Source organism: Ensifer sp. NPDC090286 (assembly GCF_044769565.1).
Lineage (GTDB): Bacteria > Pseudomonadota > Alphaproteobacteria > Rhizobiales > Rhizobiaceae > Ensifer.
Window position 1 is genome coordinate 555436 of the sequence record NZ_JBIVYF010000001.1, and the last position, 112921, is coordinate 668356.

Consider the following 112921-nt stretch of genomic DNA (forward strand, 5'->3'; position numbering starts at 1 on the left):
TCTCAGTTTTTTTGTGCTTTTCCTGTTAAAATCGCCGAGAAAAATTCGGCGACTGAACGGCCGGAATCGGAGATGCGTTCGACGCAGAAAACCGCTGTTCCAACAACAAAAAATCGATTGTGATTTGGGGAGGGGGCAACACAGTGGCACGCCCTAGGGGAGTCGAACCCCTCTTCCCAGAATGAAAATCTGGTGTCCTAACCGATAGACGAAGGGCGCACTCGCTGTGTGGCCGCCTTATAGCCAGAGGATTTCAGAACCGCAAGCGGCAATTTTCATATTTCTGTAAAAATTCGACAGGCCTGAAGGATTGGAGGCTTCTCGTTGAAACCTCCATGGAAACAAGTGCTTGCCTTCAACCCTTGGCGCGCCGGCAGCGCCAGTTCCAATCCCGCTGTGCACCGATATCGATATGGACCGACTCCGTGTGGCAATAGGTGCCGACGCCGCCGCGGCCCGGGACGCTGCGCAGGAACTCGGCGAGATCCCACTTGCTGACGCCCTGAACCTGAATGTCAGCCGCCTCGCAACGGGTATGCAGCGACTGCTTGGCGCGGTTGACCTTGATCGGCCTCAAGCCCGACGTCACCATGACCTGCTTGCCGTAATGCGTTTCCACCTTCTTCAGCATCTGCATGAGCTCTGGCTTGAAGCAGCCGGCATCGACTTTTTCGGTCTGCAGAATCAACCCGCTCGGCGCCAGTCGGGCGAGACCCGAAAGCGAAGCGACCTGAACCGGTGCGCCGTCGTCGTCATCGCCGAGATGCTCTTCGTGCTCGTAGTTGTAGAGCGAGTTCAGTTTGACGCCCGGAAGCGTGTAGGCGAGGGAGGCCGTTTTCGGCTGGCTCGCATTGCTGGTGGTAATCGTCTTCTTTTCCGCCGGCGGAGCCGAGCGAAGTGCCACCTGCTGCGGTTTTTCCTTGCGCTTGCCGGCAAAAAGGGCCGCGAGCGTCCAGGTTTTCGACGTTTCGTTGTTATCGTCGGCTGGCGTGGCTTCTGCTGCCTGTTGCGCGGCCGCGACCTCAGTCGCTGCCGGTGCGGCTTCTGCATTGGCCACGGCCTGTGGCGTCGACGAGGTCTGGCCGCTGGCTGCAGCCTCGGCGCTCAGCGGCACCGGAACGGCAACGGGGAGGGTGGCGTCCTGCGCCGCGGACGGAGCATAGGCGGCGACGGCGGTGTCCATCACGACGTCGGTGGCCATGTTGGCGGCCCCCTGTTGCGGCGCGATAACCGGCAGCGGCTGTCGCTGGGTGCCGCTGAAAAGACTGTTGTTGGTTGCGTTCATGCCGGGTTGCCCGGCGGGGAGCGGAACAGTTCCCGTCGTCTGGGGCTGGCCGGTCGTCGTTGCCTGTGCGGCAGGCGCCTGGCCATAGATGCTGGATGAAGCGGCGCGCAGGCCGGTTCCCTGCATCGTCAGCGATTGCGGCTGTCCGGCATCCTGAGGAACTGCGGCATTGGCCGCTGTCTGTTGCGCCTGCGGATCGCTGCCGAGTGCGACCACCTGTCCGTCCTGGACCGTGGCGTCCGATTCTGCGGTTTGCGCCGGGGTTGCCTGCCCCTCGGCTTTCAGCGCGGTCGCGGCATCGTTTTCCCCGACCGCCGACATGCAGCCGCTCAAGGCCAGCAGCGAAACGGATAAAGCTGCAGCCCGCGCAATGGTGACGAGCACCGCGCTCTTCGTTTCCGGATGTTGCAACGTCCTATCCCCGCTCTCCGTGCATGACCGGCGAAGCCTCGCCTTGTCATGCATTAAGTCTCAGCTCCGAAACATCGCTCAGAACAAACAAACTCATGCTTCTCGCGGCGACCGGAATGAGCGCCACGGGAAAAGATCAGGCCAAGTACAAAAGGGGGTCGCCGCCACGAGACATCGCGGATAGGACCCGGCATCAACGTTTCGCGCGAAAAAGTACTCAACGATACGCGATTTGTAAACCGGCGCTAACCTTGAGCCCGCATGTTTCCAACATGCAAAGGCCCGGATAGACCGGGCCCTGGATCATTCATAGCTGCTGCTGATCGACGGCTCGGCCATGCTCGCCGGATTTCACCGACAGCACGGGGCCATCTTCGTTCGCGAGAATTGTGCGGAGCTTACCAGACGCCCGTATTGGCCATCGATGCCCAAGGTTCCTGCGGCGGACGGTTTTCGCCTTTCTGCAGGATCTCGATCGAAATGCCGTCGGGAGAGCGAACGAACGCCATGTGGCCATCGCGCGGCGGCCGGTTGATGGTCACGCCGTTTTCCATCAGGTGCTGGCAGAAGCCGTAGATGTCGTCGACTTCGTAGGCGAGGTGGCCGAAATTCCGTCCCCCGGTATAGTCTTCCGTATCCCAGTTGTAGGTGAGTTCGAGGCAGGGCGAGAGTTCGGCGCGGGCGCGATCGATGTCGCCGGGAGCGGCCAGAAACACCAGCGTGAACCGGCCCTTTTCATTTTCGTAGCGGCGGATTTCCGTCAGGCCGAAAATCTTGCCGTAGAAGTTCAAGGCCTCGTCCAGATTCTTGACGCGAACCATCGTGTGCAGATAGCGCATTGCAATGTCCCTGTTTTGCAGAAGATGGCGTATAGTGGTCCGTCAGCAAGCCAGAGGCAAGGCTGCGTCCCCATATTAGTTCTCGGCCAAAATATGCCGAGGGTCTTGCGTATCCGCGGCGGGACGATGTTATTCTGGTCAATAAGAATCAGTTAACCGTATCGGTAGTCGCGCGTAAACGAGGGGCTGGGAGAGAATGGCGGATAGGACATCTTCGAAAGACGTCATGCATGGTGACGACTTTGGCAGCGACGCTCTCGACCTCATCGAAATCACCGGCGTGATAAAGTGGTTCGACGTCGCGAAGGGCTTCGGCTTCATCGTTCCGGACAACGGCATGCAGGATGTGCTGGTGCACGTGACCTGCCTGCGCCGCGATGGCTACCAGACGGTTCTAGAGGGCGCGCGGGTCGTTGCGCTCATCCAGAAGCGGGACCGCGGTTATCAGGCGTTCCGTATCCTCTCGATGGACCAGTCGACGGCGGTGCATCCGTCGCAGCTGCCGCCGGTCCGCACCCACGTCCAGGTGACGCCGACGAGCGGGCTTGAGCGCGTCCTCGTCAAATGGTTCAACCGCACCAAGGGTTTTGGCTTCCTGACCCGCGGCGAGGGAACGGAAGACATCTTCGTGCACATGGAAACGCTCAGGCGTTTCGGTCTGACCGAGCTGCGGCCGGGCCAAGTCGTGCTCGTCCGGTTCGGCGATGGCGAAAAGGGCCTGATGGCCGCAGAGATCCATCCCGACGGCCCGTCGCCGACGAGCCGGTCGCACTGATGGTCGCGGTTCGAGACCTTTTCGGAAAAAGCGCCTTCCTGGCGCTTTTTTTGTTGCTTGCACTGACGGTATCGTCGTTTGCCGACGTTCAGTTCACCAAGGACAAGATGCGCCTGGTCAATGGCGACAAGGCGGTGCACGAGCTGACGGTCGAACTCGCCGTCGATCCGGCCCAGCGAGAGCAGGGCCTGATGTTTCGCACATCCATGGCGCCGGATCACGGCATGCTGTTCGATTTTGGCGAGACACGCCGCGTGATGATGTGGATGAAGAACACTCATCTGTCGCTCGACATGCTGTTCATCGACAACAAGGGCGTCGTTCGCACGATCCATGAAGGCGCTGTGCCTTTTTCCGAAGCAATCATTGATTCGAAAGAGCCGGTTGCTTTTGTGCTGGAACTCAATGCCGGCGCGGTGAAGCGGCTGAACATCCGTCCTGGAGACCGGCTGGAAGGCGCCCGAATTCCGCCTTCGCAGCCGTAGGCGCCGGGGCCACGTCGCGGCCGTCCTTGTCCTTCCCCGTTCAGTTCCTAAATTATGTCTCTGAACCCCACGGGTTTCATGGTTGAGATCGTGAAGCCTTTCGGGCAGACTGCGTGTTAACGAGTTACTAATATTCTTCTGGCGACAACAGGAGGCATCCGTGATGTTCCGGAGTGTGCTTGTTGCAATCGTAGCGACCTGCGCCGTTGCGCAAACCGCGATGGCAGCGGATCTGGCGGCCGATCTGAGCCAGCCACCGGCACCGGTCGTGCAGCCAACGCCGGGATTCGTCTGGACCGGCGGCTATGTCGGCCTACAGGGCGGCGGCGGATGGCTCAACGGAGATTTCAGTGCGCCTGGCGGCAGCGCTTCGGAAGATTTCAATGGTGGGTTGCTCGGCGCCTTCGCCGGTTTCAACTTTCAGCAGGGCGACTGGGTTTACGGCATCGAGGGTGACGTCAACTACAATTGGAACGACAAGACGTTCGATGTCGGCGGAACCTCGACCGAGGTCGGTACCGACGTTTCGGGCGCAGTTCGCGGCCGCGTCGGGTACTTGTTGAATGACAAGGCGCTGCTCTATGGCGCTGGCGGCTGGGCGGTGACCCGCGGCTTCGTCGATGTGCCCGGCGCATCGAAGGAAAAGGAAACCTTCAACGGATGGACGATCGGTGCCGGGGTCGACTATTCGTTCACGGACAGCGTCTTCGGCCGCGCCGAGTACCGCTACAACGACTATGGCGACAAGGACTTCGGCGGCGTCAATGTCGATCTCGACCAGCACCAGTTCACTGTCGGTGTCGGCGTAAAGTTCTGACCAGCAACCATTGACGTCATGGAGCGCCGGCGCGGTGCCGGGCGCTCCATGATGCCTTTCGACTACGGGCCCCCGCGGGCACGCCGGGCAATTTCGGCCCGGTCGTCTTCCGCAGTGAGATCGAGGACGATGCGGCTGCCGTCTCTGATTGGGCATTGCAGGGCCTTTCGCGATTCGGGCAGAAGGGTGATTCGCCCCGCGGTTTCGAGCTTTGTCAGTCTTGCGCGTGAGAGCGCGAGTTCCGCCGATAGCAGGCGGTCGACGCGCAGGCTGCTCGCGTGGCGCGCGACAACGACGATCTCAAGCCATGCGCTATCTACGGTCCCGCTCAACACGCGCCGTTCCACGTTGGAATCGGCCAGATCCTCGATCCGGTCCGTGCATTGGCGAAGACCCTCGATGTCGAACGCCACCTGGCGGATCCAGGCGGGATCGTTGCTTTGTAGCGCTGCGAGCGCGTCCGGCGCGACGCTTATGACCGTCCGCCGTTCGAAGATCGGGCGGTTCCAGGTGTCTTCGCAAACGGCGCAGCGATAGATCAGCCAGGCGTCGAGCCGCCGTCCGTTGGCGTTCAGCCGCGTCTTGCCGCTGCAGACGAAGGGGCGTCGGCCGCCGCAGCGGCTGCAGGCAAGCCAGGGGCGGGGTGCGGTTTGGGGTTCGATGGTCCACTGGACCGTCAATGTATGAGACATGTCGTCTGGTTCTTCCAATTGGAAGTCCATCGAGACGACGGTTTGAGTACCCGTTCCGGGGACGCGGTCTGGCAGTTGTTGGGCGTGATGGTTCCGCCTGACGAAGGTACGTCGGGCTTGAGATCGGCAATGCCATTCCGGTCTCGAACCGCCACCTCAACGAACGCATAAAAGTTCAATCCGACAGCGGGAGCGCTATCGGGCGTGCGGGGTGAAACTAGCGAGACCGGATTTTACAAAGGCAAAGCGAAACTCCAGGAGAGACAGCGCCATGGTGGCTGCGTGTGCGTCCTACACGCTTGCGCGCATGCCGAAAAGTGCAACAAAGACACAGGTTCGCGCCAAGGTGGCGCGCTAGGCAAAATTTGGCCACAAGCGAATTCGGCGCATTGCGCTAAAATAAGCCTTATACCTCCAATCTGAAGCGGATCGGAAATGCTTGGATCCGCTTCTCTTTTTTGAAGGCGGCTTGCGGCGAAGCCCCGCCTGATTAGCTGGCGCGGTGAAGGCTCGCAGCAGGCGGTTCCGAAACCGCAGGTTCCGCATCGGACGCGACACGGTTGCGCCCGTCTCGCTTGGCAGCATAGAGCGCGGCATCCGCCCTGTTGAACAATGCCTCCCAGGAACGCTCCGCGCCGCTGGCGGTAGCAAGCCCGATGCTGATGCTGACCGCAACGGTTTGCCCGCTGCTTGCGACCTGCAGTTCCTCCACGGTGCGGCGCAACCTCTCGGCGATTGCAAATGCCTGTGTCTCGCTTGTCCGCGGGAGATAGAGCCCGAATTCCTCACCCCCGAGACGCGCGAAGCTGTCGCCTCGACGCAGATTTTTCCGGACCAGATCGGCGAAGGCGACGAGCACCTGATCGCCCGTATGGTGACCGTAGCGGTCGTTGATGCGTTTGAAATGATCGAGGTCCATCACGATCAGGCAGTCGCCCTGCCAACTCGCCTGAGGCAGTTGCGCCAGAAACCATCGCCGGTTACCGACGCCGGTCAACGCATCGGTATCCGCAGATCGGCGCAACTCCGCTTCCGCCCGCTCCTTGACGAGCACGAGCGCGAAGAGCGCGATGGCGAAGTGGCAGATGATCGAGAGAAAGAAGGCGTAGGTTGTGGTAATCGGCACGATGCCGGGCTTGAGGAGGCCGATGACCACCGCAAGACAAAGGCTGGCCCCGACGGCCATGGCGGCCGCCAGCATGGCGCGCGCCGGCAGCGGCTCCTTCGAGCGGTCGGCGATGACGGCAGCAGCCGAAGCCGCGAGGAAAAGAAAGGCGACGGCGTTGAAGACGCTGGCCCTGACGACGTTGACCATGTGGAAATGCGTGGCGAGACCGACGAGCGCGCCGGCAAGCGGCACAAGAAGCGCCAGCCAGTCGGGCAGCCGGCGCCGGCCGCCGCTGAGGCGCCTCACGCCGATCCAGAATAGAGCGTATCCGCTGATCCCGAGCGTGAAGCTGGAGAGCCGCCACAGAGTGGGCGGCAGCAGCTTTTGCTCGCCATAGCCCGCAAGCGTCGAGGCGAGCGCCAGGAAGAGGAAGCCGCTCGCCAGAATGCCAAGCCCTTGGGCCCGTGGCGATTGCCAACGCGCATAGAGGAAGCAGAAGGCGCCGATCAGGAACGACGACTTGTGAAGCAACAGAACGGTGGCAAGGTCGAGTTGGGCAGTCATTGGATCGCTCGGGCGGGCTTGGGAGGCGGGCAGGGCTGGAAAGCGCGCCGGTCCGCTCTATCCACAATGGATTGAGCGATTCCTAAATTCGTATGGCAAATAGGCATTCTTGTCCCAATTCGGGACAACTCGATCGATTGCCAACGCAATCGAGCGATCTTACGGCGATGTTTAGCCTGCAGATCACGAACAGATTGAAAAAAAGGGGAAAGTGACGCTTCCGTCTCGATGAATGGTCGGAGTGGAGAGATTCGAACTCCCGACCCTCTGGTCCCAAACCAGATGCGCTACCAGACTGCGCTACACTCCGTGCCAACGGCGCCGGAGATACACGCTTCGTAGCAGGGCTGCAACAGCAAAGTTTCCCAAAGCCACATCTACGATTGGGACAAACGCATAAGTTCGCGCATCTCCTACCGGAAAGCCAAATTTATCCGGCCAAAAGTCATTCCGTTTTAAATCATTCTGCGTTATGGGAAGACGGAATGCTGGCGCCCGTGAACGTTGCCAGCGAAAGTATGGAGCCGTTCGAAACCATGTCCGCAAAGATCTATCGTCCAGCAAAGACCGCCATGCAGTCTGGCAAGGCCAAGACGAATCTGTGGGTGCTGGAGTTCGATCAGGAAAAGCCGCGCACCATCGACCCGATCATGGGCTACACCAGCTCCGGCGACATGAAGCAGCAGCTGCGACTGACGTTCGAAAACGCCGAGCAGGCAATCGCATACGCCGAGCGCAACGGCATCGAATACCGCGTGATCGCGCCGAAGGAAGCGACCCGCAAGAGCGTGTCCTATCCGGACAACTTCCGTTTCAACCGGATGCAGCCCTGGACCCACTAAGGTCCTTCAGCCGCATCCGACGGGCAAAGCCCGGGACGGCCCCTTAGCTCAGTTGGATAGAGCACCTGCCTTCTAAGCAGGTTGTCGCAGGTTCGAATCCTGCAGGGGTCGCCAATAATTTCAAGCGCTTAGCTGGTGCGTTGGTCGGCTAAAGAACGACGGTTACGGTTCTCTCGCTACCGTTTACAGAACTCATTACGTGGTGATCTGCGAGACAGCACCATCGCTGGCTTATCATCTCGCAATCGACATCTCGTCCCCCACGAGCGGAAGATTTCCGGCACGCCAGCACGGACGGATAGGCCCGCCGATTCACGCCCTAACGCTCAGCAGAACGCTAAGCTCGTTTCCGGAAGCAGGAAAGAAGAGCGGTAACCGGCTTGAACAAGAGCCTATGGCCCTTGGTGTACATGCGGCCGGGCCGATGGATGGTCAGCGCATAGAGATACGAGCGCTTCCCCTGCAGGTAGGACCGGAATTTCTGCACGACCTGACGCCGTGCATCGTTCTGTCGAGACCGCTTTGCGTCCGTGAGGCTGAGGTGTTGTGTGACCAGGCTTTCTTCGCAGCCAACGATTAGCCCGCTTTCCAAGGCAAAGCGAATGGCCCATTCGCGATCGACGGCCCTGCGGAAATTCTCGTCGAAGGCGAACTTGTTCAAGGTCGAAACGCGGGTGAGCATAGTGCAGGTGCCGACCCTGCCGTCGCCGGGGAGGGGATCGTCGCAGAGGAGATGGAGCGCGACCGCATCGCCACCCACCGGCCGCGCGGTGCCCATGGCGCTGAGGCTCCTCGTCTTGCCGTTGGAGATCACGCGCCTCGTGCAATAGACCGAGATAGGCGCCGTATGCCGTTCCTCCGCCGCAAGCAGCTTTGCGACCTGAACCCTTAGCCGTTCGGGAGCGTTTTCGTCGTCCGAATCGAGGAACGCCAGGATTTCGCCGGTCGCTTCGCGCGCGAGCGTGTTGCGCGCGCCAGCGTTCCCCTTGTTGATATCGTGACTTACCAGCCTTACCCGCGGATCCTGCTGGCTGACGGATTGGACGATGGCAGCGGAGCGATCGGTAGAGACATCGTCGCAGACCAGGATCTCCAAATCATCCCAGTCGAGTTGTCGGGCAGACAAGAGCGTCCGCTCGATCGTCTCTTCGGCATTGTAGCAACATATCGCAAGTGTTACGCGCATCGATGCCTGTTCCTGTTGCGACCTGTGCTGTTCGGTGACGGTTCCGCCATTGCCGGCATGTTTCCGGATGAAGACTAATTCTGCTTGTGCGCTTTGACGGACGAGCCGACCATGCGCACCGGAACGGCATTGGGCTCCAGATATGAGCTGTCCGAGCGCACGAAGAGGACGTCGACGAGGCGATTGTGCGAACGATGGGGGATGACATCGGCGACTTCGAAGCCTTGCTCTGCCATGTACGCGACAAGTTCCGAAAACCGATAGCTACCTTCAAACCGGCGACGAAGGCTCGCCTCTGTGAAGACGAATTGCGTTTCCCGAAGCGTTTTTTCTGCTCCCTTGAGAACATCAAGGTCAAAGCCTTCGGTGTCCACCTTCAATCCGAATGGACCTTTGTAGCCCTTGTTTTCCAGAAGTTCGTCCAGCGGCGAAATCTGTATCTCGACCGTCTTTTCCGGCTGCCGCTTCCAGTCCCTGCGCTTCATCAGGCTCGAGGAGGGACCTTCCAGGGAAAGGGTTGCTACGCCCTTGGCAGAGCCTGCGCCCGATTGGATGTAGTCGAAGTTCAGGCCCCTTACGCTGTCGGCGGCCTTCTCCATCGTATCCGGCTGGGGATCGATCAGGACGAACTTCTTGTCCTTGAACAGTTCGTAGAACACCGGGCTGCCCTGATAGACGCCGACATCGATGAACGTATTGATATCAAAACCGTAGCGCTTCAGGTACGCAGCAGAGTAACGTTCCTCGGAAACATGGAAACCTTGTCTCGTCAGCATCGAGGCGGCTGAGCGAAGCACCCGATTGAACAGCTTTCCCTTGGTCATAGTCCCCTCGGCAATTACAATTTTCTCCAGACGAAATGTCTGGCCAGGTTAACGTAGTGCTGGTGCTCAGATTTTCAGGCAGTTGTCCGGCATGTAGAACACGGACGTTCGCCACGGACGGCCGTTGACCGGTCCGAAGCCGTCGAAGTCGAGACGGCGATAGCCGTTGTTGATCAGCAGGTCGTATCCTTCCTGATACCGCTCGCGCTCACTGTTGTCCCAGATGATTGCGGAGGGCCTCTGCTTCAGGTTCATCGTCGCCTTGGCGCAATTCACACGATCGCGGCCGTCGATGACTACAACGTCGAAGGCGGTATCCTGGTGGCGCGTGACCTCGGTGGAGTAGTCGCCCCCTTCTACCAATTCGCGGTAGTTGTAGGTTACGTTGGCCGGCGATTGCTTGGAGATCAACTCGAACCAGTCGCGGTCATGTTCGACGCTGACCACCGACTTTGCCTTGCGGCTCCACCAAAGCGTGGAATTGCCGCTTCCGTATTCGAAAACGCTTAAATCTGTCAGCTGCCGGGTGCTGAGAAAATGCAACATCGGGTAGGTGTACCAGGGGCATGGTTCACCGTCGGCGGTCATCGGCTTGTGCTGTTTTGCACTTTCCAACCAACCCATCTGCCTCGCGCTTTCGACGAACTTCGGGAAGAAGTCGCGCGGGATATCCGGAGTCTCCCAAAGAAGCAGGTCGAGTTTCTGCTCGATCTTTGGAATGCGGCCGATGAGCTTTGTCGCTTTTACGAAGTTCTTCATCGCGCCCAGCATGATAGTCTCCCTCAGTTTCGGACATGCTTAATGGCTTATATGTTTTGTTAGCGCAAGCGATTGAAACGCGGTTCTGGCAAGCATCGAAGTCCGTCACCGAGCAGCCTAATCGCCGATTTCGCACGCGCAATGCGTGCCTTGGTCGGCTTACCGAGGCGCTGGACGTTACGGCAGTGCCGCTACCAATCCGAAAAATCAGATAAAAAAACGGGCCGGCGGATGGTTTCCGACCGGCCCGTTCCGGCAAAAGGCGGAAAGGGGAACGTCTCTGCGCGGGGCTGCAGCGCCGCGCGTAGGGAGATCGATACGGTCCGATAATGCCCGAAAGGCAGTATTGGAATTGACATTTCCCGCTTGAAATTTGACATTTCCCGCATGCCTTCCGATGGACGCCTACAATCTGTGATCGAAGTTTCCGTCGTCATCCTGCCGGAGTCGTCGATCATGTCGCTTGCCTCCGTGTTGGACCCGATGCGCGCTGCAAACCGCATCTCGGGCCGCGAGGTGTTTCGCTGGCGGCTGCTTTCGGCCGATGGCAAGCCGGTGGTATTGACCTGCGGTGTGCCGATCGCGGTCGAGGGAATGCTGCACCCGCCGCTTGCCGGCGACGCGCTGCTGGTGATCGGCGGCTTCAACCTTGATCGTCACGCCAGCAAGAAATTCATCGGCGCGTTGCAGGAGTGCTCACGGCACTTCGACATTGTCGCCGGCATCGAATCAGGCTGCTGGCTGCTCGGCCGCAGTGGTCTGCTCAATGGCCGCAAGGCGACGGCGCACTGGGAGGAGCTCGAGGATTTCAGCCAGGCCTTTCCCGAGCTGGCCGTGCTTGGCGACCGTTTCGTCGTCGACGGCAAGTTCTGGACCTCGGGCGGCGCTTCGCCGACCTTCGACATGATGCTGCACTGGATCACGCAGCGGCTGGGGTCTGCCCTGGCGCTCGATGTCGCCAGCATCTTCGTCTACGACCAAACGCACAATGCAGCCGACGTGCAGCCCTATGTTTCTCTCGGGCGGATCGAGACGCGCGACCCGAAGCTCGCCGAGGCTATCCGCCTGATGGAGCGCACGCTGGAGCGTCCCTTGACGATCGCGGCACTGACGAAACGACTGTCGATCTCGCAGCGCAAGCTGGAGTTGCTGTTTGCGCGAGGATTATCGACGAGCCCCGGCGCCTATTATCTTCGCCTGCGTCTTCAGTTCGCCCATCGACTGGTGCGAGACTCTGCTACCCCGATCCGAGAGATCGCGCTTCGTTGCGGTTTCGACAGCCTGTCCGCCTTTTCGCGCGCCTATAGCCGTGAGTATGGAATGAGTCCGCTGAAGATGCGACTGGCCCGCAGAGGAGCGGAGGCATAGGCAGCGCATCCCGTTAGAGGCCATTGACAATTTAGGGCCGCATCGGTCTCGTCGTGCAATGAGAAAGAGAGGGGCTCCGCATGTTTCACTGGTCGCCAATCCGCTTGAGAGAAGGCAGCATCGTCGAGCCCGGCAATTTCGGGCGCATGATCAGGCGCTACCGGCCAGATCAATTTGGCGACGGCTGGCGGTTGGCCCGGGAACTGCTCTTCGAGCAGGCCCGCGAGGCCTACGCTCCCAAAGCTCCCTCGCGGCTGAATGCCTGCTTCATGTGTCCGACCTATGATGACGCCATGCGATATCAGGCGGCCTACGATCCTCACCTTCTACAAGTGCTTCACGAGGTGGAGATTGTTGAACTCGGTGCGTCGCAACATGCCGGTGCGCTGATCCTGCTGGATGAGAACCAGAACATGTCCTTCCTGGATTCCTATCGCCGTCAGGCGCGCGACTATTGGGAGGGCAGGGGCGAGGGGGATCGCGAACTGCTTACGGCGTCGTCGATCCGGGTTGTTCGGGTGTTTTGACCCATTCGTCTTCCGACCGCATCATTGACGTTCTTATGCATGGCGTGTGACGCGATTTGGCGGCCAGGCGCCGGTGGGCTGAGCCGGCCGGGTGCAGTGGCGGGGCAACCAGACGCTAATGAACCGTTTGCGGCGGCTCATCGGTAAAGGCCTGGATGCCGTCGCGCTGCACCGTGGCGATAAACTCCTCGAAAGCTTCCCTGTCGGTCGGGAAGGGTTCCTCCCATGTCGTCGAGAAGCCCTCCTCGTCGATGACCTCGAGGGTCCAGTCGCGATTCGTGCCTGCCTCCCGGTAGATCCGCAATTCCACGACGACGCCGTCGTCACTGAATTGGCCGGAAAATTCCGAAAACTCGTAGTTCTGTTCTTCGTCAGTCATTTCCGAAGTGTAACACGCTTGCTTGAGGACGTCCTGCTATGTTCGGCCTCGACTATGCTGCTCGCAGCTTCAGCCGGGCATACAGGCACATCCAATCGTCTCCACGAAGGTTTGGACCGGAACGCGCCTGTTACCTTGGTGAATGGTCTTGCCGTTACCGGCAGCGGGCCTCGTAGCGGCGGCCATAGCGGTCGCGATAGATGCAATAGCCCTGGCGCTCCTGGGAGCGTCCGATCAGGTTGCCGATAACGCCACCGGCGACCGCGCCGATTGCCGCGCCGCCCCAGCTGTCGCTGACCGCCCCGCCGATGATCGCACCGGTGCCGGCGCCGATCGCCGTGCCTTTCTCGGTCTGCGTGCAGGAAGCAAGCGTACCAATCATCAAAACCGCAATGACAAGCTTTCTCATGCCTTCACCCCTTTGCTCGATACCAAACTGGGCAGTTCACCGCTTTGCATCCTCAGCGAGAGCCCCAGCATCTACTCAACGCGACGAATTGTCGATAGCACGGAATGCAACACGCGAAAGATGGGGCGCGGTGCGCACCGAAAGTTGGAGCCAATACGCGCACATGATGATGAAACTCAGCGTAAAAAAAACGCTGACAAATAACCAATTTCATTGGGGTTTTCGTGGTGAGCGCGCAGGGATTCGAACCCTGGACCTACTGATTAAAAGTCAGTTGCTCTACCGGCTGAGCTACGCGCTCCCTGGCCGCGGCGGTGAAGCCCGGCGGAAGTGGGCGGACATATGCACGCGTGTTTCCCCCCGGTCAACCGAAAAATTGCGGGTTTTGTGAAGAAACGGTGCATGGCGCAATGATCGCCAAAAGGTGATTGGTATCATCATGATCCTGCGGCTAAGGAATGGCCCAAATGCCGCGTGCCGGAGTTCTTGCCGTTGTCGATCGCCGATATTTCCATCTGGACCGCCGTCCTTGCCGGCGCCCTTTCGTTCCTTTCTCCCTGCGTTCTGCCGCTCGTACCGCCCTATCTCTGCTATATGGCCGGCGTCTCGGTCGATCAGTTCCGCAGCGGCGACGCGGCGACCATCGGCAGCACGAGACGCGCTGTCTTGCCGGCAGCACTGTTGTTCACGCTCGGTTTTGCCACTGTCTTCGTGGCGCTCGGGGCGGGGGCCTCGTCGATCGGCATGGTGCTTCGACAGCACATGGACCTGCTGTCGCGCATCGGCGGCGTGATCATCATCATCATGGGCCTGCATTTCCTTGGCGTGTTCAAGATCGGGCTGCTCGCGCGCGAAGCCCGTTTCCAGGGCGGCGGCAAGCCGGCGACGCTCTCGGGCGCCTACATCATGGGGCTGGCCTTTGCCTTCGGCTGGACGCCCTGCATCGGCCCGGTCCTTGGCACGATCCTTGGCGTCGCTGCCGCACGTGACACCGTTTCCGACGGTGCGCTGCTGCTGGCGATCTATTCGCTGGGCCTCGCCGTGCCTTTCTGGATCGCTGCTGCGTTTTCCGGCTCCTTCATGCGCTTCCTCTTCCGCTTCCGACGCCATCTCGGCCTGGTCGAGAAGCTCATGGGCGGCCTCCTGGTGCTGGCAGGCCTTGCTTTTCTCTTCGGCTTCATCAGTTCCGTCGCCATCTGGTTCCAGACGACCTTCCCGATCCTGATGAAAATCGGTTAGGGCATACCCTCGTATTTTAGAATCACTTTTCGGCCGGACCGGCCTAATCGTCAGGGCGCTTGATGCGCTAGGCGTGCGGGCGTTGGCGCGGGAAGGTGAAGGATGCGGGGGACAAGATGACGGAAATCGCGGGCCTGGTGCTGCCGTTCTTCGGCCTGATCTTCCTCGGTTATCTGACGGCGCGCTTTGTCCACCATCCGGGCGAGGCGATGGGTTGGCTGAACACCTTCATCATCTACCTCGCCCTGCCGGCGCTGTTCTTCAAGCTCGTCTCGCGCACGCCGATCGAACAGCTGGCGCGCGCCGACTTCATCCTCACCACCGTCGGGGCGACCTACACCGTCTTCTCGCTGATTTTTCTCATCGGCGTTTATGTCAGGCGCAACTCCATAGCCGAGGCGACGATCCAGGGCTTTGGCGCTGCCTATGGCAATATCGGCTATATGGGGCCCGGCCTTGCGCTTCTCGCCTTGGGCGATGCCGCCGCTGTGCCGGTGGCGCTGATCTTCAGCTTCGAGAATGCCGCGCATTTCGCGGTCGCACCGGCGATGATGGCGATATCAGGCGGCCGGCAGGAAAAGCCGCTGGTGCTTGCAGCCAGCGTTGCACGCAAGATCATCCTGCACCCGTTTATTCTCGCCACACTTGCCGGCGTGGTTGCAGCCTTCTTCGCGGTACAGCCGCCGGTGCCGGTGCAAAGATTGATCGACTATCTCGCGCAGTGTGCGGCACCCTGCGCGCTCTTTGCTATGGGGGTGACGCTGGCGCTGCGCCCGATCAAGCGCATTCCCGTCGAGATCGGCTACATCGTCCCGGCCAAGCTGCTCTTGCACCCGCTGGTCATGTTCACGGCGATGAGCCTGACGGGGAATTATGATCCGATCTGGGTGCAGACGGCCGTATTGCTCGCAGCCCTTCCGACGGCGACGAACGTCTTCGTCATCGGCCATCAATATGGCGTGTGGCAGGAGCGGGCCTCCGCGACGATCCTCATCACCACGACGCTTTCGGTCGCGACCGTCACCGGCCTGCTTTACCTGATCCGCTCAGGCGCTCTTCCGCCCGATCTTTTCCCGTAAGCCTTCCTTGAAGGCATTGAGCGCGCTGCCGGGGTGGACGCCTTCGCGCATCAGGAGGCTGCGCAGGGGCCCGACGGCGGAAAGCACATGCAGTCCGAGCGCGCGAAGCGCCTGCACCGGCAGGAAGCCGGAAAGTAGCGAGCGGTTGAGGAGATCCACGCTCGCCGTACGGCTGATGATATCCGGCCGGCGGCGGCTGTCGAAGCGGTCACCGATATCGCCGGCAAGCGGCTCGCCGCCGGATGCACCGATGATATCGACGAGCGTCATCACATCGCGAAGGCTGAGATTGAGCCCTTGCGCGCCGATCGGCGGGAAGGCGTGCGCTGCTTCGCCAAGAAGCACGACGCGGCCCTTGCCGAAGCGCTGGGCGGTCATGCCCGAAAGCGGGAAGGATTGCGGCGCGCCTTCGACCGTTGCCTTGCCGAGGATCGACTGCATCCGGTCTTCAACGGCGCGAGAGAGTGCCCCAAGGTCGAGCGTCAGCGTTTGCGCCGCATCTTCGGGCTTGCGCACCCAGACCAGGCTGGAGCGGTTGCCCGGCAGGGGCACTTGCGTGAAGGGGCCGCTTTCGGTGTGGAACTCGGTCGAGATGTTCTGGTGCGGCAGCTCGTGCGCAAAGTTCAAGACGACCGCCGTCTGCGGATAGGACCAGGTGCTGACGGAGATCTTCGCCGCTTCGCGCACCGGCGACCGACGGCCATCGGCGCCGACGAGCAGATGCGCGCTGCATTGGCTGCCGTTTGCAAGCTCGATCGTTGCGACCGTGTCCGAAAGTTCAAAGCCGATCGCCGACGTGGTGATGCGGGTCAGCGTCGGGATCTCTTCGGCGCGGTGGCGGAGAATATCGATGAAAGGGGCATTCGGAATATTGTAGCCGAAGGCGTCGAGCCCGACTTCGGAAGCGCGGAAATTGACTGGCGGCGCGCGCAACAAACGGTTGGTGCCGTCGAGGATGCGCATGGTCGAAAGCGGCGCGGTCAGCGGCTCGACCTTTTCCCAAAGATTGAGCGTCTTCAGATATTCGATCGATTGGTCCATCAGCGCCGTCGTGCGTCCGTCGGCAACCGCCGGCTCCGGTCCGATCAAGGCCACGCGGTAGCCAGCATCCGCAAGCGCGATGGCCGCGAGCGATCCGGCAAGGCCCGCACCGATAATGGCGATGTCGAAGTGGTCCATGATGCAAAAGCCCTTTCGCGCAAGCTGTGAGGCGTCTTGGCCCAGCCTCGATCATACCTCTAGTCGTCGGCGCATGCGAAATAAATGGGTAGAATCAGCGCAGAAGCAATTTGCAGGTGTCCACAGGACAATGGGGCGAGGGGAGGCTGTAATACTTGAATTTTAGTGGCGATGCGTTGCAAAGGGTGCATATTACGGGCAACGCGCCGCACAGCGGTCGAGGCGGGTCAAGGCCCGCACGGGGAAAACAGCAGGGGTGGGCGGCGTCCGCAGATGAAGTTCTTTAACTACAGACGAGTTCCCTACGCCGAGATTCGCGCCTTCTCCGTGCATATCTTGACCGCATCGGGATCGTTTCTCGCCTTCCTGGGTGTCGTGGCTGCGGCCGAGCACCGTTTCGTTGACATGTTCTGGTGGCTGGGGCTGGCGCTGCTGGTTGATGGCATCGACGGGCCGATCGCCCGCAAGGTGCGTGTCAAGGAAGTGCTGCCCAACTGGTCGGGCGACACGCTCGACAACGTCATCGACTACGTGACCTATGTGCTGCTGCCGGCCTTTGCGCTCTACCAGAGCGGCATGATCGGCGAGCCCTGGTCGTTCGTCGCGGCCGGCGCGATCGTGGTATCGAGCGCGATCTACTATGCCGACATGGGCATGAAGACGGACGAATACTTCTTCTCCGGCTTCCCCGTCGTCTGGAACATGGTCGTCTTCACGCTGTTCGTCATCCAGGCGAGCGAGTTGACGGCGTCGATCGTCGTCTTCGTGTCGGTGGTCCTGACCTTCCTGCCGATCAACTTCCTTCATCCGGTCCGCGTCCAGCGCCTGCGACCGCTGAACCTCGGCATCTTCCTTCTGTGGTCGGCGCTCGGCATCTATGCGCTGCTCCTGCATTTTGCGACGCCGGCATGGGTTGTCACCGGTTTCGTTGTCACAGGCATCTATCTCTACGTGATTGGCTTCGTGCTGCAGATTTTCCCAAGTCTCGGCCGGAAATAGGAGCAGGCAATGGCACAGGCGATTGTGGTACGCGAACTCGGAGGACCGGAGGTCCTGAAGCTCGAAGGCGTGACACTCTCGCCGCCCGGGCCGGGGGAGGTGCAGATCCGGCAGGTGGCCGTCGGGCTGAATTTCATCGACGTCTACTTCCGCACCGGCCTCTACAAGTCGGCTTTGCCCTTCGTGCCGGGCAAGGAAGGCGCCGGTATCGTCACTGCGGTTGGCGACGGCGTCAGCCTGTTCTCCGTCGGTGACCGCGTCGCCTATGCCTCGGCCGATGGCGCCTATGCGAGCGAACGCAATGTCGATGCCGCGCAATTGGTGAAGGTGCCTGACGGCATCAGCCTCGAGACCGCGGCTGCGATGATGCTGAAAGGCATGACGGCGCAATATCTGCTCAACCAGACCTATCAGGTCGGACCGGGCACGACGATCCTCTTCCATGCGGCAGCCGGCGGCGTCGGGCTGATTGCCGGCCAGTGGGCGAAGGCGCTTGGCGCGACGGTCATTGGTACCGCGGGCTCGCAGGACAAGATCGATCTGGCGCTGGCGCATGGCTACGACCACGTGATCAACTACCGCACCGACAATTTCGTGGCCCGGGTCAAGGAATTGACCGACGGCCGCGGCGTTGATGTCGTCTACGATTCCGTCGGGCGCGACACCTATCCGGCGTCGCTGGATTGCATCAAGCCGCGCGGCCTCTGGGTCAGCTTCGGCAATTCGTCCGGTCCGGTGGACGCTTTCAGCATCGGCATCCTGGCTCAAAAGGGCTCGCTTTTTGCGACGCGTCCGACACTCTTTGGTTACGTTGCCACGCGGCCTGCGCTGGAAGCGTGTGCAAATTCCCTGTTTGATATTGTGCAAAGCAACAAAGTGCGTATCAATATAAATCAGACTTATCCGCTCGCCGATGCGGGGCGAGCGCATACGGATCTCGAGACAAGAAAAACAAGTGGAACAACACTGCTGATTCCGTGATCGAAGCCTTAAGGCGGACGCGGATCAACAGAGGGGAAAGAGGGCAGCGTGCCTGTTGAGGGAGTAGCGGCGAACGGTCATCTATTGGCTGTGAGCAACCTGACGAAATTGTTTGGCAGCTTCGCGGCCTGCAATGGGATCAATCTGCAGATTGAACCGGGCGAAATCCACGCCCTTCTCGGCGAAAACGGCGCCGGAAAATCGACCCTGGTCAAGATGCTGTTCGGCGTATTGGCTCCGACGGCCGGCGAGATCCTCTGGCAGGGCCAGAGCGTGCGCATTGCCAACCCCGCGGCTGCGCGCAAGCTCGGCATCGGCATGGTTTTTCAGCACTTTTCGCTGTTCGAGGCGCTGACGGTCGCAGAGAATATCGCGCTTTCCATGGATGCGAACATCTCGCTGGCGAGGGTGGCGGAAGAGGCGTCGCGCCTGTCGCATGCCTATGGCCTGCCGCTCGACCCGAAGGCGCATGTGGCGGATCTCTCGGTCGGCGAGCGCCAGCGCATCGAGATCGTGCGCGCGCTCCTGCAGAACCCGCGCCTCATCATCCTCGACGAACCGACCTCGGTGCTGACGCCGCAGGAAGCCGATCGCCTGTTCGAAACACTCTACAAGCTGAAGGCCGAAGGCCGCTCGGTTCTCTATATCAGCCACCGGCTTGAAGAGGTGCAGCGCATCTGCGACCGCGCAACGGTGCTGCGCCACGGCAAGGTGACCGGCGCCTGCGATCCGAAGACGGAGACCCCATCGTCGCTGGCGCGCATGATGGTGGGCGGCGACGTCGCGGCCGTGACGGCCGAAGGCACCAGCGCCAAGGGCCAGGTGCAGCTGGAAGCGCGGCACTTGAGCGTGCCGGCGCGCACGCCCTTTGCCGTTTCGCTGAAGAACATCTGTCTCAAGGTGCATGCCGGCGAGGTGCTGGCGATCGCCGGTGTTGCCGGCAACGGCCAGGGCGAACTCTTCGACGCACTCTCGGGCGAATATCCGGTTGCCGACGACAATGCGGTGCAGATCCGCCAGAAGCCGGTCGGCAACCGTAACATCAACGCCCGCCGCCTGATGGGCGCGGGCTTCGTTCCCGAGGAGCGCCATGGCCACGCCGCGGTATCGGCGCTGCCGCTCTCGGACAATCTCGTGCTTGCCCGCAGTCGCTCGGACGCAAAGGCGTTCCTCGGCGGCGGCTTCCTCAAGATCATCCGTCGCGATGCGGTGACGAGCGCCACGAAACGCATCTCCGAGGCGATGGACGTGCGCAAGAGTGGCGAGGACCCGCCGGCCGGCTCGCTTTCGGGCGGAAACCTGCAGAAGTTCATCGTCGGGCGTGAGCTCGACCGCCAGCCGAGCGTGCTCGTCGTCAACCAGCCCACCTGGGGCGTCGATGCGGGTGCTGCCAGCCGCATCCGCCAGGCGCTCGTCGATCTAGCCAAGTCCGGATCTGCCGTGCTCGTCATCAGCCAGGATCTCGATGAGATCTTCGAAGTAGCGACGGAGATCGCCGTCATCAGCGACGGAAAGCTCTCCGATCCCTATCCGGCCAAGGAGCTTTCGCGTGAAAAGATCGGCCTGCTGATGGGCGGCATGTACGGCAAAACGGAAGGCACGGAGGCCGCACATGCGCATTGAACTGGAAAAGCGCGCCAAGGTCTCGACGCTGTTTTCGATCCTCTCGCCGTTCATCGCCTTCCTGCTGACGATCGTCTTCGGCGGTATCATGTTTGCGCTGCTCGGCAAGAACCCGGTCATGGCGCTCTACAGCTTCTTCGTCGAGCCGCTGAGCGAGGTCTGGTCGCTGCACGAACTGGCGATCAAGGCCGCCCCGCTGATCCTGATTGCCGTCGGGCTGTCGGTCTGCTTCCGTTCCAACAACTGGAACATCGGCGCCGAGGGCCAGTTCATCATGGGCGCGATTGCCGGCTCGATCCTGCCAGTGGTGTTTTACGACTGGCAGTCGCCGCTGGTGCTGCCGCTGATGATGCTGATGGGCATGCTTGGTGGTGCGCTGTTTGCCGCCATCCCCGCCTTCCTCAAGGCGCATATGAACACCAACGAGATCCTGACGAGCCTGATGCTGGTCTATGTCGCCCAGCTCTTTCTCGACTGGCTGGTGCGTGGACCTTGGCGCAATCCGGGCGGCATGAACTTTCCGGAGACGCGCACCTTTGCCGTCGATGCGATCCTGCCGGAAATGCTTGCCTCCGGCCGTACCCACTGGGGCTTCGCCTTCGCCATCATTGCAGCGATCCTCGTCTGGTTCATGATGCGCTACACGCTGAAGGGCTTCGAAATTTCCGTGCTTGGCCAATCGGAGCGGGCAGGGCGCTTTGCCGGGTTCTCCTCGCGCAAGATGATCTGGTTCTCGATGCTGCTTTCGGGCGCCTTTGCCGGCCTGGCCGGCATTTCCGAGGTAAGCGGCGCGATCCAGCAGTTGCGCCCGGTCATTTCGCCCGGCTACGGCTTTACCGCCATCATCGTTGCGTTCCTTGGCCGCCTCAATCCGCTCGGCATCGTCGCCGCCGGCCTGGTGCTGGCGCTCACCTATCTCGGTGGGGAGGCGGCGCAGCTGTCGATCGGCGTGTCCGAAAAAGTCACGCGCGTTTTCCAGGGTCTCCTGCTCTTCTTCGTGCTCTCCTGCGATACGCTTATCCACTACCGCATCAAGCTGGTCTTCGACCGGTTGACCGCGACTAACAGCGAAGGGAGCCGCTGATGGGTATCGTCGAAGCGATCCTTTTGAGCGTCATCACGGCCGCAACGCCCCTGGTGTTGGCCGCAATCGGTGAACTGGTGACCGAACGGTCCGGCGTGCTGAACCTCGGCGTCGAGGGCATGATGATCATGGGGGCGGTCTCCGCCTTCGCAATCACCCAGATCACCGGTTCAGCCTATCTGGGCATGCTTGCGGGCATCGCCTGCGGCGCGCTGTTCTCGCAGCTCTTTGCCTTCCTTACGCTGAGCCTGGTGGCAAACCAGGTGGCGACGGGCCTGGCCTTGACCCTGCTCGGCATCGGCGTCTCCGGCATGATGGGCGAGAGTTTCCTCGGCATGCAGGGCGTCAAGCTCCAGCCGATCGCGATACCGCTTCTCGCCGATATCCCCTACATCGGGCCGCTGCTTTTCCGGCAGGACATCATCTTCTATCTTTCGATCGCGATCGTCGCAGGCGTGCACTGGTTCCTGTTCAAGAGCCGCGCTGGCCTTAAGCTGCGTGCGGTCGGCGACAGCCACGCCTCAGCACACGCGCTCGGCGTCAACGTCATTCGCACCCGCTATCTCGCAGTGATGTTCGGCGGCGCCTGCGCCGGCCTTGCCGGCGCGCAACTGTCGCTCGTCTACACGCCGCAATGGGTGGAGAACATGTCGGCCGGTCGCGGCTGGATCGCGTTGGCGCTGGTGGTCTTTTCGTCCTGGCGTCCGTGGCGACTGGTGGCCGGAGGTTATCTCTTCGGCGCGGTTTCGATCAGCCAGTTGCACGCGCAGGCCTTTGGTCTGGGCATTCCCTCGCAGCTCCTTTCGTCGCTGCCCTATGTCGCGACGATCGTGGTCCTCATTCTCATTTCGCATAACCGGCGCATGACCCTGATCAACACGCCGGCATCGCTCGGCAAACCGTTTGTGCCGGACCGGTGATCGTAAGCATTTCATACTGACGTTTCTCAAACCGACAGAGGTCAAGAAAATGAAAAAACTACTGCTCGTTCTCGCAAGCTCCGCGGCCGCGCTCGGCTTTGCCACCGGCGCAAGCGCCCAGGAAAAGGCCAAGGTCTGCTTCGTCTATGTCGGTGCAAAGACCGACGGCGGCTGGACCCAGGCGCACGACATCGGCCGCCAGGAGCTCGAAAAGGCGCTCGGCGACAAGATCGAGACGCAGTATCTGGAAAGCGTGCCGGAAGGTCCGGATGCCGAGCGCGCGATTGAGCGTCTCGCACGCTCGGGCTGCGGCCTGATCTTCACGACGTCCTTCGGCTTCATGGATGCGACGATCAAGATCGCGCAGAAGTTCCCGGACGTGAAGTTCGAGCACGCGACCGGCTACAAGACTGCGCCGAACGTCGCGACCTACAACAGCCGCTTCTATGAAGGCCGCTACATCCAGGGCGTGATCGCTGCCAAGATGTCGCAGAAGGGCGTCGCCGGCTACATCGCTTCCTTCCCGATCCCGGAAGTGGTGATGGGCATCAACTCCTTCGTCATCGGCGCGCGCTCGGTCAACCCGGACTTCAAGATCAAGGTCGTATGGGCCAACACCTGGTTCGACCCAGGCAAGGAAGCCGATGCTGCCAAGGCATTGGTCGACCAGGGCGTTGATATCTTGACGCAGCACACTGATACGACGGCTCCGATGCAGGTTGCCGCCGAGCGTGGCATCAAGGCCTTCGGTCAGGCGTCCGACATGATCAAGGCCGGCCCGGAAACGCAGCTGACGGCGATCGTCGATACCTGGGGCGCCTACTACATCAAGCGCACCCAGGCCTTCCTCGACGGCAAGTGGGAAACGACCTCGAGCTGGGACGGCCTGAAGGACGGCATTCTGACGATGGCGCCCTACACCAACATGCCTGACGACGTGAAGAAGCTCGCCGAGGACACCCAAGCCAAGATCGAGTCGGGCGAGCTGAAGCCCTTCACCGGCCCGCTGAAGAAGCAGGACGGTAGCGAGTGGCTGGCAGCCGGCGCATCGTCGGACGACGGCACGCTGCTCGGCATGAACTTCTACGTCGAAGGTGTCGACGACCAGCTGCCGAAGTAAGCAAGCGCCTACGCAGCAGAATGCAAACCCCGCCATTTCGGCGGGGTTTGTCGTTTCGAGATCGCGCAAGGGTTGCTTGTCCGTTCGGCGGTGCGCGGTTTACGGTTTTGCGCCCGCCCTAGGGCTTTCCGGAATCGACCGTTCAAACTACATTCATTTGCACAGGTTTAGGGCTGACCTCCGTGCTTCGCACGAAGGCGTTGTGGCGCAGTGCGCCGTATGAAGTCAGGCAGGGGAGTGCCTGGAGGAGATGGATTGAACAGGAGTGTGCTGGAAACCGTTGTGTCCGGCTCGCGCAAGCGAACCAGCCACGCACATGTTGTCGATCAACTCGGCAAGGCTATCATATCCGGCGAATTTCCTGTCGGCTCCATTCTTCCGGGTGACCCGGAACTCGCGGCCCGTTTCAAGGTGTCGCGAACCGTTCTGCGCGAAGCGATGAAGACGCTTGCCGCCAAGGGGCTCGTCGTGCCGCGGGCGCGAATCGGCACCCGCGTGACGCCGCGCAACGACTGGAACCTGTTCGACAACGATATCCTGACCTGGCATTTCGAGTGCGGTGTCGACGAAGAGTTCCTCTACCATCTCAGCGAAGTGCGCCTGGCCTTCGAGCCGCATGCCGCCGCGCTCGCGGCGCGAAATGCGTCCGAAGCCGAAATCAGCCGCATGATGCGGCTCGCGGTTGCGATGGGCGAGGAGGGCCATAGCGCCGAGAGCCTCGCCGGCGCTGACCTGAAATTCCACCTTGCTGTCGCCGAGGCCTCCGGCAACCCATTCATGCGCACGGTCGGCGGGCTGATCGAGGCGGCGCTGGTCGGCGTCTTCAAGTTGAGCTCCCCGGTCGCCGAAAAGGGCGGCATAGACGAAGTTGCCCGCAACCATATCCGGATCGTCGAAGAGATCGGCAGGCGTGACGAGCTCGGCGCGCGCCTTGCGATGGAAAACGTGATCAAGATCGGACGCGAGCGCGTTCGCAGCGCCCTGCACAGCCGTAGTTGATGCTGCCACCGGTCGAGATTGTTCAACAAAACAGCGCTCGACCCTTCCAATGTTCAGAAGATTGCAGCGATTTCATTGCTTGTGCTTGCTCGGATCGCGCGCTGGCCTTATTTGGTGAGGGCTCGCTCCTTGCTGAGCGACTTTCGTCAACGGTGACCTGGAGACCATGTCCGAGTTTTTTGTCATTTTCGTCCTGCTTTTGATCAATGCATTTTTTGCTCTCTCGGAAATGGCAATCGTCTCGGCAAGCAAGCCCATGCTTCGCCAGATGGCAAAACAGGGAAATGCCCGCGCCGAGGTGGCGCTGCGCCTTGCTGAAGACCCCGGCAAGTTTCTTTCCACGGTTCAGGTCGGCATCACGCTCGTCGGCACCTTGGCCGGCGCCTACGGCGGCGCGACCATCGCTGCGAAATTTGCGCCGCTGCTCGATGAGATCGCCTGGATCAATCCTTACGGCAACACGGTCGCCCTCGTGCTCGTCGTTACCCTCATCACCTTCCTGTCGGTGGTTATCGGCGAACTTATTCCAAAGCAGTTGGCGCTGAAGAATTCCGAGGCGCTGGCGATGTTCGTCGCGCGCCCGATGCATCTGTTGTCGCGGATCGCTGCGCCGGTCGTCTATCTCTTCGAGACGGCGGCGTCGCTCGCCATGCGTCTTCTCGGCATCCGTCCTGACGATCCGGATCATGTGACGGAAGAGGAAGTCCACGCGATCATGGCCGAAGGCGTCGAAAGCGGCGCCATCGAAAAGTCGGAGCACGAGATGCTTCGGCGAATCATCCGCCTCGGCGACCGCAACGTGAAGTCGATCATGACCCACCGCACCGAGGTGAGCTTCATCGACGTCAACGACAGCCTCGAAACGGTGGGGCGCAAGATCGATCAGTTCGGCCATTCCCGCTACCCGGTGGTTGACGGTCCAAGCGGCGACGTTCTCGGCGCGGTTCTGGCAAAGGAAATTCTAAACGCTCCGACCTCCGGGCCGTTCGATGTCCGCAGGTACATCAAGGAAATCCACACATTGCCGGAGACGGCGTCGTGCCTGAAGGCACTGGAAGCCTTCAAGTCGTCGAGCATCAACATGGCAATGATCGTCGACGAGTACGGAAGCACCGAAGGCATCATCACTATCGCCGATATTCTCGAAGCGATCGTTGGCGTCTTGCCGTCGAACTACGACGACATCGAGCACGCGCTGATCCGCCAGCGCGAAGACGGAAGCTACCTTGTCGACGGCCGCACGCCGATCGACGAAATCCATCTGACGATCGGTATCGAAGGCATCGACGCCGATGGCAACTTCGAGACGATTGCCGGCTTCCTCGTCCAGCAACTGCGCAAGACGCCGGAAGAGGGCGACGTCGCGATTGCCCATGGCTACCGCTTCGAAGTGGTCGACATGGACGCGCGCCGTATCGACAAGATCCTGGTCAGCCGCTCGGACGAGACGGTCAATTGATTCGCACCCCGGCCTGATGCTGTAAAAGCAGTGATAGCGCCAAGCGCTGACATGGTGCTCTATGACGAAGCCACGATCTCATCGTCGAGATCGAACGGAAACAAAGGCCGGGTTCTACCCGGCCTTTTGCTTTTGCGCGCCCAGGTGGCTCGCGCTTGGTTTGTTCAGCGAAGCTTGAGGATGTCGCAGGACGTACCAGCGGGCGCCTCGGCCGCGTGCGGCGGTCGTACGATCAGGCAATCGGACTGTGCGAAAACCTTCATCATCGACGAGTCCTGCCGCGAGAAGGGATGGGCGAGCAATGCGCCGTCGCTGTCCCTTGTAAGGCGCGCGCGCACATAGTCCTGCCTGACATCGTTGCCCGGAAGCGGGCTTGCAAGCCGCGCGGTCGTCAATCGGTCGCGCGATGGCAAGCGGGCGAGCTTACGGATCAGCGGCTCGAGGAAGAGCAGGGCACAGACGAGGCTGGAGACCGGATTGCCCGGCAGGCCGAGCACCGTGGCCTTTCCGAGCTGTCCCACCATGAGCGGCTTTCCCGGCCGCATGGCGATGCGCCAGAAGTCGAGTGTCATGCCGCAGGCAATCAGTGTCGACTGCACTAGGTCATGGTCGCCGACCGAAGCGCCGCCGAGCGTGACGATCACGTCGACATCGGCGTCCTGCGCGCGGCCGATCTCCGCACTGATCGCGTCCCGATCGTCGCGGACGATGCCGAGATCGATGATCTCAGCGCCGTTATCGCGGGCAATCGCCGCGACTCCGAAGCTGTTGGAGGCGATGATCTGATCGTCGCCCGGCTTGCTGCCCGGAGCCACGAGCTCGTCGCCCGTCGCCAGGATGGCGATCCGCGGGCGTTTGAAGACCGGCAGGCTCGCATGGTTCATCCCGGCAGCGAGCGTCAGGCGCCCGGCATCGAGCACGTCGCCCGCCGAAAGTCCCGCTTCGCCGGCGATAAAGTCCTGGCCTGCGGTTCGGATGTGTCGCCCCTTGCCGGGCACGAATGTGGTGCGGATCCGGTTGCCCGGCAACCGCTCGGTATCTTCCTGGATGATCACCGTATCGGCGCCCGATGGCACTGGCGCGCCGGTGAAGATGCGCACGGCTTCGCCCGCTTTCATCTCGCCCTTGAAGCCGTGGCCTGCCGCCGATTGGCCGATCACGGTCAGTTCGGAGCCGATGGTCTCGATGTCACGGTGGCGCACGGCGTAGCCGTCCATCGCCGAATTGTCGAAGGCCGGGTGGGTGACGCGCGCCGGAATATCTTGAGACAGCACGCGGGCAAGCCCGTCATGAAGGCCGACGAGTTCTGTCAATTGCGGTGGCGTGGCGCCGTGGAGGATTCGCTCGAGCGCGTCTTCGACGGACAGCAACGCCATGGCCTCAGTTCCCCTCGCGTCGGTAGTCGCCGGATCGTCCGCCGGACTTGCTGACCAGCTGGATGCCGCCGATTTCCATCTCGCGATCCGCGGCTTTCGCCATGTCGTAGATGGTGAGGCAGGCGACGCTGACAGCCGTCAGCGCTTCCATTTCGACGCCGGTGCGCCCCGTCAGCTTGGCAAGCGCCTCGACCCGAAGGCCGGGAAGCGTCGGATCCGGCGTGATGTCGACGGTGACCTTGGTCAGCATCAGCGGGTGGCAGAGTGGAATGAGGTTGGCGGTCTGCTTGGCGGCCATGATGCCGGCAAGCCGCGCCGTACCGATGACATCGCCCTTCTTGGCGTCGCCTTCGAGAATGAGCGTCAGCGTTTCCGCCTTCATCCGCACATGGCCCTCGGCGACGGCGATGCGTACCGTCTCGGTCTTGTCGCCGACATCCACCATGTTCGCTTCGCCGCTGCCACCGATATGCGTGAGCGTCGGCTTGCTCATCACTCGGCCGCCAGCGTGGTCGCAGCGCCCGTCAGAAGTGCGCGTGTTGCTGATTCGACGTCACTCTTGCGCATCAGGCTCTCTCCGACGAGGAAGGTCGTGATGCCGCTCTTTTCCAGCCGCTGGCAATCCGCATGCGTGAAGATGCCGCTTTCGCCGACGAGCAGACGGTCGGCAGGCACCATGCCCGCAAGCTGCTCGGAAACAGCGAGATCGACCTCGAAGGTCCTGAGGTTGCGGTTGTTGATGCCGACGAGCGGCGAGGCGAGCTTCAGCGCCCGTTCCATCTCCTCGGCATCATGCACTTCGATCAGCACGTCCATGCCGAGTTCGAAGGATGCTTCTTCAAGGCGGCGGGCGTCGTCGTCGCTCAGCGAAGCCATGATCAGGAGGATGCAATCGGCGCCCCAGGCGCGTGCCTCGAACACCTGGTAGGTGTCGAACATGAAGTCCTTGCGCAGCGCCGGCAGGGCGCAGGCGGCGCGCGCCGCTTCGAGAAAGGCAGGCGCGCCCTGAAAGCTCGGAGCGTCCGTCAGCACCGACAGGCAGGCCGCGCCACCGGCCTCATAGGCCTTGGCGAGTGCCGGCGGATCGAAATCAGGACGGATCAACCCCTTCGACGGGCTTGCCTTCTTGATTTCGGCGATCAGCCCAAACGTGCCGGCGGCCTTGCGTGCGGCGAGCGCCGCATGGAAGCCGCGCGGGGCGGACTGGTCAGCGATGCGTGCCTTGAGCTCGTCGAGCGCGACGTGCGACTTGGCGGCCGCGATCTCGTCGCGCTTGTAGGCTTCGATCTTGCGCAGGATATCCGTCATGTGCCGATCCTTCCTCAGGCCGCGTTCGAAACGCTGATCAGGCGCTGCAGCGCGGTCTTCGCGCCGCCGCTTGAAAGCGACTGGCGCGCGAGCACCATGCCTTCGGTGAGGTCCTTTGCCCGTCCGGCTATCATCAGCGATGCGGCCGCATTGGCAAGGGAAATGTCCCGATAGGGGTTCTCGGCACCGTCGAGCACCGCCTGGAGCGCGACCGCATTGTGCGCACCGTCGCCTCCCTTGAGCGCATCGATCGTCACCGTCTGAAGCCCGAAATCCGCCGGCGTCAGCGTGAAGGTCGAAATCTTGCCGTCCTTGAGTTCGGCGACCTCGGTCGTGCCTGTCGTGGTGATCTCGTCGAGGCCGTCTCCGTGAACGACCCAGACATTGTCCGAGCCGAGATCGCGCAGCACTTCGGCGAGCGGCTGCACCCACTGCGGCGCGTAGACGCCGACGAGCTGGCGCTTGACGCCTGCGGGGTTGGACAGCGGGCCGAGCAGGTTGAAGATCGTGCGCGTCCCAAGCTCCACCCGCGTCGGGCCGACATGGCGCATGGCGGAATGGTGCTGCTGGGCGAACATGAAGCCGACACCGGCTTCGCGAATGCATTTCGAGATCGCTTCCGGACCGATGTCGAGCTTGACGCCGAGGCAGGAAAGCGCGTCGGCCGTGCCCGACTTCGAGCTCAGCGCGCGGTTGCCGTGCTTGGCGACCGGCACGCCCGCGCCGGCGACGATCAGCGATGCAAGCGTCGAGATGTTGTAGGTGCCGGCGCCGTCGCCGCCGGTGCCAACGATATCGACCGCGTCCGCGGGCGCTTCGACCGGCAACATGCGGGCGCGCATCGCGCCCACCGCGCCGACGATTTCATCGACGGTTTCGCCGCGCACCCGCAATGCCATCAGGAAGCCGCCGATCTGCGACGGCGTTGCGGCACCCGACATGATGATTTCGAAGGCGGCACGTGCGTCTTCGCGGTTCAGCGCCTCGCGGGCGGCGACCTTGGCGACGAATGGCTTCAGATCACTCATCGATGGTTTCCTTGGGCCTATCGTTGCGCAATGGCGGTTTCAGCGAGCGTCTGGTTGATCGAAACGCCGTAAGCGGCCTGCAGCGTGGCGACCATCTGGTCCAGGATGTCCTCGCCGCTGACGCGGGCGAGGGCCTCGATCTGGCGGCTGTCGTCCTGCAGCACGTCTGCCGGACCGGCGGTGTCGACCGAGGTGACCTGCAGAAGGATCTGACCTTCGCCGCCGATGCCGGGAGCATTGGTGACAAAGCCGTTCGCGCCGGAGAAGGCGGCGGCGACGGCAGCCGGGCTGAGAGCGACGTCCGCGGTTGCGCGCGTCAAGCCTGCCTTGGTTTCGACGACGAGGCCGAGTTCGGTCGCGACGTCGGCGAGCTTTGCGCCCTGTTCGACGCGCTGCTTCAGTTCTCCGGCCTTCTTGGCCAGGGCTGCGCGCTGTTGCTCGGCCATCCAGTCGGCGCCGATTTCGTCGCGGGCTTCGTCCATCGTGCGATCGCGCGCCGGGATAACTTCGTCGAGGTCGAACCAGACGTAACCTTCGCGGCCGACATTCACCGGCAGGGTTTCGGCGCCGACGTCGGCCTTGAAGACTTCCTGGAGAAGAGCTGCCTGTTCCGGCAGGCCGACGACGTCATCGCCGTTCTTGTCCTTGCCGGTCGCGTCCACCGCATCGACGGTTACGAACTTCAGCTTGAGCTGGTCGGCGACTTCCTTGATCGGCGCGCCGGAAGCGCGCTCGTCTTCGATCTTGTCATGCAGGCGCATGACTTCCTCGCCCGCCGTGGACAGGGCGATGTCCTTGCGCAGTTCTTCCTTCACTTCGTCGAGGCTGCGGACGGTTTCCGGGCGGATGTTCGTCACGCGCAAGATGACGGGACCGAAGGCGCCGTCAACAACCGGAGTCACGCCGTCGGCCTGCAGCGCGAAAGCGGCTTCGCCGATCTTGGCGTCAGGAACGCGATCCTTGGTGAATTCGCCGAGAAGTACGTCGGCGGAGGACTTGCCTTCGGCCTTCACGAGATCGTCGAAGCTGGTGCCGGCAGCAAGCTTTGCCGACGCCGCGTCTGCGGCTTCACGTGAGGTGAAGGAGAGCTGTTCGATGGTCCGCGCGGCAGCGCTGCGAAAGCTTTCCTTGCGGCGTTCGTATTCGGCGCGGATCTCGTCGTCGGTCACAACGGTCGGATCGGCGACGTCGGTCGGCTCGAGCTTCACGTAAGTGATCTTGCGATATTCCGGCGCACGGTAGTTCGCCTTGCGGCTGTCGTACCAGGGAGAAAGCACGTCGTCACCGGGCACCTTGACGGGATCGATGTTGGCATTCGAGAGCAGCAGGTAATCGATCGTGCGCTTCTCGTGGCGGTAGGCGCCGATTGCGTCGGTGAGAACCTTCGGAGCGACATAGCCATCCGACAGCGCATCGACGATCTGCGAGCGGATCGCGGTCTGGCTCTGGCTGTTGATGTAATCCTGTTCGCGCAGGCCCGCATTGCGCAGCACGCTCGTGAACGTCATTCGGTCGAACTGGCCATTGACGCTGTGGAATGCCGGATCGTCGGCGATGAGCTTTGCGAGCCGATCCTGCGAGAGGCCGAGATTCATGTCGCTGGCGAGCTGGTCGAGAGCGGCGCCGGCGACGATCTGCGAATAGACCCGCTGTTCGATGCCGAAAGCGCGCGCCTGTTGCGGCGTCAGCCGCGTGCCGAGCTGGCGGGAGGCTTGTGCCAGCATGGTCTCGTAGGCGAGCCGGAACTCCGGGGGTTTGACCTTGACGTCACCGACGACGACCACCGCGTCCGACTGGTTGGTCATCGTCAGCGAGGAGCCGCCCCACACCATGAACGACAGAACGAGAACGATTAGCAGGCCTTTGACGACCCAGGTCTGGGCGGCGCTTCTCAGAAATTCGAGCATGGGGGCAGAAACCTCGTTGCAATGCGGTGGCCATCGGCCAAACGAAATCGTTCCTTAAAACAAACGAAACAGGAAATGAAGGGTTGTTTGCCGCAAATTGCGCGCGCTCACGGGATCGTTGATCCCGGTGGTGCACCTGTTTTTCCGGTACCTGCCGCGACACGATCACGGCAAGCGAAGAACCTGCGAAACGCGTGCGCCTTACGGGCCGGCGCGAACGATGAAGTTGATGTCGGATTCATTAGCCGGCAACCGAAAAATATCTGTCACATTGGCTCGAACATGCCGCTGTTCTGTGGTTCTGTTGCAGGGGCGGAGCGATTCTTTCGAGCTTCCGCGGGAAGATTCCATGCAGTCGACAATCGTGATGGTAAACCTGTTTGGAGCAGTGGCGCTGCTTCTCTTCGGCCTGTCCCTGGTCAAGGACGGGGTGACCCGTGCCTTCGGGGCGCGGTTGCGCGCCGGCCTCGCTCAGGGAACCGACGGCTCTCTCCGTTCCTTCGTGACCGGACTTGTCGCAACGCTTGCGCTGCAAAGTTCCACGGCGACGGCACTGATGACGGCATCCTTCGTGGAAAAGGGGCTTATCCGTTCGCGCATGGCGCAGATCGTCCTGCTCGGCGCCAATCTCGGCACCGCCATGACCGCCTGGATCGTGGCGACCGGCATCGAGTGGCTGTCGCCGCTCGTCATTCTCATCGGCGTGGTCTTGCACCGCGCCAGCCGGTCGAACGCCCGCCAGGGCCTGGGTGCTGCCTTCGTCGGCATCGGCCTCATGCTTCTGTCGCTGCATCTGTTGGGCGCGGCGACGGAGCCGATGCGCGACAGCCCGGCCCTTGGGGCGTTCCTGTCGATGCTCGACAGTGCCTGGCCTGTGGCGCTGCTCATTTCCGCGGGACTTGCCTTTGCGTCGTCGTCGAGCCTCGCTGTGGTGATGCTGGTGCTGTCGCTCTCGACGACAGGCATCCTCAGCGTCGGGCTGACCGTGGCCCTTGTGCTTGGCGCCAACCTTGGTGGCGCCGTTCCGCCTGTCATGGCGACGCTCGGTTCCGCGCCGTCGGCGCGCCGCGTCACCATCGCCAACCTCGTCGTTCGCGCCATTGGCTGCCTGATCGCGCTGCCGCTGACAGGCATGAGCGTGGAGTTTCTGCAGAGCCTGCCGCTGCCGCGCCAGAACCTGCCGGTCGACATTCATCTGGCCTTCAACCTTGCGGTCGCCATTCTTGCCTGGCCCTTCGCCGGATTGCTGTCGCAGCTGATGGCGCGGTTCATTCCGGACGGAGAGGCTGAGGAGACCGGCCCGCGCTATCTCGACGAGGCCACGCTGAATACGCCTGTCATGGCGCTTTCGGGCGCCACTCGCGAGGTCTTGCGCGTCGGAGACCTGGTCGAGGCGATGTTGATGCGCGCCGCGAACGCCTTCAACAACAACGACCTCTCGGACATCCGCGATATCGGCAAGTTCGAAAAACAGGTCGATCAGCTGCAGCAGGAGGTGAAGATCTTCCTGTCGCGATTGGGCCGCGATGGCCTCAGCGCCGACGACGGCCGCCGCTCGATCGTCATCATCGACTACGCCATCAATCTCGAACACATGGGCGACATCATCGAGAAGGGGCTGTGCGAGCAGATCACCAAGAAGGTCAGCAACGGCCTGAAGTTCTCGGAGGAGGGCTATCAGGAGCTGAAGAGCCTCTTCAATCTGACGATCGACAATCTGCGTGTCGCGCAGACCATATTCGTCACCCGCAACGCCGATCTCGCCAAGCAGCTCATCGAGGTGAAGGTCAACGTGCGCCACATGGAAAAACGCTCCGCCGAGCGCCATATCGAGCGGCTACGCGACGGTCTGGTCCAGAGCCTGCAGACGAGTTCGCTGCATCTCGACATGCTCAGGGATCTGAAGCGCGTCAACGCGCATATCGCTTCCGTCGCCTATCCGATCCTTGAGGAAAACGGGCTGCTCAGCGAGAGCCGCTTGCGGCCGGGCGCTTAGTCATCGGCGTCCGTCAGCCGCCGGCGTTGGCCGCAGGCTTCAGGCCGTTGCGGACAAAGGCGTCGTAGCAGCGTGTCAGCGTGATCCGGCTGTGTCCCGGCTCGAGGCTCGGCAGATAGAGCGACAGCAGCGTCTGGTTGACGTTGGTCACCGGGCAGGTCGGTACCAGCGCGATGTCGACAGCAGCGATGGCGGCGCGAACATCTTCGTCCGGCGGCGGAATGGCGCGGAAGGGATCTGCGCCGATCGCGACATGCCGGGGCGCCCTGCGGTTCATCAGCCACGGAAAGGGATTGGTGAAGTCGACGTTGAAGATCGACTCGAAGCGCACGCGGTTTGATGCTTCGTAGGCCCTGAGCGCGTCGATCGCGCCGTCGACATTCATCAGCCATCCCGCCTGAAAATCGAAATCGCTATAGAGCAGGAACGACGGCAACTCGCCGGCCTTGGCGAAGGCGTGGAAAGCGGAGCGCTCGGTCGCATAGATGGTGCGCAGGCGCTCGGCGCGCAGTGCGAGGATGGGGCGCACATTGACGGCGCCCATGGTTTTGAGGTTACGGCTTTCCAGCGGCACGTTGTTGACGGCCCCGATCCAGGCGCGGGCGCTCTTTTGCGCGACGGCCGTGACCGGCGGCAAGGCTGCCGCCAGGGCGAGAATGGCGACGGCGATTACGGCGGGCCTTGTTTTGGCGGTCGCGACCTCGTCGATCGCGAGCTTGAGGAGCAGCGGCAACAGGAAGATGAACGCCTGGCTGCCGGTGTTCTGACTCTCAAAGACGATGCCGGCAACAACGAAGGCCGCCAGCCAGAAAAACGGCTGGTCGAACGTCCTGCCGATCGCCGTCATTGACGGGCTTTTTCCAAATTGGCGCAGCGACTGGGTGAAGGACGTAAGGTGGCTTCCGAAAAGCACCAGGCAAAGCAGTCCGGCCGGGATCAACAGTCCGGCATTGAGCGAGGCGGCCTGCAGCAGGCGCGGCAGCAAGCTGCCGTCATTGACGGAAAGCAGCGCCAGGATATCCGAGAGATAGGCGGAGACGCCGCCGAAGGCGACTTCGACGATGGCGAGGACGGCAATGACCACAAGTCCGGCTGCAATAGCCGAGCGGAACGGCAGGCGTCCTGCAGCAAAGGCCATGAGACACATGAGCGTGCCGGCAACCGCGCCGGTGATCTTGACGAAGAAGAGTGCCGCCATGGCGCCGGCGACCGTTGCGACGAGCAGCCGGCGATCGCGCACATGGACGAGTGCGGCTGCAAGCGCATAGAGAAGCTGGCAGACCTGGCGGTTGTAGATGCCGAAGCCGTCGGAGCCAGGGTAGGGATAGAAGTCGCCGGTGTTGAACGGCAGCACCGAAAACGCCAGGAACGGCAGCAGGATCGCATAGGCAAGTGCCGTCGAACGCTTCTGGACATCGGCAACCACCAGCGCGATCAGCGGTCCCGTGGCGAGAAGCAGGCACCAGCTTGCCAGTAGTAGCGGCTGGCCGTTCGGAAAGATGCCCTGCAGGCCGGTGAAGAGATAGTAGCCGAGGGCGCCGACGGGGGTGAAGAAATCGACTGACGGTATCTGGCCGTCGCGGATGCGGTTGGCAGCATCGAGATAGAGATAGTGGTCCCAGAACATCGGGCCGATTGGCTGCGGGATCGTGAAGCTCAGCAGAACCGCGAGTACGCCAAGCACAAGGGCCAGCAGCAGAAGCGGAGATCGAGCGAGAAGAACAACCGCGCCGGTAGGCTTTGCCGGTGTGTCGATGTCAGTGCGGCTGTGCATTGCGGTTTGATCCCCCGAAGGAGCGATGCACCCGCACGGTTTTGCTGACACAGGCTCCGCGCCTTCTTATGCCATCATCCGGTTTTAAGCCGGTTAATGCGACGTGATTGTGAGAATTATGCTTCTCGCAATATGTTGCTGCTAGCACCGCGCCGAATCGAACGGCGATTTTGTACTTGAGCCGATTCCAATCTAAGGAATTGTGCAGAGGGCGTGAGCCTGGAAGAGACCAAGGAGAGATATATGGAACGGACGTGCCTGGCCATCGTTTTGGCTGCGGGTGAAAGCACGCGGATGAAATCGTCCATGTCGAAGGTGCTGCATCCGGTGGCCGGCCGGCCGATGATCGCCCACGTCGTTGAGGCGCTCGCAAATGCTTCCATCTCCGATATCGCTCTCGTCGTCGGCCGCGACGCCGACGCAGTCTCGGCCGCCGCCGACATCGGTGGCGTGTCGGTTTCCTCCTATCTGCAGAAGGAACGGCTCGGCACCGGTCACGCGGTGCTTGCGGCCCGCGATGCCATCGCAAAGGGTTTCGACGACATTCTCGTCGTCTTCGGCGATACACCGCTGATCAAGCCGGAGCCGCTTCGAGCCGCCCGCGAGAGGCTGGCGGCCGGCAATGAGGTCGTGGTGATCGGCTTCGAGGCGGCAGACCCGTCGGGCTACGGCCGCCTGATCGTCAAGGACGGTGCGCTGCTCGCCATTCGCGAGCACAAGGACGCAACGGAAGAAGAGCGCCGCATCACCTATTGCAACGGCGGCCTGATGGCGATCGACGGCCGCAAGGCGCTCGATCTTCTCGGCCGCATCGGCAACGCCAACGTCAAAGGCGAGTACTACCTGACCGACCTCGTCGAGATCGTTCGCGAGATCGGCGGGCAGGCGATTGCCGTCGAGGCCCCCGAAGAGGAGCTGACCGGCTGCAACACGCGCGCCGAACTCGCCTTCATCGAGCGTCTGTGGCAGCAGCGTCGTCGTCACGAGCTGATGCTATCGGGCGTATCGATGATCGCGCCGGAAACCGTGTTTCTCGCCTGGGATACCGTGCTGGAGCAGGATGTCCTGGTCGAGCCGAATGTCGTCTTCGGCCCGGGCGTGCGCGTCGAAAGCGGCGCGATCATTCACGCCTTTTCGCATGTCGAGGGTGCGACGGTGCGGGCCGGTGCGACGGTCGGCCCTTATGCACGTCTGCGCCCGGGTGCCGATCTCGGTGAAAAGTCCAAGGTCGGCAATTTCTGCGAGGTCAAGAAGGCGGAGATCGGCGCCGGCGCCAAGGTCAATCACCTGACCTATATCGGCGATGCCTTCGTCGGCGCGGGCACCAACATTGGCGCTGGCACGATCACCTGCAACTATGATGGCGTGAACAAGCACGAGACGCGGATCGGCGAAAATGCCTTCATCGGCTCGAACTCGTCGCTGGTTGCGCCGGTGGCGATCGGTGACGGCGCGCTGGTTGCTTCCGGCAGTGTGATCACCGAAGACGTGCCGGCCGACGCCGTCGCCTTCGGCCGCGCGCGCCAGGAAATCAAGCCCGGCCGGGCAAGGCTGCTGCGTGAGCGCTACCAGGCGGTGAAGGCGGCCAAGAAGGCGGCGAAGGCTGGCAGCTAGGCCTATGATGCCCGCGCGCTGACGCGTGCGGGCGCCGAGCACTTCGGATTGTCGCACGCCCCTTGGATCGGGTTGGATTCGCGGGAACGTGCGGCGGCGTTAAACATTGAAATCGAAAGTGAAATCGGGGCGGATTGCCTCGATCCGCAAATGCTTTACCAAGGCAGCGCGCCGGGCGGCATTTTTCGCCCTCGTTGAACAGGGGCGCCGATCACGGCGCGGGGACGAATTCGGAGACGACTATGTGCGGTATTGTAGGCATCGTTGGCAACCAGCCGGTATCGGAACGACTGGTCGATGCGCTGAAGCGCTTGGAGTACCGCGGCTATGATTCCGCCGGTGTCGCCACCGTCGTTGGCGGCAAGCTGGAGCGCCGGCGCGCCGAAGGCAAGCTCGTCAATCTGGAGATCAGGCTGCGCGAAGAGCCGCTTGCCGGCACGATCGGCATTGCCCACACCCGCTGGGCAACCCATGGCGCGCCGACCGAGCGCAACGCGCATCCGCATTTCACCGACGGCGTCGCCGTCGTGCACAACGGCATTATCGAAAACTTTGCCGCGCTGAAGGACGAACTGATCGCCGGCGGCGCAAAGTTCGAGACGGACACCGACACCGAGGTCGTGGCGCATTTGCTCTCCAAGTTCCGGCGCGACGGACTTGGCCGGCGCGAGGCCATGCACGCGATGCTGAAGCGCGTCACCGGCGCCTATGCGCTGGCGGTGCTGTTCCAGGACGATCCGTCGACGATCATGGCGGCGCGCAACGGCCCGCCGCTTGCGATCGGTCACGGCCGCGGCGAGATGTTCCTCGGCTCCGACGCGATTGCGCTTGCGCCCTTCACCAACGAGATCACCTATCTGATCGATGGCGACTGGGCGGTGATCGGTGCGAACGGCGTGCATATCTTCGATCTCGATGGCAACGTCGTCGACCGGCCGAAGCAGCTGTCGACAGCGGCCGCCTACATGATCGACAAGGGCAACCACCGGCACTTCATGGAGAAGGAGATCTATGAGCAGCCGGAGGTGATCGCGCACGCGCTCAGCCACTACATCGACTTTGCCGGCAACCGCATCAAGGCGCTGCCGGGCACGATCGATTTTGCCAAGGTTCCGAGCCTTGCGATTTCCGCCTGCGGCACTGCCTATCTCGCCGGTCTCGTCGGCAAGTACTGGTTTGAGCGTTACGCCCGCTTGCCGGTGGAAATCGACGTTGCGTCCGAGTTCCGCTACCGTGAGATCCCGCTGCCTTCTGATGCGGCCGCGCTGTTCATCTCGCAATCCGGCGAAACCGCCGATACGCTGGCGTCGCTGCGCTACTGCAAGGAGCTCGGCCTGAAGATCGGCGCCGTGGTCAACACGCGTGAATCGACCATCGCCCGTGAATCCGACGCGGTCTTCCCGATCCTTGCCGGCCCGGAAATCGGCGTTGCCTCGACCAAGGCCTTCACCTGCCAGCTCGCCGTGCTGGCTTCGCTCGCGATCGGCGCCGGTCGCGCCCGCGGCACGGTGAGTGCCGAGGAAGAGCAGGTCCTGGTTCGCTACCTCGCCGAAATGCCGCGCATCATGGGCCAGGTGCTGAACGCCGTTCAGCCGAAGATCGAGCTTCTGTCGCGCGAGCTGTCGAAGTGCCGCGATGTGCTCTACCTCGGCCGCGGCACCAGCTTCCCGCTGGCGATGGAGGGCGCGCTCAAGCTCAAGGAGATCTCCTATATCCATGCGGAAGGTTATGCCGCCGGCGAACTGAAGCATGGACCGATCGCGCTGATCGACGAGAACATGCCGGTCATCGTCATCGCCCCGCACGACCGCTTCTACGAGAAGACCGTCTCCAACATGCAGGAAGTGGCGGCCCGCGGCGGGCGGATCATTCTCATCACCGATGAGAAGGGTGCTGCCGCTTCCAAGCTCGAGACCATGGCAACGATCGTGCTGCCTGATGTCGACGAAGTCATCGCACCGATGATCTTCTCGCTGCCGATCCAACTGCTTGCCTATCATACGGCGGTGTTCATGGGCACCGACGTCGACCAGCCCCGCAACCTCGCCAAATCGGTGACCGTCGAATGATCTATGTCCGGCATGAGCGCCCGGGAGATGAGAAGGCGATCCGCGACGTCACCGCGGCCGCCTTTGAGGGGCATCCGCACAGCGACCAGAGCGAGCCCCTCATCATCGAGCGGCTGCGCGAGGCCGGCGCGCTGACCGTTTCGCTGGTCGCCGAGATGAATGAGGAAATCGTCGGGCACATCGCCTTTTCGCCGGTAACGCTCGACCCGGCGGAAAGCGGCTGGTTCGGGCTCGGTCCGGTCTCGGTCACGCCGGACGTTCAGGCCCAGGGCATCGGCAGGCAACTGATCCTCGAGGGCCTCGAATGGCTGCGGGCGGAAGGCGCCTCGGGCTGCGTCGTCGTCGGCGATCCGGCCCTCTATCAAAAGTTCGGCTTCCGCAACGAATCGGCTCTTGTATTCCCCGGTTGTGCGCCGCAATATTTCATGGCGCTGGCTCTTTCCGGCGCGATGGCGGCCGGCACGGTCGCCTATCATCCGGCCTTCGGCGTCGAGTGAGGTTGAGACGGAAGAAGCATGACGGAACATTCCAAACGCGGCTATATCGCGACGCGGCTGCGCAATTACTTTCTGACCGGCTTGATCATCTGTGCGCCGGTGGCGATCACCGTCTGGCTCGTGCGCACCTTCATCGATTGGGCTGACGGCTGGGTTAAGCCCTACCTGCCGAACTTCTACAATCCGGATACCTATTCGCCCGTTGCCATTCCCGGCTTCGGCCTGCTCGTCGCCATTTTCGTGATCACCTTCGTCGGCTTCATGACCGCAAACCTCGTCGGTCGGTCGATCGTCAATCTCGCCGAGTCGCTCGTCAATCGCACGCCGCTTGTCCGCACGATCTACAAGTCCACCAAGCAGATCTTCCAGACGGTGCTGCAGGAGCAGTCCTCCTCTTTCAAGAAGGCCGGGCTGATCGAGTATCCGAGCCCGGGCATCTGGTCGCTGGTGTTCATCGCAACGGATGTGAAGGGCGAGATCGCCTCGAAATTCAAGGAACGCGGCATGGACATGGTGGCCGTCTTCCTGCCGCCGACCCCGATCCCGACGGCGGGTTTCCTGCTGTTCATCCCGCGCGACAAGATCATCCCGCTCGAGATGAGCGCGGAGGACGCGGCCAAGCTTCTGATCTCGGGTGGCCTCGTGACCCCCGACCAGAAGCCGCTCGCCAACGCCCCCTTGAAAATCACCCAGCAAGAGACTGCCTGACGTCTACAGCGCCGTGCGTTCCGACGAACGAGAGGGTGCTTTAGCCGGCGCGCAGGAAGCGGATGGCCTCGTCGCGGCGGTATAGATAGAGCAGCGTGCGGAGCGCTTCGCCGCGCTCTGATGTGAGGTCAGGATCCCGCTCGATCACGTAGGCGGCGTCCTTGCGCGCGATTTCGAGCAGATCGCCGTGGGCTTCGAGGCTGGCGATGCGGAAACCGGGCGTGCCTGACTGGCGCGTGCCGAGCAACTCGCCTTCGCCCCGCAGCTTCAGGTCTTCCTCGGCGATCAGGAAGCCGTCCTCGCTGTCGCGCAGGATCGAGAGCCGCGCACGGCCGGTTTCGCCGAGCGGTCCCTTGTAGAGCAGGATGCACGTCGATGCCTCGTCGCCACGGCCGACGCGGCCGCGCAGCTGGTGAAGCTGGGCAAGGCCGAAGCGTTCGGCATGCTCGATCACCATGATCGTCGCGTCCGGCACGTCGACGCCGACTTCGACGACGGTGGTCGCAACCAGCAGGCGGATCTCGCCGTTCTTGAAGGCGAGCATGACGGCGTCCTTTTCCGCGCCATTCATGCGGCCGTGCACCAGGCCGACATTGTTGCCGAAGCGCTTGGCAAGGCTCTCGTATCGTTCTTCGGCCGACATGACATCGACGGCTTCGGACTCTTCCACGAGCGGGCAGATCCAGTAGGCCTTCTTGCCCTCGCGTAATGCGGCGTCGAGCCGATCGACGATGTCGTCAACACGTTCCGTCGGGATCGTCACGGTCTGGATCGGCTTTCGTCCGGCGGGTTTTTCGGTGAGCTTAGACACATCCATGTCGCCGAAGGCGGCAAGCACGAGAGTGCGCGGGATCGGTGTCGCGGTCATGACCAGCATATGCGGCGAGATGCCCTTGGCGGTCAGTCGCAGGCGCTGGTGAACGCCGAAGCGATGCTGTTCGTCGACGACGGCAAGCGTCAGCTCCTTGTAGCTCACCGTATCCTGGAAAAGCGCATGCGTGCCGATCACCATCCGGGTCTCACCGGAGGCGATCCGTTCGACAATGGCGTCGCGTTCCTTGCCCTTCGTGCGGCCGGTCAGAACGTCGATGGCGATCCCGGCAGGGGCGGCCATTCTGGCAAGCGTCGCGTGGTGCTGGCGGGCGAGGATTTCTGTCGGCGCCATCAGCACCGCCTGTCCGCCGGATTCGACGGCTGCCAGCATGGCCATCAGCGCCACCATCGTCTTGCCGGAGCCGACATCGCCCTGCAGCAGCCGGAGCATGCGGTCAGTCCCGGCCATGTCCTTCAGGATGTCGGCGATTGCCGTCGACTGGCTGTTCGTCAAGGAAAAGGGAAGAGCGTCGATGACCGGACGGGAGAGCACGCCGGTCGCGTGGACCGGTACTCCCGCGACCTTGCGCAGGCGCTGGCGAACGAGAGCCAGGGACAATTGCCCGGCGAGAAACTCGTCATAGGCAAGGCGGCGGCGGGCGGGGGCCTGCGGATCGAGGTCCGTCGCGTCGCGCGGATCGTGCAGCGCGCGAAAACTCTCGGCCGCGGTGCTGAAACCCTGCTTCGTCAGCAGCGCATCGTCCATCCATTCCGGCATTTCCGGGACGCGGGCGACGGCTGCCTCGATCGACTTACGCAATATCCTTGGTGAAAGTCCTGCCGTCAGCCCGTAGACCGGCTCGACCAGCGGCAGGTTTTCCGCCTCGCTGGCCCGAACCACATAATCCGGGTGAACCATGGACGGGCGGCCGTTGAACCAATCGACCTTGCCGCTGACGATGACCGTCTCGTCGACCGGCAGCGATTTTTCCAACCAGTTGCCCTTGACGCGGAAATAGGTGAGCGCCAGTTCCCCGGTCTCGTCATGCAGGAAGACGCGATAGGGCAGGTTGGGCTTGCCGCGCGGCGGCGGCTGGTGGCGATCGACCCGACCGGTGATGGTGACGATCACTCCTTGCGGCGCGTGGGCGATGCCCGGCTGCTGGCGCCGGTCGATCAGCGAATGCGGCGCGTGAAAAACGAGGTCGACCACCCGGCAGTCCTCGATCGTCTCGCGACCGAGCAAACGGGCATAGAGTTCGCCGATCTTCGGGCCGATGCCTGGAAGCGTGTCGAGCGGAGAGAAGAGCGGATCGAGCAGGGTGGGGCGCATGGCGATGAAATTGCGACGATAATTCGGGCTTTGGCAAGGCTGACAATCGGCTATTCAGAGTTTATAGAGCCGTTGAAGGCAAACCGTACCCCAAAGCCTTGCGCGTTCGTCCGAGTGTGCGGGCGTCATCGCGGGCGGCAGGAAGGAATTTCCCATGACCGGAATCTCTCGCACCAGCGCCGATCTCGATCCGCGTCGACGGCGGATCCTGTTTCGCGCCTGGCATCGCGGCATTCGCGAGATGGATCTGATCCTCGGGCAGTTCGCCGAGGCCGAGCTCTCGACGCTTTCTGAAGCACAGCTCGACGAACTCGAGACGATCATGGGCGAGGAAGACAACGATCTCGTCAAGTGGATCATCGGCGAACAGCCGGTGCCGGCTCGCTATCAGACGCAGATGTTTCAGCGCATCGCTGCCTATCGTCCGGATTTCGACAAGCTTCCCGAAGAGATGAAATAGACCGATGATGCTGGCTGGCCTTGATCCGAAGAAGATTGTCGAAGCACAGCGAGAGATCACGATCGGGCCGGTCCCTTCCGGTGCCGAGGCGCTGATCCTTGCCGAGTTGGCGCGTGCCGGCCAGCCGGTCGCCTACATTCTTTCGGACGGCCAGCGGATCGCCGATCTGGAACAGGTCCTCTCATTTGTCGCGCCCGACATTCCGGTGCTGACGCTTCCCGGTTGGGACTGCCTTCCCTATGACCGTGTTTCGCCGAGCGCCGACACCTCGGCACGGCGGCTGGCGGCACTGAGCGCCTTGATTGCGCACAAGAAGAAGCCGCATGCGGCGATCGTGCTGGTGACGGTCAACGCCGCCCTCCAGAAGATCTCGCCGCAGGACGTGATCCAGAGCCTGGCGTTCTCGGCCCGTCCGGGCAATCAGGTGCGCATGGACGGCATCGCGCTGCGGCTGGAGCGCAACGGCTTCGAGCGCGTTGCGACCGTGCGCGAGGTCGGCGAATACGCGGTGCGCGGCGGCATCCTCGATGTCTTCGTGCCCGGAAGCGGCGAGCCGCTGCGCCTCGATTTCTTCGGCGACACGCTCGAAACCATCCGCTCCTTCGATCCGGCAAGCCAGCGCACCACCGGTCAGGTCCGCTCCCTCGATCTCAATCCTATGAGCGAGGTGTCGCTGACGCCCGAAACGATCAGCCACTTCCGCAAGCACTACCTATCGCTGTTCGGCGCGACGACCCGCGACGACGCGCTTTACCAGGCTGTCTCCGAGGGCCGGCGTTATGCCGGCATGGAGCATTGGCTGCCGCTGTTCTATGACGGGCTGGAGACGGTCTTCGACTATCTCGACGGCTTCCGTATCGTCACCGATCATCTGGCGCGCGAGGCCGCGGCCGAGCGCTCGAAGCTCATTCTCGACTATTATGACGCCCGCCTGGCCTCGGCGTCTCCGGGCAAGTCGCAGGCCACCCAGGGCACGCCCTACAAGCCCGTTCCACCGGAACTGCTTTATCTGAGCGCGCAGGGCTTCAACGCCGGCCTGAGCTCACGCGATGCCATTCGCCTGTCGCCTTTCAACGAGCACGAGGGCGAGGCCCGCCAGGTCATCTCGGTCGATGCGCGCCAGGGCATGCGCTGGGCGAAGTCGGCGGGCGAGGGCGAAGCCGAAAGCGAACGCGTCAACGTCTTCGATCAGGCGGTCAAATACATCGCCGAGCGGCGCTCGAAGGGCGCCAAGGTGGTGATCTCAGGCTGGAGCGAAGGCTCGCTCGATCGCCTGCTCCAGGTGCTTGCCGAACATGGTCTCGGCAACGTCAAGCCGATCAAGGCGCTCGCCGAGGTCAAGTCGCTGAAGCCGGGTGAAGCGGCCGCGGCCGTGCTCAGTATCGAGGCCGGATTCGAGACGGGTGATCTCGTCATCATCGGCGAACAGGACATTCTCGGCGACCGCATGGTCCGCCGCTCGAAGCGGCGCAAGCGCGGTGCCGACTTCATAGCCGAGGTCGCCGGCCTCGACGAGGGCAGCTATGTCGTGCACGCCGAACACGGCATCGGCCGTTTCGTCGGCCTGCGCACCATCGAGGCGGTCGGCGCGCCGCATGATTGCCTCGAGCTCGTCTATGCCGACGATGCAAAACTGTTCCTGCCGGTCGAAAACATCGAGCTTCTGTCGCGCTACGGCTCGGAGGGTACCGATGCGATCCTCGACAAGCTTGGCGGCGTTGCTTGGCAGGCGCGCAAGGCCAAGCTCAAGAAACGGCTGCTCGATATGGCCGGCGGCCTCATCCGCATCGCTGCCGAACGTCATACGCGCCGCGCGCCGGTACTGGCCGCGCAGGACGGCGTCTATGACGAGTTTGCCGCCCGCTTCCCCTATGACGAGACCGAAGACCAGCTGAACTCGATCGAGGCTGTGCGCGAAGACCTCGGCAGCGGCCGTCCGATGGATCGCCTGGTCTGCGGCGACGTCGGCTTCGGCAAGACGGAAGTGGCGCTTCGTGCTGCCTTCATCGCCGCCATGAACGGCGTGCAGGTGGCGGTCGTCGTGCCGACGACGCTGCTTGCACGCCAGCATTTCAAGACATTTTCCGAACGCTTCCGCGGCCTGCCGATCCGCATCCAGCAGGCGTCCCGCCTCGTCGGTTCCAAGGAACTGGCATTGACCAAGAAGGAAGTGGCCGATGGCAAGACCGATGTCGTCGTCGGCACCCATGCGCTGCTCGGCACGTCGGTCAACTTTGCCAATCTCGGCCTCTTGGTCATCGACGAAGAGCAGCACTTCGGCGTCAAGCACAAGGAACGGCTGAAGGAGCTGAAGTCGGACGTCCACGTCTTGACGCTTTCGGCAACGCCGATCCCGCGCACGCTGCAATTGGCGCTGACGGGTGTCCGCGAACTGTCGCTGATCACCACGCCGCCGGTCGACCGCATGGCGGTGCGCACCTTCATTTCACCCTTCGACGCACTGGTGATCCGCGAAACGCTGATGCGCGAGCACTATCGCGGCGGCCAGAGCTTCTATGTCTGCCCGCGGCTGAGCGACCTGTCGGAAATCCACGATTTTCTGAAGTCGGACGTTCCGGAGCTGAAGGTGGCGGTGGCCCACGGCCAGATGCCGGCAACCGAGCTCGAAGACATCATGAACGCCTTCTACGACGGGCGTTACGATGTGCTTCTGTCGACGACGATCGTCGAATCCGGTCTCGACGTGCCGACGGCTAACACGCTGATCGTACATCGCGCCGACATGTTCGGTCTTGCCCAGCTCTACCAGCTTCGCGGCCGCGTCGGTCGCTCGAAGGTGCGCGCCTTCGCGCTGTTCACGCTGCCGGTCAACAAGACGCTGACGGGCATGGCCGAGCGCCGGCTGAAGGTGCTGCAATCGCTGGATACGCTTGGCGCCGGCTTCCAGCTGGCGAGCCACGACCTCGATATCCGCGGTGCCGGAAACCTGCTGGGCGAAGAACAGTCGGGCCATATCAAGGAAGTCGGCTTCGAACTTTACCAGCAGATGCTCGAGGAAGCGGTCGCCGAACTCAAGGGTGAGGAAGAGATCCACGACACCGGCTGGTCGCCGCAGATTTCGGTCGGAACGCCGGTCATGATCCCGGAACACTACGTGCCGGACCTGCATCTGAGGCTCGGTCTCTATCGCCGCCTCGGCGAACTGACGGACCTCAAGGAGATCGACGGCTTCGGCGCCGAGATGATCGATCGCTTCGGCCCGCTGCCGATCGAGGTCCAGCACCTGTTGAAGATCGTCTACATCAAGTCGCTCTGCCGCACGGCAAATGTCGAAAAGCTCGATGCCGGCCCGAAGGGCGTCGTGGTGCAGTTCCGCAACAAGGAATTCCCGAACCCGGCGGCACTCGTCGGCTACATCGCCAAGCAGGGCACGCTTTCGAAGATCCGGCCCGACCAGAGCATCTTCTTCCAGCGCGAACTGGCAACACCGGAAAAGCGCCTGTCGGGTGCAGCAATGGTGATGACCCAGCTCGCCGGCCTGGCGAAGTAACAAAAAACCGTACTGCCGCGTGGTGCGGCAGTACGGTCAGGTCTTTTGAAGCAGATCTGTTTCGGCTCGCCGCGCGATCAGTTCGGCGCGCCGCTCGCCTTCATCTCGGCGATTTCACGCACCGCATTGGTCAAGACGTCGACCGATTGCGCGCCCATCACCGCATATTGTCCTTCGAGGATGAAGCAGGGGACACCGGTCACGCCCATTTCGCGGGCCATGCCGACTTCCTCCTTGACCGCGTCCTTGTCGGCATCGGAGCCAAGCAGTGCTGCAATGACGGGGCGGTCGAGGCCGGCCTGCTCGGCGATATCGAGAAGCACCGCGTGATCGCCGACATTGCGGCCTTCTTCGAAATTGGCCTTGAACAGCAGGCCGACGACGGCCGACTGCGCTTTCTCGCCGTTGGTCGCGGCCCAGCGGACAAGCCGATGGGCGTCAAGCGTGTTCGGGCTGATCTTCACCGCATCGAAATCGAAGGCGATGCCGTCGGCATTGCCGAGTTCGCGCAGCGTGTCGTGAGCGCGGTCGACGGCCGCCTGGCCGCCGAGCTTCTCGGCAAGATGCCGCTTGTGATCGATCCCCTCGGGCGGCAGGTCTGGATTGAGCTGGTAGGGGCGCCAGTTGACCGTGACAAGCACGTCCGGAACGTTGGCAATCGCCTGGTCGAGCCGAGCCTTGCCGAGATAGCACCAGGGACAAACGACGTCCGAGACGATATCGATGCTGACGGTTTGCATGGTGTGGGTGCCTTTCCTTTTTCCGGTATGACGGCGAGATAAGCCGGTTTGACCCGGCTTTCAATGCGTTACCAAAAGGGAACCGACCCTCTATTGCGCGTCTTGATCCCACCAGGTCGGAAGCTGGTAGCCGTAGAGCGGCATCACGTCCGGCCGGCCGATATGCTTGCGCCGCGCTACCCACTGGGCGTCGAGGTGGTAGAGCGGCACCAGATAGGAGTTGTTGACGAGCAACCGGTCATGCGCGCGCACGGCCGCCGTGAAATCTTCGCTCGTGCGGGCCTGCAGGATGTTGTTGACCATCCGATCGACGTCCTTGTCGGCGACGCCAGCGAAGTTGTCGCTGCCTTGCCGGTCGCGCGCTTGCGAGGTCCAGCGCCCGGCCTGCTCGATGCCGGGTGACAGCGTCGAGGGGAAGGATTTGATGATCACGTCGTAGTCGAAGGACTGGCTGCGCTGCTGGTATTGCGAATCGTCGACGGTGCGCACGGTCGCCTGGATGCCGAGAGGGGCGAGAAACCGCTGGTAGGCGAGCGCAATTTTTTCCTGGCCGGCATTCTGGCTCATGATCTCGAAGGCAAGCGGCTTGCCTTGAGGATCGACCATCTTGCCGTCCTTGATCTGATAGCCGGCCTCGCGCATCAATGAGACGGCGACACGCAGCACGTTACGGTCGCGGCCGGACGCGTCGGTCACCGGCAGACGGTAGGTGCCGTCGAGGATCGCCGGGTTGATTCGATCTCGGGCGTCGCCGATCAGGCCGAGTTCGCGGTCGTCGGCCGGTGCGCCGAGAAAGCTTAGCGTCGAGTTCTGCCAGTAGCTCTGGGTCCGCGTATAGGCGCTGTCGAAGAGGTTCTTGTTGACCCACTCGAAGTCGAACACCAGCGCCAGACCCTGACGGAGCTTCAGATTGTCGAACATCGGACGGCGGGTATTGAAGACGATGCCGAGCATGCCCGACGGCGTCTTTGGCGTGAAGGTTTCCTTGACGACATCGCCGGAGCGAACGGCCGGGAAATCGTAGCCGCGCGCCCATTTGGTGGCGCTGCCTTCGGGATAGATGTCGATCTCGCCCTTCTTGAAGGCTTCGAACAGCGAGTTCTCCTGGAGGAAATACTCCACAGAGATCTCGTCGTAATTGTCCTGGCCGACCTTCGAGGGCAGGTCCTTCGCCCAATAGTCCGCGTTTCGCTTGTAGACGATGCGCTCACCCGGCTTCACTTCGGCCACGCGATAGGGGCCCGAGCCGACCGGCGGCTTCAGCGTTGTCTGGTCGAAGGTCGCAAGGTCGATGGCATGTTTCGGCAGCACCGGCGACAGGCCGAGCAGGAGCGGCAGCTCACGGTCGGCATCCTCGGTGAAGGTGAAGCGCACGCTGCGCTCGCCGACTTTCTCGAGTTTCGCCACCTTGGCCATGCGGTTGCTGAAGGGGACACGTCCCTTGTCGCGCAGCAGCTCGAAGGTGAAGATCACGTCCTCGGGGGTCACCGGCTGCCCGTCGGCCCAGCGAGCCTTCGGGTTGAGATTGAACTGGATGAAGGTCCGGTCGTCATCCCACTCCACGGTTTCGGCGAGCAGGCCGTACATGGTGAAGGCCTCGTCGCGCGAGCGCTGCATCAGCGATTCGTAGACAAGGTTGCCGTATTCCGGATCCCACATGCCGCGCGCGGTCGTGCGCATGCTCTTCAGGATGAAGGGATTGAGGCTGTCGAAGCTGCCGACGACGCCGTAGGAGATCTTTCCACCCTTTTTTACGTCCGGATTGACGTAGGGAAAGTTCTTGAAATCGGCAGGCAGCGCCGGCTCTCCGTGCATGGCAATCGCATGCACGGGAGCGGCTGCCGCAGCAGTGCCGAATGAAGTGGTGGTCAGGATCAGCGCCAGACCGGAAAGAATTGCACGCAAGGTCACCTCCCGTGAGGGGTATCAACAGGCCGATTCCCCGAACGTTACCAACGCCGACGGATGAATCCAACCGATCCGCGGTCCAAATTCCGCCCAGTATGAAGTCAAAAAATGACAGGAAACACTGGATAATCGAAGCGAGCCAATGTAACAGGTGTTTCCGGAAACGGGGTCATGCATTTGCCTTATTTGGCCAACAGGACAACGGCGGCTGACGATACTCACCTGCGGAACAACTGTTCCGTTACCGGATTTCAGGAGACGGAATCACAATGATGTTCAAGTCGAATATTGCAAAACGTTCGGGCATGGCAGCGCTGGCGCTCACTGTAGCTGCTGCGGGCGTTCCGAGCGTTGCGTCTGCACAGCAGGCTGGCGGCAAGCCGCCGCAGGGCTGGTTCAAGGTTTGCACCAAGCAGGAAGACAACGATGTCTGCATCGTTCAGAACCTGCTGACCGCCAATAACGGCCAGCTCGTGACCGCTGTCGGCCTCATCACCGTTTCCGGCAAGGTCAACCGCAAGATCATGCAGGTTTCGGTACCGTCGGCGCGTCTCATCCCGACCGGCGTTCAGATGCAGATCGACGGCGGCAAGCCGGTCAAGCTCGACTACGCCATCTGCATGCCGGACAAGTGCGTTGCCGAAGCGCCGCTTTCCGACCAGCTGATCGCCAGCCTGAAGAAGGGCAATGAGGTCGTCTTCACCTCGGTCAACTTCCAGCGCGCTCCGAACCCGATCAAGATGGCCCTCACGGGCTTCACCGGTGTCTACGACGGCGAGCCGATCGAGCAGTCGCAGCTCGAAGAGCGTCAGCGCCTGCTGCAGGAAGAAATGCAGAAGAAGGCCGAGGACGCACGCAAGAAGCTTGAAGAAGCCCAGAAGGCTGCCAAGCAGAACTAAGCGGTCCTCCGCAAACTTATAAAGAAACGCCCGGACCTCGCGGTCCGGGCGTTTTCATTTGTTCGAGAGCGAAGCGGCCTCAATGGCGGAACGTCGCCTTGGGCCTGTAGTGACCGACGCCATCCTTGTCGAACAGGGCATCGACTTGCGCGTGGCGCATCGGCCGGTCGCTGTCGTCGAATTCCAGGTTCTGCTCGGAGACGTAGGCGACATACTCGCTGTCGTCGTTCTCGGCGAACAGGTGATAGAAGGGCTGATCCTTGCTTGGGCGGATCTCCTGCGGAATGGCGTTCCACCACTCCTCGGTGTTGGCGTATTCCGGGTCGACGTCGAAAATGACGCCGCGGAACGGGAAAACCCGATGGCGAACCACCTGTCCGATCTCGAATTTGGCGTTTCTCTGTTTCATGACGCAACACATCCTTTCAGGAGATTATCTGGGTTGGCGAACCCAAAACATCAATAGGGACTTCCCTTCTGCCCTCCGTTGATCGATCTCGCCATGCGTGTCCTGCGGACGCGCAAAAGTTGTTGGCAACATAATATCACACAATTCGACGGTTTCGTGCCGCTCCCTGCGCGGGAGCGCTTGCAATCCCTGCGCTCCAACGAAAAGGCCGGCGGCTCCTTCTAGGGAGCCGCCGGCCCAAAGCACGGCTTGAACCGGTGGTCGATGCCGCCGGTCGCACGGTCTTAGACCGAATAGTACATGTCGTACTCGACCGGATGCGGGGTCATTTCGAAGCGCATGACTTCCTGCATCTTCAGTTCGATGAAGGAATCGATCTGGTCGTCGTCGAACACGCCGCCAGCCGTCAGGTACTTGCGGTCCTTGTCGAGGCTTTCCAGCGCTTCGCGCAGCGAGCCGCAGACGGTCGGGATCTTCTTCAGTTCCTTCGGCGGCAGATCATAGAGATCCTTGTCCATCGCCTTGCCCGGGTGCAGCTTGTTCTTGATGCCGTCGAGGCCGGCCATCAGCATGGCTGCGAAGGCGAGGTAGGGGTTGGCAGTCGGATCCGGGAAGCGGACTTCGACACGCTTGGCCTTCGGGTTGGTGCCGAACGGAATGCGGCACGAAGCCGAGCGGTTGCGCGCCGAGTAGGCGAGCAGAACCGGCGCTTCGTAGCCCGGGACGAGACGCTTGTAGGAGTTCGTCGACGGGTTGGTGAAGGCGTTCAGCGACTTGGCATGCTTGATGATGCCGCCGATGAAGTAGAGGCAGCTTTCCGACAGGCCGGCATATTCGTCGCCGGCGAAGGTCGGCTTGCCGTCCTTCCAGATCGACAGGTGCACGTGCATGCCCGAGCCGTTGTCGCCGAAGATCGGCTTCGGCATGAAGGTTGCCGTCTTGCCATAGGCATTGGCGACCTGGTGCACGACGTACTTGTAGATCTGCATCTTGTCGGCGTTGCGAACCAGCGCGTCGAACTTGACGCCGAGCTCGTGCTGGGCGGCCGCCACTTCGTGGTGGTGCTTTTCGACCGTCACGCCCATCTCGGACAGGACCGTCAGCATTTCGGAGCGCATGTCCTGGCAGCTGTCGATCGGCGGAACCGGGAAATAGCCGCCCTTGACGCGCGGACGGTGGCCGAGGTTGCCGGTCTCGTAGTCGGTGTCGTCGTTCGACGGCAGTTCCGAGGAGTCGAGCTTGAAGCCGGTGTTGTACGGGTCGGCCTTGTACTTGACGTCGTCGAAGACGAAGAATTCTGCTTCCGGGCCAACGAAGACAGTGTCGCCGATGCCGGATGCCTTGAGGTAGGCCTCAGCCTTCTTGGCCGTGCCGCGCGGGTCGCGGTTGTAGGATTCGCCCGAAACCGGATCGAGAATGTCGCAGATGATGACCATCGTCGACTGCGCGAAGAACGGGTCCATATGCGCTGTTTCCGGATCGGGCATCAGCACCATGTCGGACTCGTTGATGGCCTTCCAGCCGCCAATCGAGGAGCCGTCGAACATGACGCCATCGGCGAACATGTCTTCGTCGACGCAGACCACATCCATCGTTACGTGCTGCAGCTTACCCTTGGGATCGGTAAAGCGCAGGTCGACGAACTTGACGTCGTTGTCCTTGATTTGCTTCAGAATATCGCTTGCAGTCGTCATTTGCCGTTATTCCCTGTGTGAGATGACGAGGATTTGAAAAGAACCGGGCCGAACGGCCCGTGATGTCAGATGGCGTCGAGGCCGGTTTCGCCCGTGCGAATACGGATGACTTCTTCCACATTGGAAACGAAAATCTTTCCGTCACCAATGCGGCCGGTTTGCGCGGCGTTGCGGATCGCCTCGATGACGGCCTCCGCGTTTTCATCCGCCAGCACCACTTCGACCTTTACCTTCGGCAGGAAGTCCACCACGTATTCGGCGCCGCGATACAGCTCCGTGTGACCCTTCTGCCGCCCGAAGCCCTTGGCTTCCGTGACGGTGATACCCTGCAGGCCGACTTCCTGAAGGGCTTCCTTCACTTCGTCGAGCTTGAAGGGCTTAATGATCGCTTCGATCTTTTTCATGAGAAAATGTCTCTCCGCTTCTCCCTTGATAGCAGGATCATGCCCGCTCGCCCTGAATATGCACGTTGCATGCCAGTTTTTCTGCGAAAATCTGTCAGAACGACAAAAAATCTGCCGCCGGCGCGCCGATTACAGGATTTCCATGCCTTCGGTGGGGTGCGATCTGCCTATTTTTTATAGTTTCCGATCGAAAGATGCCCGCTTCTTGCAGAGCCCCCACGTCATGGCAGACATGAAGCTTGTTATTTGAGCAACAATTATGTGCAAATGCCTTATGTTAAGGCAATTGTGGTGTTGGGGCTGAGGCCTTGCTTCGCACGCGCGGGCATGGATAAGTCTGGCGCATGCGCTCCGACCTTCAGCACCTGTTGATCACGCCCGCCGAAATGACGGCAATCGACCAGGCGGCGGCCCAATCTGGCATCGATAGCTTTACGCTGATGCGCAACGCTGGACTGGCGGTGAGCGCTGCGGCTCTACGGTATTTTCCGGAAGCTCGCCGCTTCGTCGTGCTCTGCGGCCCCGGCAACAATGGTGGCGATGGTTACGTTGCCGCCCGCGGCCTTGCCGAAAGCGGGCCGGATGTCGCGGTGTTCGTGCTGGGCGATCCCGCCAAGCTTCAACGCGATGCTGTGCGGGCCCGGGCAAACTGGAGCGATCCCGTCGCGCCACTCGCGGCCTACGAACCGCAGGCCGGCGATGTCGTCATCGATGCGCTCTTCGGGGCGGGCTTGTCTCGCGACCTCACGGACGACGTCGTTCACCTTATCGAACGGGTCAATGCCAGTGGCGTTCCGGTCGTTGCGGTCGATCTGCCGAGCGGCATCGACGGCCGCACGGGCGAGGTCCGGGGCGCTGCCTTTGCCGCCCGCCACACCGTTACGTTCATGGCGCCAAAGCCCGGTCATTGGCTTTTGCCCGGGCGGTCCCTCTGCGGCACGCTCGAGGTGTTCGATATCGGCATTCCCGCGCGCATCGTGCGCGCCGGTGCAGGTTCGCTGCGCCTCAATGCGCCGTTCCTCTGGGCGGGCTGGGGCGGCGACCTGGCGGCCTCGACGCATAAGTTCAAGCGCGGGCATCTGGTGGTTTTCTCAGGTGACCGCCAGGCGACAGGCGCGGCGCGCCTGTCGGCCGCGGCGGGCCTTGCGGCCGGCGCCGGCCTTGTCACCGTCGCCTCCGGCAACGCTGCCCTCGACATCAATGCGTCCCATCTTACGGCGGTTATGGTCAAGGAGATCGACGGCAAGCGGGAGCTTACCAAATGGCTGCAGGACCAGCGCCTGGGCAGCTTTGTCCTTGGGCCGGGCTTCGGCATCGGCAAGAAGGCGAGGGACTTTGCGCTTGCACTCTGCGATCGCGCGCTGGTGCTCGACGCCGATGGCATCACCTCGTTCCAGGCAGACCCCGGCCAACTTTTCGCGGCACTGGCGAAAGGCGGGGGCCAGATGGTCATGACGCCGCACGACGGCGAGTTCGCGCGCCTCTTTCCTGATATTGCCGGTGACGACGGGCTTTCGAAGATCGAGAAGGCGCAGGCCGCGGCGCGGGCGAGTTACGCGGTGATCGTCTACAAGGGCGCCGACACCGTCGTTGCTGCGCCGGACGGACGGGCGGTCGTCAACAACAATGCGCCACCGTTGCTGGCAACCGCCGGATCGGGGGACGTTCTTGCCGGCATCGTCGGCGCGCATCTGGCGAAGGGAATGCCGGCTTTCGAGGCAGCGGCAGCCGCAGTCTGGCGCCATGGCGCAGCCGGCGCCAAGGCAGGGCCTGGCTTGACTGCCGAAACGCTGATCGGCGCGATACCGCCGATCAGCTGATCGAAAACTCACGGACCGAAAGTCGCCTCCCGACAAGGGGCACCGGGTCCGGAAGGAACATACGGGCTATTAGCCGCGCGTGCCCTTGGCGATCGGCTCCTGATAGGTGAAGCCCATGTCCCAGGGGAAATAGATCCAGGTGTCCTGGCTGACCTCGGTAACGAAGGTATCGACCAGCGGCCGGCCCTTCGGCTTGGCGTAGACGGCGGCGAAATGCGCCTTCGGTAGCATGGCGCGGACTTCCGCGGCAGTCTTGCCGGTGTCGGTCAGGTCGTCGACGATCAGCACGCCTTCACCGCCGCCCTCGGCAATTTCGGGGGCGATGCCCTTCAGCACCTTCATCTGTCCTTGAGAATCGTAGTCATGGTAGGAGGCGACGCAGACGGTTTCGATCATGCGGATGTTAAGTTCGCGGCAGATGATCGCCGCCGGAACCAGGCCGCCGCGCGTGATGCAAACCATGGCGCGCCATTCCTGGCCATTGTCGGCGAGCCGCCACGCAAGCGCGCGGCAATCGCGGTGGAACTGGTCCCAGGAAACGGGAAAGGCTTTATCGGGCAGCGACATGGGTGGGCTCCGGCTTGTCTGAACGAGGGTAAGGCGAAGCGTCCGGCAGATCGGGCAGGCGGGAACGCGTCATCCTGATTTGCCGACATGCAATAACGGCATTGAGGCCTTGAGTGCAAGGGCTTCGCGCTATCCCTTTGCCCGCGCGTCGGCGATTGCCTGGATCATCGCCTGCACATCCGCTTCCGCTGCCGCAAGGGCTTCCGGATCACGGGCGCGCACGACGATATCCGTCGAGAAGGTCTTGCCGTCGAATTTCGGGTAGGAGCCGATGCTCGTTTCCGGGTGGTTCTTCTGCACTTCGGTCAGCGGGCTGCCGATGTCGCCTTCGCCGAAGGGCGAGCGCACGGTGCGGGAGAGGAGGGGCGAACCGACGTTGAGGCCGGGCAGCAGAGCGTCGAGCATGGCCTGGAAGACCTGCGGCACGCCGGCCATCACATGCACGTTGCCGATGGCGAAACCCGGCGCCGTCGATACCGGGTTCGGGATATGGCGTGCGCCGAGCGGCATGCGCGCCATGCGCTTGCGCGCGTCGGTAAACTCCATGTTGCGGCGTTCGTACATGGCGCCGAGCAGCGCCATCGCCTCCGGCTCGTAGATGCATTCGACGCCGAAGGCGCGCGACACCGCGTCGGCGGTGATGTCGTCATGGGTCGGGCCGATGCCGCCGGACGTAAAGACGTAATCGTAGCGGCTCCGCACCGCATTGATCGCCTCGACGATCGCCACTTCGTCGTCGGCGACGATCCGCACTTCCTTCAGGTCGATGCCGACCATGGTCATCATGTCGGCGAGGTGGCCGATGTTCTTGTCCTTGGTACGCCCCGACAGAAGTTCGTCGCCGATGGCGACCATGGCGGCAGTGACGACTTTTATGCTGCTCATCGGGTGGATCCTGTTTGTTTAGTCAGTCATTTAACAGTGAATTATTATTGTTCACATTGCGAGAACAGTCTGTTTCCCGGACGGCTCCTGGCATGCGGCTGCATTTTGATAAATCTTCCGCGCAGCAGTGATCAAGTGGGATCGCTTGTATCCAAAGGAGCAATTATGGCCAAGGTTCTCGTTCTCTATTATTCGGCATATGGACATATCGAAACCATGGCCTACGCTGTGGCCGAAGGAGCCAAGTCTGCGGGTGCCGAAGTCGACGTCAAGCGCGTTCCGGAACTGGTGCCGGCCGAGGTCGCCAAGGCCTCTCACTTCAAGCTCGACCAGGCCGCGCCGGTCGCCCATGTCGAAGAGCTTGCCCAATACGACGCGATCATCTTCGGCGCCGGCACGCGCTTTGGCACCGTTGCCTCGCAGATGCGCAACTTCATTGACCAGACCGGCAGCCTGTGGGCGTCTGGCAAGCTGGTCGGCAAGGTCGGTTCGGTCTTCACGTCCTCGGCCACCCAGCATGGCGGTCAGGAATCCACCATCCTCGGCTTCATCCCGACGCTGATGCACCACGGCATGGTCGTCGCTGGTCTTCCCTATGCCTTCCAGGGTCAGATGGGCCTCGACGAGATCAAGGGCGGCTCGCCCTATGGCGCCTCGACGATAACCGATGCCGACGGCTCGCGTCAGCCGTCCGAGGTCGAGCTCCAGGCTGCCCGCTTCCAGGGCGCACACGTCGCCAAGATCGCCGCCAAGCTTTCGGCCTGATCATCTCGACGCAATTGTTTCAAGAGTTTAGGCGGCGCCGCAAGGGGCCGCCTTTTTGTTTGACGGCTAGCCTTTCCGGGTGATTCGCGAATGTGGCAATTCGTACCACACTTGTGCTAATATCCGCGGCGTTCGGCATTGAGTATGCCTTTGACGAGGAGGAATGCGGGGCTGTGCGGCAACGGCCCGCCGAAGACGGGAACGTCTTTCGGATTATTGGGAGGGAAGCATGGCGCGGATTACTTACACCATCGTTCCTCATGACGGCGGATGGGCCTACAAGGCCGCCGACGCCTATTCGGAACCCTTTCCCAACCGCGAAACGGCGCTTGCCGCCGCCAAGGCCGCCGCCGCCGAACAGCAGGTCGGCGGCGACGACGAGGAGATCAGCTTCCAGGACGAAGAGGGCCACTGGCACTTCGAACACACGGATGGCGGCGATCGGCCTGAAGCGACCGTCGAAGACGGCTGAAACGGTCAAGGCGACCGGCTCATTGCGAACACATAGCGTTTAGTATTGCGTGCACACCATCTCTCCCACGGAGGATATTCGATGCACTACAGCGTTCAGATCTTCACCTGGACCCCGCGGCAGGGTGTCCACCAGGTCGGATCGGCAATCGAGGTGGACGCCCCCAATTCGAAGGCGGCAGCGGTCTCGCTTCTCGGCCTCAGGCTGGAAAACCAGGGATGCGCAACGAAACTCGCCGTCCGGGTCTGGCACGACGACGCCTACCAGGCGGAATGCGATTGTTATTACTACAACAACTGAGCGGCCGCTCTTTGCGGCGTAAGCCTGTCACTGCAGAGTGACAGTCTGATGTCCGCTACCTATTGATCCTGAAATCCGTTTGTCTGGTGCGGGCGACGGGGGTCGAACCCGTACAGCCAAGGCCGAGGGATTTTAAGTCCCTTGCGTCTACCAGTTTCGCCACGCCCGCATGCAGCCTAGATCAAACACTTAGGTCAAACAGTCAAGGGTGATCGGGGTGGACAACGCGCTTAGGCGCGCTGTTCTCTCGTCTTCATGAAGCGAAAGACGCCCGCGGCAATCAGTGCCCCAAAGCCATAGACGATAAACGCGTCGACAAACGGCCTGCCCGAATTGAACGAGTAGATGGCGGGTGCGACAAACAACAGAACCGCCAAACCCGCGAGGCGCGAGGAAAAAGACGCTCAAAGCCGAAACCTTCCGCAGCAGCCATCCAATGAGCATGCCCACCATCACCATCGCAATCGCTGCACCGAAAACAAGCGCCAACATTGGTTCCCCTCATCTAAGCCACCATGTGGACGATAAGCTGGTTCGTGTATCATCGATACGCATCAGCTTATAATTGCGATCGACTTGGCGCTTGCGGACGACAGTCAAGCCTTCGGTGTCAAGCGCTCAAGGACCGAGCCCAACCCGCCGAGATCCGCAATCTCGCGAAAACGCGGATGAGTCTCCGGCTTGTCGTGGTGTTCGAACGACCAGGTGAGCGCGTGCGGGACATAGACCCCCCAGCTTCCGGCACCGAGTGCAGGCACGATATCCGACTTCAGCGAATTGCCGACCATCATGCTTTTCAGCGCCCCGTCGCCGTGACGCTTGAAGATGCGCTCGTAGGTGGCGACGGTCTTGTCGCTGACGATCTCGACGGCGTCGAAATGGTCGCCAAGGCCGGAGGCGGCGAGCTTGCGCTCCTGGTCGAAGAGATCGCCCTTTGTGATCATGACAAGGCGAAAGTGGCCGTGAAGTGCTTCGAGCGTTTCCTTGACATGCGGCAGCGGCTCAACCGGGTGCACGAGCATGTCGCGCCCGGCGGCGAGGATCTCGGCGATGACCGAGGAGGGCACCTTGCCATCGGTGACGTCGACGGCGGTTTCGACCATGGAGAGCACGAAGCCCTTGATGCCGAAGCCGTAGAGGCCGAGGTTGCGCTTCTCCGCCGCAAGCAGCCGCTCCGACAGGTGTTCGGTGTCCGTGTGGGCGCTCAGAAGCTCGGCGAAGCGCGCTTCCGTCAGCCGGAAGAACTGTTCGTTCTGCCAGAGTGTATCGTCGGCATCGAAGCCGACGGTCGTTACTGCGTGGGGCATGGTATTACGGTCCGGCAATCTTGAACGGTTGGTCGACGCTGGCGCTTTTGCCGCTGTTGACGTCATTGAAGTGGAAGCGCAGCACATAGTCGCCGGCGGGAGCACCGGAGACGTCGATGGTCAGCGTCGAATAGATTTCCTGGTTTCTGAGGTGGCCGGTGAAGGTGAAATCACCGAACGCTTTCTGGCCCGCGAGCACGTCGCCCTTCGGGTTGAGAATATCGAAGTCGACGGTGAAGTGGCTTTCGAGTTGGCCCTTCGTTGCCGAATCCTTCCAGGTGAGGCCGATCGGCTCGATATAGGAGATCAGCGACTCTCCCTCCTTGAAGACCGCGCCCTCGCGCGGGTCGTACATGGCGTAGCCGGTCGGCGCCTTGGTCACGAAAACCGCCTTGCCGATCGCCAGCGGCAGCGTTTGCGAGAAGTCGCTCATCGCCTGGCGGAGAAGCTCATGGGCCTTCGCCGCGTCGCCGGATGCCGCGAGCTTTTCGGCCTGCACCGCCGCGTCGGCAAGCGGGCCGGCATGGGCGACGAGCCCCGCCGAAAGCGCCATGGCGGTAGTCAGCATCGCCAGACGACGTATATGTTTCACCATGACGTTCCCCCATCGCCGGTTTCGACCGACATTCGGCATCTGCTGCACCGAGTCAAGACGATAGGGCCGCGAGGCGAATGGTCAATGCTTCCAGAAGACCGGCGTCAGGATTACCAGCACGGTCAGCACTTCGAGACGACCGAGCAGCATCATCAGCGACAGCAGATAGAGTTCGGGATCGCCGAGCGTCGAGAAGTTGCCGGCCGGGCCGATGATCGGACCAAGGCCCGGGCCGACATTGGAAAGGCAGGTAATGACCGCCGAGGTCGCGGTGACCAGATCGTAGCCGAGCGCGCCCATAGCGAGACTGCCGAGCACCCACAGCAGGATATAGGTGATGAAGAACAGGAAGATGGAGCGCTGCGTGTCAGCGTCGACGGTGTTGCCGCCATAGCGCACCGCATAGATCGCGTTGGGGTAGACGATCTTGTTCAGCCCCGACCGGATCGCATTGAAGAGCACGATGAAGCGATAGGCCTTGATCCCGCCGGCGGTCGAGCCGGAGCAACCGCCCATGAAGGTGGCGATGAAGGCTGCGATGATCACGAAGGGCCCCCAGAGGCTGTAGTCCTGGCTGGCATAGCCGCTGGTCGAGAGGATCGAGGTGATGTTGAAGAAGGAATGCGCCAGCGCCAGGTGGAATTCCACGCCATTGGCGAGCCGGTGGTAGATGGCCACGGCAATCGAGAAGGCCGAGAGATAGCCTAGAAATACGATGATCTGCGGGTCGCGCAGGGCATCGAGCCTGCCGCGGGCGACCAGCACGATCAGGATCGAGAAGGGCAGGCTGCAAAGCGCCATGAAGAAGGTGGCGGTCCAGAGCAACGGAATGCTGCCGAAGTAGGCGAAGGATGCGTCATGGGTGGAAAAACCGCCCGTCGCCACCGTCGACATCGCGTGGTTGATCGCATCGAAGCGGTTCATGCCCGTCAGGAAGTAGCCGATCGTGCAGAGAAGCGTGATGACAACGTAGATCGCCAGGAAGGCGCGGCTGAAGCTCGCGAGGCGAGCAAAGGGTTTGTCGCTGGTGTCGGAGGACTCCATCTTGAAGAACGACATGCCGCCGACCCTGAGATAAGGGATGATGAACAGGCCAAGCACGACGATGCCGATGCCGCCGAGCCAGCACAAAAGCGAACGCCAGAGCAGGAGCCCCGGCGGTGCGTCGTCGAGGCCGACGATCACGGTCGCGCCGGTCGTCGTGATGGCCGAGACGGATTCGAACAGCGCCTGGGCAAAATCGAGCTTCATCGACGACAGCCAGAGCGGGATCGCGCCGACAACCGAAAATACCGCCCACAGCATGTTGACGAGGACGAAGCCGAACTTCTTTGAAAACGGCGGCGGGCCCATGCGCGTCGCCATGAAGGTCGCAAGCGAAAGACCACCGACCATGAACGCCGAGGCGGCAAAGATCTGCCAATCCGAATGGCCGTAATAGAGATCGACCATCGCCGGCACCAGCATGGCGCAGGCAAGGTATATGCCGAGGATCGCCGAAATGTGCACGGCATGCCGGATCAGGGTTGCGTTCAAGCGTTCATTTCCCGGAAGAACAGTGTGGGCGTGCCGGTGGATTGGGCGGTACGCCATTTTCAACGTCGGCCCGATTCGAGTCAAAGCCATGGCTTCGGGCGTTGCGATGTGCAATAGCGACCGCCAGCGACCAACTCAACGGAAGACCGCACGTGATGAAGCAGGATGTCGAAACCGCAACCGAAGCCTTGCGGGAGATCTTCCCGCCGACGCCGCTGCAGCTCAACGAGCACCTGAGCGCGCGCTACGGCGCCAACATTTACCTCAAGCGCGAGGATCTTTCGCCGGTTCGCTCCTACAAGATCAGGGGCGCCTTCAACTTCTTCCGCAAGGCGATCGGTGCCGGTGCCTCGGGGAAGACATTCGTCTGCGCCTCGGCCGGCAACCATGCCCAAGGCTTCGCCTTCGTCTGCCGCCATTTCGGCGTTCCGGGTGTTGTGTTCATGCCGGTGACGACGCCGCAGCAGAAGATCGACAAGACCAGGATGTTCGGCGGTGAGTTCATCACCATCAAGCTGGTCGGCGATATCTTCGACCAATGCTACAAGGCTGCCCGCGACCACGTGGAAGCGATCGGCGGCGTCATGGTGCCGCCTTTCGATCACGCCGACATCATCGAGGGGCAGGCAAGCGTCGCGGCGGAAATTGCCTGGCAACTGCCGGAAGGCGTGGTCCCTGATCTCGTCGTTCTGCCGGTCGGCGGTGGCGGCCTTGCCGCCGGCGTCACCGGCTACCTCAAGGACAAGGTCGCGGCCGATCATTTCATCTTCTGCGAGCCGTCGGGTGCGCCGAGCCTGCGGGAAAGCCTGGAAACCGGCAGCGTTGTCACCCTCGACCAGGTCGACAACTTCGTCGACGGTGCCGCTGTCGGGCGGATCGGCGATCTGAACTTTGCAGCGTTGCGGCGCTTCTCGCCTGACCAGGTTATGCTGCTGGCCGAAAATGCCATCTGCCGGACGATCGTCGACATGCTGAATGTCGAAGGCGTCGTGCTCGAGCCGGCCGGCGCCCTTTCGATCTCGGCGCTCGAAGCGCTGGGCCCCGAGGCGCTTGCGGGCAAGACGGTGGTGGCGGTCGTTTCCGGCGGCAACTTCGATTTCGAGCGCCTGCCCGACGTCAAGGAGCGGGCGATGCGCCATGCCGGCCTCAAGAAGTATTTCATCCTGCGCATGGCGCAGCGGCCGGGCGCGCTTCGCGATTTCCTCAACCTGCTTGGGGACGAAGACGACATCTCGCGCTTCGAGTATCTGAAGAAGTCGGCCCGCAATTTCGGTTCCATTCTGATTGGCATCGAAACGAAACATGCGGAGAACTTCCCCGTGCTGAAGGCTCGCTTCGACGCTGCGGGGCTGCGCTATCAGGACATTACCGAGAACGAGATCCTCTCCAACCTCATCATCTGATCGGCGTGGGGGCGTCGCGGTCGAATATCGGCACTTAAGCTTTGACAGTGTCGGCCGCGGCGTCTAAGTCTTGGGCATGGCATCGTTTTTCTCGAAATTGTTCGGCCGCTCCGGCAACTCTGAAGACCAGGCGCAGGCAGCACCGGGGAAATCCGAGGCCTATGCGGATTGCACCATCCGCGCGACTCCGATGCGCGAGGGCTCCCAGTTTCGTCTGGCGGGCAACATCGAGAAAGTCTCGGCCGAAGGCGGCGCCAAGGTCCGCAGCTTCATCCGCGCCGATCTCTTCACGTCCGAGCAGGACGCGATCGACGCGGCACTGCGCAAGGGGCGCCAGATCATTGATCAGACCGGCCCGTCGCTGTTTTCCGACGATGCCCCGTCGCGCCAGGTCTGAGCCGCGCGCGTCTCTTCAAGATAGTCTAAAATAAACAGAAGCTTGCCTGTGTGAGCTCATGTTCGCGGCAAAAGTGTCGCGGATTTGAGCCGGCGGTTTAGCCTGCTGGATCGGCCAGGCGCCAAGTGTGTGGGCCACCGCAAGCGGCAGCCCACTGATCGATTCGTGGCTCAGAGCTTGATGCGGAAACGCGCAAAACCCTCGGCAGCGTCACCGGCGTCCTCGATCGTCACGCCCTTCACCTGCGCCAGGAACTGCCGCGCCTTCGGTCCGCTGTCGAAGGTCACGCTGGTGCCTGCGAGCGGGACGAAGGTCCAGTTGGCGTCGGCCGACGGGTTGATCGTGCCCTGGTCGATGATGTAGCGGACCACCACATCGCGGTTGGTGTCGGGCGCCACGAAGACCACCTTGTCGGCGCCGATGTCGGGGAAGTTGCCCCCGCCGCCGGCGCGGTAGTTGTTGGTGGCCACGACGAATTTCTGGGCCGGATCAATCGCTTGTCCGTTGAACTGCAGGTTCTTGATGCGGTTCGAGGCAGCGTTGATCGTGTTGCCGTCCTTGTCGAATTTCGGCGGTACGGAAAGGTCGATCTGATAGGTGACCCCGTCGATGACGTCGAAATTGTAGGACGGGAAGCCGCCGTTGATCAGCGGCGCGTCGGAAGCGCCCGGCTTGACCTCGTTGAAGATGCCGGCCGACATTTCCAACCAGTTGCGTACCTGCTCACCGGTAATGACCACGGCCTGCACCGTGTTCGGATAGAGGTAGAGATCGGCGACGTTCTTGATGGCGATGTCGCCGGCCGGAACGTCGGTGTAGTAGTCGGCGCCGCCGCGACCACCGGCCTTGAAGGGAGCGGCCGCCGAAAGCACCGGCAGGTCGCGGTGTTCGGTCTCCTTCAGCATCTCCTTGATATACCAGGTCTGCGCCTGGCTGACGATCTGCACCGACGGATCGTCGGCAACCAGGGCGAAGTAGGAATAGAGCGGCGCACTGGTCTTGCCGACGGGCGTGCGCACATAGGCAAGCGTCGCCTCGTGGTCCTTCTGCGCGGCCGCCAGGACCTCCGGCTTGTCGGCGACCTCGGCGATGACCTTCTTGTCCTCGCGGCGATAGATCGGGCGTGCCTCGCTCGTCGAACTGACGACGCGCCATTTGCCGCCGTCGCGCTCGATCAACAGGTCGATCAGGCCGAGATGCGAGCCCCAGAAGCCGCCCATGACGCCGGGCTTGCCGGAGATCAGTCCCTTTTCGTTGTCGACGCCGGCAATCTCCTTGAACTTCGGCCCGGGGAAATCCAGGTGGCTGTGGCCGGTGACGATCGCATCGATGCCTTCGATTGCGGCCAACGGTACGGAGGCGTTCTCGAGGTTCTCCGCATAGGCCTGCTGGCCGATACCGGAGTGCGAGAGCGCCACGACGATGTCGGCGCCTTCTTCGCGCATCTGCGGCACCCAGGCTTCGGCCGCCTTGACGATGTCGCGGGCGTTGGCCTTGCCTTCCAGGTGCTTGGCGTCCCAGGTCATTATCTGCGGCGGTACGAAGCCGATGAGGCCGACGCGGATCGAATGCTCCTGGCCGGAACCGTCCTTCACCTTGCGGTCGAGAATGACATAGGGCTTCAGGAACAGTTCGTCCTGGCGCGCATTGGCGGCAAGCGATCCTTTCGTCAGGTTGGCGCAGACCACGGGGAAATTCGCCCCGTTCAGCACCTTGAACATGAAGTCCAGGCCATAGTTGAATTCGTGGTTGCCGAGCGTGCCGCAGTCATAGCCGAGCACGTTCATGGCGGCGACGATCGGGTGGATGTCGCCATCTTTCATGCCGCGCTGATAGGCAATGTAGTCGCCCATCGGATTGCCCTGCAGGAAGTCGCCGTTATCCACGAGGATGGAGTTCGTCGCTTCGGCGCGGATGGCGTCGATGATCGAGGCGGTGCGCGCAAGGCCGACCGTGTCGTTAGGCTTGTCGCCATAGTAGTCGTAGGGGAACACGTGGACGTGCAAGTCCGTCGATTCCATGATCCTGAGATGCGCCTGATTGGCGGCGGCGCGCGCCGAGAATGGATGCAGCATGACGAGTGCCGAGGAGGCCGCGGCCCCCGCGAGAAGCGAGCGGCGCGTGAGGTGAAGCGGGGAAGTCATCGATGTCATGCGGTCCTCCATTTATCAAGAATGCGGGTCTTCATGGAAAAGGAATACAATCGGGAGTTTTGTGCGCTGGTCAGCGAACGACGGTGGGTTGGCGCCGACTATGCCGGAAAGCCGCCGTTTCCGAAAGCGGCAGATTTTCGCACTGAAAGGTCGAGCAACTGCGGGCACCTGGTAAAGTTTTCTTCAAGTTTCCTGGTTAACGGTGCTCCAGGAAACGGAACTTTCTCAAGCACATGCCAAACGCCAACCTTCTTCTCTTCGTCGGCGAGGCGCTGGTCTACGTGACGGCGATGATCGGGCTGTTGCACCTTCGTGCCCGACTGGGGCTCGGGGTATTTGTCGCCGCCCTTGGCGTCATGCACTTCATCGAAACCTATCTCGCTGCGGTCTTCTATGTGCAATTGCCGTTCGGCGTGATCTCGCCGGGATCGGCCGTGTTGTTTTCCGGCAAGTTGATGATGATCCTCCTCCTCTATGTGAAGGAGGACGCAGCAACGGTGCGCCAACCGATCTATGGCCTGCTCGCCGGCAATTTCCTCACCGTGGCGCTCAGCCTTCTGCTGCGGCAGCACGATACGGTATCGATCGTCGCGGAGCGCTCCGCCGACCTCGCCTTCATCGACGAGATGGGATGGCTGATGGTCTGGGGGACGACGATCCTCTACTTCGATGCGCTGATGATCATCCTGCTCTACGAGCGCCTCGGTCGGTGGTTGCGTCACTTCGTGACCGTCCGTTTCCTCATCTGCGGTGTCGTGGTGCTCACGTTCGACCAGGCCGCCTTCTATGCGGCGCTGCGCTGGTGGAACGACGCGCCGGCGGAGGTCTTCTGGGGCGGCTGGATGGCGAAGATGCTGGCGGCACCCTTCTATGCCCTTGCCGTCGGCCTTTATCTCAACCTCTCGCGCCACCCGTCGCTTGCCATGTCGGACCGGCCGCTCGGCGACATCTTCAACACGCTGACCTTTCGCGAACGCTACGAGGACCTGCTGTCGCGCTCCGGGCAGGACACGCTGACGGGCTCGCTCGACCGCAGCCGGTTCGAGGTCGAAGCACCGGAAATGCTGCGCGCGGCGACCGTGGCGAACGCTGCCGTCACCCTGATGATCATTGACGTCGATCACTTCAAGGGCGTCAACGACCGCTTCGGGCATCTCGAGGGCGACCGCGTGCTGCAACAGCTAGTCGAAACGGTGAAATCGAAGATTCGCCCCGTCGACCGCCTGTTCCGCTACGGTGGCGAGGAGTTCGTCATCCTTTGTCCGGAGATGGATCACGCCGATGGGCTGCGGCGCGCCGATGAAATCCGGATCGCGATATCGAGCCAGTTGTCGACGCCGGATGGGCGCCCGGTGACGGCGAGCATCGGGCTCTCGTCAACGCCGGCCGATGGGAGCTCGGTCGAGCATCTGCTGGCGCAGGCCGATCTGAGGCTCTATGCCGCCAAGGGACGCGGCCGCAATTGCGTCGTCGGCCGATAGGTCTTTCGGTGGCCTTCAGATGCCGACATTCGGCCGGTCGATGATTTCGCGCAGCGAAAAGCTCGAGTTGATCTTCACCACGTGGGGCAGGGCCGAAAGCCAGTCGCGGTGAATGCGCTCATAGTCCTGCAGATCCTTGGCCGCCACTCGCAGGATATAGTCGTATTCCCCCGACATCAGGTAGCAGACGAGCACGTTCGGACAGAGCTTTACCGCCGCCTCGAATTCGGCGAGCGTCTTGGCGAACTGCCCCGAGAGCGAAATGTGCACGATAACCATGATCTGGTAATCGAGCGCCTTGTGGGCGATCCGGGCATGGTATCCGGCGATCGTTCCCGACTTTTCCAGGATGTCGACCCGGCGCGAGCAGGCCGACGGCGAGAGCCCGACCTTGGCCGCGAGGTCGGCATTCGAGATCCGACCGTTCTGCTGAAGAATGCGCAGAATCGCATGATCGATGGCGTCAAGTTCGCTCATTGGTGATTTCCCTCAATCCTGCGCCTATTGTCGCAATATTATTCGAAATCAATGCGCGTTGGCTTTGATCTTTGCAAGGACATTCGATTGTCCGCGTGTTTTGCTGATTGCCTCGTCAAAAGCGGCGCAAAAGCCAATAACAGGAGAGGAACGCAAGAATGCGTGTCGGTTGCCCGAAGGAAATCAAAAACCATGAATATCGTGTCGGCCTGACGCCCGGCTCGGTGCGTGAATATGTTGCCCATGGCCACGAGGTAATCGTGGAGACCAAGGCCGGGGCAGGGATCGGCGCGGACGACGATGCGTACCGTGCCGCTGGCGCGAAAATTGTCGCGACGGCAAAGGACGTGTTCGAAAAATCGGACATGATCGTCAAGGTCAAGGAGCCGCAGCCCTCCGAATGGGCACAGCTGCGCGAAGGCCAAATTCTCTATACCTATCTGCATCTTGCGCCCGATCCGGACCAGACCAAGGGGCTGCTCAATTCCGGCGTCACGGCGATCGCCTACGAGACCGTCACCGACGATCGCGGCGGCCTTCCGCTGCTCGCGCCGATGTCAGAAGTTGCCGGGCGCCTGGCGATCCAGGCCGGTGCGACCTCGCTGCAAAAGGCCAATGGTGGCCGCGGCATCCTGCTCGGCGGCGTTCCCGGCGTGCTGCCGGCCAAGGTGACCGTCATCGGCGGCGGTGTCGTCGGCCTGCATGCCGCCCGCATGGCGGCGGGGCTCGGGGCTGACGTCAGCATCATCGATCGCTCGATCCCGCGTCTGCGCCAGCTCGACGATCTCTTTTCCGGCCGCGTACACACGCGCTATTCGACTATCGATGCACTGGAAGAGGAGGTTTTCTCGGCCGATCTCGTCATCGGGGCCGTGCTGATTCCGGGCGCTGCGGCACCGAAGCTCGTCACCCGCGAAATGCTGACCGGCATGAAGAAGGGGGCTGTCATCGTCGACGTCGCCATCGACCAGGGCGGCTGCTTCGAAACCTCGCATGCGACGACGCACTCCGACCCCACCTATGAGGTTGACGGCATCGTGCATTACTGCGTTGCGAACATGCCGGGTGCGGTGCCTGTGACCTCGGCGCATGCGCTCAACAACGCCACGCTGCATTATGGTCTGCAGCTCGCCGACAAGGGCCTGAAGGCGATCGCCGAAGACCGGCATTTGCGCGCGGGCCTCAACGTGCACCGCGGTCGCGTCACCAACGCGCCCGTCGCCGAAGCGCTGGGCTATGATGCCTATGCGCCCGAGGCAGTGCTGAACGTCGCCTGACAATGGTATCGGCCCGGCAGTAATGCCGGGCCGATTTCGTCTCAGGCCAGCTCTATCCGGCACTGGTAGCAATTGTTCCGGGTGGAACGGACGTGCACGGACGTAACGTCCGGTCTCGACAGTAATTCTGTCGCACGACTTTCCACTTCTTCCCTGACAACGACGTCGCCAGTTCCATAGACGATGCGCTCGTCCGCGCCGTAGCCGCGCAGCAAATAGTCGGCGCGTGAGTTCAGGATCGGCGGCAACGCGTTGCCATCATGCGCCGGGCAGGCCTCGGCATGCATGAACACGGGCCCGGTTTCCGCATAGGGCTGCAGGCTGGAAAACGGTCGAAGCGCGAAAACCAGATAGGGCGCGCCGGCCTCGACATAATCCAGGCAATGACGGCAGGGTACGCCGCCGCCATCGGAGATCTGTCGCTCCGGCGCATTGCCATAGGCGTCCAGCCCGCCTTCTCTCACCCGGCGAGCTTCCGCGTCAGACATCGGAATATAGCGCAACGACATAGTGTATCTCCTTGATCGGCTTTTGTTGTTCGATCAGGAGAGTGCACCGGCCGCGGCCATCTGGACACCCGGAACTTGCCGGATGGTGCTCGTCAGAGATTTTTCACCAGGCTCAGAAGCTCGGCATCGGTCAAAGGCTCGACCGTGGCTTCGCGGGTCGCGACCGGCGAGAAGCCGAATTGCTGATAGAGCTGCAGCGCGCGGGGATGATCGAGGTTGTTGGTGGTCACCGTCAGCTTGCTCGGGTTCAACGCCCAGGCGGCAAACAGCGTCTGCAGCAAGAACCATTTGCCGAGCCCGAGGCCGAGTGCGTGTTCCATCAGCCCGAAATGCACAAGCTCGACCACGTCGTCGTCGCCCTGATGCAGCTCGAAGAAACCGGCCGGCGCGCCGTTGACGTAAAGGACCGTCACGCTCCGCCGCTTGTCTCCAAGCAGGGCAGCCAGATCCTCGTCGCTCATCCGCAGCCGTTCGGTCCAATGCCAGCGGCGTCCGACGCGCAGATAGAGAAACCGATAGTAGCCGAGCGGAATGTCGGAGACGCGCAGGATCGCGGTCTGGATATTGACGGGCATCGGCAGGCTCTGCTTCGGCGGAGCCGTCATTTCGAGTTCGGTGACGTGCGCCGTCAGCGAGGCGAGCTTCGGAGTGCGCATGGCGTCACTCGCGACCCGTGACGACAGCGGTGTCGGCGCGTCCGCCCCATTCCGACCAGGATCCGTCATAGAGCGTGTTGTCGGTGTGGCCGAGCGACTGCAGCGCCAGGGTGATGATGGCGGCAGTCACGCCCGATCCGCAGGTGGTGACCACGGGCTTCGAAAGATCGACGCCGGCGGCGGCAAATGTCTGGCGGAGGCTTTCGAGATCCTTGAGCTTCCCGTTTTCCGAAAAGACGCCGGACGGCAGGCTGTGGGCGCCCGGCATGTGGCCCGAACGAAGACCGGCGCGCGGCTCGGCTTCCTCGCCATAAAAACGCGGGGCGCCGCGGGCGTCGGCGATCTGGATCGCGCCATCGGCGACGATCTGCTTCATTCCCATGAGAGACGTGACCGCGGCCGGCGTAAAGCTCGGCTTGAACGTGGCTGGCTTGGGCGAGGGGACGTCAGTGCTCACGGGTCGGCCTTCCCGCTTCCAGCCGTCCATGCCGCCATCGAGCACATAGACATTCTTGGCGCCCATGATGCGCAATTCCCACCACACGCGCGGCGCCGTCATGATGCCGGGGCCGTCATAGACGACGATCGTGTCGCTCTCGCTGACGCCCAACGCGCCGACGGCTTCGGCAAAGGCTTCCGGCGAAGGCAAGGTGTGCGGCAGGCCACTCGTATGGTCGGCAATGGCGTCCTGGTCGAAGAAGACCGCACCGGGAATGTGGCCGGCGTCGTATTCCGCCTTCGGGTTGCGCTTCTGTGCCGGCAGGTACCACGACGCGTCGAGGATCCGGATCGAGGGATCGCCAAGGCGCTCCTGCAGCCAATCGGCGGAAACGACAAAGGCGCTCTTGTTGTTGGTCACGGTCGCAACTCCTTACTCAAACTGATGCGCGGTCTTCGGGGGTGCCGAAGCGGATACGGAACCGGCGGTTCTCCTTACCCTTTTTCTCGATCTTGGCGATGTGGATGGCGCCGACTTCCTGCGTTTCCGACACATGTGTGCCGCCGCAGGGCTGGCTGTCGATCGCCGAGTTCTCGCCGATGCAGACAAGGCTGACGCGCCCAAGGCCGATCGGCGGGCGAACATTCTTCGACTTGACGATGCCAGGGTTGGCGGCGAGTTCGTCGTCGGTGATCCACTGGACGTAAACGGGGTGGTTTTCGTCGACCAGCTTCATCAGCGCTGTCGTGACCTCGTCCCGGTCGATCGTCTCGCTCATGTCGAAATCGACACGGCTCTCGTCCTCGCCGACCGAGGCTCCGGTAATCGGGAAGGGACAGACGACCGAAAGCAGGTGGCAGGCTGTGTGCATACGCATCAGCCGGTAGCGGCGCGGCCAGTCGATGTGCAGAACCAGCTTCTCGCCGATCTCGGGTGCCGGCTGGCCCTCGGCCGGCACGTGGACGATGATGTCCTTGGTCTCCCCATGGCGGGCGACCGCGATGTCGATGCGGCTGCCATCGGCGCGCTCCAGAAAGCCCGTGTCGCCGGGCTGGCCGCCGGAGGTGGCATAGAAGCAGGTCTGATCAAGCTCGATCCCGCCGTCTTCGAGGATTCCGGTGACGCTGGCCTCGCAGGTCGAGAGGTAGAAGTCTTCACGGAAGAGGGCGGTCACGGTCCTGGTCATCGCATTCCTATCCAACTGATTCGTATGGCACTGCAATGTTGGAAGCCGTCTTCAACCACGTTGGAACCGGCAGCCCCTTGGAGGCGAGGAAGTCCGGGTTGAAGAGCTTCGACTGATAGCGGTTACCATAGTCGCACAGGATCGTCACGATCGTATGTCCCGGTCCGAGATCCTTGGCGAGCCGCACCGCGCCGGCGATGTTGATGCCCGTCGAACCGCCGACGCAGATGCCTTCCCGTTCGATCAGATCGAAGACGTATGGCACTGCCTCCGAATCGGGGATCTGGTAGGAGAAGTCGGGCGTGAAGCCTTCGAGGTTGGCGGTGATGCGGCCCTGGCCGATGCCTTCGGTGATCGAGCTTCCCTCGGACTTCAGTTCGCCATTGGTGTAGAAATTGTAGAGTGCGGCCCCTTGCGGATCGGCAAGGCCGATCTTGATCGCCGGGTTCTTCGCCTTCAGCCCTTGCGCGACACCGGCCAGCGTTCCGCCGGAGCCGACGGCGCAGATGAAGCCGTGGACCTTGCCATCCGTGTCGCGCCAGATCTCGGGCGCCGTGGTTTCCACATGGGCGTCGCGGTTGGCAACGTTGTCGAACTGGTTGGCCCAGATCGCGCCGTTCGGCTCGGACTTGGCCAGTTGCTCGGCAAGGCGGCCGGAAATCTTCACGTAGTTGTTGGGGTTCTTATAGGGAACGGCCGGCACTTCGACGAGCTCGGCGCCAAGCAACCGCAGGGCGTCCTTCTTTTCCTGGCTCTGGGTTTCCGGGATGACGATGACGGTGCGGTAGCCGAGCGCCTGGCCGACGAGCGCCAGCCCGATACCGGTGTTGCCGGCCGTGCCTTCGACGATGACGCCGCCTGGCCGCAACTGCCCGGTGCGTTCCGCATGGCGGATGATCGAAAGGGCTGCCCGGTCCTTCACCGATTGTCCGGGGTTCAGAAACTCGGCCTTGCCGAGGATCGTGCAGCCTGTCGCGTCGGAAACGGATTTCAGCCGGATCAGGGGCGTGTTTCCGATTGCTTCGAGCACGGACGGGAGAATGGCCATTTTCAGAACCTCGTGTTTGAAGACAGGCACCGCGGCAAGGCGGCACGTACCAGGTAAAAACGAACGGCGGGCGGCGAATATCGACAACGTTCCGGGACCGCCGAAATGTTGGCGTGTTTTCGGCTCAGCCTGCACTTCAGGCAAGAAATAGCGTTTCGCCGTCGCTCTGTCCCGAACAAAAATCGTCTCCAGGGACTGCGAGAGCCGGCGGCAAGGAGCGCTGCCGCGAAGAAGGGCCGGGCAAGTCATTTTTCGCCCACAGAAGGAGATGCGTACGTGTTTCCCGGCGCGTGCCGAGGAGTGAGTGATGAGTATTCAATCTACGAAATCGGAACAGAAACTGGCTTGGGTAACGGGTGCAAGCTCGGGAACCGGGCGGGCACTGGCGCTTGCGCTGGTGCGCGAAGGCTACTCCGTCGTCGTGACGGCGAGAAACCACGACAGGCTCGTGGATCTGCAGCATGAAGCGGCAAGTGAAGGGCGGATCACCGTGCTCGACGGCGATGTCACCGACCCCGCCGACATGGAGCGGGTGATGGCGGCGATCGAATACGATCACGGGCATCTTTCGCTCGTGGTGCTGAACGCCGGGGTCGCGCTGCCGGTGCGGGGAGACGAGCTTCACCGCGAGGCCTTCGAGAAGAGCTTTGCCGTCAACCTCAACGGCGTCGTCAACTGTCTCTTGCCGGCGGTGGAGCATATGAAGGCGCAGGGGTACGGACACATCGCCATCGTCACGTCGGTGGCCGGCTATGGCGGATTGCCGACCAGTGCCGCCTATGGCGCCACCAAGGCCGCGCTGATCAATATGGCTGAAAGCCTGAAGTTCGATCTCGACCGGCTCGGCATCCGGCTGCAGATCATCAGCCCCGGCTTCGTCGATACGCCCGGGACCGCACATATCCGATTTCTGAGACCTGCGCCGGTGACCAGCGAGGAGGCGGCAAGGCGTATCGTCGCCGGGCTGAAGTCGCGACGGTTCGAGATTGCCTTCCCGCGCCGCTTTGCCTACGCGGTGAAGCTCATGGACCTGCTGCCCTACAGCCTCTATTTCCGCGTGTTGAGCTGGCTGACCCGCGGCAAGGCGGAGGCCATGGAAGGCAAGAAGCACGCCGGACCCGGCGGGCAGCCGCGTCAGGCGGTGTGAAGCACCAGCACCGCGCCGAAGATGAGCGCCAGCCCGACCCAGCCGATCGGCTTCAGCTTCTGCCCGAACAGGAAGCGGCCGCAGATGGCCGTTCCGAAGATCCCGGTTGCGCCAAGCACGGCATAGGCAATGGCGAGCTCCATGCCCTTGGTGGCTTCCGCGAGGAAGGCAAAGGCGGCGAGCACCAGCAGGATCGAGAGGATGCCCCAGCCACGGCGGGCGAACCCCTCCGATTTCGTCGATGCAAGGTTGGCCCCAATATCGAGGATGCCGGCCACGACCGCGAGAACGAAGTAGATGCTAGGCGCGCTCATCGGCGGCTCCTTCACTCGCTGCTTCGGCTTCCTCATGATACTCACCGGCATTGACGAGCAGGATGCCGACGATCGCCATCGAAAGTCCGAGCATTTCGCGTCCGGTCAGCACATGGCCGAAGACGAAAACCGAAACCAGTGTGATGATGGCGACGCCCGAACCTTCCCAGATCGCGTAGGCCACGCCGACCGATATCGTCTTCACGGCCTTCGCCAGGAATACGTAGGACAGCGCGATCGAGACATACATGACGATGTGGCCGAGGTAGGAGCCGCTTTCGGAGGCGGCCTTCATCACCGTCAGGCCTACCACTTCAGTCGCGATGGCGAGCGCGAGGAAAAACCATGCAAGACGCATGCTGTACCTTTGAACAGAAACTTGGATCGACCGCCTCTTAAGCGCTACGGGTGACGCGGTAAAGACGCGGCGTGCGCTTCACTCGAAGACGACCTGTCGGACATCGATGTTGCGGGCGCGGAAGCCAGCCTCGCAATAGTAGAAGTAGAACTCCCACAGCCGCTTGAAGCGCAGGTCGAAGCCGAGCGGCTCGATCCGGTTCCAGACCGCCCAGAACCGCTCCCGCCATTCGCCGAGCGTGCGGGCGTAGTCGACCCCGAAGCCGAAGTCGTTGATCATCCGCAGGCCGACATTGCGGCCAAGCTCGACCAGATGCTCGCGCGTCGGCAGCATGCCGCCCGGGAAGACGTATTTCTGGATGAAATCCGGATTGGAACGATACTCCTCGTAGGATTCGGGCTTGATCGTGATGATCTGCAGTCCGGCCTTGCCGCCGGGTTTCAGGCACCGCTTCAGCTGCGAGAAATAGGTCGCCCAGAATTTTTCGCCGACGGCCTCGAACATCTCGATCGAGACGATGCGGTCATAGGTGCCCGTTTCCTCGCGATAGTCCTGGAACTTCAGTTCGACACGGTCGGCAAGGCCGGCCCGCTGCATGCGCTCGCGGGCGAAGGCCAGTTGCTCGCGGCTGATCGTCAGCCCGGTGACCTTGCAGCCGATTTCCGCTGCCGCGAACTCGGCAAAACCGCCCCAGCCACAACCGATCTCGAGCACGTGGTCGCCGGCGCGCAGATTCGTCGCCTCGGCCAGCGCGCGGTACTTGGCTTTCTGCGCGGAGCGGAGATCGTTGGCGCCGGTGGCGTAGAGCGCGGACGAATAGGTCATGCTCGGATCGAGCCATTCGCTGTAAAACGCATTGCCGAGGTCGTAGTGGGCCTGGATGTTGCGGCGGGCACCGGAGCGGGTATTGGCATTGCGCCAGTGCAGGAACTTGTCGAAGAGGCGCAGAAGCCCGCGCGCGCGGTTCGGGAAATTATTGCCGATTTCGGCGTTGACGAGGAAGAGTTCGAGAAAGGCGCCGACATCGGGACTGTCCCAGTCGCCGTCGATGTAGCTTTCCGCGGCCCCGATGGTGCCGCCTGAAATGGCGCGCTGGGGCAGGTTCCAGTTGTTGAGATTGAGGATGGCGCTGGGGCCGGCCCTGGCGCCTTTGATCACCAGCCGGCGGCCATCTGGCGTGGCGAGCATCAGCGTTCCCACCTGAAGGTGCACCAGGGCGCCAAGCACCATGCGCGCCTTGAGCGGAAAATCCCGCACGACCGTCGCCAGGTTGTCGGAAGATAGCTCTACGGCATCGGCAAATGCAGCAAAATCGGCTTCCAGGTTACGCATACACCACCCCCTCAGCTGTTGCATCCGTAAGGTGAGCCTAGCCGCAATCGGGCGAGACGCCAACTGAGGAATTCTACCGGAGGCTCTATGGGCCTTCGGAATCTCCCGGCGCGCTTGTGATCTGCCGGAAAGCCGCCAGTGCCCGATCTCGCGCAACGGCATGGTCGACCATCGGTTTGGGGTAGGTCGTGCCAAGTTCGATGCCGGCTTCGGCAAGGGCTGTGGCGGGCGCTGCGAAAGGGCGATGGACATAGCGCGGGTGGAGGCGTTCCAGCTCCGGCACGAAGCGTTTCACATAGAGACCGTCGGGGTCGAATTTTTCGCCCTGGAGCAGCGGGTTGAAGATCCGGAAGAACGGTGCGGCGTCCGCGCCCGACCCGGCGACCCATTGCCAGCTTGCGCCATTGTTGGCCGGATCCGCATCGACCAGCGTGTCACGGAACCACGCTTCTCCCTTTCGCCAGTCGACGAGCAGGTCCTTGATGAGGAAGGAGGCGACGATCATGCGGACGCGATTGTGCATATAGCCGTGACGCCACAGCTGGCGCATGCCGGCATCGACGATCGGGTATCCGGTGAGCCCCTTGGTCCAGGTGGTGAATTCGTCGTCGTCGTTCAGCCAGTGGAAGCGGTCGAATCGACGGTCGAGATTGCGGCGGGGAAGCTCAGGATAGTGAAACAGCAGATGGTAAGAGAATTCGCGCCAGGCGAGTTCCTTGCGGAAAGTGGCAGCCCCTTCGCCGCTGTCGGCCTGGGGTCCCGCTGCCGCATGCCAGGCCTGCGCCGGCGAGACTTCGCCAAACGCCAGATGGGGCGAGAGCAGGGATGTGCCATCCGCGTCGGGAAAGTCGCGGCGACGTTTGTAGGCGTCGAGCTTTTCGTCGATGAATTCTTCGAGGCGGGTGGCCGCACCGTCTTCGCCCGGCGTCCAGACCTCGCTGAATGTTGCTGCCCAGTCCGGCTTTGTCGGCAACAGCGACCAGTCGTCGAGGTGCTCCGATCGCGGCCAGGTTTCCGGTGCTGCAATATGGTGCGGCCGGTCGATCGGCGGTGCCGGCTCGTTTTTCAACTCGAGTGCGCGCCAGAACGGCGTGAACACGCGGTAGGGGCCGCCCGTCGTCGTCAGCAGCCGCATGGGCTCGTGCAGCAACTGCCCTGCAAAGCTCTCGGCGGTGATGCCCCGTTCGGCCAGCGCCTTCTTAAGCGCGGTATCCGTGGCGATGCCGCTCGGGTCGTAGCGGCGGTTCCAGTAGATGCGCTCCGCGCCGCTTGCGCGCGCGATCTCGACGATCACGTCCAGCGGCGTGCCTGATCGAAGAACGAGGCTTGAAGCGCGCTCGGCAAGACTTGCGCCCAAAGCTTCAAGCGAATGGTGCAGCCACCACTCCTGAGCCGCGCCGAGCGGACCGTTGCCGCTGTCAGCGGGTTCGCGAATATAGAGGGGAATGACGGCGGCTTCGCCGGCAGCGGCCGAAAGGGCGCGATTGTCGGCCAGGCGAAGATCCTTGCGGAACCAGACGATGATGGGTGGCGCCGCGGCCTTTGTCATGGAGAACCATCGGGAGTTTGGGGATTGATCACCTAGGGAACATAGGTGCAAAATGAAAAAGAGCCATTCGCATCGCTGCAAATGGCTCTTTTAGAAAGTGGCTCCCCGGGCCGGATTCGAACCGGCGACCTGTCGATTAACAGTCGAATGCTCTACCGCTGAGCTACCAGGGATCATCCGCGCCGCTGTTGTGCTGTGCGCTTCAGAAGTGAGGCTGCTAATACGCATGCTTTTCTGATTTGCCAAGCGCTTTTTTCAAAAAAAATGACAAGTTCCGTTGTCAGGCTGTGGAGAAGTCCCCAATTGTGGGAAAACACGCCGGATAGGGAATGATGAATAAAAACAGGAAGCAGATGCATTTCGGCATTGATCCGCAGACACGACAGATCGTGCTGGGCAAATGGCGCATCGCGCTGCCCGACTCTCCGCTCTTGCGCATCCTGCTGGGTTCGCTGCTGGTGTTCTGCGGTTTTCTCGGTTTCCTGCCCGTGCTGGGCTTCTGGATGATACCGCTGGGCCTGATCGTGCTTTCCCACGACATTCCCTCGGTTCGCCGCCGTCGTCGTCGCCTGGCCGTCTGGTGGGCGCGCTGGCGCGGGAAGACCAATTCTTCGAAAGGCTCCTGACCCGCACGGCGATTGCCGGTCCTCTTGTTGCGGGCAGGGCCGTTTCCAATCTTCGGGCGGTCGCGGTTCGATTCCCGAATATTTCAAGAACGGCCGTGATGCGCAGGGCGAATGACCGGTTCGTCGCAGTCTTCCCCTCTGTTGGGGTACCCTCGAAAACTTTTCGGCAACCCATCAAACGCATAATGCGGTCTCGAATCAGGATGGGGACCGATGGCCAAAGCCACTACGAAACGTCGACGCCGCAGTTCGGGCAGAAGCAGCAGCAAGCAGGGCGGCATGGCGCCGTGGTATCTGGCCGCAGCGCTCACCCTTGGCGGCGTCATGGCCTATGACCATCGCGCCGAGTTGCGGCACTGGCCCGTGGTTTCCGATGTCGTGGCCTTTGCGTCGCGAACGGAGACGAAGCCGAAGCCTCCGCGTGCCGTTCCTGAAGCGCAGGAGCGCGTCGCGCATCAGGCGGACAGGCACAAGCCGAATCCGAAGCCCGACCCGGTCACGAAGGTCGCTCTGGCCGCACCGGTACCGTCGGTGAATGTCGGCGTCACGCCACCCACCCCTGTCGTGCGACCGAATGAAGAGGTGAAGACGGCGTCCATCCGTACCGACCAGTTTTATTTCTGCGGCATTCGCAACGACAACTGCGTGATCGATGGCGCCACTTTCGTCTTTCATGGCGAGACGATTCGTGTCGCCGACGTCGATGCGCCGCGAATCCGCCAGGCAAGCTGCGACAAGGAGCGTTCGCGTGGCTTCTACGCCAAGCAGCGCCTGCGCGAGTTGCTGAACGCGGGCGACTTCAAGCTGGTTTCGGCAGGCGGGCGATCAGGCGCCAAGGCCGGCGAAAAACTGCGCCTGGTTACCCGCGGCGATCAATCTCTTGGACGCGTGCTTGTTTCCGAGGGGCTGGTGCGCCCGTGGGACGGACGCCCGACGCCCTGGTGCTAAGATAGCAAACGGCAGAAATCGACGCGTTCGTGTTGAAGGCGTCGTGTCTACACTTTGAATGAGGTGAAGATTTTGGAGGCCTCGCCCGGAATTGAACCGGGGTACAAGGATTTGCAGTCCTCTGCGTCACCACTCCGCCACGAGGCCTCACTGCTTGGATAACCAAGCGTTGGCGCGGATTTAGAATGATTGCAGAAAATCCGCAAGAGGCATTTTCTGAAAAATACAAAGTGGAATCAGCGAATGGCTGCTTTCCACAGGATGAGAGTTCGACGCGTATTTTCGCGATGGCCAGGAAACTGGTATCTCGTCAATGCCTTCGCGACTGGGGAGCTTCTCTTGTCTTTCAGCGAGTTGGAGGATGTGCGCGCGACCCCACGTCCGCGCAAGCCACGTCTCCTATGCCTCCGTCGGATCTTATCGCTTCGGTGAAATCGGTAGAGGGGGAACGATGACTCCGCTGAGATCAGCCGCATCGGTAGCGTCCGTCAACATTAAGAACGGAGGCAATGGCATCAATGAAAAAGAGACTGATCCTGACGGCGTTGGCGTGTTTTGCGACGACCGCTATTGAGGCGCACGCGGACGACCTGGTTTTCCAGCTGAAGAACAACACCAGCGTGGTCCTGACGAACTTTTATACGTCGCCGGTCGGCGTCAATGAGTGGGAAGACGATGTTTTCGGTCGGCAGGTCCTGAACCCTGGCGAGAGCATGGAAATCACCATTGCCGACGGGCGGGACGTCTGCAAATACGACATGCGATTCGAATTCGAAGAGGGCTCGGCCCTCGATACGACCGAGGACACGCAGGATCTCTGCGAACTCGGCGAATATACGATCCACGAATAGACGATCTGGATTTCAGGTCACCCGAAATGGAAAGAGCCTCGCCAATTGCCTTGGCGAGGCTCTTTTTTTTAATTCGGTGTTCTGCCTGCAGCTCAATGGTAGCGGCGAATCAGCCCGACGAGCTTGCCCTGGATCTTCACGCGATCCGGTCCGAAGATGCGCGTCTCGTAGGCGGGGTTGGCGGCTTCGAGCGCAATCGACGCGCCCTTGCGGCGGAAGCGCTTCAGCGTCGCTTCCTCGTCGTCCACGAGCGCCACGATGATGTCGCCGGGATTGGCCGAGTTGCCGTTGCGGATGATCACGGTGTCGCCGTCGAAGATGCCGGCCTCGATCATCGAATCGCCCTTCACTTCAAGGGCGTAATGTTCACCGCTGCCGATCATGTCGAGCGGAACGGTGATGTCATGGGTGTTGTTCTGGATCGCCGAGATCGGAACGCCGGCAGCGATGCGCCCCATCACCGGGACGGAAACGGACGTGCTTTCGGCAACCGGCGCCGGCTTCGGCGCGGCAGGAGCGGCCGCCGGCGGCTTTCCAAGGCTGCCTTCGATCACGCTCGGCGAGAAGCCCCTGCGCGGCTGCTGCTGGCCGGCGGCGTAGGCTTCCGGAAGCTTGATGACTTCGAGCGCGCGCGCCCGGTTCGGCAGCCGGCGAATGAAGCCGCGTTCTTCGAGCGCGGTGATCAAACGGTGGATGCCGGACTTCGACGCCAGGTCGAGCGCATCCTTCATTTCATCGAATGACGGCGGTACGCCCGACTCCTTCATGCGTTCGTGAATGAACAGAAGCAATTCCTGTTGCTTGCGGGTCAGCATGGCACGTCGCTCCAGAGGCGTGAAACAAATCAAGAACAGACACTATCTGTTCCATATGTGTTCCGCAAGTGCCTAAAATTCCGTGAATTCAGGCAATTGGCCGCTTCTGGGGGTGCCGATCGGTCACTTTTGCGGGAGCAGGGCGCTTATCGGCGACGGTTGCGTGCCAAAATCGCGCCGGATGACGCCAGTCTGCGCAGCTGATTCGAGCGAATCGCGGGGCTCTATGAGGAGAGATTTAGGTCGCTTGCGAGGTCGAGCAGGCGTCCTCGAACTCCTTCACCGTCTCTGCGCTGTTGTCTTCCGGCAGCACCGCGTCGGCGGCGTCGGTCGCGACGGGCGTGTCGCCGTCATAAACGAAGGACTGGATGTAGAACGCCAGCGCACCCTTCCACACGTTGCGTCCATCGATCTGATGGCACGGCACGGCCCGTTCGAAATCGGTCTGGAGTTCATCCACTGTCGCGGCGCTGAGCTTGACGTCAGGCATATTGGGCGATGCGACTATCGAAGCGAGAAGCAGGGCGGCAAGCACGGGGAACGTCCACTTGATGAAGGGGGCAAGATGGGGTGGTAAACGATGTGAACCGTGCTTTCGTTCCGAAGTCCAGCAAGCATGGCGATCACTCTGCCGTGTTCAACAGCTCTTTGCCTACAGGCTGTGTCTGATTTGCGCCAGCCGCTCCACCTCGAGTTCATCTTGAGCGTTCCTCTTGCGACCCGCGAAGAACGCGACGGCTGTACCGGCTTTAGGGCCGGGGGTGCGGGATGCGCAAAAATCCCTGCGAGGAAGGGGCATCACCGTCTCGACAGGAGGTCAAAAAAGGATAACTTTGCGTGGAAAGTGGGGTAATTGCATGCGTAGATTGTCGTTGGTGGTGCTCGGTCTGTTGCTCACGGCCGGAGCGGCGTCTGCTGAAGAAGGGCGTTCGAACATCTGGAAACGGATCAACGCCTGGACGGTGGGTTCCGATCCTTCCCTGGGAGGCTCGTGTTACGCCGCGACGAGCTATGATGCAGGCGCGATCCTTCGTATCGGCTTTTATCCGCGTGGGTCGGCGAACCTGGCGTTTCTTTCGATCGGCAATGCCGACTGGAAATCCATCGAGCCGCAGCGGGAATATGACGTCGCCCTGCAGCTCGACCGTGGTCGCCAGTGGCCGGCCGTTGCATTCGGCGTCGATCTTACCGGCGCCAAGGCCCTCGTCGTCAACTTTTCCAACACCGACTTCTTTACCGAATTCGTTCGCAAGAACACCTTGGCGCTGGCCTTCGAGGGACGCGTCGTCGCGAGCCTCAGCCTGCGCGATTCGATGAAGGCGGTGAGCGAGATGTTCAAATGTCAGGAGGCGGTGAGCGCCTTGATCCCGAATGGCGGGCAGGGGGCAGCGAACGATCCCTTTGCCGGCGCCGGTGGCACTGCCCCGAACAACGATCCCTTTGCCGGTGGCGGCCAGACCAAGTCGTCGAAGGATCCTTTCGCCATGTGATGGGCGCGTCCGCTTGCCGCAGAGAGGTGAATATTCCTAAAATGTTGCTGGTATCGGGCTCGGTACCCTCGACAGCGGCGCGGGGACCTATCAAAATGCGGGCAAACGGGGGTTTTGCATGCGTAGATTGCTGGTCGGATTGGTAAGCTGTCTGATCGCCGCGGGATCGGCCGCGGCTGAGGAGTCCGAAATCATCAAGTGGAAGGACGTCGACGGTTGGACCGTTGCATCCGACACCTCGATGGAGGGCTCCTGCTTCATCTCGTCGGAATTCGACGGCGGCGTCACCCTGCGCCTCGGGTTCTATCCCAAGGGCTCCGAGTCGCCGCTCTACATGAGCTTTGCCAGCGACGACTGGCGGTCGCTTGAGGTCGGCAAGGAATACGACCTGACGTTTCGCTTCGACAAGACCGAGCCCTGGAGCGCTTCGGCGACCGCCGCTGGCGATGCGAGCGGAAAGTTTCTGTTCGTGAACGTCACCGACGCCGAGTTCCTGACGGGCTTCGTGCGCAAGCGGGGCCTGGCCATCGCGTTCGAAGATCGCGTCATCGCCAATCTCAGCCTGCGCGGCACTGGCCCCGCGGCCGAAGAGCTGATGAAGTGCCAGAAGGCAGTCGACGAGATCATCGCCGACGAAGGCCGCAAGTCCAGGGAGAAGAAGGCGGATCCGTTCAATGCACCGAGCGAAAAACGCTCGGCACGGGATCCGTTCAGCCTCTGAAAACAGGGGGCGCGTGAGCGGGCGTTGTTGCGCGAAGGCCGGGCGGTGGCCGGGACGAGTGGTGTCCCCAGAGAAACTCGAACTTGCGATCTGCTGATTACAAATCAGCCGCGGTTCTTCAATGCTTCGGCAATGGGCACGATTCTGTTTGCTTTGGTGGAGCCGAAGGGAGTCGAACCCTCGACCTCCGCAGTGCGATTGCGGCGCTCTCCCAACTGAGCTACGGCCCCGTAGCATTCAGTCAACACGATGGCCGCCGAGCCTGTCAATACACACGCGCCAGCACGCCCGCTCGAACGTCGTTGCCCGCTAAGCGTTGCTCGATCCGGCTAGGCTGAGCGAGGCCGTTGGGCTCTGAACCGCTTCTGCACTCCACCCATTGTCGAACTCTGCCGGCGGGTTTACCCTGCAACCGGACGATGGCGCTCCGTGAGCCTCGTTGAAGTGTAGGCGATACACGCCAACCATGAAATGCCGTCCGGGCACTGGTCGTGAACGCCATGATGCCCGCGCCAATTACACGATTTTCGCATGTGAGATAGGCCCCTGCCGGCCCGCTGTTCCCATCAGAAACCTCTCCGTGGCCCGGCGATTGGAGGAGGATTGGCAAATGGCTCAGATGATGAAGGCGGCCGTGGTCCGGCAATTCGGCGCGCCGCTGACGATCGACGAATTGGCGGTGCCCACGCCGCAGCCGGGGCAGATCCTGGTCAAATACGAAGCAACGGGCGTTTGCCATACCGATCTCCATGCCGCAAACGGCGACTGGCCGGTAAAACCCAGTCCACCGTTCATTCCCGGACACGAGGGCGTCGGCTATGTCTCGGCGGTCGGCGCCGGCGTCAAAAGAGTGAAAGAGGGAGACCGGGTCGGTGTTCCCTGGCTTCACAGCGCCTGCGGCTACTGTCCGCATTGCCGTACCGGTTGGGAGACGCTGTGCGCGGCCCAATCGAACACGGGATATTCGGTCAACGGAACGTTTGCGGAGTACGGACTGGCGGATCCTGATTTCGTCGGCAGCCTGCCGAAGGCGCTGGAGTTCGGCCCTGCCGCGCCGGTGCTCTGCGCGGGTGTGACCGTCTACAAGGGATTGAAGGAGACCGAAGTCCGTCCCGGCGAATGGGCGGCGGTCTCCGGCATCGGGGGGCTCGGCCACATGGCCGTGCAATACGCAAAGGCGATGGGCATGCATGTCGTCGCCGCCGACATTTTTGACGACAAGCTGGCACTGGCAAAGCAACTGGGCGCAGACATCACGGTCAACGGCAAGGCGAAGGATGCGGTCGAGCAGGTCATCAAGGCCACCGGCGGCGTGCATGGCGCGCTTGTGACTGCCGTCTCACCCGTCGCGATGGAGCAGGCATTCGGTTTCCTTCGCTCGCGCGGCACCATGGCGCTCGTCGGCCTTCCCCCCGGCATGATCTCAGTGCCGGTGTTTGAAACGGTTCTGAAGCGCATCACTGTGCGCGGATCGATCGTCGGCACTCGACAGGACCTGGAGGAATCGCTGCAATTCGCCGCCGAAGGCAAGGTCGCGCCGCATTTCTCGTGGGATAGCCTCGAGAACATCAACGAGATCTTCCGCCGCATGGAAGCGGGCAAGATCGACGGTCGCATCGTGATGAGCCTGCAGTAATCGACTTGGATAGGCCCGATTGGTCAAGGCTCGCCGAGTCCGTGTCGATGCCCAGTGACGCCTGTCGAGCATTTACTCTTATGCGCCTTGCTTCAATCTCCGGTCACCAGAGGGTTGTCCGGCGAGATGCCGATAGACGTTTTGCGGAAAGGAAATGGCAATGCGCAAAGGCATATTCTCAGACCAGCATGCACTGTCCAGGCGCGATCTGCTGCTGGTGGCGGGGACTTCAGCGGCCACATTGACCGCCTACAGCCATGTTGCCCGTGCCGCAGTGGGCGCAAACAACTCGCAATCGACGAGGTGAAGCAGGACGAGGACGTCTTCGCCTATATCAGCAGGATCAAGGGTGGCTTTGACGAGACGACCTATCGGCAGGTGCTGGGGTGCGCGAATGCCTTCAAGGAAGGAGACCAGACAACAGCCGTGGCTGCGGACAGTGACGCGTCCCGAACGAACGCCCGAGCCCTGCTGGCAAGAACGAAAATCGCAGACCTCGATCGGCACCCGCTGTTTGAGGACGATCTGCAGCGACTGATCTGGCAGACCACCGACAAGGCCCAGCAGGAAAAGCTGAAGGACTGGACGATGGGCCAGCTGAAGGAATTTCTTCTGACCGGATCGGAAGATGAGATCAAAGGCGTCATGTATGGCTTGACCAGCGATACCATCGGCTGTGTGCCCAAGCTGATGAGCAATGGAGAGTTGATCGCCGTCAGCCAGAAGATTTTCAATGTCATGCCCGGCACCAAGTTGGGGGCAAAAGGATACATGAGCGCACGGATCCAGCCGAATTCGCCGACCGACCATCCCGACGACATCATATGGCAGGTCTTCGATGCGTTCTCCTACGCGACCGGAGATATCGTCATCGGTACCAACCCGGTGGACAGCACCGTCGACAGCGTGGTCACGGTGGAGCGAGCGCTGAAAGACATCGTGGATACGTTCAAGCTGGTGGACGTCATTCCGTGGTGCGTGCTCGCCCACATCGACGTCCAGGGTGAGGTCAGCGAGGACTTTCCCGGCACAGTTTCCACCGTGTTCCAGAGCCTTGCCGGTACGGATGATTGCAACAAGATCTTCGACATCACCAATGACAAGATCCTGAAATATGCGCGCGCGAAGGCCGGGGAGCGCTACGGCCTCTACTTCGAGACCGGGCAGGGATCGGAATTCACCAACGGCGCGGCGAACGGCGTCGACATGATGGTGCTTGAGTCCCGGAAGTACGGGTTCAGCCGGGCCGTCGGCATGGAGCTTGCGAAAGTGCAGCCGAAGGGTGCATGGCTGCATGTCAACGATGTCGCCGGCTTCATTGGGCCCGAAGTCTTCAAGAGCCGGGAACAACTCGTGCGATGCTGTCTTGAGGACATGGTCATGGGCAAGCTCCACGGCCTGACCATCGGCCTCGATATCTGCACCACCCTGCACATGACCGTCAGCCTCGACGATCTCGATTGGTGCCAGGACCAGATCATGCCGGCCAATCCGGCCTACCTGATTGCTCTGCCCACCAAGAACGACCCGATGCTGAGTTATCTCACGACCGCATTTCAGGATCACGTGCGCGTGCGGGACAAGTTCGGCTTCAAGGTCAACGATGCGATGTGGGATTTCTACAAACGACTTGGAATAGTCGGCAAGGACAACACCTACACGTCAAATTATGGCGATCCCCTCTGGGTCTATTACCAGTACCGCCTTGCCAAGGGGGACAAGCGGCCGAAGGACAAGGTTTACGCCGAGGGCCGGCGGATGATGACGGAGGTCGAGGCAAGAGGTGTCGATCTCGCGACGGGTCATGGCGAGAAGATATGGGATCTCAACCCGACGCTCGCGACGAAGGTGAGGGGTCTTTACGACGACGCCAAACTCTCGCTTTGGGCCGAACTTACGCCGGATTTCATTGCGGCCGTGCCCAGTGTCGTCCCGGTTCGCACCCTGTCCAAGGATCGGAACGACTACATCGCGCACCCGACCACCGGTGAAACTCTGAGCCCGGACTCAATCAAGGCTATCGAAGCGATCAGGACATCGTGGGAAGGCGATATGCCTAAGGGCCAGATCGTCATTTCAGATGGCCTGAACGCCAAGGCCATCATGGATGACGGCCATCTTTCGCCCTATCTGGAGGAGATGCGCAGGCTGCTCGGCGATGCCGGCGTCACGGTGAGCGACAAGAACATCCTGGTCACCAGCGGCAGAGTACGGGCCGGCTACAGGATCGGCGAGACGTTGTTTGCCGAGGCCGATCCCAACACGTTTCGAGGAATTCTCCACATCATCGGCGAGCGGCCCGGGACCATGCATCATGCCTACTCGGTCTACATCACCGTCGCCAAAGGAAAGCGCTGGGCGGAGAAGGACATCGATCACGATATGACGAAGCTGGTCAGCAACGTCGCCGATACCGCGCTCGCACCTAAAGAAGCTGCGAAGGAAACCCTGACCATTATCCGGGAGATCATCGGCAAGGACGTCAACGGCAGCCGGCGATTCGGATGACGATGAACGCGTTGCAGGGCAACGAGGGCATCTGTCCGGAAAAAGCGTATGGCCGTACATACTGCTGACGCAGCCGCATACTTCCGGCTTTCGGTGCGCAAAAACTCCTTCGGGGCGTGACTTTCCGACGTCAGAACCGCTTCTTCAGAAAGTAGCGCGCAATCGCCCCATCACCGCCTTCGAGTTCACCAAAGACTTCGAAGCCGAGCTTTTCATAGAAGGGCCAGGCCTGGAATTCGAAGGTGTCGAGCCAAAGGCCGACATAGCCACGCTGGCGCGCGATCTTCTCCGCTTCCTCGATCAGGCGTCGGCCAAGGCCTTGGCCGCGGTGTTCATCGGGAACCGCGAGGTAACGGATAAAGGCCCAGCCATATCCATCCGTCGCATAGAGCCCACCCGTCGCGACTTTCGTCTCCGGATCGCGAAGCGCGATGGCAAAACCGGGTAGGTCGACCATGCCGCTATGCGCATCGTTATAGGCATCCAGCGGCGCAACGATGCCGCTGAGGTCCTCCCGGCTGGGGTCTTCGAGAATGATGTCGATCATCGGGGTGAGCATGATAACAAGCGCCGCAAGTAAATTGAGTCGCGTAGCAATAGAGGCCGATGTGGCACTTAGACGTAAGGTAAATGCTCCGGGATCATACTTTCGCCGAGCCGCAAACTCAGTTGCTGAAGTTCTTCTTTTACCGAATTAGGAAGGTTCCTATATGGATACTTCATTGCCTTGGGGGTCGTATATATGTTGTCGTCAAAGCAAACATCGACCATCGGTGGGACTGCGCCTTGTTCTGGTTCTAATAAGAACAACAGGCCGTTCTGATATCCCCGACAATAGCACGCATCCCAAAAATTGTCGTTACTCAGATACGATTCAACTTTTCGCTCATATCCGTGTGCTAACATCAATATGTGCTCGGAATTATAATATACTCCGGTGTTTCGCATGTCTTTTATACGCATGAGCGCATCTTGAAGGCCGTCTTGATAAGACAAGGCAAGTATAAGTAAATTTCTATTTGTCTCCCGGAATTTTTCTGCCGTATAGGTATGGTACTCGTTGACGTCAATCAGAAATAATTCTGCACGCTCAAAAGCTTCTTCCCCAATGATTTTTTTGTGATCACAAGATGTTGCGTTGTGGTGTAACCTGATTTGTTCGAGGAAGTATGAGCCGTCCGTCTTTATGGGTATGATATTGAGCTTTGTTGATTTCAGATAATCGTCGTCGATGTAAGGCGACACAAAGTAAGCTGACCTGGAAAATTGGCCCATAAGCCTGCTTATGGATTGAGCTAATTTTAAATAATTCTGGTCCCTAAGAGAGTATCCTATGTATACGATTGTCTTTGTCGATAGAATTGTTTTAAGATATGCTCCAAGTGCTCCTTTGTTTAATCTGCGTAGAGCCTTGCTATAATCTTCGCTGGTGGCAACAATAGACCCAAAGTTCGTTATTGATCCATGAATCTTTATGACTCTCCTATTTGAGCTTTCAATGAATGGTATATCTTGATCATAGACAAAAGGAACGAATCCTGCCTCTACCTCAAGAAAATCGTCCCAATTTGTTGTGATTACATCGTTGATCATAAACAGAGGTCGAAGTGCGCGATGGAACGCAGTCATGGGCCGATAAAAGCCTCTGAATGATCGGAAGTACTCAATTCTTTCTCTAATTCGCTGAATGAGCTTAATTCGGCCATCAGGTTGTCGGCAGTAGACCGACATCAATGACGGAAAGTCGAGGTCTTGATCGACCCCGGCTTCGTCACGAATTTGCTCGTAGAACGTCGACTTGCAATGCAAGCGATTCTCAGTGCTGATGCCTGCGCCAGCAAAAATTACGCAGCGTCCATCGGCAATTCGTTCAAGGAGTTCTCTTGGGACATTGAACTCAATCTTGGTCTGACAAAAGGCACAAGAGCACTCAGCCATCACATCCTCTTGAAAGTGGCGGCACACCCCATGCCTAGGGTGTGTCGCCACAGTAAAGCATTATTAGTAACAATGCCTCTCTGCTAGCTTCAAGAGCAGCCGCTCGTCGCGCCGCAGGTGTCGCACTTCTCGCAGGTGCCGTTGCGCACCATGGTGAAGTTCTGGCACTCGGTGCACATGTTGCCGGTGTAGCCCTGCATGATCGAGCGGGCGCGGCGTTCGGCTTCCACCTTCTTGGCATCCGACTTGGCCGATGCCGCTTCGGCGGCCGCCTTGTCGGAGAAGAGGGCGGTGACTTCCTGCTCGACCTCGTCGGCGATCTCTTCTGCCAGCTCTGCGGCGCGCTCTTCATAGTCGCGCTTGAAAGCGACGATTTCTGAAGTGGCGATCGCGGTCGTCGTTTCCAGCTTGCGCACCGTGTTGCCGGCGATCGCCGTCACAGTCGCGCCCGAGGAGGCGCGAGCGGGAGCACCCGTCAACGAGCCCTTGGGCTCGCTGGAGGCCCGGTCGCCGGTGCCGCCGACGATCGTCGGCTTGTAGCCGCGGGTCCAGCCGGTCGAGATCAGGTTGGTCTTGCCTTCCTGGATGCCCTTGCCGAGTGCGGTGTTACCGAAATCGGACGTGTCCACATGAGCAAGATCGTGACGGCCGAGATAGGAAACCGCCAGTTCGCGGAAGACGTAGTCGAGGATCGACGTCGCGTTCTTGATCGCGTCGTTGCCCTGGACCATGCCGGCCGGTTCGAACTTGGTGAAGGTGAAGGCCTCCACATATTCTTCGAGCGGTACGCCGTATTGCAGGCCGAGCGAGATGGCGATCGCGAAGTTGTTCATCATCGCACGGAAGGCGGCGCCTTCCTTGTGCATGTCGATGAAGATCTCGCCGAGGCGGCCGTCACCGAACTCGCCGGTGCGCAGATACACCTTGTGGCCGCCGACGACGGCCTTCTGGGTGTAGCCCTGGCGGCGGTTCGGCAGCTTTTCGCGGGCGCGGATCACCTTCTCGATGACGCGCTCGACGATCTTCTCGGTGATGGTGACGGCCTGGGCGGCGGCGGGGGCCTGGATCAGGTCCTCCAGCGCATCCTCGTCCTTGTCGTCCTCGATCAGCGAGGCGTTCAGCGGCTGCGACAGCTTGGAGCCGTCGCGATAGAGCGCGTTGGCCTTCAGCGCCAGCTTCCACGAAAGCATGTAGGCGTTCTTGCAGTCCTCGACGGTCGCCTCGTTCGGCATGTTGATCGTCTTGGAGATCGCGCCCGAGATGAACGGCTGGGCCGCCGCCATCATGCGGATGTGGCTTTCGACCGACAGGTAGCGCTTACCGATCTTGCCGCAGGGGTTGGCGCAATCAAAGACGGGCAGGTGTTCGTTCTTGAGGAACGGTGCGCCTTCCAGCGTCATCGCGCCGCAGACGTGGATGTTCGCCGCTTCGATGTCCTTCTTGGAGAAGCCCATGTGGTCGAGCAGGTTGAAGTCCATCGAACCGAGCTGTTCGTCGGTGACCTTCAGCGTGCCCTTCAGGAAGTCGGCGCCGAGCGTCCACTGGTTGAAGACGAACTTGATGTCGAAGGCGCTCTTCAGAGCGGCGTTGACCGCCTCCACCTTTTCGTCGGTGAAGCCCTTGGCCTTCAGCGTCGACGGGTTGATCGCCGGCGCCTGGTTCAGGTTGCCGTGGCCGACGGCGTAGGCTTCGATCTCGGCGATCTGGCTCTCGCCGTAGCCGAGCGAGCGCAGCGCTTCGGGAACGGCGCGGTTGATGATCTTGAAGTAACCGCCGCCGGCGAGCTTCTTGAACTTCACCAGAGCGAAGTCAGGCTCGATGCCGGTCGTGTCGCAGTCCATGACGAGGCCGATCGTGCCGGTCGGCGCGATAACGGTTGCCTGGGCGTTGCGGTAGCCGTGCTTCTCGCCGAGTTCCAGCGCCTTGTCCCAGGCGCTCATGGCGTGGATGACGAGGTCCTGGTCCGGGTTGTCTCCGTGGATGAGCGCGACCGGGTTGACCGACAGCGCTTCGTAACCGGTCGTCTCGCCATAGGCGGCGCGGCGGTGGTTGCGAATGACGCGCAGCATGTTGTCGCGGTTCGGCGCAAAGCCCGGGAACGGGCCGAGCTTCTCGGCCATCTCGGCCGAGGTGGCGTAGGAGATGCCGGTCATGATCGCGGTCAGCGCACCGGCAATCGCGCGGCCTTCGGCGCTGTCATAGGGAATGCCCGAGGACATCAGCAGACCGCCGATATTGGCGTAGCCAAGGCCGAGCGTGCGGTATTCGTAGGAAAGCTCGGCAATCTCGCGGGACGGGAACTGCGCCATCATGACGGAGACTTCGAGAACGATCGTCCACAGGCGGACGGCGTGCTCGTAGTCGGCGATGTTGATGCGCTTGGTCGCCGCATCCTTGAACGTCATCAGGTTCAGCGAGGCGAGGTTGCAGGCTGTGTCGTCGAGGAACATGTACTCCGAGCACGGGTTCGACGCGCGGATCGGGCCGGCGGCGGGGCTCGTGTGCCAGTCGTTCATCGTCGTGTTGAAGTGCAGGCCCGGATCGGCCGACGCCCAGGCGGCGTAGGAGATCGATTCCCAGAGGTCGCGTGCCTTCAGCGTCTTCATCACACGGCCGTCCTTACGGGCGGTCAGGTGCCAGTCGCCATCGGTTTCGACGGCGCGCAGGAAGTCGTCCTTGATCGAGACGGAGTTGTTGGAATTCTGGCCCGAAACCGTGAGGTAGGCTTCCGAATCCCAATCGGTGTCGTAGGTCTTGAATTCGAGGTCCTTGTAGCCCTGCTTGGCGAACTGGATGACGCGCTGGACGTAGTTTTCCGGAACCAGAGCCTGCTTGGCGGCGCGGATTTCGCGCTTTAGGGCCGGGTTCTGCTTCGGATCATAGCAGGCGTCGTCCGTGCCGTCGCAGTTGACGCAGGCCTTCATGATTGCCTTCAGGTGCTTGGCGACGACCTTGGAGCCGGTGACGAGGGCAGCAACCTTCTGCTCTTCCTTGACCTTCCAGTTGATGTATTCCTCGATATCCGGATGGTCGATATCGACGACGACCATCTTGGCGGCGCGGCGGGTGGTGCCGCCCGACTTGATCGCGCCGGCGGCGCGGTCGCCGATCTTCAGGAACGACATCAGGCCGGAGGACTTGCCGCCGCCCGAAAGCTTTTCGCCTTCGCTGCGCAGATAGGAGAAGTTGGAGCCGGTGCCAGAGCCGTACTTGAACAGGCGCGCTTCACGCACCCAGAGATCCATGATGCCGCCTTCGTTGACGAGATCGTCACCGACCGACTGGATGAAGCAGGCATGCGGCTGCGGGTGCTCGTAAGCCGACTTCGACTTCGTCAGCTTGCCGGTGAAGGGGTCGACATAGAAGTGGCCCTGGCCGGGGCCGTCGATGCCATAGGCCCAGTGCAGGCCGGTGTTGAACCATTGCGGCGAGTTCGGCGCGACGCGCTGCGTGGCGAGCATGTAGGCAAGTTCGTCCTGGAAGGCGGAGGCGTCTTCCTCGGTATCGAAGTAGCCGCCCTTCCAGCCCCAATAGGCCCAGGTGCCGGCCAGGCGATCGAAGACCTGACGGGCGTCGGTTTCGGAACCGTATTGCTCATCCTTCGGCAGCGCCTTCAGCGCATCCGTGTCGGGAACAGCGCGCCAGAGGAAGGAGGGGACATCGTTCTCCTCGACGCGCTTCATCTTGGCGGGTACGCCGGCCTTGCGGAAATACTTCTGCGCGAGAATGTCGGCGGCAACCTGGCTGAACTGAGCCGGCACGTCGATATCGGCAAGCCGGAAAACGATCGAACCATCGGGGTTCTTGATTTCACTCGTAGCCTTGCGGAATTCGATCTCCGCATAGGCGGATTGCCCGGCTTTTGTGAAACGACGTTCGATCTTCATTGTCCCTGGTCCTTCGTGTTGCCTAGCGCCCGCCACAGGCGCAATTGTCCCCGCCGGGCCGCGAGGGGCATCCCGCAGCCAGTCTCAGCTTCCGTCCTTGGAGAGAAACCCATAACTGGGTGACCCTGTATCTTGTGAGATAGGCTGGCTGCAAATACTAAATATAGTATCAACAACTTCTTCAGGCCAGCCAAATATTGCCCCGGTGGACCCGAAAAATCGCACAAAAATCCTCAGGGCGACCCCATGGTGAAATCCATGACTGCCGCCTTTCAGAACCGCCGATTTTGGGAGAGGAACCGGGACTTGAACAATCCGGTCCGCCGCCGTTGCAACGTGAAATCCATTAACCGTGAATCGTCCGGGGGCGTCAAGGGGTGGTTTGTGACGGAAGTTTGAGCCCTAGATGTTGTGTGGGTCAGCTGTGGAAAACGGGGACATCGGCCAATGCCATGAAAATCAGGCACTTCCGGAGGTTGCCTGTGAGACTGACGCAACGGTCGGCGCGCAAACGAAATTTTGACGGGTAAAAACCCGCATAAAAAGTGTCCCTTACGGCAAGCTCGGTTGCGTCAGCGAAAGCGATATGGGGTGGGGCAGTGATTCGTTTTTAGCGGTCCGGTAAGCACCGGCATTTGGTTCACAGCCGCCGTCGGTGCAGCCCGCGACACGGCTGAACATCGACGTCCTGCGACAGGCCTGGGACCAACGCGTGGGAGGCCTCTTGGGCGCCGATGCGCCCCCAAGCGGGCCAGACGCGTCTGCGCGCAATCTGGCCCCGCTGATGTCAATCGACCCGCTTTTGCAGCTCGCGTGCGCCGTTCGGCGCATTCACCTTGCCCTCGGTGATGAAGTAGGCGAACACGTCGCGCGGTTCCTTCTTGGCCTTGCGATCAGGCGCACTTTTCTCAAGGCCGCTCGGCTCGCCGCCGGCTGCAAACGCCTTGGCGCGGTCGGCCCAGAGGTCGAGCTTGTCGGCGGCATAGCAAGTCTTGATCTCGTCGCTGCCCTTCTGCAGGCGGAGATAGACGAAATCGGCGGTGACATCGGCGATCATCGGATAGTCCGCATGTTCGGCAAGCACGACGGCGACGCCGTATTTCTCCAGCAGCGAGACAAAATCCGCAGACTGGAAGGTCGGGTTGCGGACCTCGACCACATGGCGCAGCGGCAAGCCGTCCTGTTTCTCCGGTAGAAGCTTCAAAAAGCCTTCGAAATCGTCGGGCTCGAACTTCTTCGTCGGCGCGAACTGCCAGAGGATGGGGCCGAGATGGGGTCCAAGCTCGGTCAGGCCCTGCGTCAGGAAACGCTCCATGGATTCACCGGCTTCCGACAGAACCTTGCGGTTGGTGACGAAGCGGCTCGCCTTCAGGGAGAAGATGAAATCGTCGGGCACTTCCGACGCCCACTTGGCGAAGGTCTCCGGCTTCTGCGACGAGTAATAGGTGCCGTTCACCTCGATCGCCCGCAGCTCTTTGCCGGCAAATTCAAGCTGCCGCTTCTTTGCCAGTGTGTCGGGATAGAAGGTGCCTTCCCAGGGCTCGAAGGTCCAGCCGCCGATACCAACGCGAATCTTTCCGGATTTTGCCATGCCATCCTCCTCAACGACGGCCATCGCTTGACCGCCTACTTTTTTACTCTTTGATCGATTTCGTCATGTCCACGAGTGTCCACCCTGGACGATAGGGATTGGGTCGGCGACCCGTTTCTTGAAATCCATAGGCGCGATAGAGCGCAATGTTTCGCTCCATGCGTGAATTGGTGTAGAGCCGCACCTCCGGCAAGCCCCACTCGGCCGCCTTGGCATCCACGAAGCGCAGCAATTCGATACCGAGCCCCTGGTGCTGATAGGCCGGGGCAACCGCCAGGCTGAAGATCATAAGGTGATCGGCGTGCCGTTCGACAACGGCAAGCGCCGACACGGCCTCATTTCGCTCCCGAAGCCAGACTTCGCCGCGAAGGATACGAGGCGCGTAGTCTTCCGTGACCGGGAGCGGCGGCCCACCAAGCAGCGCCTGATAGGGCTCATAGGCCGCCTCCGTCACGCTCTGCACGGCGGCCAGATCTTTGAGACGAGCAGGCCGCATCATGCCAACACTCCTAAAGCGCGCCGACCAGATCGGCAGATTTACTCCGCCGCTTCGACCTTCTTCATCGGCCGGCGCTCCAGCAGCTCCTTCAGGAACTGACCGGTATAGGACCGCTTCTCTTTCACGATCTCTTCCGGCGTGCCCTTGGCGATGACCTCGCCGCCGCCGTCGCCGCCTTCAGGGCCGAAGTCGATCACCCAGTCGGCGGTCTTGATGACTTCCAGATTGTGCTCGATGACGACGACCGAATTGCCCTGGTTGACCAGCTCATGCAAGACTTCAAGAAGCTTGGCTACATCGTGGAAATGCAAGCCGGTGGTCGGCTCGTCGAGGATATAGAGCGTGCGGCCGGTCGAGCGCTTCGACAGTTCCTTGGCGAGCTTGACGCGCTGGGCTTCACCGCCCGAAAGCGTGTTGGCCTGCTGGCCGACCTTGATATAGCCGAGACCGACCTGGTTGAGCGTGACGAGCTTGTCGCGCACCGAGGGAACGGCGGCGAAGAAGTCGACGCCTTCCTCGACGGTCATGTCGAGCACGTCGGCGATCGACTTGCCCTTGAAATGCACATCGAGCGTTTCGCGGTTGTAGCGCTTGCCATGGCAGACGTCGCAGGTGACGTAGACATCCGGCAGGAAGTGCATCTCGATCTTGATGACGCCGTCGCCCTGGCAGGCCTCGCAGCGCCCCCCCTTGACGTTGAAGGAGAAGCGGCCCGGCTGATAGCCGCGCGCCTTTGCCTCCGGCAGGCCGGAAAACCAGTCGCGGATCGGCGTGAAGGCACCTGTATAAGTCGCCGGGTTCGAGCGCGGGGTCCGGCCGATCGGCGACTGGTCGATGTCGATCACCTTGTCGATATGCTCGAAGCCATCGATGCGGTCGTGCTCGGCCGGGTTTTCGCGCGCGCCCATGATGCGGCGCGCCGCTGCCTTGTAGAGCGTCTCGATCAGGAAGGTCGACTTGCCGCCGCCGGAGACGCCGGTAACCGCGGTGAAGACGCCGAGCGGGATCGAGGCGGTGACGTTCTTCAGGTTATTGGCTCGGGCGCCGACAACGGTGATTTCCTTTTTCTTCTTCGGCTTGCGGCGTTCGGAGGGAACGGCGACCGAAAGCTCGCCGGACAAATATTTGCCGGTCAGCGATTTCGGATTGGCCATGATGTCCGACGGTGATCCTTGCGCGATGACCTCGCCGCCGTGGATGCCGGCAGCCGGGCCGATATCGACGACATAGTCGGACGTCAGGATCGCGTCCTCGTCATGCTCGACGACGATCACCGTGTTGCCGATGTCGCGCAGATGCCGAAGCGTGTCGAGTAGGCGGGCGTTGTCGCGTTGATGCAAGCCGATTGACGGCTCGTCGAGCACGTAGAGAACGCCTGTCAGCCCCGAGCCGATCTGCGAGGCCAGCCGGATGCGCTGGCTTTCACCGCCTGAAAGCGTTCCGGAATTGCGCGACAGGCTCAGATACTCAAGACCGACATCGTTGAGGAAGCGCAGCCTGTCGCGGATTTCCTTCAGGATACGGACCGCGATTTCGTTCTGCTTGGCATTCAGACGTTCCGGCAGGGCCTCGAACCAGTCACGGGCGATGCGGATCGACATCTCGGTCACCTGGCCGATATGCAGCTTGTCGATCTTGACCGCCAGCGCTTCCGGCTTCAGGCGGAAACCGGCGCAGGCCGGGCAGGGCGCAGCCGACATATAACGCTCGATCTCCTCGCGCGCCCAGGCGCTGTCAGTTTCCTTCCAGCGGCGCTCGAGGTTGGGCACGATGCCTTCGAAGTTCTTGGTGGTGTTGTAGGAGCGGGCGCCATCCTCGTAATGGAAGACGATTTTTTCTTCCGTTCCATGCAGGATCGCGTTCTGCGCCGCAGCCGACAGCTCGTTCCAGCGGCTGCCGAGCTTGAAGCCGAAGACCTTGCCGAGCGCTTCCAGTGTCTGGTTGTAGTAGGGCGACGACGATTTCGCCCAGGGCGCAATTGCGCCGTCGCGCAGCGTCCGATGCTCTTCCGGAACGATCAGCGCCGTATCGATCTTCTGCTGGCTGCCGAGACCGTCGCAGGTCGGGCAGGCGCCGAAGGGATTGTTGAACGAGAACAGCCGCGGCTCGATCTCGGAAATGGTGAAGCCTGAAACCGGGCAGGCGAACTTTTCCGAAAACAGCACGCGCTCGTGGGTTTCGTTCAGCGACTTGTTGGCCGAACCGCCGGCAGCGGTCTCCTCGGGTGGCAACGGCTTGTCGGCGAATTCGGCGACGGCGAGGCCATCGGCGAGCGTCAAGCAAGTCTCAAGGCTGTCGGCAAGGCGCGAGGCGAGGTCGGGCCGCACGACCACGCGGTCGACGACGACGTCGATGTCGTGCTTGTACTTCTTGTCGAGCGCCGGAACCTCGGCGATTTCGTAGAAGGTGCCGTCGACCTTGACGCGCTGAAAGCCCTTCTTCATCAGCTCGGCGAGTTCCTTCTTGTACTCGCCCTTGCGGCCGCGCACGAGCGGCGCAAGGATATAAAGACGCGTGCCTTCGCCGAATGCGAGCACCCGGTCGACCATCTGGCTGACCGTCTGGCTTTCGATCGGCAGGCCCGTCGCCGGCGAATAGGGAACGCCCACGCGCGCAAAGAGCAGGCGCATATAGTCGTAGATTTCGGTGACCGTACCGACCGTCGAGCGCGGGTTGCGCGAGGTCGTCTTCTGCTCGATCGAGATCGCCGGCGACAGGCCGTCGATCTGGTCGACATCCGGCTTCTGCATCATCTCGAGGAACTGGCGCGCATAGGCCGAAAGGCTTTCGACATAGCGGCGCTGGCCTTCGGCATAGATCGTATCGAAGGCAAGCGACGATTTGCCCGAGCCGGAAAGGCCGGTCATCACGATCAGCTTGTTGCGCGGCAGATCGAGGTCGATGCCTTTCAGATTGTGCTCGCGCGCACCACGAATGGAGATGGTCTTGAGTTCACTCATCGGAAGCCAGCTTTTGCATGTCGGTTGAAAGCCCCCTATGTAATGACGCTAACGCCCATGTCGAGGCGCAATCGGCAAAACAGGCGGCCAATTCGAGTCGGTTGACAGGATCATAGCCAAATACTAGAACAAATAAAGAACAAATCGCTCATAAAACGACCAAAACTGTTGTGGATTATGTGTGAGGCGGGGCGTATCGGCGGGTTCAGACCGCTAAGATGCGCGCTCTTGAAATTCCAAGCCGGGCCGACGGTCCGGTGAAACCACGGGAAAAGCAACATGGCTGGAAGCGTCAACAAGGTGATCTTGATCGGAAATGTCGGGGCAGACCCGGAAATCCGGCGCACGCAGGACGGCCGGCCGATCGCCAACCTGCGCATCGCAACCTCGGAAACCTGGCGCGACCGCAACAGCGGCGAGCGCAAGGAAAAGACGGAGTGGCACCAGGTGGTGGTGTTCAACGAAGGCCTCTGCAAGGTCGTCGAGCAGTACGTCAAGAAGGGCGCCAAGCTCTACATCGAAGGCGCGCTGCAGACCCGCAAGTGGCAGGATCAGAACGGTAATGACCGCTATTCGACCGAAGTGGTCCTGCAGGGCTTCAACTCGACGCTGACCATGCTTGACGGCCGCGGCGAAGGCGGCGGCTCCGGCGTCAGCCGTGGCGGCGGCGGTGGAGCCGGCGACTTCGGCGGCGGCGGCAACTATGGCGGTGGCGGCGGTTACGACGATTACGACCAGCCGCGCAAGCCCTCCGGCGGCGGTCGTTCGGGCGGTGGCCAGGGCGGTCAAGGCGGCCAGGGTGGCGGCTTCTCGCGCGACATGGACGACGATATCCCGTTCTGATCGCAAGCGGATCCTTTTGACGAAAAACGCCACGTCGCAAGGACGTGGCGTTTTTTTGTTTCCGGTCTTCGTCGACGGCGTCGGGCAAAGAATGCGCGCGGCCGTCCGACCTCAGCTCGTCATCGCGGATTTGACGCCGTCGACGACGAACTGCACGGCGAGTGCTGCCAGGATCACGCCGAGCAGGCGGGTGAGGATGGCGCGGCCGGTGACGCCGAGAAAGCGGTCGATGCGCTCGGCGATGACGAGCGCCAGGAAAAGGCTGACGATCGACAGCGCGATGACGATGATGAGCTGGGTACGCTCGACGGCGGTCGGGAACGATCCGGCAAGCAGGATCGTCGCCGAGATCGCACCGGGGCCGGCGATCAGCGGCAGGGCGAGCGGGAAGACCGCGATGTTGTGGATGTGATCCTTGGTGGTCGCGTTCTCGCCGGTCTTTTCCTTGCGCTCCTGGCGCTTCTCGAAAATCATCTCGAAAGAGATCCAGAAGAGCAGCAGGCCGCCGGCGATGCGGAAGGCGCCGATCGAGATGCCGAGCAGGCCGAGGATACCGTTGCCGAAGAGTGCGAAGGCCGCGAGAATGAAGAAGGCGATCAGCGAGCCGCGTGTGGCCACCTGAAAGCGTTCCTGGCGGCTGAGCCCGACCGTGAGGCTCAGGAAGATCGGCGCAAGGCCGGGCGGATCGAGCGTGACGAGAAGCGTTGTAAGCGCATTGACCAACAGGTCGACATTGAACATCCGTTTCCCCTTCCGGATTTTGCCCCGGGTTTTCCCGGTGGCATGGTGCATTGTTAGGCAAGCGGCACTGGCTTGGGAAGGGGGCGACAAACAAAGTCTCAGCAAGGGCTTAATGAGCAATCGCTGCGCCCAGGTGGGGCGCAAACGGGCGCCGTGGACGTCGTTGGCGGCCCGGCTCTTCCGATTTCGCGCGCCATGCCCTACAAAAGCCTGCTCCGGCGGCAAAAGACTGTTCACAACTGCCGTGCGGCTCATCGGTCCCTGCTGGGATAACCGCGTGAATCGCACAGCGAATCAAGGCATTACAAGGACATCTTCACAGTCCGACGGGCAAGTGGCGCCAAAGGCCGCAAATTGGCGCTTCCGATGGCAATCCGCTATAAATATCCGACTGATTCTGAACAAAGATCGTGATCACCATTGACTGAGCAAAGCACCCCCGGCGGCGGAAAAACTCCGCCAGGCATCGAGCCGATTTCCATCATCGAGGAAATGCAGCGGTCCTATCTCGATTACGCGATGAGCGTTATCGTCAGCCGCGCGCTTCCCGACGTGCGTGACGGTCTGAAACCCGTGCACCGCCGCATCCTCTACGGGATGAGCGAGCTCGGCATCGACTGGAACAAGAAATACGTCAAATGCGCCCGCGTGACCGGGGACGTGATGGGTAAGTACCACCCGCACGGCAACGCCGCGATCTACGACGCGCTGGCGCGCATGGCGCAGGACTGGTCGCTCCGCCTGCCGCTGATTGACGGCCAGGGCAACTTCGGCTCCGTCGACGGCGACCCGCCGGCAGCCGAGCGCTACACCGAATGCCGCCTGCAGAAGGCCGCCCATTCGCTGCTCGACGACCTCGACAAGGAAACGGTCGACTTCCGCGACAACTATGACGGCACCCTGCAGGAGCCGGCAGTCGTTCCCGCGAAGTTCCCGAACCTGCTCGTCAATGGCGCCGGCGGCATCGCCGTCGGCATGGCGACGAACATTCCGCCGCACAACCTGGTCGAGGTCATCAACGGCTGCATGGCGCTGATCGACAATCCGGCGATCGAACTGCCGGAGCTGATGGAAATCATCCCCGGTCCGGACTTCCCGACCGGCGCGCTCATCCTTGGACGTTCGGGCATTCGCTCGGCCTATGAGACCGGCCGCGGCTCCGTCATCATGCGCGGCCGCGCGCATGTCGAGCCGATGCGCGGTGACCGCGAGCAGATCATCATCACCGAGATCCCGTTCCAGGTGAACAAGGCGACGATGATCGAGAAGATGGCCGAGCTGGTGCGCGAGAAGCGCATCGAGGGCATCTCGGACCTGCGCGACGAATCGGACCGCCAGGGCTACCGCGTCGTCATCGAACTCAAGCGCGACGCCAATGCCGACGTCATCCTGAACCAGCTTTACCGCTACACGCCGCTGCAGACCTCGTTTGGCTGCAACATGGTGGCGTTGAACGGCGGCAAGCCGGAGCACATGACGCTGCTCGACATGCTGCGCGCCTTCGTCTCGTTCCGCGAGGAAGTCGTTAGCCGGCGCACGAAGTACCTGCTGCGCAAGGCACGCGACCGCGCCCATGTGCTCGTCGGCCTTGCCATCGCGGTTGCCAACATCGACGAAATCATCAAGCTCATCCGCCATGCGCCGGACCCGCAGACCGCGCGCGAGCAGTTGATGGAGCGCCGCTGGCCGGCCCATGACGTCGAGAGCCTCATCCGCCTGATCGACGACCCGCGTCACCGCATCAACGAGGACGGCACCTACAACCTCTCGGAAGAGCAGGCCCGCGCCATTCTCGATCTGCGCCTGCAGCGCCTGACAGCGCTCGGCCGCGACGAAATCGGCGACGAACTCAACAAGATCGGCGAGGAAATCAAGGATTACCTCGACATCCTGTCGTCGCGCCTGCGCATCATGAGCATCGTCAAGGACGAACTCGTTGCCATCCGCGACGAGTTCGGCACTCCGCGCCGGTCCGAGATCATGGAGGGCGGCCCCGACATGGACGATGAGGATCTCATCGCCCGTGAAGACATGGTCGTGACCGTCTCGCATCTCGGCTACATCAAGCGCGTGCCGCTGACGACCTATCGCGCGCAGCGCCGTGGCGGCAAGGGCCGCTCTGGCATGGCGACCCGGGACGAGGACTTTGTTACCCGGCTATTTGTTGCCAACACCCACACGCCGGTTCTGTTCTTCTCCTCGCGTGGCATCGTCTACAAGGAGAAGGTCTGGCGCCTGCCGATCGGCACGCCGCAATCGCGCGGCAAGGCTCTGATCAACATGCTGCCGCTGGAACCCGGCGAACGCATCACGACGATCATGCCGCTGCCTGAGGACGAGGCGACCTGGGAAAACCTCGACGTCATGTTCTCGACGACGCGCGGCACGGTTCGCCGCAACAAGCTGTCGGACTTCGTCCAGGTCAACCGCAACGGCAAGATCGCGATGAAGCTCGAGGAAGAGGGTGACGAGATCCTCTCCGTCGACACCTGTACGGAGCGTGACGACGTCATGCTGACGACAGCGCTCGGCCAGTGCATCCGTTTCCCTGTCGACGACGTGCGCGTTTTTGCCGGCCGTAACTCGATCGGCGTTCGCGGTATCAACCTCGGCGACGGCGACCGCATCATCTCGATGGCGATCCTTGGCCATGTCGAGGCCGAACCGTGGGAGCGTGCGGCCTATCTCAAGCGCGCAGCGGCGGAACGTCGGGCGACGAACGGCGACGAGGAAGAAATCGCCCTGGTCGGCGAGGAAGTCGCTGACGGCGGAGAACTGTCGAACGAACGCTTCGAGGAACTGAAGGCACGCGAACAGTTCGTGCTGACGGTCTCGGAGAAGGGCTTCGGCAAGCGCTCGTCATCCTACGATTTCCGCACCTCGGGCCGTGGCGGCAAGGGCATCCGTGCCACCGACACCTCGAAGACGACGGAAATCGGCGTTCTTGTTGCTGCCTTCCCGATCGAAGACAACGACCAGATCATGCTCGTCTCCGATGGCGGCCAGCTGATCCGCGTGCCGATCAATGGCGTCCGGCTAGCGAGCCGCGCGACCAAGGGCGTCACCATCTTCTCGACCGCCAAGGATGAGAAGGTCGTGTCGGTCGAGCGCATCAGCGAGCCGGAAAGTGACGAAGAGGAAGGCGAAGAGGCGGCCGTCGAGAACGGCGCAGCGGATACGCCAGCCGAATCCGAGGATTAAGCGCTCGGCTTTAAGTATCAAGGAAACAGAAAGCCCGCCATTTTGGCGGGCTTTTTCGTGGGTCGGCGCCAGTATCGAGCCGTCGGCGGGAGGTGTCTGAGATCAGATTTCGGTGCTCGCGTCTGCGAGCGCAGTGCCACGAATATAGGCCCGCAGCCCCGCGGCAAGCGCGTCGAACGTGACGCGACAGCGGGGCGCCGTCTTCAGGTTCTCGTGCATCACCAGCCAGGTGTCGAGCTTCATCTCGAACAGGTCCGGCAGTACCGGCAGAAGATCGGGATCGCGCGCCGCAAGCCCGTTCTGGCAGATACCGATGCCGAACCCGGCGCGGATCGCGGCCAGTTGGGCAAGGTTGCTGTCGGCCTTCAGCGCAAAACGTGTCGCCGGCAGTTCCGGCGAGCGGGCGACGATCGCCCGGATCGCAGCCGTCTCGCGGTCGTAGCCGATCAGGCTGTGATCGCTAAGCTCGGCCAGTGTCTGCGGCATACCGCGTCGCTCGATATAGCGGCGGTGGGCGTGAAAGCTCAAGGGAACCGCGCCGAGATGGCGGGCGATCAGCGCGTCCTGCGCGGGCGCCACCATGCGCACGGCGATATCGGCCTCCTGACGCAAAAGGTCTTCGACCATGTCCGAGGCGGAAAGTTCGATCGTCAACTCCGGATAGGCCTCGTGCAGTTCTGTGAGGATCGGCGGCAACACCTCGATGCCGATGACTTCGCTGGCACTGATGCGCACTGTGCCGCTGACCGTATCGCGCTGGCCCGACGCGGCGCGCAAGAGCGCAGCCGACGTCGCGGCGAGCGTCTCGGCATAGGGCTTGAGCGCCAGCGCGGCATCGGTCGGCAATAGGCCGTGCGGAGAGCGCACGAAGAGCGGATAGCCGAGTGCCGCTTCCATGGCGTCCACGTGCCGGCCAACGGTTGGCTGCGTCAGGCCAAGCTCGCGAGCGGCGGCCGACAGCGATCCCTCGTCAAGAACCGCGAGGAAGGTTCGATAGAAATCCCAGCTCAAATCCATCTTGCTCATGCATTTCAGTATAGCGGCGCAATATTTTTCGGCAATTCCGTTTAACAAGTGAAAGCGTGATCCTGCCTCCATCGAAACGGATGGAGCGTGACATGACCGAGATGCAGCAGAAAATAAGAAGCGCGCTGGTGCTCGGTGCGACGGGCGGTATCGGCAGCGCCGTCGCGCGCGGGCTCAAAAGGCGTGGTTGGCAGGTGCGTGCCTTGAACCGAAACGCTGCGACGGCGGCGCAGACCGAGCCGGCGTTCGACTGGCGGCAAGGCGACGCCATGAACGCGAGCGACGTTCGGACTGCTGCCGAAGGCGTCGATCTGATCGTGCACGCGGTCAATCCGCCAGGCTACCGCAATTGGGGCACGCTTGTGCTGCCGATGCTCGACAATACGATCGCTGCTGCCAAGGCCACCGGCGCACGCATCCTTTTGCCAGGAACGATCTACAATTTTGGCCGCGACGCCTTTCCCGTCCTGACGGAGGACGCACCGCAGAACCCGGACACCGAAAAGGGCCAGATTCGCAAGGAGATGGAGCGTCGCTTGAAGGATGCGTCGGAGGCGGGTGTCGGCGTCATCATCGTCAGGGCAGGCGACTTCTTCGGTCCCGGTGCAGCCAATAACTGGTTTTCGCAAGGGCTGGTGAAACCGGGCAAACCGTTGGGCGCGATTTCCTACCCGGGCCGCGAAGGCATCGGCCATCAATGGGCCTATCTGCCCGATGTGGCCGAAACCATGATCCGCCTTGTCGAGCGCGCCGAGGACCTGCCGCCTTTCGCCGTCTACCACATGCAGGGCTTCCTCGACCGCAATGGCGACGAGATGATTGCGGCGATCCGCCGGGTCGTTGGCAAGCCCGCGCTTCCCGTCCGCGCCTTCCCGTGGTGGCTGATCGACCTGGCGTCGCCCTTCGTTCCGCTCTTCAGGGAGTTGCGCAAGATGCGTTATCTCTGGCGTGAACCCTTGAGAATGCCGAACGAACGGCTGCGAGCGGTGCTCGGCGAAGAGCCGCACACGCCGATCGACGAGGCTGTCGCAACGACGCTCCGCGGGCTTGGTTGCCTGAACGACCGGCCGGCGCTTCTACAAGGGGGTGTCGCAGGCTAGGGCGCGCCATGTCCACGATCGATTTCGACCAGGCCTGAACCGGTCAGTTCCGGAAGACGAGGCAGGCACCGCCGCTCTTGCGAATCGTGGCGCAAAGCTTGTTTGCGTCCGCCTGGGTCTCGCGGCCGATGCGTGCGGCGTAGCGGATCCTGAGGCCAAAGCTGGCATTGCGTTCGCGCAGGAGAAGCGCCTTCTCACTGCGGATCGGCTCCGGCAGGCGCTTGACGGCGCTGACGAACAATCGCTGCGCCACCGACTTCTGGAAATGCGCGGCAAGCTGCACGCCCCAGGGCGCCCATTCCGCCTCGTCGATCACCTCGATGTCGCGCAGGTTGCGGGTGCTGGCGAGCGCCACGCAGCCGTCGATGAAGTTCTTGTTCTTGTCGAGCGTCAGGTCGAGGATCTTTGGTGGATTGTCGCGCCAGTCCTCGACGCTGTAGGCGGTGATCGCAAGCACGTAGTTGCGTGTTTCCGCCGGCAGCCAATCGACCTCGAGAAAACGTTCGAGCCCGTTCTCGCCGGCATTGTAAGCGGCAGCCGCATAGCCGAGATTGCCGTAGCGCGACTTGAGTTCGTTCAGATATTCCGCCGACTTGCCGAGCGCCTCGACCACATCGAAGCTGTTGTTGAGCCCCCGCATCTTCGCCGTTCCCGGCATGAATTGCGCGATGCCTTCAGCGCCCTTGGGGCTGACGGCATTGGGCCGGAACAGGCTTTCGCGCCAGATCAGGCGGGCGAAGAAAGCCGCGGGCAGGTCGTTGACGGCCGCATAGTGGTCGATCACGCCGCAGATATCGCGGGCGAAGTTTTCCTTGCTGATGCAGAGCGACTTGGCGGGGTCGGTGGCCGACGGGCCGGAATAGACGCATTTGGGCTGTGGGGCGAGATCATCGATACGAGCCGCCGCGGGGACGGCGCTCAACGACGGAATGCTGACAGCCAGCGCCAGTGCCGCTTTCGCGACACGTGCCCAGGCGCCCGATCTGACCTTCTGCCGAAGACCCACGTCAAAATGTTTCCAGAAACAGTCCTTGAAGGTTCATAGCATCTCCCGCCGCCTCGACAAACGACCATTGTCGAGGCGGCGCCGCGGCTTAGCGCGGCGAGCCCGTCTGGAGCACCAGTTGCATGAATGTCAGGTCGAGCCAGCGGCCGAACTTCGTGCCGACCTCGCGCAGTCGGCCGGTATCCTCGAAACCCAGTTGGGCATGAAGGCGGATCGAGGCTGCGTTCTCCGACTCGATCCCGGCGATCATCACATGCTTGCTCAGCCGCTCGGCCTCGGCGATCAGTGCGACCATGAGTTTCCGGCCAATGCCGCCACCGCGCCGATCCTTGTGAACATAGACGGAGTGCTCGACCGTGTGGCGGTAGCCATCGAAGGCGCGCCAATCGCCGAAGGACGCATAGCCGATGACATCGCCTTCGTCCGAGACCGCCACCAGCACCGGATAGCCCACGTCCGTGCGCGCCTTCAGCCAGGCTGTTCGATTGGCGACATCGACCAGGGTATCGTTCCAGATCGCCGTCGTGTTCGCCACGGCGTCGTTGTAGATGTCGCAGATGATTGGCAGATCGTCTTGGATGGCCGCCCGGATCAGCATGCTTGCTCCTCGCATTCGTTCACTATATGACTACGATATGAATACTAAAGTAGACAGCCTGGATCAACGGCTCAGTGAACGAATTCGTCTTGAAAGAGAGGCGCGCGGCTGGTCGCTGAGCGATCTTTCGGAGCGCTCCGGCGTCTCGCGCGCGATGATCCACAAGGTCGAGCGGGGCGACAGCAGCCCGACGGCGACGCTGCTGGCAAAGCTCGCCGGTGCGTTTGGTCTCACCATGTCCAGCCTGATCGCGCGGGCCGAGATGAGCCAGGGCAGGCTGTCGCGACGCCAGGATCAGGCGGTGTGGCGCGATCCGCAGACCGGCTACCTCCGGCGCCACGTCTCGCCGATGTCGGACCTGCCGCTCGAGCTGGTCGAGGTCGAGCTTCCGCCCGGCGCCGAGGTGCCGATCCCGGCATCCGCCTATGCGCTCCATCGCCGGTGGATATGGGTGAGTGCAGGGCGCCTGACCTTCGTGGAAGGGCTGGAGACCCATACGCTTGGCGTCGGGGATTGCCTGGAGCTCGGCCCGCCGCAGGATTGCGTCTTCCGCAACGCCGGCGGAGAGACCTGTATCTACGCCGTCGTCCTGTTGCGGACGGGGTAAGCTTAGCGGTCGAGTTCGGCGATGGCGATCCGCGCCATTGCGAGGTCGTTCTCGACACCGAATTCGTCGTTGTCTTCCAGGAACCAGGCTGCGGAAAGCCCGGCATAGGCAAGCACCCAGTTGAGGATACGGTGTGGGTGAAGCCCGGTCTCCTTGGCGACGATGGGCAGATGCCGCTGCAGTCGGCCCGGAGCGGTAACCAGGGGCAGTTCCGGATTGCAGAACAGGTTGGCGTAGTCGTAGCCGCGATCGCCGAGCACGCGTTTCGGATCGATCGCCAGCCAGCCGCGATCGCCGAAATCGAGGATATTGGCGTGGTGCACGTCGGCATGCAGCACGACCGGCGGTTCGGGATCGGCAAACAGGCTTTTCGCCGCCTCGAGCGCACGGGCAAAGAGCCCGCCTTGAGCGGGAGCAGCCGTTTCCAGAGAGGTGAACCATCTGTTGAGCGGCACGAGATCGCCGGGAACCGGTGTTGAGCGCGGCGCATGTAGCGCGGCGACGGTGCGGCAGATGATGCGCGTCACATCCTCGTCGCTTCCGGTCATCGCCATGTGGAAGAGGTTGCGCCGGCTGTCGGTGCGCTCCATCAGCACCGCGTCGCCATCGGCTTCAAAGACTTTTGCGGCGCCTTGCCCGTTCCAGTAGAGCAGCGGCAGGCGGCCATACTTCTCTTCCGGGTCCTCGGCGACCTTGAGCATCGCCCGCTGGCCGCGATAGCGGACGGGGTAAAGACGGCTGGAGGGGGTTACGATGACGTCGCCGTCAGGATGCAATGACCATTTTTCTGAATATAGCGAAAACATAAGCTCTTCATTCCCAAGGACAAATGCTCCGCCAAGGAGGCGGAGCATTGCCATGTGGGAGTGTCAGGCGACCTGTTCAAGGGCCGGATAGTCGGTATAGCCCTTGGCGCCACCGCCATAGAAGGTTGCCTGATCCGGCGTGTTGAGCGGCGCATCGCGCTTCAACCGCTCGACGAGATCCGGATTGGCGATGAACGGCTTGCCGAAGGCGACGAGGTCGGCTTCGCCGTCCTTGACCGTCTTCACCGCGAGCGCCCTGTCATAGCCATTGTTGGTCATCCAGGCTGCCTTGCCGCCAGCGGCGACATAGGTCGAGCGCAGCGCGTCGTAGTCGAATGGCTGATCGCCCTGCTGGTGGTCGCGCGGGCCGCCGGTCGCACCTTCGATTATGTGGATATAGGCGAGGGGATAGCGGGCGAGATTCTTGACCACATGGCCGAAGACCTGCTGCGGCTGCGGATCAAAGGCATCGTTGGCAGGGGTGACGGGTGAAAGGCGGATGCCGACCCGGCCGGCGCCAATTTCATTCGTCACGGCGTCCATGACCTCGAACAGGAAGCGGGCGCGGTTCTCGATCGAGCCGCCATAGGCATCCGTGCGGTGGTTCGAACCCGAACGCAGGAACTGGTCGATGAGATAGCCATTGGCCGCATGGATCTCGATGCCGTCGAAGCCGGCGTCGATTGCGGCGCGTGCGGCCTTGCGGTAGTCCTCGACGATCGCCTTGATCTCGGCGATCTCCAGCGCATGTGGCTCGGAGGTTTCGGCAAAGGAACCGGTACCGTCGGCATTGACCAGATAGGTCTTGGACTTGGCGCGAATGGCCGACGGCGCCACGGGCTTGCCGCCGCCCGGCTGCAGCGAATCATGCGAAATGCGGCCGACATGCCACATCTGGACGACGATCCGGCCGCCCTTGGCATGCACTGCGTCCGTCACCTTGCGCCAGCCGTCGAGCGCTTCCGGCGTATAGAGTCCCGGCACGTCGGCATAGCCCTGGCCCTGCTGGGTGATTGCCGTTCCCTCCGTGATCAGCAGGCCGGCCGTCGCACGCTGCTCGTAATAGGTCACGTTCAGGGTGTTCGGAACAGCGCCCGGCGACCGGTTGCGGGTCAGCGGCGCCATCACGACGCGGTTCTTCAGCGCGATGTCGCCGATGGTGATGGGGTCGAAAAGCGAGGCCATGGGAGGTCCTTTCAGGGAGGAGGTCTGCTGGGGGAGAAGGTGCGTCTTAGAGATCGCCGAGGCTCTTGAGGAAGGCGGCGATCGTCTCTTCATCGCGGCGGTAGAAAATCCATTGGCCAACCTTGCGGGTGGTCACCAGGCCGGCGCGCTGAAGCACAGCGAGATGCGAGGAAACGGTCGACTGCGACAGGCCGCAACGTTCGAACTGGCCGGCACATACGCCGAGATCGAGCGGATGCTCCTGAGTCGGAAAATGGCGCTGCGGCTCCTTCAGCCAGGCGAGGATGTTGACCCGCACGGGATGGGCAAGCGCCTTGAGGATTTCGTCTCGGTCCATTGTATATCGCTGCATCGTGTTTTACCGATAGATGTATCGCTAAAACACGATATTCAAATCACAAGACCGTGAGCGTGCTGCAGGCAAAAAAAGAGGGCCTCAAGAAAACTTGGGCCCTTGTAGTTGTGAAGGTAATAAGAACCTCCAGAGGGGAACAGCTAATGCGGTGGCGGGGAGGAGAAGCCACCAAGAATGCATCAGCTGCATTTTAATATGGGAAGCGAAGTATCGGCTTTCAATAGCCGGCTGTGATTTTCATCACGGTTCGCCTGTATCTAACAGTAGACAAAAAAAGAGGGCCACAAGATGACTCGGGCCCTTATAAGTTGTGAAGGTAATTAAACCTCCAGAGGGGAACAGCTGCTGCGGTGGCACTGGGAGGAGAAGCCACCAAAGATGCATCAGCTGAGTTTGGTATGCTGCTTTTTTGGGCGCGCAACAATCATTTTCTGTGCATGACAGCCATGTCATGCGCGCATCCCTGCCTATTTCTGCGGCGCACAACAAAAATGCGCCGCACAATAAAGTCGGCGCATCGGTAATATCGATGTAAAAACAGAAGGTTGGCAGCCGCTCGGGAAAATGCTCAGAAAATGAGCATTCGCGCGGAGCGCGCTAGAAGTTCCAGTTGCGGGCCTTGGCGACGATGTAGTCGCGGAAGACCTTGAGCTTGGCTGCGTTCTTCATCTCGTCCGGATAGCAGAAATAGGTATCGAAAGACGGGATGTCGGCGCTGATCGGCAGCTGGATGAGGCCAGGATCGCGGCCGACGATGTAGTCGGGCAGCATGGCGACGCCGATGCCGAGCAGGCAGGCGCGCTTGATCGAGGTCTGGCTGTTGATCTGCAGATGCGACACGCGCGGATTGTCGGAATCGCGGCCGGCGATCTCGAGCCAGTTGACGTCGAGCAGATAGTTCGGCGCCGGCTCGCCGAAGGTGATGATGCGGTGGTTGTCGAGATCCTCGACCGACTGCGGCTCGCCATACTTGTTGATGTAGGACGGAGCTGCATAGACGTGCATGTGCACGGTGAAGAGCTTGCGCTGGATGAGATCCGACTGCTGCGGCTGACGCAGGCGGATGGCACAGTCCGCATGGCGCATGTTCACGTCCAGTTCCTCGTTGTCGAGGATGAGCTGAACCTGCACCTCCGGGTGCAGCGACATGAATTCCTGGATCTTGTCGGTGAGCCAGCCCTGGCCGAGACCGACCGTGGTGGTGATGCGCAGCTTGCCGCTCGGCTTGTCGGTGGTCTCGCTCAGCTGGACCTTGACGCTTTCGAGCTTCATCAGCACTTCATGCGCGGTGCGATACAGGATCTCGCCCTGTTCGGTGAGGATCAGGCCGCGCGCATGACGGTGGAACAGCTTGATGCCGACATCCTGCTCCAGCGAGCTGACCTGCCGGCTGATCGCGGACTGCGAAAGATGAAGCTTGTCTGCCGCATGGGTGAACGACCCAGCCTCGGCCGCCGCGTGAAAAATGCGCAGTTTGTCCCAGTCCAGCGACATGAAGTCCCCCATAAGAAACCACTCCGGAAGACGGGGTCCTGTCTTCCGGGCGTGGCTGATGCATCTGTTCCCACACGGGCGAGGTGCCTCAGCGACACCACCCCGATTCGCAGCTTCTATTCGGCTGCAATTGCGACGGGCATATGACCCGCCAGGTATTTCTCGGCCTCAAGCGCTGCCATGCAGCCCATGCCGGCCGCCGTAACCGCCTGACGGTAAATGTCGTCCGTCACGTCGCCTGCGGCAAAAACGCCGGGCACGTCGGTCGCCGTCGAATCGGCTGCGGTCCAGAGATAGCCGTTGGACTTTTGCCGAAGCTTGCCTTTGAAAAGTTCGACCGCAGGTGCATGACCGATCGCGACGAACACGCCGTCGGTGACCATGTCGGAGGTTTCGCCGGTCTTGGTGTTGCGCAGCTTCACGCCGTTGACGGAAGCGGGCATCGGCGGCTTGGCCGGCGCACCCAGATATTCGACGACCTCGTGATCCCAGATCACCTTTACGTTCGGCTTGGCGAACAGGCGCTCCTGCAGGATCTTCTCGGCGCGGAAGGAATCGCGGCGGTGAACGACCGTCACGGTCTTGGCGAGGTTCGACAAATAGAGCGCCTCCTCGACGGCCGAGTTGCCGCCGCCGACGACGATCACGTCCTTGTTGCGATAGAAGAAGCCGTCGCAGGTGGCGCAGGCCGAGACGCCGAAGCCCATGAAGGTCGGTTCGGTCTCGATGCCGAGCCACTTGGCCTTGGCGCCGGTGGCGATGATCAGTGCGTCCGCCGTCCAGTCGTTACCGCTGTCGGTCTTGATGCGGAACGGACGAACCGACAGGTCGACATCGGTCACGAGATCGTTGACGATCTCGGCGCCGACATGGGTCGCCTGCTTCAGCATCTGTTCCATCATCCACGGGCCTTGGACCGGATCGGCATAGCCCGGGTAGTTTTCGACGTCCGTCGTGATCATCAACTGGCCGCCTTGTTCCATGCCGGCGATCAGCACGGGCTCGAGCATGGCGCGCGCCGTATAGATGGCGGCGGTGTAGCCAGCCGGGCCGGAGCCGATGATCAGCACTTTCACGTGACGGGCAGTCATAATCTTGTCCTTCGTTCATCGGAGAGGATTGCGTCCCCATCCGATTCCATTGCGTCAATGGGAAATCGTCCCATACTTTAGGTATTCCCCACCATGACTTTCAAGAGCGCGCAGCCTGATACACACAAGTGCTTGAGCCTGAAGCCCGGTTTTGCCACCAGATGACGCGCTCAAGGCACAGGCGTTGGCCCGGCATTGATCCGAGTCTCGCGCCGGAGCGCGCGGCGGCAGTGGAGCGCACTTCGTGTCGCTTCTGACGATGTCCACCTCTATTTGCACATCTGCCGGCATCGCCAACGCCATTTTCCCGCGAATAGTCGGCCGGGCTGCTTGTTGTCCAGCGGGTTTGACGATATTTCACGCGGATTCACTTTGCTGGAGAAGCATATGGGGTTGAATGCCGGCCGTGCATGGTTGCACTGCGAACGCACTGCGCTCGGCCACGCACCGACTCGAAACGACCTTGCCCTTGACGAGCGCGCCTTGCCGAAAATCTCGACCGAGACGATCGCGGCAGCGCCGGGATAGGGACGCATCAGTCGACGTCGCCCACGATCGGGGCAACCTCACCATCGGCAGACACAAGTTTTCGACTTTGCCTCGCGCTCAAAGTCACCACGAAAAGGACGAACGTTCATGACGAAACAAGTCGAGCTCGACGCTATCGATCTCAAGATCCTTCGCGAGCTCCAGCGTGATGGCCGGATGACCAATGTCGATCTCGCGCAAAGGGTCGGCATCTCCGCGCCGCCGTGCCTACGGCGCGTGCGCAAGCTCGAAGAGACGGGCGTCATCAAGGGCTATCACGCGTTGCTGAACGCTCCGGCGCTCGGCTTTGATCTCGTCGCCTTCTGCATGGTGGGCCTGAAGCGCCAGTCGGAAGCCGATCTCAAGGCCTTCGCGGCCGCCACCGCCGAATGGCAGATCGTCCGGCAGGCCTGGACGGTTTCCGGCGAAAGCGACTTTCTCCTGCATTGTGTCGCCGAAAACCTCACGACTTTCCAGGATTTCGTCATCGAAGTGCTGACGGCCAACGAACGGGTCGACACCGTGCGCACGATGCTGACCATTCGCCAGGTCAAGGATATCGGCCTCGTCCAGATCTAAGGCCCGTCCATGAACAAGCTTCCGCTGTCCGCCTTCATCATCTGCCAGAACGAAGAAGCCTATCTCGGCAATTGCATCGAGAGCCTCGAGCAGTGTGCGGAAATCGTCATCGTCGATTCCGGTTCGACCGACGGAACGGCAGCACTCGTGCAGTCCTATATCGACAAGGGCTGGCCGATCCGCTTCCTGCATGAGCCGTGGCGGGGCTATGCCGGCCAGAAGCAGTTCGCGCTTGATCAATGTACGCAGCCCTGGTGCTTCAACATCGATTCCGACGAACGCCTGGACGAACCGCTGAAGGCGCTGCTGCCGTCGCTGCTCGATACGCCACCGGAGACGGTTGGCTGGCGTGTCGCGCGCAGGCCCTATCTGATCGGCTACGGCTACACGCCGGAGCGCGCGCACGAGCGACGAAACCTACGGCTTATCCGCCAGGGCAGGGGCCGCTACGACCTTAACCAGAAGGTTCACGAAGGCATCGTGCCGGATGGCGCGGTCGGCGCCGCTCCCAAGGGCAGTCTGCTGCACTACCGGCCGCTGATCATCGACGAGCAGATCCTCAAGGAAAACAAGTACTCGACGCTCAAGGCCGACCAGCAGTTCGCCGCCGGCAAGTCGGCGCGGCCCTACAAGATGCTGTTCAGCCCGCCGCTCTATTTCCTCCGGCTCTATTTCCGTAACGGCCTGTGGCGCTGCGGCTTTCCAGGCTTCATCGAGGCGATGACGGGGGCGGTCTACGCTTTCCTGACTGCCGCCAAGATCTATCAGAGGCACGCGCTGAAACGCCACCCGAACCATGACGACATGGATCGGCGGCAGAACCAGCGGTGAGGTTTCCATGAAAGTCATGCATTTTCACTTCGGCAAGGACGGTGGCGCTGAGCGCTTCTTCGTCCATCTGGTCAACGCGCTCGGCGA

Annotated in this window: 101 protein-coding genes, 8 tRNA genes and 1 pseudogene (1 of these 110 cut by a window edge); 48 read left to right on the top strand and 62 right to left on the bottom strand. The window is 61.8% G+C overall.

Going from position 1 to position 112921, the window contains the following annotated elements:
* Positions 1 to 144: 144 nt before the first annotated feature.
* The 3 genes from ACIQUG_RS02760 to ACIQUG_RS02770 form a co-directional block, all read right to left on the bottom strand.
* A tRNA-Glu gene (locus ACIQUG_RS02760) sits at positions 145 to 219 on the bottom strand.
* Between the two features lie 136 nt (positions 220 to 355).
* Complete coding sequence (locus tag ACIQUG_RS02765) at positions 356 to 1696, bottom strand: D-Ala-D-Ala carboxypeptidase family metallohydrolase (protein ID WP_402317145.1); 1341 nt, start codon at positions 1694 to 1696, stop codon at positions 356 to 358.
* Between the two features lie 398 nt (positions 1697 to 2094).
* Positions 2095 to 2535: a VOC family protein gene (locus ACIQUG_RS02770; protein ID WP_043623639.1), complete on the bottom strand. Its 441-nt coding sequence runs from the start codon at positions 2533 to 2535 to the stop codon at positions 2095 to 2097.
* Between the two features lie 196 nt (positions 2536 to 2731).
* Here ACIQUG_RS02770 and ACIQUG_RS02775 point away from each other — a divergent pair, with 196 nt between their 5' ends.
* The 3 genes from ACIQUG_RS02775 to ACIQUG_RS02785 all read left to right on the top strand — a co-directional run bounded on the left by ACIQUG_RS02775 (position 2732) and on the right by ACIQUG_RS02785 (position 4612).
* Positions 2732 to 3310 carry a cold-shock protein gene (locus ACIQUG_RS02775; RefSeq protein ID WP_043623636.1) on the top strand — a complete coding sequence of 193 codons (579 nt, stop codon included), beginning with the start codon at positions 2732 to 2734 and terminating at the stop codon, positions 3308 to 3310.
* Positions 3310 to 3795 (top strand): DUF192 domain-containing protein, encoded by a 486-nt coding sequence (locus ACIQUG_RS02780; RefSeq protein WP_402317150.1) that lies wholly within the window; start codon positions 3310 to 3312, stop codon positions 3793 to 3795. The genes ACIQUG_RS02775 and ACIQUG_RS02780 overlap by 1 nt, the downstream gene beginning before the upstream one ends.
* Positions 3796 to 3958: 163 nt before the next feature.
* Positions 3959 to 4612: an outer membrane protein gene (locus tag ACIQUG_RS02785; protein ID WP_402320527.1), complete on the top strand. Its 654-nt coding sequence runs from the start codon at positions 3959 to 3961 to the stop codon at positions 4610 to 4612.
* 62 nt (positions 4613 to 4674) lie between these two features.
* Here ACIQUG_RS02785 and ACIQUG_RS02790 read toward each other — a convergent pair whose 3' ends face one another.
* The 3 genes from ACIQUG_RS02790 to ACIQUG_RS02800 form a co-directional block, all read right to left on the bottom strand.
* Entirely contained in the window at positions 4675 to 5304 is a 630-nt protein-coding gene (locus tag ACIQUG_RS02790; protein ID WP_402317152.1) for a DUF1062 domain-containing protein, read from the bottom strand.
* 490 nt (positions 5305 to 5794) lie between these two features.
* On the bottom strand, positions 5795 to 6976 hold the full coding sequence (locus tag ACIQUG_RS02795) for a GGDEF domain-containing protein (RefSeq protein WP_402317155.1): 1182 nt from the start codon (positions 6974 to 6976) through the stop codon (positions 5795 to 5797).
* 233 nt (positions 6977 to 7209) lie between these two features.
* Positions 7210 to 7286, bottom strand: a tRNA-Pro gene (locus ACIQUG_RS02800).
* Between the two features lie 175 nt (positions 7287 to 7461).
* On the opposite strand from ACIQUG_RS02800, the gene ACIQUG_RS02805 reads away from it, so the two are divergent.
* Together ACIQUG_RS02805 and ACIQUG_RS02810 are read left to right on the top strand one after the other, a co-directional pair.
* Positions 7462 to 7818, top strand: a complete 357-nt coding sequence (locus ACIQUG_RS02805) for an ETC complex I subunit (RefSeq protein ID WP_082006169.1) — start codon at positions 7462 to 7464, stop codon at positions 7816 to 7818.
* 37 nt (positions 7819 to 7855) lie between these two features.
* A tRNA-Arg gene (locus ACIQUG_RS02810) sits at positions 7856 to 7932 on the top strand.
* Positions 7933 to 8155: 223 nt separating this feature from the next.
* Here the strand turns inward: ACIQUG_RS02810 and ACIQUG_RS02815 are convergent.
* From ACIQUG_RS02815 to ACIQUG_RS02825, 3 genes are all read right to left on the bottom strand, one after another.
* Positions 8156 to 9004, bottom strand: a complete 849-nt coding sequence (locus ACIQUG_RS02815; protein WP_402317159.1) for a glycosyltransferase family 2 protein — start codon at positions 9002 to 9004, stop codon at positions 8156 to 8158.
* Between the two features lie 74 nt (positions 9005 to 9078).
* On the bottom strand, positions 9079 to 9828 hold the full coding sequence (locus ACIQUG_RS02820; protein ID WP_402317161.1) for an FkbM family methyltransferase: 750 nt from the start codon (positions 9826 to 9828) through the stop codon (positions 9079 to 9081).
* Positions 9829 to 9894: 66 nt separating this feature from the next.
* Positions 9895 to 10599 (bottom strand): hypothetical protein, encoded by a 705-nt coding sequence (locus ACIQUG_RS02825; protein ID WP_402317164.1) that lies wholly within the window; start codon positions 10597 to 10599, stop codon positions 9895 to 9897.
* Positions 10600 to 10974: 375 nt separating this feature from the next.
* Here ACIQUG_RS02825 and ACIQUG_RS02830 point away from each other — a divergent pair, with 375 nt between their 5' ends.
* Both ACIQUG_RS02830 and ACIQUG_RS02835 read left to right on the top strand, forming a co-directional pair.
* Entirely contained in the window at positions 10975 to 11955 is a 981-nt protein-coding gene (locus tag ACIQUG_RS02830) for a GlxA family transcriptional regulator (RefSeq protein WP_402317167.1), read from the top strand.
* Between the two features lie 80 nt (positions 11956 to 12035).
* Entirely contained in the window at positions 12036 to 12482 is a 447-nt protein-coding gene (locus tag ACIQUG_RS02835) for a DUF2441 domain-containing protein (protein ID WP_402317170.1), read from the top strand.
* 115 nt (positions 12483 to 12597) lie between these two features.
* On the opposite strand, the gene ACIQUG_RS02840 is transcribed toward ACIQUG_RS02835, so the two are convergent.
* The 3 genes from ACIQUG_RS02840 to ACIQUG_RS02850 all read right to left on the bottom strand — a co-directional run bounded on the left by ACIQUG_RS02840 (position 12598) and on the right by ACIQUG_RS02850 (position 13571).
* Positions 12598 to 12861, bottom strand: coding sequence for a hypothetical protein (locus tag ACIQUG_RS02840; protein WP_043623603.1), 264 nt, complete (start codon positions 12859 to 12861; stop codon positions 12598 to 12600).
* A 154-nt stretch (positions 12862 to 13015) separates the two neighbouring features.
* Positions 13016 to 13270: a YMGG-like glycine zipper-containing protein gene (locus ACIQUG_RS02845; protein ID WP_034790944.1), complete on the bottom strand. Its 255-nt coding sequence runs from the start codon at positions 13268 to 13270 to the stop codon at positions 13016 to 13018.
* 225 nt (positions 13271 to 13495) lie between these two features.
* A tRNA-Lys gene (locus tag ACIQUG_RS02850) sits at positions 13496 to 13571 on the bottom strand.
* Positions 13572 to 13762: 191 nt separating this feature from the next.
* On the opposite strand from ACIQUG_RS02850, the gene ACIQUG_RS02855 reads away from it, so the two are divergent.
* Positions 13763 to 14509, top strand: a complete 747-nt coding sequence (locus ACIQUG_RS02855) for a cytochrome c biogenesis CcdA family protein (RefSeq protein WP_402320530.1) — start codon at positions 13763 to 13765, stop codon at positions 14507 to 14509.
* 116 nt (positions 14510 to 14625) lie between these two features.
* Positions 14626 to 15588 (top strand): AEC family transporter, encoded by a 963-nt coding sequence (locus ACIQUG_RS02860; protein ID WP_402317174.1) that lies wholly within the window; start codon positions 14626 to 14628, stop codon positions 15586 to 15588.
* Here the strand turns inward: ACIQUG_RS02860 and ACIQUG_RS02865 are convergent.
* Positions 15556 to 16767 carry a UbiH/UbiF family hydroxylase gene (locus ACIQUG_RS02865; RefSeq protein ID WP_402317176.1) on the bottom strand — a complete coding sequence of 404 codons (1212 nt, stop codon included), beginning with the start codon at positions 16765 to 16767 and terminating at the stop codon, positions 15556 to 15558. The genes ACIQUG_RS02860 and ACIQUG_RS02865 overlap by 33 nt on opposite strands.
* A gap of 273 nt (positions 16768 to 17040) precedes the next feature.
* Between ACIQUG_RS02865 and pcsA the strand changes: the two genes are divergently transcribed.
* The 8 genes from pcsA (at position 17041) to ACIQUG_RS02905 (ending at position 25952) form a co-directional block, all read left to right on the top strand.
* Positions 17041 to 17766: a phosphatidylcholine synthase gene (gene pcsA, locus ACIQUG_RS02870; protein ID WP_034790952.1), complete on the top strand. Its 726-nt coding sequence runs from the start codon at positions 17041 to 17043 to the stop codon at positions 17764 to 17766.
* A 9-nt stretch (positions 17767 to 17775) separates the two neighbouring features.
* Positions 17776 to 18747, top strand: a complete 972-nt coding sequence (locus ACIQUG_RS02875) for a quinone oxidoreductase (RefSeq protein WP_205238970.1) — start codon at positions 17776 to 17778, stop codon at positions 18745 to 18747.
* Positions 18748 to 18795: 48 nt separating this feature from the next.
* Positions 18796 to 20370 (top strand): ABC transporter ATP-binding protein, encoded by a 1575-nt coding sequence (locus ACIQUG_RS02880; RefSeq protein ID WP_043620298.1) that lies wholly within the window; start codon positions 18796 to 18798, stop codon positions 20368 to 20370.
* On the top strand, positions 20360 to 21454 hold the full coding sequence (locus ACIQUG_RS02885; RefSeq protein WP_060517054.1) for an ABC transporter permease: 1095 nt from the start codon (positions 20360 to 20362) through the stop codon (positions 21452 to 21454). The genes ACIQUG_RS02880 and ACIQUG_RS02885 overlap by 11 nt, the downstream gene beginning before the upstream one ends.
* Positions 21454 to 22374, top strand: coding sequence for an ABC transporter permease (locus ACIQUG_RS02890; RefSeq protein ID WP_402317182.1), 921 nt, complete (start codon positions 21454 to 21456; stop codon positions 22372 to 22374). Before ACIQUG_RS02885 ends, ACIQUG_RS02890 begins: the two co-directional genes overlap by 1 nt.
* Before the next feature lie 49 nt (positions 22375 to 22423).
* Positions 22424 to 23494 carry a BMP family ABC transporter substrate-binding protein gene (locus ACIQUG_RS02895; RefSeq protein ID WP_043620503.1) on the top strand — a complete coding sequence of 357 codons (1071 nt, stop codon included), beginning with the start codon at positions 22424 to 22426 and terminating at the stop codon, positions 23492 to 23494.
* 219 nt (positions 23495 to 23713) lie between these two features.
* The gene (locus ACIQUG_RS02900) at positions 23714 to 24493 is read left to right on the top strand and encodes a FadR/GntR family transcriptional regulator (RefSeq protein ID WP_052201907.1); all 780 of its coding nucleotides are present in this window, start codon (positions 23714 to 23716) and stop codon (positions 24491 to 24493) included.
* Positions 24494 to 24659: 166 nt separating this feature from the next.
* Positions 24660 to 25952 (top strand): hemolysin family protein, encoded by a 1293-nt coding sequence (locus ACIQUG_RS02905; RefSeq protein ID WP_043620310.1) that lies wholly within the window; start codon positions 24660 to 24662, stop codon positions 25950 to 25952.
* Between the two features lie 164 nt (positions 25953 to 26116).
* Here the strand turns inward: ACIQUG_RS02905 and glp are convergent, their stop codons facing one another.
* From glp to ACIQUG_RS02930, 5 genes are read right to left on the bottom strand one after another with little or no spacing between them, the layout of a single operon-like run.
* A complete protein-coding gene (glp, locus tag ACIQUG_RS02910) occupies positions 26117 to 27328 on the bottom strand; it encodes a gephyrin-like molybdotransferase Glp (protein WP_402317186.1) in 1212 nt (403 codons plus the stop codon).
* 4 nt (positions 27329 to 27332) lie between these two features.
* Positions 27333 to 27821 (bottom strand): cyclic pyranopterin monophosphate synthase MoaC, encoded by a 489-nt coding sequence (moaC, locus tag ACIQUG_RS02915; RefSeq protein WP_192446098.1) that lies wholly within the window; start codon positions 27819 to 27821, stop codon positions 27333 to 27335.
* On the bottom strand, positions 27821 to 28636 hold the full coding sequence (gene trpC, locus ACIQUG_RS02920; RefSeq protein ID WP_402317190.1) for an indole-3-glycerol phosphate synthase TrpC: 816 nt from the start codon (positions 28634 to 28636) through the stop codon (positions 27821 to 27823). Before trpC ends, moaC begins: the two co-directional genes overlap by 1 nt.
* Before the next feature lie 14 nt (positions 28637 to 28650).
* A complete protein-coding gene (gene trpD / locus ACIQUG_RS02925; RefSeq protein WP_402317193.1) occupies positions 28651 to 29664 on the bottom strand; it encodes an anthranilate phosphoribosyltransferase in 1014 nt (337 codons plus the stop codon).
* Positions 29665 to 29681: 17 nt separating this feature from the next.
* A complete protein-coding gene (locus ACIQUG_RS02930) occupies positions 29682 to 31571 on the bottom strand; it encodes a SurA N-terminal domain-containing protein (RefSeq protein WP_402317196.1) in 1890 nt (629 codons plus the stop codon).
* Positions 31572 to 31920: 349 nt separating this feature from the next.
* Here ACIQUG_RS02930 and ACIQUG_RS02935 point away from each other — a divergent pair, with 349 nt between their 5' ends.
* Complete coding sequence (locus ACIQUG_RS02935; protein WP_402317199.1) at positions 31921 to 33567, top strand: Na/Pi cotransporter family protein; 1647 nt, start codon at positions 31921 to 31923, stop codon at positions 33565 to 33567.
* 13 nt (positions 33568 to 33580) lie between these two features.
* Here ACIQUG_RS02935 and ACIQUG_RS02940 read toward each other — a convergent pair whose 3' ends face one another.
* The gene (locus ACIQUG_RS02940) at positions 33581 to 35341 is read right to left on the bottom strand and encodes a hypothetical protein (protein WP_402317203.1); all 1761 of its coding nucleotides are present in this window, start codon (positions 35339 to 35341) and stop codon (positions 33581 to 33583) included.
* 243 nt (positions 35342 to 35584) lie between these two features.
* On the opposite strand from ACIQUG_RS02940, the gene glmU reads away from it, so the two are divergent.
* The 4 genes from glmU (at position 35585) to ACIQUG_RS02960 (ending at position 40229) form a co-directional block, all read left to right on the top strand.
* Positions 35585 to 36955 carry a bifunctional UDP-N-acetylglucosamine diphosphorylase/glucosamine-1-phosphate N-acetyltransferase GlmU gene (gene glmU, locus ACIQUG_RS02945; RefSeq protein ID WP_402317206.1) on the top strand — a complete coding sequence of 457 codons (1371 nt, stop codon included), beginning with the start codon at positions 35585 to 35587 and terminating at the stop codon, positions 36953 to 36955.
* Positions 36956 to 37197: 242 nt separating this feature from the next.
* Positions 37198 to 39024, top strand: coding sequence for a glutamine--fructose-6-phosphate transaminase (isomerizing) (gene glmS, locus ACIQUG_RS02950; protein WP_402317209.1), 1827 nt, complete (start codon positions 37198 to 37200; stop codon positions 39022 to 39024).
* Entirely contained in the window at positions 39024 to 39521 is a 498-nt protein-coding gene (locus ACIQUG_RS02955; RefSeq protein ID WP_402320533.1) for a GNAT family N-acetyltransferase, read from the top strand. Before glmS ends, ACIQUG_RS02955 begins: the two co-directional genes overlap by 1 nt.
* 18 nt (positions 39522 to 39539) lie before the next feature.
* Positions 39540 to 40229, top strand: a complete 690-nt coding sequence (locus ACIQUG_RS02960) for a DUF502 domain-containing protein (RefSeq protein WP_402317212.1) — start codon at positions 39540 to 39542, stop codon at positions 40227 to 40229.
* Between the two features lie 40 nt (positions 40230 to 40269).
* Here the strand turns inward: ACIQUG_RS02960 and recG are convergent, their stop codons facing one another.
* Complete coding sequence (recG, locus tag ACIQUG_RS02965; RefSeq protein ID WP_402317215.1) at positions 40270 to 42375, bottom strand: ATP-dependent DNA helicase RecG; 2106 nt, start codon at positions 42373 to 42375, stop codon at positions 40270 to 40272.
* A gap of 154 nt (positions 42376 to 42529) precedes the next feature.
* On the opposite strand from recG, the gene ACIQUG_RS02970 reads away from it, so the two are divergent.
* Both ACIQUG_RS02970 and mfd read left to right on the top strand, forming a co-directional pair.
* The gene (locus ACIQUG_RS02970) at positions 42530 to 42835 is read left to right on the top strand and encodes a succinate dehydrogenase assembly factor 2 (RefSeq protein ID WP_043620340.1); all 306 of its coding nucleotides are present in this window, start codon (positions 42530 to 42532) and stop codon (positions 42833 to 42835) included.
* A 7-nt stretch (positions 42836 to 42842) separates the two neighbouring features.
* Positions 42843 to 46346, top strand: a complete 3504-nt coding sequence (gene mfd / locus ACIQUG_RS02975) for a transcription-repair coupling factor (protein ID WP_402320535.1) — start codon at positions 42843 to 42845, stop codon at positions 46344 to 46346.
* Positions 46347 to 46423: 77 nt separating this feature from the next.
* On the opposite strand, the gene ACIQUG_RS02980 is transcribed toward mfd, so the two are convergent.
* Complete coding sequence (locus ACIQUG_RS02980) at positions 46424 to 47086, bottom strand: DsbA family oxidoreductase (protein WP_402317219.1); 663 nt, start codon at positions 47084 to 47086, stop codon at positions 46424 to 46426.
* 90 nt (positions 47087 to 47176) lie between these two features.
* Positions 47177 to 48991 (bottom strand): extracellular solute-binding protein, encoded by a 1815-nt coding sequence (locus ACIQUG_RS02985; RefSeq protein ID WP_402317222.1) that lies wholly within the window; start codon positions 48989 to 48991, stop codon positions 47177 to 47179.
* Between the two features lie 272 nt (positions 48992 to 49263).
* On the opposite strand from ACIQUG_RS02985, the gene ACIQUG_RS02990 reads away from it, so the two are divergent.
* Complete coding sequence (locus ACIQUG_RS02990) at positions 49264 to 49893, top strand: invasion associated locus B family protein (protein WP_043620346.1); 630 nt, start codon at positions 49264 to 49266, stop codon at positions 49891 to 49893.
* Between the two features lie 79 nt (positions 49894 to 49972).
* On the opposite strand, the gene hspQ is transcribed toward ACIQUG_RS02990, so the two are convergent.
* From hspQ to ACIQUG_RS03005, 3 genes are all read right to left on the bottom strand, one after another.
* A complete protein-coding gene (hspQ, locus tag ACIQUG_RS02995; RefSeq protein WP_034791060.1) occupies positions 49973 to 50302 on the bottom strand; it encodes a heat shock protein HspQ in 330 nt (109 codons plus the stop codon).
* A 284-nt stretch (positions 50303 to 50586) separates the two neighbouring features.
* The gene (gene glnA / locus ACIQUG_RS03000; RefSeq protein ID WP_034791062.1) at positions 50587 to 51996 is read right to left on the bottom strand and encodes a type I glutamate--ammonia ligase; all 1410 of its coding nucleotides are present in this window, start codon (positions 51994 to 51996) and stop codon (positions 50587 to 50589) included.
* Between the two features lie 65 nt (positions 51997 to 52061).
* Positions 52062 to 52400 carry a P-II family nitrogen regulator gene (locus ACIQUG_RS03005; RefSeq protein WP_003528058.1) on the bottom strand — a complete coding sequence of 113 codons (339 nt, stop codon included), beginning with the start codon at positions 52398 to 52400 and terminating at the stop codon, positions 52062 to 52064.
* A gap of 344 nt (positions 52401 to 52744) precedes the next feature.
* On the opposite strand from ACIQUG_RS03005, the gene ACIQUG_RS03010 reads away from it, so the two are divergent.
* Positions 52745 to 54220 (top strand): NAD(P)H-hydrate epimerase, encoded by a 1476-nt coding sequence (locus ACIQUG_RS03010; RefSeq protein WP_402317235.1) that lies wholly within the window; start codon positions 52745 to 52747, stop codon positions 54218 to 54220.
* A 69-nt stretch (positions 54221 to 54289) separates the two neighbouring features.
* Here the strand turns inward: ACIQUG_RS03010 and gpt are convergent, their stop codons facing one another.
* Positions 54290 to 54787: a xanthine phosphoribosyltransferase gene (gene gpt, locus ACIQUG_RS03015; protein ID WP_043620356.1), complete on the bottom strand. Its 498-nt coding sequence runs from the start codon at positions 54785 to 54787 to the stop codon at positions 54290 to 54292.
* A gap of 129 nt (positions 54788 to 54916) precedes the next feature.
* On the bottom strand, positions 54917 to 55672 hold the full coding sequence (locus tag ACIQUG_RS03020; protein WP_043620358.1) for a competence/damage-inducible protein A: 756 nt from the start codon (positions 55670 to 55672) through the stop codon (positions 54917 to 54919).
* A 165-nt stretch (positions 55673 to 55837) separates the two neighbouring features.
* Here ACIQUG_RS03020 and wrbA point away from each other — a divergent pair, with 165 nt between their 5' ends.
* The 3 genes from wrbA (at position 55838) to ACIQUG_RS03035 (ending at position 57209) form a co-directional block, all read left to right on the top strand.
* Positions 55838 to 56437, top strand: coding sequence for an NAD(P)H:quinone oxidoreductase (wrbA, locus tag ACIQUG_RS03025; RefSeq protein ID WP_205238952.1), 600 nt, complete (start codon positions 55838 to 55840; stop codon positions 56435 to 56437).
* Positions 56438 to 56666: 229 nt separating this feature from the next.
* The gene (locus tag ACIQUG_RS03030; RefSeq protein ID WP_402317240.1) at positions 56667 to 56909 is read left to right on the top strand and encodes a DUF2188 domain-containing protein; all 243 of its coding nucleotides are present in this window, start codon (positions 56667 to 56669) and stop codon (positions 56907 to 56909) included.
* Positions 56910 to 56990: 81 nt separating this feature from the next.
* Positions 56991 to 57209 (top strand): hypothetical protein, encoded by a 219-nt coding sequence (locus ACIQUG_RS03035; protein WP_034791089.1) that lies wholly within the window; start codon positions 56991 to 56993, stop codon positions 57207 to 57209.
* A gap of 84 nt (positions 57210 to 57293) precedes the next feature.
* Here the strand turns inward: ACIQUG_RS03035 and ACIQUG_RS03040 are convergent.
* The 4 genes from ACIQUG_RS03040 to ACIQUG_RS03055 form a co-directional block, all read right to left on the bottom strand.
* Positions 57294 to 57378: transfer RNA gene (locus tag ACIQUG_RS03040), tRNA-Leu, on the bottom strand.
* A gap of 427 nt (positions 57379 to 57805) precedes the next feature.
* Entirely contained in the window at positions 57806 to 58516 is a 711-nt protein-coding gene (locus tag ACIQUG_RS03045) for an HAD family hydrolase (protein WP_402317245.1), read from the bottom strand.
* Positions 58517 to 58520: 4 nt separating this feature from the next.
* Positions 58521 to 59111, bottom strand: coding sequence for a hypothetical protein (locus ACIQUG_RS03050; RefSeq protein WP_402317248.1), 591 nt, complete (start codon positions 59109 to 59111; stop codon positions 58521 to 58523).
* A gap of 81 nt (positions 59112 to 59192) precedes the next feature.
* Complete coding sequence (locus ACIQUG_RS03055; RefSeq protein WP_402317251.1) at positions 59193 to 60647, bottom strand: TrkH family potassium uptake protein; 1455 nt, start codon at positions 60645 to 60647, stop codon at positions 59193 to 59195.
* Positions 60648 to 60802: 155 nt separating this feature from the next.
* On the opposite strand from ACIQUG_RS03055, the gene ilvA reads away from it, so the two are divergent.
* Together ilvA and ACIQUG_RS03065 are read left to right on the top strand one after the other, a co-directional pair.
* Positions 60803 to 62050, top strand: coding sequence for a threonine ammonia-lyase (gene ilvA, locus ACIQUG_RS03060; protein ID WP_402320538.1), 1248 nt, complete (start codon positions 60803 to 60805; stop codon positions 62048 to 62050).
* 76 nt (positions 62051 to 62126) lie between these two features.
* Positions 62127 to 62447, top strand: coding sequence for an HlyU family transcriptional regulator (locus tag ACIQUG_RS03065; RefSeq protein WP_112984212.1), 321 nt, complete (start codon positions 62127 to 62129; stop codon positions 62445 to 62447).
* Between the two features lie 170 nt (positions 62448 to 62617).
* On the opposite strand, the gene ACIQUG_RS03070 is transcribed toward ACIQUG_RS03065, so the two are convergent.
* Entirely contained in the window at positions 62618 to 64591 is a 1974-nt protein-coding gene (locus ACIQUG_RS03070; RefSeq protein WP_402320541.1) for a bifunctional 2',3'-cyclic-nucleotide 2'-phosphodiesterase/3'-nucleotidase, read from the bottom strand.
* Positions 64592 to 64833: 242 nt separating this feature from the next.
* Here ACIQUG_RS03070 and ACIQUG_RS03075 point away from each other — a divergent pair, with 242 nt between their 5' ends.
* Positions 64834 to 66081: a diguanylate cyclase gene (locus tag ACIQUG_RS03075; protein ID WP_402317254.1), complete on the top strand. Its 1248-nt coding sequence runs from the start codon at positions 64834 to 64836 to the stop codon at positions 66079 to 66081.
* 15 nt (positions 66082 to 66096) lie between these two features.
* Here the strand turns inward: ACIQUG_RS03075 and ACIQUG_RS03080 are convergent, their stop codons facing one another.
* Complete coding sequence (locus tag ACIQUG_RS03080) at positions 66097 to 66558, bottom strand: Lrp/AsnC family transcriptional regulator (RefSeq protein WP_034791115.1); 462 nt, start codon at positions 66556 to 66558, stop codon at positions 66097 to 66099.
* A gap of 158 nt (positions 66559 to 66716) precedes the next feature.
* Between ACIQUG_RS03080 and ald the strand changes: the two genes are divergently transcribed.
* Positions 66717 to 67835, top strand: coding sequence for an alanine dehydrogenase (gene ald, locus ACIQUG_RS03085; protein WP_402317258.1), 1119 nt, complete (start codon positions 66717 to 66719; stop codon positions 67833 to 67835).
* A 41-nt stretch (positions 67836 to 67876) separates the two neighbouring features.
* On the opposite strand, the gene ACIQUG_RS03090 is transcribed toward ald, so the two are convergent.
* The 5 genes from ACIQUG_RS03090 to ACIQUG_RS03110 form a co-directional block, all read right to left on the bottom strand.
* Positions 67877 to 68344, bottom strand: a complete 468-nt coding sequence (locus ACIQUG_RS03090; RefSeq protein ID WP_402317260.1) for a DUF1203 domain-containing protein — start codon at positions 68342 to 68344, stop codon at positions 67877 to 67879.
* Positions 68345 to 68436: 92 nt separating this feature from the next.
* Complete coding sequence (locus tag ACIQUG_RS03095) at positions 68437 to 69000, bottom strand: GNAT family N-acetyltransferase (RefSeq protein ID WP_402317263.1); 564 nt, start codon at positions 68998 to 69000, stop codon at positions 68437 to 68439.
* A 4-nt stretch (positions 69001 to 69004) separates the two neighbouring features.
* Positions 69005 to 69859 carry a 3-mercaptopyruvate sulfurtransferase gene (sseA, locus tag ACIQUG_RS03100; protein ID WP_402317266.1) on the bottom strand — a complete coding sequence of 285 codons (855 nt, stop codon included), beginning with the start codon at positions 69857 to 69859 and terminating at the stop codon, positions 69005 to 69007.
* 16 nt (positions 69860 to 69875) lie between these two features.
* Complete coding sequence (locus ACIQUG_RS03105) at positions 69876 to 70625, bottom strand: alanyl-tRNA editing protein (protein ID WP_402317268.1); 750 nt, start codon at positions 70623 to 70625, stop codon at positions 69876 to 69878.
* A 7-nt stretch (positions 70626 to 70632) separates the two neighbouring features.
* Positions 70633 to 71673 (bottom strand): cysteine synthase A, encoded by a 1041-nt coding sequence (locus ACIQUG_RS03110; protein WP_402317271.1) that lies wholly within the window; start codon positions 71671 to 71673, stop codon positions 70633 to 70635.
* Positions 71674 to 71977: 304 nt separating this feature from the next.
* Here ACIQUG_RS03110 and ACIQUG_RS03115 point away from each other — a divergent pair, with 304 nt between their 5' ends.
* A complete protein-coding gene (locus ACIQUG_RS03115) occupies positions 71978 to 72820 on the top strand; it encodes an SDR family NAD(P)-dependent oxidoreductase (protein WP_402317274.1) in 843 nt (280 codons plus the stop codon).
* Here the strand turns inward: ACIQUG_RS03115 and ACIQUG_RS03120 are convergent.
* From ACIQUG_RS03120 to ACIQUG_RS03140, 5 genes are all read right to left on the bottom strand, one after another.
* Entirely contained in the window at positions 72808 to 73134 is a 327-nt protein-coding gene (locus tag ACIQUG_RS03120; protein WP_043620407.1) for an SMR family transporter, read from the bottom strand. The two genes, ACIQUG_RS03115 and ACIQUG_RS03120, sit on opposite strands and share 13 nt — an antisense overlap.
* Entirely contained in the window at positions 73121 to 73492 is a 372-nt protein-coding gene (locus ACIQUG_RS03125) for an SMR family transporter (RefSeq protein WP_402317278.1), read from the bottom strand. The genes ACIQUG_RS03120 and ACIQUG_RS03125 overlap by 14 nt, the downstream gene beginning before the upstream one ends.
* 78 nt (positions 73493 to 73570) lie before the next feature.
* Positions 73571 to 74824 (bottom strand): class I SAM-dependent methyltransferase, encoded by a 1254-nt coding sequence (locus ACIQUG_RS03130; RefSeq protein ID WP_402317280.1) that lies wholly within the window; start codon positions 74822 to 74824, stop codon positions 73571 to 73573.
* An 85-nt stretch (positions 74825 to 74909) separates the two neighbouring features.
* The gene (locus ACIQUG_RS03135) at positions 74910 to 76373 is read right to left on the bottom strand and encodes a cryptochrome/photolyase family protein (RefSeq protein WP_402317283.1); all 1464 of its coding nucleotides are present in this window, start codon (positions 76371 to 76373) and stop codon (positions 74910 to 74912) included.
* Between the two features lie 98 nt (positions 76374 to 76471).
* A tRNA-Asn gene (locus tag ACIQUG_RS03140) sits at positions 76472 to 76546 on the bottom strand.
* A 159-nt stretch (positions 76547 to 76705) separates the two neighbouring features.
* Between ACIQUG_RS03140 and ACIQUG_RS03145 the strand changes: the two genes are divergently transcribed.
* Positions 76706 to 76999, top strand: a complete 294-nt coding sequence (locus ACIQUG_RS03145; protein ID WP_043614612.1) for a hypothetical protein — start codon at positions 76706 to 76708, stop codon at positions 76997 to 76999.
* Between the two features lie 213 nt (positions 77000 to 77212).
* The gene (locus tag ACIQUG_RS03150; RefSeq protein ID WP_402317286.1) at positions 77213 to 77947 is read left to right on the top strand and encodes a thermonuclease family protein; all 735 of its coding nucleotides are present in this window, start codon (positions 77213 to 77215) and stop codon (positions 77945 to 77947) included.
* Between the two features lie 73 nt (positions 77948 to 78020).
* Here the strand turns inward: ACIQUG_RS03150 and ACIQUG_RS03155 are convergent.
* A tRNA-Cys gene (locus ACIQUG_RS03155) sits at positions 78021 to 78094 on the bottom strand.
* Between the two features lie 362 nt (positions 78095 to 78456).
* On the opposite strand from ACIQUG_RS03155, the gene ACIQUG_RS03160 reads away from it, so the two are divergent.
* On the top strand, positions 78457 to 78798 hold the full coding sequence (locus ACIQUG_RS03160) for a hypothetical protein (protein WP_402317288.1): 342 nt from the start codon (positions 78457 to 78459) through the stop codon (positions 78796 to 78798).
* 92 nt (positions 78799 to 78890) lie between these two features.
* Here the strand turns inward: ACIQUG_RS03160 and lexA are convergent, their stop codons facing one another.
* Positions 78891 to 79613: a transcriptional repressor LexA gene (gene lexA / locus ACIQUG_RS03165; protein ID WP_043614246.1), complete on the bottom strand. Its 723-nt coding sequence runs from the start codon at positions 79611 to 79613 to the stop codon at positions 78891 to 78893.
* Between the two features lie 238 nt (positions 79614 to 79851).
* Positions 79852 to 80148 (bottom strand): hypothetical protein, encoded by a 297-nt coding sequence (locus tag ACIQUG_RS03170; protein ID WP_043614248.1) that lies wholly within the window; start codon positions 80146 to 80148, stop codon positions 79852 to 79854.
* A 322-nt stretch (positions 80149 to 80470) separates the two neighbouring features.
* Between ACIQUG_RS03170 and ACIQUG_RS03175 the strand changes: the two genes are divergently transcribed.
* Positions 80471 to 81103 (top strand): hypothetical protein, encoded by a 633-nt coding sequence (locus ACIQUG_RS03175; RefSeq protein WP_402317293.1) that lies wholly within the window; start codon positions 80471 to 80473, stop codon positions 81101 to 81103.
* Positions 81104 to 81221: 118 nt separating this feature from the next.
* Positions 81222 to 81824 (top strand): hypothetical protein, encoded by a 603-nt coding sequence (locus tag ACIQUG_RS03180; RefSeq protein ID WP_402317296.1) that lies wholly within the window; start codon positions 81222 to 81224, stop codon positions 81822 to 81824.
* Positions 81825 to 81978: 154 nt separating this feature from the next.
* Here the strand turns inward: ACIQUG_RS03180 and ACIQUG_RS03185 are convergent.
* A tRNA-Ala gene (locus tag ACIQUG_RS03185) sits at positions 81979 to 82054 on the bottom strand.
* A 380-nt stretch (positions 82055 to 82434) separates the two neighbouring features.
* Between ACIQUG_RS03185 and adhP the strand changes: the two genes are divergently transcribed.
* Positions 82435 to 83460, top strand: coding sequence for an alcohol dehydrogenase AdhP (gene adhP, locus ACIQUG_RS03190; RefSeq protein WP_402317299.1), 1026 nt, complete (start codon positions 82435 to 82437; stop codon positions 83458 to 83460).
* 160 nt (positions 83461 to 83620) lie between these two features.
* Positions 83621 to 85968, top strand: a pseudogene (locus ACIQUG_RS03195) (ethanolamine ammonia-lyase).
* A gap of 130 nt (positions 85969 to 86098) precedes the next feature.
* Here ACIQUG_RS03195 and ACIQUG_RS03200 read toward each other — a convergent pair.
* From ACIQUG_RS03200 to uvrA, 6 genes are all read right to left on the bottom strand, one after another.
* Complete coding sequence (locus ACIQUG_RS03200; protein WP_402317302.1) at positions 86099 to 86527, bottom strand: GNAT family N-acetyltransferase; 429 nt, start codon at positions 86525 to 86527, stop codon at positions 86099 to 86101.
* Between the two features lie 56 nt (positions 86528 to 86583).
* Positions 86584 to 87906, bottom strand: coding sequence for an SIR2 family protein (locus ACIQUG_RS03205; protein ID WP_402317305.1), 1323 nt, complete (start codon positions 87904 to 87906; stop codon positions 86584 to 86586).
* Between the two features lie 89 nt (positions 87907 to 87995).
* Complete coding sequence (locus tag ACIQUG_RS03210) at positions 87996 to 91793, bottom strand: vitamin B12-dependent ribonucleotide reductase (protein ID WP_402317307.1); 3798 nt, start codon at positions 91791 to 91793, stop codon at positions 87996 to 87998.
* Positions 91794 to 92580: 787 nt separating this feature from the next.
* Positions 92581 to 93384 (bottom strand): DUF72 domain-containing protein, encoded by an 804-nt coding sequence (locus tag ACIQUG_RS03215; RefSeq protein WP_402317310.1) that lies wholly within the window; start codon positions 93382 to 93384, stop codon positions 92581 to 92583.
* Between the two features lie 43 nt (positions 93385 to 93427).
* Complete coding sequence (locus ACIQUG_RS03220) at positions 93428 to 93880, bottom strand: GNAT family N-acetyltransferase (RefSeq protein WP_402320544.1); 453 nt, start codon at positions 93878 to 93880, stop codon at positions 93428 to 93430.
* Positions 93881 to 93921: 41 nt separating this feature from the next.
* Entirely contained in the window at positions 93922 to 96843 is a 2922-nt protein-coding gene (gene uvrA, locus ACIQUG_RS03225; protein ID WP_402317313.1) for an excinuclease ABC subunit UvrA, read from the bottom strand.
* Positions 96844 to 97122: 279 nt separating this feature from the next.
* Between uvrA and ACIQUG_RS03230 the strand changes: the two genes are divergently transcribed.
* The gene (locus ACIQUG_RS03230) at positions 97123 to 97686 is read left to right on the top strand and encodes a single-stranded DNA-binding protein (RefSeq protein WP_402317315.1); all 564 of its coding nucleotides are present in this window, start codon (positions 97123 to 97125) and stop codon (positions 97684 to 97686) included.
* 111 nt (positions 97687 to 97797) lie between these two features.
* Here ACIQUG_RS03230 and ACIQUG_RS03235 read toward each other — a convergent pair whose 3' ends face one another.
* On the bottom strand, positions 97798 to 98427 hold the full coding sequence (locus ACIQUG_RS03235; RefSeq protein WP_402317318.1) for a MarC family protein: 630 nt from the start codon (positions 98425 to 98427) through the stop codon (positions 97798 to 97800).
* A 420-nt stretch (positions 98428 to 98847) separates the two neighbouring features.
* Here ACIQUG_RS03235 and gyrA point away from each other — a divergent pair, with 420 nt between their 5' ends.
* Entirely contained in the window at positions 98848 to 101628 is a 2781-nt protein-coding gene (gene gyrA / locus ACIQUG_RS03240; protein WP_402317321.1) for a DNA gyrase subunit A, read from the top strand.
* A gap of 102 nt (positions 101629 to 101730) precedes the next feature.
* On the opposite strand, the gene ACIQUG_RS03245 is transcribed toward gyrA, so the two are convergent.
* Positions 101731 to 102645: a LysR family transcriptional regulator gene (locus ACIQUG_RS03245; RefSeq protein WP_402320547.1), complete on the bottom strand. Its 915-nt coding sequence runs from the start codon at positions 102643 to 102645 to the stop codon at positions 101731 to 101733.
* A 101-nt stretch (positions 102646 to 102746) separates the two neighbouring features.
* Between ACIQUG_RS03245 and ACIQUG_RS03250 the strand changes: the two genes are divergently transcribed.
* Complete coding sequence (locus ACIQUG_RS03250; RefSeq protein ID WP_402317324.1) at positions 102747 to 103754, top strand: NAD(P)H-binding protein; 1008 nt, start codon at positions 102747 to 102749, stop codon at positions 103752 to 103754.
* Between the two features lie 43 nt (positions 103755 to 103797).
* Here the strand turns inward: ACIQUG_RS03250 and ACIQUG_RS03255 are convergent, their stop codons facing one another.
* Entirely contained in the window at positions 103798 to 104760 is a 963-nt protein-coding gene (locus ACIQUG_RS03255; protein ID WP_402317326.1) for a lytic transglycosylase domain-containing protein, read from the bottom strand.
* A gap of 88 nt (positions 104761 to 104848) precedes the next feature.
* Positions 104849 to 105358 (bottom strand): GNAT family N-acetyltransferase, encoded by a 510-nt coding sequence (locus tag ACIQUG_RS03260; RefSeq protein ID WP_402317330.1) that lies wholly within the window; start codon positions 105356 to 105358, stop codon positions 104849 to 104851.
* A 37-nt stretch (positions 105359 to 105395) separates the two neighbouring features.
* Here ACIQUG_RS03260 and ACIQUG_RS03265 point away from each other — a divergent pair, with 37 nt between their 5' ends.
* On the top strand, positions 105396 to 105965 hold the full coding sequence (locus tag ACIQUG_RS03265; protein ID WP_402317332.1) for a helix-turn-helix domain-containing protein: 570 nt from the start codon (positions 105396 to 105398) through the stop codon (positions 105963 to 105965).
* Positions 105966 to 105967: 2 nt separating this feature from the next.
* Here ACIQUG_RS03265 and ACIQUG_RS03270 read toward each other — a convergent pair whose 3' ends face one another.
* From ACIQUG_RS03270 to trxB, 5 genes are all read right to left on the bottom strand, one after another.
* Complete coding sequence (locus ACIQUG_RS03270) at positions 105968 to 106771, bottom strand: aminoglycoside phosphotransferase family protein (protein WP_402317335.1); 804 nt, start codon at positions 106769 to 106771, stop codon at positions 105968 to 105970.
* Positions 106772 to 106834: 63 nt separating this feature from the next.
* A complete protein-coding gene (locus tag ACIQUG_RS03275) occupies positions 106835 to 107956 on the bottom strand; it encodes an alkene reductase (protein ID WP_402317338.1) in 1122 nt (373 codons plus the stop codon).
* A 46-nt stretch (positions 107957 to 108002) separates the two neighbouring features.
* On the bottom strand, positions 108003 to 108293 hold the full coding sequence (locus ACIQUG_RS03280; RefSeq protein ID WP_402320550.1) for an ArsR/SmtB family transcription factor: 291 nt from the start codon (positions 108291 to 108293) through the stop codon (positions 108003 to 108005).
* A gap of 615 nt (positions 108294 to 108908) precedes the next feature.
* Complete coding sequence (locus ACIQUG_RS03285) at positions 108909 to 109805, bottom strand: LysR family transcriptional regulator VtlR (RefSeq protein ID WP_043614622.1); 897 nt, start codon at positions 109803 to 109805, stop codon at positions 108909 to 108911.
* 116 nt (positions 109806 to 109921) lie between these two features.
* Positions 109922 to 110896, bottom strand: coding sequence for a thioredoxin-disulfide reductase (gene trxB / locus ACIQUG_RS03290; RefSeq protein ID WP_205238790.1), 975 nt, complete (start codon positions 110894 to 110896; stop codon positions 109922 to 109924).
* A 636-nt stretch (positions 110897 to 111532) separates the two neighbouring features.
* Between trxB and ACIQUG_RS03295 the strand changes: the two genes are divergently transcribed.
* The 3 genes in view from ACIQUG_RS03295 to ACIQUG_RS03305 are tightly spaced (at most 9 nt apart) and all read left to right on the top strand, a layout consistent with a single transcriptional unit that may run on beyond the window.
* A complete protein-coding gene (locus ACIQUG_RS03295) occupies positions 111533 to 112003 on the top strand; it encodes an Lrp/AsnC family transcriptional regulator (RefSeq protein ID WP_043614306.1) in 471 nt (156 codons plus the stop codon).
* Positions 112004 to 112012: 9 nt separating this feature from the next.
* Positions 112013 to 112834, top strand: a complete 822-nt coding sequence (locus ACIQUG_RS03300; protein WP_402317343.1) for a glycosyltransferase family 2 protein — start codon at positions 112013 to 112015, stop codon at positions 112832 to 112834.
* 7 nt (positions 112835 to 112841) lie between these two features.
* A protein-coding gene (locus tag ACIQUG_RS03305; RefSeq protein ID WP_402317346.1) for a glycosyltransferase crosses the window boundary here: on the top strand, positions 112842 to 112921 show its 5' end (the start). It continues 943 nt past the right edge of the window; only the first 80 of its 1023 coding nucleotides appear in the window; it begins with the start codon at positions 112842 to 112844; the stop codon falls past the right edge of the window.

Coding starts and splice junctions, on each gene's coding strand:
- ACIQUG_RS03200 (WP_402317302.1), bottom strand. CDS start 86,527: ATGCTCACCCCGATGATCGACATCATTCTCGAAGACCCCAGCCGGGAG.
- ACIQUG_RS03135 (WP_402317283.1), bottom strand. CDS start 76,373: ATGACAAAGGCCGCGGCGCCACCCATCATCGTCTGGTTCCGCAAGGAT.
- trpD (WP_402317193.1), bottom strand. CDS start 29,664: ATGAGTGATCTGAAGCCATTCGTCGCCAAGGTCGCCGCCCGCGAGGCG.
- ACIQUG_RS03180 (WP_402317296.1), top strand. CDS start 81,222: ATGCGTAGATTGCTGGTCGGATTGGTAAGCTGTCTGATCGCCGCGGGA.
- ACIQUG_RS02815 (WP_402317159.1), bottom strand. CDS start 9,004: ATGCGCGTAACACTTGCGATATGTTGCTACAATGCCGAAGAGACGATC.
- ACIQUG_RS03095 (WP_402317263.1), bottom strand. CDS start 69,000: ATGCGCACTCCGAAGCTCGCCTCGCTGACGGCGCACGTCACCGAACTC.
- ACIQUG_RS03245 (WP_402320547.1), bottom strand. CDS start 102,645: ATGGATTTGAGCTGGGATTTCTATCGAACCTTCCTCGCGGTTCTTGAC.
- ACIQUG_RS02900 (WP_052201907.1), top strand. CDS start 23,714: ATGAAGTCAGGCAGGGGAGTGCCTGGAGGAGATGGATTGAACAGGAGT.
- ACIQUG_RS03300 (WP_402317343.1), top strand. CDS start 112,013: ATGAACAAGCTTCCGCTGTCCGCCTTCATCATCTGCCAGAACGAAGAA.
- ACIQUG_RS02845 (WP_034790944.1), bottom strand. CDS start 13,270: ATGAGAAAGCTTGTCATTGCGGTTTTGATGATTGGTACGCTTGCTTCC.
- ACIQUG_RS03175 (WP_402317293.1), top strand. CDS start 80,471: ATGCGTAGATTGTCGTTGGTGGTGCTCGGTCTGTTGCTCACGGCCGGA.
- ACIQUG_RS02885 (WP_060517054.1), top strand. CDS start 20,360: ATGCGCATTGAACTGGAAAAGCGCGCCAAGGTCTCGACGCTGTTTTCG.
- ACIQUG_RS03125 (WP_402317278.1), bottom strand. CDS start 73,492: ATGCGTCTTGCATGGTTTTTCCTCGCGCTCGCCATCGCGACTGAAGTG.
- glmS (WP_402317209.1), top strand. CDS start 37,198: ATGTGCGGTATTGTAGGCATCGTTGGCAACCAGCCGGTATCGGAACGA.
- ACIQUG_RS02840 (WP_043623603.1), bottom strand. CDS start 12,861: ATGACTGACGAAGAACAGAACTACGAGTTTTCGGAATTTTCCGGCCAA.
- ACIQUG_RS03230 (WP_402317315.1), top strand. CDS start 97,123: ATGGCTGGAAGCGTCAACAAGGTGATCTTGATCGGAAATGTCGGGGCA.
- glmU (WP_402317206.1), top strand. CDS start 35,585: ATGGAACGGACGTGCCTGGCCATCGTTTTGGCTGCGGGTGAAAGCACG.
- ACIQUG_RS02990 (WP_043620346.1), top strand. CDS start 49,264: ATGATGTTCAAGTCGAATATTGCAAAACGTTCGGGCATGGCAGCGCTG.
- ACIQUG_RS03285 (WP_043614622.1), bottom strand. CDS start 109,805: ATGTCGCTGGACTGGGACAAACTGCGCATTTTTCACGCGGCGGCCGAG.
- ACIQUG_RS03270 (WP_402317335.1), bottom strand. CDS start 106,771: ATGTTTTCGCTATATTCAGAAAAATGGTCATTGCATCCTGACGGCGAC.
- ACIQUG_RS02830 (WP_402317167.1), top strand. CDS start 10,975: ATGCCTTCCGATGGACGCCTACAATCTGTGATCGAAGTTTCCGTCGTC.
- ald (WP_402317258.1), top strand. CDS start 66,717: ATGCGTGTCGGTTGCCCGAAGGAAATCAAAAACCATGAATATCGTGTC.
- trpC (WP_402317190.1), bottom strand. CDS start 28,636: ATGACGGATATCCTGCGCAAGATCGAAGCCTACAAGCGCGACGAGATC.
- ACIQUG_RS03065 (WP_112984212.1), top strand. CDS start 62,127: ATGGCATCGTTTTTCTCGAAATTGTTCGGCCGCTCCGGCAACTCTGAA.
- ACIQUG_RS03205 (WP_402317305.1), bottom strand. CDS start 87,906: ATGGCTGAGTGCTCTTGTGCCTTTTGTCAGACCAAGATTGAGTTCAAT.
- ACIQUG_RS02970 (WP_043620340.1), top strand. CDS start 42,530: ATGACCGGAATCTCTCGCACCAGCGCCGATCTCGATCCGCGTCGACGG.
- ACIQUG_RS03260 (WP_402317330.1), bottom strand. CDS start 105,358: ATGCTGATCCGGGCGGCCATCCAAGACGATCTGCCAATCATCTGCGAC.
- adhP (WP_402317299.1), top strand. CDS start 82,435: ATGGCTCAGATGATGAAGGCGGCCGTGGTCCGGCAATTCGGCGCGCCG.
- ACIQUG_RS02795 (WP_402317155.1), bottom strand. CDS start 6,976: ATGACTGCCCAACTCGACCTTGCCACCGTTCTGTTGCTTCACAAGTCG.
- ACIQUG_RS02935 (WP_402317199.1), top strand. CDS start 31,921: ATGCAGTCGACAATCGTGATGGTAAACCTGTTTGGAGCAGTGGCGCTG.
- ACIQUG_RS03280 (WP_402320550.1), bottom strand. CDS start 108,293: ATGGACCGAGACGAAATCCTCAAGGCGCTTGCCCATCCCGTGCGGGTC.
- ACIQUG_RS03110 (WP_402317271.1), bottom strand. CDS start 71,673: ATGGCCATTCTCCCGTCCGTGCTCGAAGCAATCGGAAACACGCCCCTG.
- ACIQUG_RS02820 (WP_402317161.1), bottom strand. CDS start 9,828: ATGACCAAGGGAAAGCTGTTCAATCGGGTGCTTCGCTCAGCCGCCTCG.
- ACIQUG_RS02980 (WP_402317219.1), bottom strand. CDS start 47,086: ATGCAAACCGTCAGCATCGATATCGTCTCGGACGTCGTTTGTCCCTGG.
- ACIQUG_RS03050 (WP_402317248.1), bottom strand. CDS start 59,111: ATGGTGAAACATATACGTCGTCTGGCGATGCTGACTACCGCCATGGCG.
- ACIQUG_RS02940 (WP_402317203.1), bottom strand. CDS start 35,341: ATGCACAGCCGCACTGACATCGACACACCGGCAAAGCCTACCGGCGCG.
- ACIQUG_RS02895 (WP_043620503.1), top strand. CDS start 22,424: ATGAAAAAACTACTGCTCGTTCTCGCAAGCTCCGCGGCCGCGCTCGGC.
- gpt (WP_043620356.1), bottom strand. CDS start 54,787: ATGTCGCTGCCCGATAAAGCCTTTCCCGTTTCCTGGGACCAGTTCCAC.
- ACIQUG_RS03160 (WP_402317288.1), top strand. CDS start 78,457: ATGGCATCAATGAAAAAGAGACTGATCCTGACGGCGTTGGCGTGTTTT.
- ACIQUG_RS02865 (WP_402317176.1), bottom strand. CDS start 16,767: ATGGACCACTTCGACATCGCCATTATCGGTGCGGGCCTTGCCGGATCG.
- ACIQUG_RS03090 (WP_402317260.1), bottom strand. CDS start 68,344: ATGTCGTTGCGCTATATTCCGATGTCTGACGCGGAAGCTCGCCGGGTG.
- ACIQUG_RS03105 (WP_402317268.1), bottom strand. CDS start 70,625: ATGACCAGGACCGTGACCGCCCTCTTCCGTGAAGACTTCTACCTCTCG.
- ACIQUG_RS03020 (WP_043620358.1), bottom strand. CDS start 55,672: ATGAGCAGCATAAAAGTCGTCACTGCCGCCATGGTCGCCATCGGCGAC.
- ACIQUG_RS03035 (WP_034791089.1), top strand. CDS start 56,991: ATGCACTACAGCGTTCAGATCTTCACCTGGACCCCGCGGCAGGGTGTC.
- ACIQUG_RS03045 (WP_402317245.1), bottom strand. CDS start 58,516: ATGCCCCACGCAGTAACGACCGTCGGCTTCGATGCCGACGATACACTC.
- trxB (WP_205238790.1), bottom strand. CDS start 110,896: ATGACTGCCCGTCACGTGAAAGTGCTGATCATCGGCTCCGGCCCGGCT.
- wrbA (WP_205238952.1), top strand. CDS start 55,838: ATGGCCAAGGTTCTCGTTCTCTATTATTCGGCATATGGACATATCGAA.
- ACIQUG_RS02835 (WP_402317170.1), top strand. CDS start 12,036: ATGTTTCACTGGTCGCCAATCCGCTTGAGAGAAGGCAGCATCGTCGAG.
- ACIQUG_RS03030 (WP_402317240.1), top strand. CDS start 56,667: ATGGCGCGGATTACTTACACCATCGTTCCTCATGACGGCGGATGGGCC.
- ilvA (WP_402320538.1), top strand. CDS start 60,803: ATGAAGCAGGATGTCGAAACCGCAACCGAAGCCTTGCGGGAGATCTTC.
- ACIQUG_RS03275 (WP_402317338.1), bottom strand. CDS start 107,956: ATGGCCTCGCTTTTCGACCCCATCACCATCGGCGACATCGCGCTGAAG.
- ACIQUG_RS03070 (WP_402320541.1), bottom strand. CDS start 64,591: ATGACTTCCCCGCTTCACCTCACGCGCCGCTCGCTTCTCGCGGGGGCC.
- ACIQUG_RS03220 (WP_402320544.1), bottom strand. CDS start 93,880: ATGCGGCCTGCTCGTCTCAAAGATCTGGCCGCCGTGCAGAGCGTGACG.
- ACIQUG_RS02825 (WP_402317164.1), bottom strand. CDS start 10,599: ATGCTGGGCGCGATGAAGAACTTCGTAAAAGCGACAAAGCTCATCGGC.
- lexA (WP_043614246.1), bottom strand. CDS start 79,613: ATGCTGACCCGCAAGCAACAGGAATTGCTTCTGTTCATTCACGAACGC.
- ACIQUG_RS02890 (WP_402317182.1), top strand. CDS start 21,454: ATGGGTATCGTCGAAGCGATCCTTTTGAGCGTCATCACGGCCGCAACG.
- ACIQUG_RS03080 (WP_034791115.1), bottom strand. CDS start 66,558: ATGAGCGAACTTGACGCCATCGATCATGCGATTCTGCGCATTCTTCAG.
- ACIQUG_RS02780 (WP_402317150.1), top strand. CDS start 3,310: ATGGTCGCGGTTCGAGACCTTTTCGGAAAAAGCGCCTTCCTGGCGCTT.
- ACIQUG_RS03250 (WP_402317324.1), top strand. CDS start 102,747: ATGACCGAGATGCAGCAGAAAATAAGAAGCGCGCTGGTGCTCGGTGCG.
- ACIQUG_RS03120 (WP_043620407.1), bottom strand. CDS start 73,134: ATGAGCGCGCCTAGCATCTACTTCGTTCTCGCGGTCGTGGCCGGCATC.
- glp (WP_402317186.1), bottom strand. CDS start 27,328: ATGGCGTTGCTGTCCGTCGAAGACGCGCTCGAGCGAATCCTCCACGGC.
- ACIQUG_RS02960 (WP_402317212.1), top strand. CDS start 39,540: ATGACGGAACATTCCAAACGCGGCTATATCGCGACGCGGCTGCGCAAT.
- ACIQUG_RS02805 (WP_082006169.1), top strand. CDS start 7,462: ATGCTGGCGCCCGTGAACGTTGCCAGCGAAAGTATGGAGCCGTTCGAA.
- hspQ (WP_034791060.1), bottom strand. CDS start 50,302: ATGAAACAGAGAAACGCCAAATTCGAGATCGGACAGGTGGTTCGCCAT.
- ACIQUG_RS03130 (WP_402317280.1), bottom strand. CDS start 74,824: ATGCGTAACCTGGAAGCCGATTTTGCTGCATTTGCCGATGCCGTAGAG.
- ACIQUG_RS02785 (WP_402320527.1), top strand. CDS start 3,959: ATGTTCCGGAGTGTGCTTGTTGCAATCGTAGCGACCTGCGCCGTTGCG.
- ACIQUG_RS03210 (WP_402317307.1), bottom strand. CDS start 91,793: ATGAAGATCGAACGTCGTTTCACAAAAGCCGGGCAATCCGCCTATGCG.
- ACIQUG_RS03150 (WP_402317286.1), top strand. CDS start 77,213: ATGGCCAAAGCCACTACGAAACGTCGACGCCGCAGTTCGGGCAGAAGC.
- ACIQUG_RS03235 (WP_402317318.1), bottom strand. CDS start 98,427: ATGTTCAATGTCGACCTGTTGGTCAATGCGCTTACAACGCTTCTCGTC.
- ACIQUG_RS03145 (WP_043614612.1), top strand. CDS start 76,706: ATGAATAAAAACAGGAAGCAGATGCATTTCGGCATTGATCCGCAGACA.
- ACIQUG_RS03075 (WP_402317254.1), top strand. CDS start 64,834: ATGCCAAACGCCAACCTTCTTCTCTTCGTCGGCGAGGCGCTGGTCTAC.
- ACIQUG_RS03265 (WP_402317332.1), top strand. CDS start 105,396: ATGAATACTAAAGTAGACAGCCTGGATCAACGGCTCAGTGAACGAATT.
- recG (WP_402317215.1), bottom strand. CDS start 42,375: ATGCGCCCCACCCTGCTCGATCCGCTCTTCTCTCCGCTCGACACGCTT.
- ACIQUG_RS03005 (WP_003528058.1), bottom strand. CDS start 52,400: ATGAAAAAGATCGAAGCGATCATTAAGCCCTTCAAGCTCGACGAAGTG.
- ACIQUG_RS02905 (WP_043620310.1), top strand. CDS start 24,660: ATGTCCGAGTTTTTTGTCATTTTCGTCCTGCTTTTGATCAATGCATTT.
- ACIQUG_RS02930 (WP_402317196.1), bottom strand. CDS start 31,571: ATGCTCGAATTTCTGAGAAGCGCCGCCCAGACCTGGGTCGTCAAAGGC.
- ACIQUG_RS03010 (WP_402317235.1), top strand. CDS start 52,745: ATGCGCTCCGACCTTCAGCACCTGTTGATCACGCCCGCCGAAATGACG.
- ACIQUG_RS02775 (WP_043623636.1), top strand. CDS start 2,732: ATGGCGGATAGGACATCTTCGAAAGACGTCATGCATGGTGACGACTTT.
- ACIQUG_RS03295 (WP_043614306.1), top strand. CDS start 111,533: ATGACGAAACAAGTCGAGCTCGACGCTATCGATCTCAAGATCCTTCGC.
- ACIQUG_RS02875 (WP_205238970.1), top strand. CDS start 17,776: ATGGCACAGGCGATTGTGGTACGCGAACTCGGAGGACCGGAGGTCCTG.
- ACIQUG_RS02790 (WP_402317152.1), bottom strand. CDS start 5,304: ATGTCTCATACATTGACGGTCCAGTGGACCATCGAACCCCAAACCGCA.
- ACIQUG_RS02770 (WP_043623639.1), bottom strand. CDS start 2,535: ATGCGCTATCTGCACACGATGGTTCGCGTCAAGAATCTGGACGAGGCC.
- ACIQUG_RS03215 (WP_402317310.1), bottom strand. CDS start 93,384: ATGGCAAAATCCGGAAAGATTCGCGTTGGTATCGGCGGCTGGACCTTC.
- moaC (WP_192446098.1), bottom strand. CDS start 27,821: ATGAGCAAGCCGACGCTCACGCATATCGGTGGCAGCGGCGAAGCGAAC.
- ACIQUG_RS02860 (WP_402317174.1), top strand. CDS start 14,626: ATGACGGAAATCGCGGGCCTGGTGCTGCCGTTCTTCGGCCTGATCTTC.
- pcsA (WP_034790952.1), top strand. CDS start 17,041: ATGAAGTTCTTTAACTACAGACGAGTTCCCTACGCCGAGATTCGCGCC.
- glnA (WP_034791062.1), bottom strand. CDS start 51,996: ATGACGACTGCAAGCGATATTCTGAAGCAAATCAAGGACAACGACGTC.
- uvrA (WP_402317313.1), bottom strand. CDS start 96,843: ATGAGTGAACTCAAGACCATCTCCATTCGTGGTGCGCGCGAGCACAAT.
- mfd (WP_402320535.1), top strand. CDS start 42,843: ATGCTGGCTGGCCTTGATCCGAAGAAGATTGTCGAAGCACAGCGAGAG.